The organism is Sphingobium sp. LSP13-1-1.1 (assembly GCF_040676415.1).
GTDB lineage: Bacteria > Pseudomonadota > Alphaproteobacteria > Sphingomonadales > Sphingomonadaceae > Sphingobium.
The window spans coordinates 515318-630660 of sequence record NZ_JBEGHU010000001.1 but is presented as its reverse complement, the minus strand read 5'-3'; the positions used below and the strand labels follow the sequence as shown (position 1 = coordinate 630660).

General features: G+C 62.7%; 107 protein-coding genes (2 of these 107 running past the window's edge). 50 read left to right on the top strand and 57 right to left on the bottom strand.

What is annotated here, in order from left to right:
* Together MRBLSP13_RS02690 and MRBLSP13_RS02685 are read left to right on the top strand one after the other, a co-directional pair.
* Positions 1–466: the 3' end of an aldehyde dehydrogenase family protein gene (locus tag MRBLSP13_RS02690; protein WP_414714687.1), read on the top strand. Its footprint begins 995 nt before the window's first position; the window shows 466 of its 1461 coding nt (coding positions 996–1461); its start codon lies beyond the left edge, outside the window; the stop codon is at positions 464–466.
* 38 nt (positions 467–504) lie between these two features.
* On the top strand, positions 505–1818 hold the full coding sequence (locus MRBLSP13_RS02685; protein WP_363752508.1) for an NAD(P)/FAD-dependent oxidoreductase: 1314 nt from the start codon (positions 505–507) through the stop codon (positions 1816–1818).
* Positions 1819–1929: 111 nt separating this feature from the next.
* Here the strand turns inward: MRBLSP13_RS02685 and MRBLSP13_RS02680 are convergent, their stop codons facing one another.
* From MRBLSP13_RS02680 to MRBLSP13_RS02585, 20 genes are all read right to left on the bottom strand, one after another.
* Positions 1930–3078 (bottom strand): M20 aminoacylase family protein, encoded by a 1149-nt coding sequence (locus MRBLSP13_RS02680; RefSeq protein WP_363736574.1) that lies wholly within the window; start codon positions 3076–3078, stop codon positions 1930–1932.
* Positions 3079–3087: 9 nt separating this feature from the next.
* Positions 3088–3582 (bottom strand): Lrp/AsnC family transcriptional regulator, encoded by a 495-nt coding sequence (locus MRBLSP13_RS02675; RefSeq protein ID WP_133651527.1) that lies wholly within the window; start codon positions 3580–3582, stop codon positions 3088–3090.
* A gap of 18 nt (positions 3583–3600) precedes the next feature.
* Positions 3601–4986 (bottom strand): aspartate aminotransferase family protein, encoded by a 1386-nt coding sequence (locus MRBLSP13_RS02670; protein WP_363736572.1) that lies wholly within the window; start codon positions 4984–4986, stop codon positions 3601–3603.
* A 141-nt stretch (positions 4987–5127) separates the two neighbouring features.
* The gene (locus MRBLSP13_RS02665; protein ID WP_363736571.1) at positions 5128–6198 is read right to left on the bottom strand and encodes a tartrate dehydrogenase; all 1071 of its coding nucleotides are present in this window, start codon (positions 6196–6198) and stop codon (positions 5128–5130) included.
* Between the two features lie 91 nt (positions 6199–6289).
* A complete protein-coding gene (locus MRBLSP13_RS02660; RefSeq protein ID WP_363736570.1) occupies positions 6290–7753 on the bottom strand; it encodes an NAD-dependent succinate-semialdehyde dehydrogenase in 1464 nt (487 codons plus the stop codon).
* On the bottom strand, positions 7750–8607 hold the full coding sequence (locus MRBLSP13_RS02655; protein WP_363736569.1) for a GNAT family N-acetyltransferase: 858 nt from the start codon (positions 8605–8607) through the stop codon (positions 7750–7752). The genes MRBLSP13_RS02660 and MRBLSP13_RS02655 overlap by 4 nt, the downstream gene beginning before the upstream one ends.
* Positions 8608–8810: 203 nt before the next feature.
* Positions 8811–9479 (bottom strand): haloacid dehalogenase type II, encoded by a 669-nt coding sequence (locus MRBLSP13_RS02650; RefSeq protein WP_133651522.1) that lies wholly within the window; start codon positions 9477–9479, stop codon positions 8811–8813.
* A gap of 139 nt (positions 9480–9618) precedes the next feature.
* Entirely contained in the window at positions 9619–10545 is a 927-nt protein-coding gene (locus tag MRBLSP13_RS02645) for a 2-hydroxyacid dehydrogenase (protein ID WP_363736568.1), read from the bottom strand.
* Complete coding sequence (locus tag MRBLSP13_RS02640) at positions 10542–11591, bottom strand: PepSY-associated TM helix domain-containing protein (RefSeq protein ID WP_363736567.1); 1050 nt, start codon at positions 11589–11591, stop codon at positions 10542–10544. Before MRBLSP13_RS02640 ends, MRBLSP13_RS02645 begins: the two co-directional genes overlap by 4 nt.
* A 100-nt stretch (positions 11592–11691) precedes the next feature.
* Positions 11692–13854 carry a TonB-dependent siderophore receptor gene (locus MRBLSP13_RS02635; RefSeq protein WP_363736566.1) on the bottom strand — a complete coding sequence of 721 codons (2163 nt, stop codon included), beginning with the start codon at positions 13852–13854 and terminating at the stop codon, positions 11692–11694.
* 375 nt (positions 13855–14229) lie between these two features.
* Complete coding sequence (locus tag MRBLSP13_RS02630) at positions 14230–14844, bottom strand: hypothetical protein (protein ID WP_363736565.1); 615 nt, start codon at positions 14842–14844, stop codon at positions 14230–14232.
* A gap of 1 nt (position 14845) precedes the next feature.
* Positions 14846–15574: a HupE/UreJ family protein gene (locus MRBLSP13_RS02625; RefSeq protein ID WP_363752505.1), complete on the bottom strand. Its 729-nt coding sequence runs from the start codon at positions 15572–15574 to the stop codon at positions 14846–14848.
* A gap of 9 nt (positions 15575–15583) precedes the next feature.
* The gene (locus MRBLSP13_RS02620; RefSeq protein ID WP_363752502.1) at positions 15584–15964 is read right to left on the bottom strand and encodes a hypothetical protein; all 381 of its coding nucleotides are present in this window, start codon (positions 15962–15964) and stop codon (positions 15584–15586) included.
* Positions 15965–15992: 28 nt separating this feature from the next.
* Complete coding sequence (locus MRBLSP13_RS02615) at positions 15993–16736, bottom strand: DUF4198 domain-containing protein (RefSeq protein ID WP_363736562.1); 744 nt, start codon at positions 16734–16736, stop codon at positions 15993–15995.
* Between the two features lie 295 nt (positions 16737–17031).
* Complete coding sequence (locus MRBLSP13_RS02610) at positions 17032–18831, bottom strand: ABC transporter ATP-binding protein (RefSeq protein WP_363752499.1); 1800 nt, start codon at positions 18829–18831, stop codon at positions 17032–17034.
* A complete protein-coding gene (locus tag MRBLSP13_RS02605) occupies positions 18828–19655 on the bottom strand; it encodes an ABC transporter permease (protein ID WP_363736560.1) in 828 nt (275 codons plus the stop codon). Before MRBLSP13_RS02605 ends, MRBLSP13_RS02610 begins: the two co-directional genes overlap by 4 nt.
* The gene (locus tag MRBLSP13_RS02600) at positions 19652–20632 is read right to left on the bottom strand and encodes an ABC transporter permease (RefSeq protein ID WP_363752496.1); all 981 of its coding nucleotides are present in this window, start codon (positions 20630–20632) and stop codon (positions 19652–19654) included. Before MRBLSP13_RS02600 ends, MRBLSP13_RS02605 begins: the two co-directional genes overlap by 4 nt.
* Complete coding sequence (locus MRBLSP13_RS02595) at positions 20629–22167, bottom strand: ABC transporter substrate-binding protein (protein ID WP_363752493.1); 1539 nt, start codon at positions 22165–22167, stop codon at positions 20629–20631. The genes MRBLSP13_RS02600 and MRBLSP13_RS02595 overlap by 4 nt, the downstream gene beginning before the upstream one ends.
* Before the next feature lie 187 nt (positions 22168–22354).
* Complete coding sequence (locus MRBLSP13_RS02590) at positions 22355–23542, bottom strand: DUF1624 domain-containing protein (RefSeq protein ID WP_363752490.1); 1188 nt, start codon at positions 23540–23542, stop codon at positions 22355–22357.
* Between the two features lie 271 nt (positions 23543–23813).
* Positions 23814–24596 (bottom strand): aspartate aminotransferase family protein, encoded by a 783-nt coding sequence (locus MRBLSP13_RS02585; RefSeq protein WP_363736555.1) that lies wholly within the window; start codon positions 24594–24596, stop codon positions 23814–23816.
* Between the two features lie 82 nt (positions 24597–24678).
* Between MRBLSP13_RS02585 and MRBLSP13_RS02580 the strand changes: the two genes are divergently transcribed.
* Positions 24679–25173 carry an Lrp/AsnC family transcriptional regulator gene (locus MRBLSP13_RS02580; protein ID WP_363752487.1) on the top strand — a complete coding sequence of 165 codons (495 nt, stop codon included), beginning with the start codon at positions 24679–24681 and terminating at the stop codon, positions 25171–25173.
* Positions 25174–25228: 55 nt separating this feature from the next.
* Here the strand turns inward: MRBLSP13_RS02580 and MRBLSP13_RS02575 are convergent, their stop codons facing one another.
* Entirely contained in the window at positions 25229–25945 is a 717-nt protein-coding gene (locus MRBLSP13_RS02575) for a copper resistance protein B (RefSeq protein WP_363752484.1), read from the bottom strand.
* Positions 25946–26232: 287 nt separating this feature from the next.
* Between MRBLSP13_RS02575 and copC the strand changes: the two genes are divergently transcribed.
* Positions 26233–26607 (top strand): copper homeostasis periplasmic binding protein CopC, encoded by a 375-nt coding sequence (copC, locus tag MRBLSP13_RS02570; protein ID WP_363736552.1) that lies wholly within the window; start codon positions 26233–26235, stop codon positions 26605–26607.
* Positions 26608–26613: 6 nt separating this feature from the next.
* Complete coding sequence (copD, locus tag MRBLSP13_RS02565) at positions 26614–27477, top strand: copper homeostasis membrane protein CopD (RefSeq protein WP_363752481.1); 864 nt, start codon at positions 26614–26616, stop codon at positions 27475–27477.
* 21 nt (positions 27478–27498) lie between these two features.
* On the opposite strand, the gene MRBLSP13_RS02560 is transcribed toward copD, so the two are convergent.
* Genes MRBLSP13_RS02560 through MRBLSP13_RS02545 form a run of 4 tightly spaced genes read right to left on the bottom strand, consistent with a single transcriptional unit; the run spans position 27499 to position 31898 of the window.
* The gene (locus MRBLSP13_RS02560) at positions 27499–27927 is read right to left on the bottom strand and encodes a GlcG/HbpS family heme-binding protein (protein WP_363736548.1); all 429 of its coding nucleotides are present in this window, start codon (positions 27925–27927) and stop codon (positions 27499–27501) included.
* Positions 27896–29233: a glycolate oxidase subunit GlcF gene (glcF, locus tag MRBLSP13_RS02555; protein WP_363752478.1), complete on the bottom strand. Its 1338-nt coding sequence runs from the start codon at positions 29231–29233 to the stop codon at positions 27896–27898. The genes MRBLSP13_RS02560 and glcF overlap by 32 nt, the downstream gene beginning before the upstream one ends.
* Positions 29234–30394, bottom strand: coding sequence for an FAD-binding protein (locus MRBLSP13_RS02550; RefSeq protein WP_363752475.1), 1161 nt, complete (start codon positions 30392–30394; stop codon positions 29234–29236).
* A gap of 10 nt (positions 30395–30404) precedes the next feature.
* A complete protein-coding gene (locus MRBLSP13_RS02545) occupies positions 30405–31898 on the bottom strand; it encodes an FAD-linked oxidase C-terminal domain-containing protein (RefSeq protein ID WP_363752472.1) in 1494 nt (497 codons plus the stop codon).
* Positions 31899–32182: 284 nt separating this feature from the next.
* On the opposite strand from MRBLSP13_RS02545, the gene MRBLSP13_RS02540 reads away from it, so the two are divergent.
* Positions 32183–33283 carry a Gfo/Idh/MocA family oxidoreductase gene (locus MRBLSP13_RS02540; RefSeq protein ID WP_363752469.1) on the top strand — a complete coding sequence of 367 codons (1101 nt, stop codon included), beginning with the start codon at positions 32183–32185 and terminating at the stop codon, positions 33281–33283.
* 37 nt (positions 33284–33320) lie between these two features.
* Entirely contained in the window at positions 33321–34223 is a 903-nt protein-coding gene (locus MRBLSP13_RS02535) for an NADP-dependent oxidoreductase (protein WP_363752466.1), read from the top strand.
* Between the two features lie 58 nt (positions 34224–34281).
* On the opposite strand, the gene MRBLSP13_RS02530 is transcribed toward MRBLSP13_RS02535, so the two are convergent.
* From MRBLSP13_RS02530 to MRBLSP13_RS02515, 4 genes are all read right to left on the bottom strand, one after another.
* Positions 34282–35466 (bottom strand): epoxide hydrolase family protein, encoded by a 1185-nt coding sequence (locus MRBLSP13_RS02530; protein ID WP_363736537.1) that lies wholly within the window; start codon positions 35464–35466, stop codon positions 34282–34284.
* Positions 35459–36271 carry a metal-dependent hydrolase gene (locus MRBLSP13_RS02525; protein WP_363736536.1) on the bottom strand — a complete coding sequence of 271 codons (813 nt, stop codon included), beginning with the start codon at positions 36269–36271 and terminating at the stop codon, positions 35459–35461. Before MRBLSP13_RS02525 ends, MRBLSP13_RS02530 begins: the two co-directional genes overlap by 8 nt.
* 69 nt (positions 36272–36340) lie before the next feature.
* Positions 36341–37183, bottom strand: a complete 843-nt coding sequence (locus tag MRBLSP13_RS02520) for an alpha/beta fold hydrolase (protein ID WP_363736534.1) — start codon at positions 37181–37183, stop codon at positions 36341–36343.
* 96 nt (positions 37184–37279) lie between these two features.
* Positions 37280–38377 (bottom strand): helix-turn-helix transcriptional regulator, encoded by a 1098-nt coding sequence (locus tag MRBLSP13_RS02515; RefSeq protein WP_363736533.1) that lies wholly within the window; start codon positions 38375–38377, stop codon positions 37280–37282.
* Positions 38378–38474: 97 nt separating this feature from the next.
* On the opposite strand from MRBLSP13_RS02515, the gene MRBLSP13_RS02510 reads away from it, so the two are divergent.
* The 3 genes from MRBLSP13_RS02510 (at position 38475) to MRBLSP13_RS02500 (ending at position 41245) form a co-directional block, all read left to right on the top strand.
* Positions 38475–39671: a DUF1214 domain-containing protein gene (locus MRBLSP13_RS02510; protein ID WP_363736532.1), complete on the top strand. Its 1197-nt coding sequence runs from the start codon at positions 38475–38477 to the stop codon at positions 39669–39671.
* 37 nt (positions 39672–39708) lie between these two features.
* A complete protein-coding gene (locus tag MRBLSP13_RS02505) occupies positions 39709–40872 on the top strand; it encodes a sulfotransferase family protein (RefSeq protein ID WP_363736530.1) in 1164 nt (387 codons plus the stop codon).
* 91 nt (positions 40873–40963) lie between these two features.
* Positions 40964–41245 (top strand): SDR family oxidoreductase, encoded by a 282-nt coding sequence (locus tag MRBLSP13_RS02500; RefSeq protein WP_363736894.1) that lies wholly within the window; start codon positions 40964–40966, stop codon positions 41243–41245.
* Between the two features lie 44 nt (positions 41246–41289).
* On the opposite strand, the gene MRBLSP13_RS02495 is transcribed toward MRBLSP13_RS02500, so the two are convergent.
* On the bottom strand, positions 41290–42366 hold the full coding sequence (locus MRBLSP13_RS02495) for a helix-turn-helix transcriptional regulator (protein ID WP_363736528.1): 1077 nt from the start codon (positions 42364–42366) through the stop codon (positions 41290–41292).
* Positions 42367–42948: 582 nt separating this feature from the next.
* Here MRBLSP13_RS02495 and MRBLSP13_RS02490 point away from each other — a divergent pair.
* The 6 genes from MRBLSP13_RS02490 to MRBLSP13_RS02465 all read left to right on the top strand — a co-directional run bounded on the left by MRBLSP13_RS02490 (position 42949) and on the right by MRBLSP13_RS02465 (position 48658).
* Positions 42949–43734, top strand: a complete 786-nt coding sequence (locus MRBLSP13_RS02490) for an SDR family NAD(P)-dependent oxidoreductase (RefSeq protein ID WP_363736527.1) — start codon at positions 42949–42951, stop codon at positions 43732–43734.
* Positions 43731–45380 carry an AMP-binding protein gene (locus MRBLSP13_RS02485; protein ID WP_363736526.1) on the top strand — a complete coding sequence of 550 codons (1650 nt, stop codon included), beginning with the start codon at positions 43731–43733 and terminating at the stop codon, positions 45378–45380. The genes MRBLSP13_RS02490 and MRBLSP13_RS02485 overlap by 4 nt, the downstream gene beginning before the upstream one ends.
* Entirely contained in the window at positions 45377–46468 is a 1092-nt protein-coding gene (locus MRBLSP13_RS02480; RefSeq protein ID WP_363736525.1) for a tartrate dehydrogenase, read from the top strand. Before MRBLSP13_RS02485 ends, MRBLSP13_RS02480 begins: the two co-directional genes overlap by 4 nt.
* Before the next feature lie 56 nt (positions 46469–46524).
* Complete coding sequence (locus MRBLSP13_RS02475; protein ID WP_363736524.1) at positions 46525–47715, top strand: acyl-CoA dehydrogenase family protein; 1191 nt, start codon at positions 46525–46527, stop codon at positions 47713–47715.
* An 88-nt stretch (positions 47716–47803) separates the two neighbouring features.
* Positions 47804–48244, top strand: a complete 441-nt coding sequence (locus MRBLSP13_RS02470) for a nuclear transport factor 2 family protein (protein ID WP_363736523.1) — start codon at positions 47804–47806, stop codon at positions 48242–48244.
* 3 nt (positions 48245–48247) lie between these two features.
* Positions 48248–48658, top strand: a complete 411-nt coding sequence (locus tag MRBLSP13_RS02465) for a nuclear transport factor 2 family protein (protein WP_363736521.1) — start codon at positions 48248–48250, stop codon at positions 48656–48658.
* On the opposite strand, the gene MRBLSP13_RS02460 is transcribed toward MRBLSP13_RS02465, so the two are convergent.
* Both MRBLSP13_RS02460 and MRBLSP13_RS02455 read right to left on the bottom strand, forming a co-directional pair.
* Entirely contained in the window at positions 48631–49572 is a 942-nt protein-coding gene (locus MRBLSP13_RS02460) for a TauD/TfdA dioxygenase family protein (protein WP_363736519.1), read from the bottom strand. The genes MRBLSP13_RS02465 and MRBLSP13_RS02460 overlap by 28 nt on opposite strands.
* Positions 49569–51311 carry an N-acyl-D-amino-acid deacylase family protein gene (locus MRBLSP13_RS02455; RefSeq protein WP_363736518.1) on the bottom strand — a complete coding sequence of 581 codons (1743 nt, stop codon included), beginning with the start codon at positions 51309–51311 and terminating at the stop codon, positions 49569–49571. The genes MRBLSP13_RS02460 and MRBLSP13_RS02455 overlap by 4 nt, the downstream gene beginning before the upstream one ends.
* Before the next feature lie 62 nt (positions 51312–51373).
* On the opposite strand from MRBLSP13_RS02455, the gene MRBLSP13_RS02450 reads away from it, so the two are divergent.
* On the top strand, positions 51374–52018 hold the full coding sequence (locus MRBLSP13_RS02450; RefSeq protein ID WP_363736517.1) for a TetR/AcrR family transcriptional regulator: 645 nt from the start codon (positions 51374–51376) through the stop codon (positions 52016–52018).
* A gap of 99 nt (positions 52019–52117) precedes the next feature.
* A complete protein-coding gene (locus MRBLSP13_RS02445) occupies positions 52118–52990 on the top strand; it encodes a VOC family protein (RefSeq protein ID WP_363736516.1) in 873 nt (290 codons plus the stop codon).
* A gap of 145 nt (positions 52991–53135) precedes the next feature.
* Here MRBLSP13_RS02445 and MRBLSP13_RS02440 read toward each other — a convergent pair whose 3' ends face one another.
* The 3 genes from MRBLSP13_RS02440 to MRBLSP13_RS02430 are packed head-to-tail and all read right to left on the bottom strand — an operon-like array spanning position 53136 to position 55757.
* A complete protein-coding gene (locus MRBLSP13_RS02440; protein WP_363736515.1) occupies positions 53136–53372 on the bottom strand; it encodes a ferredoxin in 237 nt (78 codons plus the stop codon).
* A gap of 31 nt (positions 53373–53403) precedes the next feature.
* Positions 53404–54513, bottom strand: coding sequence for a Rieske 2Fe-2S domain-containing protein (locus tag MRBLSP13_RS02435; RefSeq protein WP_363752463.1), 1110 nt, complete (start codon positions 54511–54513; stop codon positions 53404–53406).
* A gap of 41 nt (positions 54514–54554) precedes the next feature.
* Positions 54555–55757: a cytochrome P450 gene (locus tag MRBLSP13_RS02430; protein ID WP_363736513.1), complete on the bottom strand. Its 1203-nt coding sequence runs from the start codon at positions 55755–55757 to the stop codon at positions 54555–54557.
* 154 nt (positions 55758–55911) lie between these two features.
* Here MRBLSP13_RS02430 and MRBLSP13_RS02425 point away from each other — a divergent pair, with 154 nt between their 5' ends.
* Genes MRBLSP13_RS02425 through MRBLSP13_RS02415 form a run of 3 tightly spaced genes read left to right on the top strand, consistent with a single transcriptional unit; the run spans position 55912 to position 59975 of the window.
* Positions 55912–56397: a nuclear transport factor 2 family protein gene (locus MRBLSP13_RS02425; protein ID WP_363752460.1), complete on the top strand. Its 486-nt coding sequence runs from the start codon at positions 55912–55914 to the stop codon at positions 56395–56397.
* A 43-nt stretch (positions 56398–56440) separates the two neighbouring features.
* On the top strand, positions 56441–58171 hold the full coding sequence (locus MRBLSP13_RS02420) for an FAD-dependent oxidoreductase (protein ID WP_363736510.1): 1731 nt from the start codon (positions 56441–56443) through the stop codon (positions 58169–58171).
* Positions 58161–59975 carry an FAD-binding protein gene (locus MRBLSP13_RS02415; RefSeq protein ID WP_363752457.1) on the top strand — a complete coding sequence of 605 codons (1815 nt, stop codon included), beginning with the start codon at positions 58161–58163 and terminating at the stop codon, positions 59973–59975. Before MRBLSP13_RS02420 ends, MRBLSP13_RS02415 begins: the two co-directional genes overlap by 11 nt.
* A 142-nt stretch (positions 59976–60117) precedes the next feature.
* On the opposite strand, the gene MRBLSP13_RS02410 is transcribed toward MRBLSP13_RS02415, so the two are convergent.
* The 5 genes from MRBLSP13_RS02410 to MRBLSP13_RS02390 form a co-directional block, all read right to left on the bottom strand.
* Complete coding sequence (locus MRBLSP13_RS02410; RefSeq protein WP_133651476.1) at positions 60118–60429, bottom strand: hypothetical protein; 312 nt, start codon at positions 60427–60429, stop codon at positions 60118–60120.
* Between the two features lie 93 nt (positions 60430–60522).
* Positions 60523–61488, bottom strand: a complete 966-nt coding sequence (locus MRBLSP13_RS02405; RefSeq protein WP_363736507.1) for an acyl-CoA dehydrogenase family protein — start codon at positions 61486–61488, stop codon at positions 60523–60525.
* A complete protein-coding gene (locus MRBLSP13_RS02400) occupies positions 61485–62630 on the bottom strand; it encodes an acyl-CoA dehydrogenase family protein (RefSeq protein ID WP_363752454.1) in 1146 nt (381 codons plus the stop codon). Before MRBLSP13_RS02400 ends, MRBLSP13_RS02405 begins: the two co-directional genes overlap by 4 nt.
* Before the next feature lie 3 nt (positions 62631–62633).
* Entirely contained in the window at positions 62634–63560 is a 927-nt protein-coding gene (locus MRBLSP13_RS02395) for an acyl-CoA dehydrogenase family protein (protein WP_363752452.1), read from the bottom strand.
* 4 nt (positions 63561–63564) lie between these two features.
* Positions 63565–64701, bottom strand: coding sequence for an acyl-CoA dehydrogenase family protein (locus tag MRBLSP13_RS02390; RefSeq protein ID WP_133651472.1), 1137 nt, complete (start codon positions 64699–64701; stop codon positions 63565–63567).
* 219 nt (positions 64702–64920) lie between these two features.
* Between MRBLSP13_RS02390 and MRBLSP13_RS02385 the strand changes: the two genes are divergently transcribed.
* Complete coding sequence (locus MRBLSP13_RS02385; protein ID WP_363736501.1) at positions 64921–65748, top strand: enoyl-CoA hydratase/isomerase family protein; 828 nt, start codon at positions 64921–64923, stop codon at positions 65746–65748.
* Between the two features lie 26 nt (positions 65749–65774).
* Here the strand turns inward: MRBLSP13_RS02385 and MRBLSP13_RS02380 are convergent, their stop codons facing one another.
* Positions 65775–66104, bottom strand: a complete 330-nt coding sequence (locus MRBLSP13_RS02380) for a hypothetical protein (protein ID WP_363736499.1) — start codon at positions 66102–66104, stop codon at positions 65775–65777.
* On the opposite strand from MRBLSP13_RS02380, the gene MRBLSP13_RS02375 reads away from it, so the two are divergent.
* The 5 genes from MRBLSP13_RS02375 (at position 66103) to MRBLSP13_RS02355 (ending at position 72777) form a co-directional block, all read left to right on the top strand.
* Complete coding sequence (locus MRBLSP13_RS02375; RefSeq protein WP_363736498.1) at positions 66103–68655, top strand: TonB-dependent receptor; 2553 nt, start codon at positions 66103–66105, stop codon at positions 68653–68655. The two genes, MRBLSP13_RS02380 and MRBLSP13_RS02375, sit on opposite strands and share 2 nt — an antisense overlap.
* Positions 68656–68871: 216 nt before the next feature.
* Positions 68872–69795, top strand: a complete 924-nt coding sequence (locus tag MRBLSP13_RS02370; RefSeq protein WP_363736496.1) for an SDR family NAD(P)-dependent oxidoreductase — start codon at positions 68872–68874, stop codon at positions 69793–69795.
* A 109-nt stretch (positions 69796–69904) separates the two neighbouring features.
* Positions 69905–70240, top strand: a complete 336-nt coding sequence (locus MRBLSP13_RS02365) for an EthD domain-containing protein (RefSeq protein WP_363736494.1) — start codon at positions 69905–69907, stop codon at positions 70238–70240.
* A gap of 67 nt (positions 70241–70307) precedes the next feature.
* On the top strand, positions 70308–71489 hold the full coding sequence (locus MRBLSP13_RS02360; protein WP_363736492.1) for an NADH:flavin oxidoreductase: 1182 nt from the start codon (positions 70308–70310) through the stop codon (positions 71487–71489).
* 67 nt (positions 71490–71556) lie between these two features.
* Complete coding sequence (locus MRBLSP13_RS02355) at positions 71557–72777, top strand: cytochrome P450 (protein ID WP_363752450.1); 1221 nt, start codon at positions 71557–71559, stop codon at positions 72775–72777.
* A 48-nt stretch (positions 72778–72825) separates the two neighbouring features.
* Here the strand turns inward: MRBLSP13_RS02355 and MRBLSP13_RS02350 are convergent, their stop codons facing one another.
* A complete protein-coding gene (locus tag MRBLSP13_RS02350) occupies positions 72826–73383 on the bottom strand; it encodes a VOC family protein (protein ID WP_363752448.1) in 558 nt (185 codons plus the stop codon).
* 68 nt (positions 73384–73451) lie between these two features.
* On the bottom strand, positions 73452–73985 hold the full coding sequence (locus tag MRBLSP13_RS02345) for a nuclear transport factor 2 family protein (RefSeq protein ID WP_133651465.1): 534 nt from the start codon (positions 73983–73985) through the stop codon (positions 73452–73454).
* 196 nt (positions 73986–74181) lie between these two features.
* Between MRBLSP13_RS02345 and MRBLSP13_RS02340 the strand changes: the two genes are divergently transcribed.
* On the top strand, positions 74182–75072 hold the full coding sequence (locus MRBLSP13_RS02340; RefSeq protein ID WP_363752444.1) for a hypothetical protein: 891 nt from the start codon (positions 74182–74184) through the stop codon (positions 75070–75072).
* A 76-nt stretch (positions 75073–75148) separates the two neighbouring features.
* Complete coding sequence (locus tag MRBLSP13_RS02335; RefSeq protein ID WP_363752441.1) at positions 75149–76396, top strand: cytochrome P450; 1248 nt, start codon at positions 75149–75151, stop codon at positions 76394–76396.
* A gap of 73 nt (positions 76397–76469) precedes the next feature.
* Here the strand turns inward: MRBLSP13_RS02335 and MRBLSP13_RS02330 are convergent, their stop codons facing one another.
* Positions 76470–78869: a membrane-bound PQQ-dependent dehydrogenase, glucose/quinate/shikimate family gene (locus MRBLSP13_RS02330; RefSeq protein WP_363752438.1), complete on the bottom strand. Its 2400-nt coding sequence runs from the start codon at positions 78867–78869 to the stop codon at positions 76470–76472.
* 131 nt (positions 78870–79000) lie between these two features.
* On the opposite strand from MRBLSP13_RS02330, the gene MRBLSP13_RS02325 reads away from it, so the two are divergent.
* Positions 79001–79486: a nuclear transport factor 2 family protein gene (locus tag MRBLSP13_RS02325; protein ID WP_363752435.1), complete on the top strand. Its 486-nt coding sequence runs from the start codon at positions 79001–79003 to the stop codon at positions 79484–79486.
* Positions 79487–79673: 187 nt separating this feature from the next.
* Here the strand turns inward: MRBLSP13_RS02325 and MRBLSP13_RS02320 are convergent, their stop codons facing one another.
* Complete coding sequence (locus MRBLSP13_RS02320; protein ID WP_363752432.1) at positions 79674–81128, bottom strand: NAD-dependent succinate-semialdehyde dehydrogenase; 1455 nt, start codon at positions 81126–81128, stop codon at positions 79674–79676.
* Positions 81129–81370: 242 nt separating this feature from the next.
* On the opposite strand from MRBLSP13_RS02320, the gene MRBLSP13_RS02315 reads away from it, so the two are divergent.
* From MRBLSP13_RS02315 to MRBLSP13_RS02275, 9 genes are all read left to right on the top strand, one after another.
* On the top strand, positions 81371–81697 hold the full coding sequence (locus MRBLSP13_RS02315; RefSeq protein ID WP_363736482.1) for a 2Fe-2S iron-sulfur cluster-binding protein: 327 nt from the start codon (positions 81371–81373) through the stop codon (positions 81695–81697).
* A 1-nt stretch (position 81698) separates the two neighbouring features.
* Positions 81699–82928, top strand: coding sequence for an NAD(P)/FAD-dependent oxidoreductase (locus tag MRBLSP13_RS02310; RefSeq protein WP_363736480.1), 1230 nt, complete (start codon positions 81699–81701; stop codon positions 82926–82928).
* A gap of 158 nt (positions 82929–83086) precedes the next feature.
* On the top strand, positions 83087–84286 hold the full coding sequence (gene fdhA / locus MRBLSP13_RS02305; RefSeq protein ID WP_363736478.1) for a formaldehyde dehydrogenase, glutathione-independent: 1200 nt from the start codon (positions 83087–83089) through the stop codon (positions 84284–84286).
* A 47-nt stretch (positions 84287–84333) separates the two neighbouring features.
* On the top strand, positions 84334–84843 hold the full coding sequence (locus tag MRBLSP13_RS02300; RefSeq protein WP_363736476.1) for a flavin reductase family protein: 510 nt from the start codon (positions 84334–84336) through the stop codon (positions 84841–84843).
* Complete coding sequence (locus MRBLSP13_RS02295; protein ID WP_363752429.1) at positions 84840–85622, top strand: fumarylacetoacetate hydrolase family protein; 783 nt, start codon at positions 84840–84842, stop codon at positions 85620–85622. Before MRBLSP13_RS02300 ends, MRBLSP13_RS02295 begins: the two co-directional genes overlap by 4 nt.
* 10 nt (positions 85623–85632) lie before the next feature.
* Positions 85633–86604, top strand: coding sequence for an acetaldehyde dehydrogenase (acetylating) (locus tag MRBLSP13_RS02290; RefSeq protein WP_363736892.1), 972 nt, complete (start codon positions 85633–85635; stop codon positions 86602–86604).
* 3 nt (positions 86605–86607) lie between these two features.
* Entirely contained in the window at positions 86608–87645 is a 1038-nt protein-coding gene (dmpG, locus tag MRBLSP13_RS02285) for a 4-hydroxy-2-oxovalerate aldolase (protein WP_133651455.1), read from the top strand.
* 64 nt (positions 87646–87709) lie between these two features.
* Complete coding sequence (locus MRBLSP13_RS02280; RefSeq protein ID WP_363752426.1) at positions 87710–89365, top strand: thiamine pyrophosphate-binding protein; 1656 nt, start codon at positions 87710–87712, stop codon at positions 89363–89365.
* 70 nt (positions 89366–89435) lie between these two features.
* A complete protein-coding gene (locus MRBLSP13_RS02275; protein ID WP_363752424.1) occupies positions 89436–89810 on the top strand; it encodes a hypothetical protein in 375 nt (124 codons plus the stop codon).
* Positions 89811–89911: 101 nt separating this feature from the next.
* Here the strand turns inward: MRBLSP13_RS02275 and MRBLSP13_RS02270 are convergent, their stop codons facing one another.
* Entirely contained in the window at positions 89912–90622 is a 711-nt protein-coding gene (locus MRBLSP13_RS02270; RefSeq protein ID WP_363752422.1) for an SDR family NAD(P)-dependent oxidoreductase, read from the bottom strand.
* A complete protein-coding gene (locus tag MRBLSP13_RS02265) occupies positions 90619–91563 on the bottom strand; it encodes an alpha/beta hydrolase (protein ID WP_363752420.1) in 945 nt (314 codons plus the stop codon). Before MRBLSP13_RS02265 ends, MRBLSP13_RS02270 begins: the two co-directional genes overlap by 4 nt.
* Positions 91564–91762: 199 nt before the next feature.
* Between MRBLSP13_RS02265 and hcaB the strand changes: the two genes are divergently transcribed.
* Complete coding sequence (gene hcaB, locus MRBLSP13_RS02260) at positions 91763–92596, top strand: 3-(cis-5,6-dihydroxycyclohexa-1,3-dien-1-yl)propanoate dehydrogenase (protein WP_363752418.1); 834 nt, start codon at positions 91763–91765, stop codon at positions 92594–92596.
* Between the two features lie 29 nt (positions 92597–92625).
* On the opposite strand, the gene MRBLSP13_RS02255 is transcribed toward hcaB, so the two are convergent.
* A complete protein-coding gene (locus MRBLSP13_RS02255) occupies positions 92626–93378 on the bottom strand; it encodes an SDR family NAD(P)-dependent oxidoreductase (RefSeq protein WP_363752416.1) in 753 nt (250 codons plus the stop codon).
* Between the two features lie 68 nt (positions 93379–93446).
* A complete protein-coding gene (locus MRBLSP13_RS02250) occupies positions 93447–94310 on the bottom strand; it encodes an SDR family oxidoreductase (protein ID WP_363752414.1) in 864 nt (287 codons plus the stop codon).
* Between the two features lie 179 nt (positions 94311–94489).
* Here MRBLSP13_RS02250 and MRBLSP13_RS02245 point away from each other — a divergent pair, with 179 nt between their 5' ends.
* Together MRBLSP13_RS02245 and MRBLSP13_RS02240 are read left to right on the top strand one after the other, a co-directional pair.
* Positions 94490–95350, top strand: a complete 861-nt coding sequence (locus MRBLSP13_RS02245; RefSeq protein WP_363736462.1) for an SDR family oxidoreductase — start codon at positions 94490–94492, stop codon at positions 95348–95350.
* Between the two features lie 136 nt (positions 95351–95486).
* The gene (locus MRBLSP13_RS02240; protein ID WP_363752412.1) at positions 95487–96317 is read left to right on the top strand and encodes an SDR family NAD(P)-dependent oxidoreductase; all 831 of its coding nucleotides are present in this window, start codon (positions 95487–95489) and stop codon (positions 96315–96317) included.
* A 12-nt stretch (positions 96318–96329) separates the two neighbouring features.
* On the opposite strand, the gene MRBLSP13_RS02235 is transcribed toward MRBLSP13_RS02240, so the two are convergent.
* A complete protein-coding gene (locus tag MRBLSP13_RS02235) occupies positions 96330–98636 on the bottom strand; it encodes an arylsulfatase (protein ID WP_363752410.1) in 2307 nt (768 codons plus the stop codon).
* A gap of 507 nt (positions 98637–99143) precedes the next feature.
* Here MRBLSP13_RS02235 and MRBLSP13_RS02230 point away from each other — a divergent pair.
* The gene (locus MRBLSP13_RS02230) at positions 99144–99959 is read left to right on the top strand and encodes an enoyl-CoA hydratase-related protein (protein WP_363736457.1); all 816 of its coding nucleotides are present in this window, start codon (positions 99144–99146) and stop codon (positions 99957–99959) included.
* Positions 99960–99984: 25 nt separating this feature from the next.
* On the opposite strand, the gene MRBLSP13_RS02225 is transcribed toward MRBLSP13_RS02230, so the two are convergent.
* The 5 genes from MRBLSP13_RS02225 to MRBLSP13_RS02205 form a co-directional block, all read right to left on the bottom strand.
* A complete protein-coding gene (locus MRBLSP13_RS02225) occupies positions 99985–101415 on the bottom strand; it encodes an acyl-CoA reductase (RefSeq protein ID WP_363736456.1) in 1431 nt (476 codons plus the stop codon).
* A 4-nt stretch (positions 101416–101419) separates the two neighbouring features.
* Entirely contained in the window at positions 101420–102841 is a 1422-nt protein-coding gene (locus MRBLSP13_RS02220; RefSeq protein ID WP_363736454.1) for a hypothetical protein, read from the bottom strand.
* Between the two features lie 85 nt (positions 102842–102926).
* The gene (locus MRBLSP13_RS02215; RefSeq protein WP_363752408.1) at positions 102927–104177 is read right to left on the bottom strand and encodes a sulfotransferase family protein; all 1251 of its coding nucleotides are present in this window, start codon (positions 104175–104177) and stop codon (positions 102927–102929) included.
* 26 nt (positions 104178–104203) lie between these two features.
* Complete coding sequence (locus MRBLSP13_RS02210) at positions 104204–104962, bottom strand: SDR family NAD(P)-dependent oxidoreductase (protein WP_363752406.1); 759 nt, start codon at positions 104960–104962, stop codon at positions 104204–104206.
* A 52-nt stretch (positions 104963–105014) separates the two neighbouring features.
* Positions 105015–105890, bottom strand: coding sequence for an AraC family transcriptional regulator (locus tag MRBLSP13_RS02205; protein WP_363736449.1), 876 nt, complete (start codon positions 105888–105890; stop codon positions 105015–105017).
* Positions 105891–106231: 341 nt separating this feature from the next.
* Here MRBLSP13_RS02205 and MRBLSP13_RS02200 point away from each other — a divergent pair, with 341 nt between their 5' ends.
* Positions 106232–107467, top strand: a complete 1236-nt coding sequence (locus MRBLSP13_RS02200; protein WP_363736448.1) for a hypothetical protein — start codon at positions 106232–106234, stop codon at positions 107465–107467.
* 11 nt (positions 107468–107478) lie between these two features.
* Positions 107479–108423, top strand: coding sequence for an alpha/beta hydrolase (locus MRBLSP13_RS02195; protein ID WP_363752404.1), 945 nt, complete (start codon positions 107479–107481; stop codon positions 108421–108423).
* A 169-nt stretch (positions 108424–108592) separates the two neighbouring features.
* On the opposite strand, the gene MRBLSP13_RS02190 is transcribed toward MRBLSP13_RS02195, so the two are convergent.
* On the bottom strand, positions 108593–108880 hold the full coding sequence (locus MRBLSP13_RS02190) for a hypothetical protein (protein WP_363752402.1): 288 nt from the start codon (positions 108878–108880) through the stop codon (positions 108593–108595).
* Between the two features lie 159 nt (positions 108881–109039).
* Here MRBLSP13_RS02190 and MRBLSP13_RS02185 point away from each other — a divergent pair, with 159 nt between their 5' ends.
* Positions 109040–109663 (top strand): TetR/AcrR family transcriptional regulator, encoded by a 624-nt coding sequence (locus MRBLSP13_RS02185; RefSeq protein WP_363752400.1) that lies wholly within the window; start codon positions 109040–109042, stop codon positions 109661–109663.
* Between the two features lie 27 nt (positions 109664–109690).
* Here the strand turns inward: MRBLSP13_RS02185 and MRBLSP13_RS02180 are convergent, their stop codons facing one another.
* On the bottom strand, positions 109691–110452 hold the full coding sequence (locus tag MRBLSP13_RS02180) for a TetR/AcrR family transcriptional regulator (protein ID WP_363736443.1): 762 nt from the start codon (positions 110450–110452) through the stop codon (positions 109691–109693).
* 210 nt (positions 110453–110662) lie between these two features.
* On the opposite strand from MRBLSP13_RS02180, the gene MRBLSP13_RS02175 reads away from it, so the two are divergent.
* From MRBLSP13_RS02175 to MRBLSP13_RS02160, 4 genes are all read left to right on the top strand, one after another.
* The gene (locus tag MRBLSP13_RS02175; protein WP_363736441.1) at positions 110663–112456 is read left to right on the top strand and encodes a flavin-containing monooxygenase; all 1794 of its coding nucleotides are present in this window, start codon (positions 110663–110665) and stop codon (positions 112454–112456) included.
* A gap of 95 nt (positions 112457–112551) precedes the next feature.
* Positions 112552–113577 carry a zinc-dependent alcohol dehydrogenase gene (locus MRBLSP13_RS02170; protein ID WP_363752398.1) on the top strand — a complete coding sequence of 342 codons (1026 nt, stop codon included), beginning with the start codon at positions 112552–112554 and terminating at the stop codon, positions 113575–113577.
* Positions 113574–114782, top strand: coding sequence for an aromatic ring-hydroxylating oxygenase subunit alpha (locus MRBLSP13_RS02165; protein ID WP_363752396.1), 1209 nt, complete (start codon positions 113574–113576; stop codon positions 114780–114782). Before MRBLSP13_RS02170 ends, MRBLSP13_RS02165 begins: the two co-directional genes overlap by 4 nt.
* 84 nt (positions 114783–114866) lie before the next feature.
* Positions 114867–115343: the 5' portion of a sugar phosphate isomerase/epimerase family protein gene (locus MRBLSP13_RS02160; RefSeq protein ID WP_363752394.1), read on the top strand. 336 nt of this gene lie beyond the right edge of the window; only the first 477 of its 813 coding nucleotides appear in the window; it begins with the start codon at positions 114867–114869; its stop codon lies off the right edge, out of view.

The following is a 115343-nucleotide window of genomic DNA, read 5'->3' as shown; positions in this document are numbered from 1 at the left end:
GATCGCGAACCGGGCGCAGTTCCATCGCGTGCAGACGATGATCGCCGCGGGCCTGGACGATGGCGCGCGGCTGGTCTGCGGCGGCGCCGGTCAGCCGGAGGGGCTGGAGCAGGGCTTTTTCGTCCGCCCCACGATCTTTTCCGACGTGACCTGCGCCATGCGCATAGCCCAGGAAGAGATATTTGGACCGGTACTCGTCATCATGCCCTATGATGATGTCGATGAGGCGGTGGACATGGCCAATGACAGCATGTTCGGCCTTGGCGGCCATGTTCAGGGCAAGGACATGGAACAGGCGCGCAGCATCGCCCGGCGCATCCGCACCGGCCAGGTGCACCTCAACCATCCCGCCTGGGACCCGCACGCGCCGTTCGGGGGCTACAAGCGATCCGGCAATGGACGCGAATATGGCGCCTTCGGCTTCGAGGAATATCTTGAGGTCAAGTCCATCCTCGGCTTCGCCTGACCTTTCGGCTTACTGGAGACTTCATCATGCCCGCGCCGATGCGTTTCATCCAATCCTCGCCAACCCTGCCTGCGGAGGCCGATGCAGTCATCATCGGCGGCGGCATCATCGGCACCTTCGCGGCCTATTATCTGGCGCAGCGCGGCCTGAAGGTCGCGCTGGTCGAGAAGGGCGTCGTGGGCGGTGAGCAATCGAGCCGCAATTGGGGCTGGTGCCGGCAGCAGAACCGCGATGAGCGCGAACTGCCGCTTGCGACCAAGGCGCTCGACCTTTGGGAACAATTCGGCATTGAGAGCGGTGAGGAGACCGGGTTCCGCCGTTGCGGGCTGTTCTACGTCAGCAACGACGAGTCCGAGATAGAGACCTGGGCGCGCTGGGGCGAATATGCCCGCTCGATCGGCGTAAAGACGCGAATGCTCAACAGCCAGGAAGCGACTGAAAGGGGCCAGTTCACGAAGCAGGTCTGGAAGGGCGGCGTGCACTCGCAGATGGACGGCATCGCCGATCCGGGCCTGGCCGTTCCCGCGGTGGCGCGCGCGGTAATGGCCCTGGGCGGCACGGTGCACCAGGCCTGCGCGGCCCGCGGGATCGAGACGACCGGCGGCGCGGTGAGCGGCGTCGTGACTGAACGGGGTACCATCGCCACGAACCTTGTGATTCATGCGGGCGGAGCATGGGCATCGTCGTTCATGCGGCAGCTTGATGTGCGTTTTCCGCAGGCCACCGTGCGCCAGTCGATCCTAGCGGTAGGCACCGGCCACATGAGTCTGCCGGACGCGTTCTATGGCGATTCCATGTCGATCACGCGGCGCGGCGACGGGGCCCATAGCCTGGCCTATAGCGGGCGGGCCAAGGTCGATCCGACCATGCAGTTCCTGCGGTTCCAGAAGCAGTTCATCCCGATGTTCAGGCAGCGCTGGAAGAAGGTGTCGCCCGGCGGGCTGCAGGGCTTTCGTGCAGGGCACGAAACGCTTTCGCGCTGGGTGCTTGACCGGCCGACGCCGATGGAGGCGCGCCGCATTCTCGATCCCGTTCCCGATCCCAAGACTATCCGGCTTACTGTCGAGCGCGTTTCTCGGCTGATCCCGGAAGTGGCGCGGGCGCCCATGGTGGGGGCGTGGGCAGGCTTTGTCGACAGCACGCCCGATGGCGTTCCGGTGATTGGCGAGATACCGGCCGTTCCTGGCCTTATCCTTGCGGCGGGCTTCAGCGGCCACGGCTTTGGTATCGGACCCGGCGCGGCGCATCTGGTCGCCGATATCGCCACGGGCCATGACCCAATTGTCGATCCGCACCCCTACCGGCTGGCGCGTTTCACGCCGGGCCAGAAGATCGACGTCTCGGAATTCTGAGGCGCTGCAGGTGGAACGGGCAGGAGGGGGCGATCAATGTCTCCTCCGGACGCGAGAAAAAACGCAACGGATCGACGCCGGGTCACAGCCAACGGCCCGCCAGGCAAAGGGTCAGGGCGCCAGATGACGCTCGGCCAGCGCCACATGGAGCCGAACGCCCAGTTCCAGTACATCGTCGTTGAAGTCATAATGCGGGTTGTGCAGCGGGGCAGATCCCTCCGCCCTAGCCTGCCCCAGCCAGATATAGGCCCCCTTGCAGGCCTGTAGCATGAAGGCGAAATCTTCCGAAGTGAAGGCCGGGTCCGGCGCAAGGACCGCAGTGCCCACCGACGCGGCGGCGGCGAATGCCTCCTGTGCGGACTCGGCATCGTTGATCGTCGCGGGATAATATCTTGTGTAATCGACCGAGACGGTGAGCTCCCCCGCCTGCGCGACGCCTGCGGCGATCTGCCGTATCGAGTTTTCGATCCGGTCCTGGACCTGAAGATCGAATGTCCGCACCGTACCGGTGACGGTGACGGCGTCGGGGATCACATTATGGGTGTGGCCTCCGTGGATCTGCGTGATCGACAGAACTGCCGAGGCGGTCGGCGGGATTCGACGCGATATGATGCTGTTCAATTGCTGCACCAGCGCGGCGGCGCCCAGTATGGCGTCCGGCGTGCTGTGCGGTATCGCCGCATGGCCGCCGCGACCCTCCAGCCGGATCTCGAACTTGTCGGCCGCGCCCATAATGGGTCCGGGACGCGTCGCGATCGTACCCGCGGGAAGGTCGGGCCAGTTATGCAGGGCGAACACCCGGTCGCAGGGGAAGCGGTCGAACAGCCCCTCCCGCACCATTTCGCCGGCGCCGCCATGGCCTTCTTCCGCGGGCTGGAAGATGAAATGGATGGTGCCGTCGAAATGGCGGGTTCTGCTCAGATGCTGCGCTGCGCCCAACAGCATGGCGACGTGCCCGTCATGACCGCATCCGTGAAAAGTGCCGGGCGTCCTGCTGGCGTAGGGCAGGTTGGTCTGCTCCTCGATCGGCAGCGCGTCCATGTCGGCGCGAAGGCCGATGCTGCGCGAAGACGTGCCGTTGCGCAGCACGCCCACCACGCCGGTCCGGCCGATCCCCTCATGCACCTCCAGCCCCAGCGCGCGGAGTTGTTCGGCAATTCGTCCGGCGGTTCGATGTTCGCGGAAGCCCAGTTCGGGATGGGCGTGAATGTCGCGGCGGAACGCCACCAGCGGTTCGATCAGGTCGGCAATGTCCGTCATGGCCATATTCTATCGCTGCTCGCCGAAGAGATGCTGGATGGGATAATGATGTTTGATGAAAGGGGATTTGATCACGACATAGCTGAAATATTTCTCGATGCCGTAGTCGCTTTCCAGCATTCCTTCGATGATCGACTGGTAATGGGCGACGCCACGCGTCACGAATTTCAGCAGATAGTCATAACCGCCGCTCACCAGATGGCATTCGACGATCTCGTCCAGCTTCCGGATGCGCGCTTCGAAGCGGGAAAAATCGCCGGAACGATGCTCCGTCAGCGTGACTTCGGTAAAGACGGTCAGATATTCGCCCAGCTTGTGCAGGTTTATCTCGGCGCCATAGCCGGTGATATAGCCCGCCTTTTCCAGGCGCTTCACGCGCGTCAGGCAGGGACTGGGGGAGAGGCCGACCGCGTCAGCCAGCTCGACGTTAGTGATGCGGCCGAATTGCTGAAGCTGGGCAAGGATCTTGAGGTCGATCCTGTCCAGCTTGGGTCCAACCAACATTCTCGTCCCCCTTATGTGCTATCGTAACACGGCCCGAATATCCGCCTCTTCGAGCAGATCGTCCAGCGTCTTGCGGATACGTCCGAAAATCTCGTCCATCTCGCCGTCCGACGCGCAGAGCGCGGGGGCCAGGCCGATGATATTGTCCCCGAAGGCGCGGAAAATGACGCCATTTTCATAACCCTTCGCGAACAGCCGGTCGGGCAGGCCAAGCGTCGGGTCGAAGCGGGTCTTGCTCTGCCTGTCCGCCACCAGTTCGATCGCGCCGAGCAGGCCGCGCCCGCGCGTGTCGCCCACCATCGGATGGTCGGCCAGCCCCGCCAGCCCCGCATCGAAACGCGCAGCGACCCTGCGTCCGTTGGCAAGGATCCCGCCCTCGGTATAGAGGCGCAGCACCTCCAGCCCGACCGCGGCGCTTACCGGATGGCCGGAATAGGTCGCGCCATGGCCGATCACGACTTCAGCCGCAGCGCCATTGGCTATGCCCTGATAGACGGCGTCCGACATGAGCACGGCGCCCATGGGCACATAGCCGGAGGTCAGCCCCTTCGCCACGGTCATCAGGTCGGGCGCCACATCCTCCGCCTCGCACGCGAACATGGGGCCGGTGCGACCGAAGGCGGTGATGACCTCATCCGCCACCATCAATATGTCGAGATCGTCGCAAGCCTGCCGCATGGCCTTCAGCCAGCCGACCGGCGGCACGATCACGCCGCCCGATCCCTGGATCGGCTCGCAGAAGAAGGCGGCGACATTGTCCGCGCCAAGTTGCGCAACCTTGTCCTTCAGCTGCTGGACCGAGCGGGCGATGATGGCCGCGTCGTCCTCCAGGTCGCTGCGATAGGGATAGGGCGAGGGGATATGGTGCTGCCAGCGCAGCGGCAGGTCGAAGCCGCGATGGAAATTGGCGAGCGCGGTCAGCCCCGCGCCGGTGCTGCTGGAACCGTGATAGCCCCGTTCCAGCGCGATGCACTGTTTCTTGTCCGGCTTGCCGATGGCATTGTAATAATGGGTGATGTAGCGGATCGCACTGTCGACCGCATCGGACCCGCCCAGCGTGAAATAGACATGGTCGAGGCCCTCTGGACTGAGTTCGACCAGCCTTTGCGCCAGCCGCACCGCCGGCTCGCTGCCGAAGTGGAAATAGCCGGTGGCGTAGGGAAGGCGGCGCATCTGTTCGGCCGCCGCCTCGACGACGCTCTCCTGGCCATAGCCGACATTGACGCACCACAAGCCGGCAAAGGCGTCGAGCAGTTCCCGGCCCTCCACGTCCTTCAGCCACATGCCCTTGCCGCTGTCGAGCAGCAGCGCGCCATGCGCCTCATGACCGCGGAAGGACGTGACGGGGTGGATCAGGTGGTCGCGGTCGATATCGATCAGAGAGCGGTTGGTTTGCAGCGTCATCGGAAGGCTCGCCCTGGTGGTACTGAAGGTAAAACTAGCCCGATATCGCAGGGCGAAAGCCCGATCTGAGGCGGGCGGCGGCCGGCGGCGTGCCTAATCGCCGACTGCCGCGGCACTTTATGCCGCGGCCGCTGATGCAGATCAGCTCAACGCGTCCGCGATCGCCCGGCCGCATTGTTCGGTATTGGCCTTGCCCTGGAGGTCGGCGGTGCGGAGCGCCGGTTCGGCCAGAACCGTTTCAACCGCGCGCATGATCGCGGCGGCGGCTTCGCTTTCGCCCAGATGGTCCAGCATCATTGCCGCCGACCAGATCTGGCCGACGGGGTTGGCGATCCCCTTGCCCGCGATATCGGGGGCGGAGCCATGGACCGGCTCGAACAGGGAGGGGGCCGTGCGATCCGGATTGATGTTGGCCGATGGCGCTACGCCGATCGTGCCGGTGCAGGCGGGGCCGAGATCGGACAGAATGTCGCCGAACAGATTGGACGCCACGACGACATCGAACCGATCGGGGTTCAGCACGAACTGCGCCGTCAGGATGTCGATATGATATTTGTCATGGGTGATGGCGGGATAATTTCTGGCCATCTCCTCCACCCGCTCGTCCCACCAGGGCATGGTGATGGCGATGCCGTTGGACTTGGTGGCCGAGGTGACATGCCCGCGCGGCCGCGTGGCGGCGAGTTCGAAGGCATAGCGCAGCACGCGATCGGTGCCGTGGCGCGTCATCACCGTTTCCTGGATCACCACCTCGCGATCCGTGCCGGCGAACATCTTGCCGCCGACCGAACTATATTCGCCCTCCGTATTCTCGCGCACGACCCAGAAGTCGATGTCGCCGGGCTTGCGTCCGGCGAGCGGGCAGGGAACGCCGGGCATCAGCCGGACCGGACGCAGATTGACATATTGGTCATATTCACGCCGGAACTGGAGCAGCGAGCCCCAGAGCGAGATATGATCGGGCACCGTGTCCGGCCAGCCGACAGCACCGAAGAATATCGCGTCGGGATTGCCGATCTGCGCCTTCCAGTCATCAGGCATCATCTGGCCGTGCCGGGCGTAATAATCGCAGCAGGCGAAATCCTGCCACTTCTGCTCGATCGAAAAGCCGTAGAGGCTGGCCGCGCGCTCCAGCACGCGAATGCCCTCCACCATCACCTCCTTGCCGATGCCATCGCCGGGTATGACGGAGATGGAGTAGGTGCGGGTCATGGCGGTCGTTCCTTTCGGCGAAATGGGCAGGCGTTCGATGGGTCGTCAGCAAAGGATGTTCCCGCGGCGCGGGAACATGACGAGAGGATGATTAGAGCTTCAGACCCCCGATGTGGAACGTCTTGGTCTCCAGATATTCCTCGATCCCGGCATGGGCGCCCTCGCGGCCCAGCCCGGACTGCTTGATGCCGCCAAAAGGCGCCATCTCCATTGCAATGCCGCCGGTGTTGAGCACAACCATGCCCGCCTCCAGCCGCTCGCCTACGCGGAAGGCGCGGTGGAGGTTTTCGGTGTAGAAATAGCTTGCGAGGCCAAAGCTGGTGTCGTTGGCGAGGGCAATCCCCTCCTCCTCATGGGTGAAGCGGAACAGCGGTGCGACGGGACCGAAGGTTTCCTCGTCGGCCAGCCGCATGTCGCGCGTCGCGCCGGTAAGAATGACGGGCGTGGTGAAGCGATCGCCGCGTGCGCCCTCAGGCGCGCGGGCATAGAGGGTGGCGCCGCGGGCCAGTGCATCCTCGACATGCGCCTCCACCTTGTCGACGGCCGCCCGGTTGATGAGCGGGCCGATTGTCGCGCCGTCCTGATCGCCGGGCGCGACCTTCAGCGCGGATACCGCCTTTGCCAGTTTCCCGGCAAAGAGATCATAGACGCCGTCCTGGACCAGGATGCGGTTGGCGCAGACGCAGGTCTGGCCCGCATTGCGGAATTTGCTGGCCATGGTGGCGGCGACGGCAAGTTCGATATCGGCGTCGTCGAACACGATCAGCGGTGCATTGCCGCCCAGCTCCAGGCTCAGCCGCTTGATGGTGTCGGCGCTCTGGCGCATCAGCAGCGCCCCGACCCGCGTCGATCCGGTGAAGGAAAGCTTGCGCACCGTGTCGCTGCCGGTCAGCACGTTCCCGATCGGCGCGGCCTGCCCGGTCACGATATTGAAGACGCCCTTGGGAAAGCCCGCCCGTTCGGCCAGCTTCACCAGGGCGAGCGCGCTGAAGGGGGTCAGTTCGGACGGTTTGACGACGACCGGGCATCCTGCGGCAAGCGCGGGCGCGCATTTGCGCGTGATCATCGCGGAGGGGAAGTTCCAGGGCGTGATCGCCGCCGACACGCCGACCGGCTCCTTCATCACCAGGATGCGGCGATTGGCTTCAGGGGCGGGGATCATGCTGCCGTCGATGCGGCGGCCCTCCTCGGCAAACCATTTGATGAAGCTGGCGGCGTAGCGGATTTCGCCTTCCGCCTCGGCGGTCGGCTTGCCCTGCTCGGCAGTCATGATCCGTCCGAGATCGACGACATTGTCCATCACCAGCGCATACCAGCGCTCCAGCAATGCTGCCCGCTCGCCCGCTGTCCTGGACCGCCACGGCCCCCAGGCCGCTTGCGCCGCGTCGACGGCAGCCCGCGTTTCATCCTCGCCGCAGTCGGGAATGGTGCCCAGTACGGCGCCGGTTGCCGGGTTGTCGACGTCCAGTGTCGCGCCGGATGCCGCGCCGACCCATTCGCCGCCGATAAAGGCGCGTTCCACGAGCAGCGAGGGGTCGTTCAGGGAGAGAGTCATCCGAGTGCCTGTGTTGTTAGAGTGAAAGTCCTGACGGACGAGCCGGCTTTGACAGGCCTGCCGCGCCGCATGCGCAACACGCTGCCGACGCGGGGGAGGCCAAGCTCCTCCAGCCAGTCGGAAAGGCCGCTTTCCTCTGGCACGTCCAGGCGGCAGAACATGCCGCTGTTGAAGCCCAGCCAATGGGAGATCAGCGCCTTGGCGCCGCTGGTGTCGGGGGCGACGGTCGGCCCGACCACATAGCCGCGCCCGAACCGACGGAACAGCGCGAATCCGACAGGCTGGTTGCTGCGCGTCAGGACCACACCCTGCGCACCGGGAACCAGCGCATCGAGCAGCGCGTCACGGTTCATTCCGGTCGCTTCGCGGGCGAGGGCGCGCAACATGTCCATATCCTTGCTGCCCAGCGGCCGGACCCGTTCGTCGGGGATCAGTTCGGCCATGGGTACGGCGAAGGCGGCGCCCTGATGCTGGAAGACGGGGCCGACCTCTTCGAAGCCGAGCGCGCGGCAGAGTGGCACGCCTTCAGCGGGCGCGTTCAGCAAAACGGTGCGGTCGCCCAGTTCGTCCAGCACCGCATCCATCAGGCGACGGCCCGTTCCCTCGCCCCGCACGCCGGGCGAGACGATGACCATGCCCAGGGTGGCCGCATCCGTGCCATAGAGCCAGGCCATGGCCGTGCCGACCACCTTGCCGTCGCATTCCGCGACATAGCCGAAACCGAGCTGGAAGAGCATTTCCCAGTCCTCGATCCTGTGCGGCCATTTCTGTTCGCGGGACAGGTCGCGGGCAGCGGCCAGATCCCCGGCGACCATGCGCCGCAGATCCACCCTCGTTTCTATGCCTGCCACCATGCACCTTGCTCCTTCGGCGGCGAAGACCGCCCTTGATCCTGAATCGATGGCCGGGAAACTAGGCTGCGCCAACAAGCATTAGCTGCTGCCTTCGCCCAATTTTTGGAAGAAAATCGCGGAGATTTTCCTGCCCGCCCCGGCAAATGCCGCCCTGCTTGCCCCAGGGAGAGGGGAGGCAGGCAGGGCGGCCTTCCTCGACAATGTCAGAGGCCGACGACCGCCGGCAGGCAACCGATGTGCGGGATTTCCACGTCGCGATAGAAGGCGTTGGAAGGTTCATGCCCGCGACCCACGAACACGCGGCAACCGAAATGCAGGTCGGTGGCGGTATTCTGGTCGTAGCGGAAGCTGGAGGAAACATGCATCATTTCTTCCGGCTTCGCGCCCAGCTGGTCGAACATATATTCGAACGCCTGCCGGCGGGGCTTGTAGGCCTGAGCCATCTGCGCGGTATAGACGGCATGGAATGGCGCGCCCAGCAGGGCGACATTGTGGTGGATCTGGTCGTTCATCGCGTTGGACAGGATGACCAGCGGAATCTTGTCGCCGATCTTCGACAGGCCGCCGGGCACGTCGGCATGCGGACCCCAGGTGGGTACGCGGTGGTAGACGGCATCGGCATCCGCCTCGCGATAATCCACGCCCCACTGCTTGCAGACGCGGCGCAGCGAATTGCGAAGGACCTCCTGATAGGGTTCCCACGCGCCAAGCACCTGATCGAAGCGGTAGGTGGCCCAATCCTGGCAGAAGGCCGGAAGATTTTCGGCGGCGATGCGATCGGCCATGAATTCGGTGGCCATTTCAGTCATGCGGAAACGGGTCAAGGTTCCGTAACAGTCGAAGCTGATATATTTCGGTCGGAAATCAGTCATGGATCAATTCCCCCTGATTGGGTCGCTGTTCAACAGGATCATTACGCCACGTCCTGCCCGCAACATGTTTCCGATTGGTCCGGGCAGGACGGTTGTTCGGGCTTTTTGTCGGGGCCTTTCGGCATAGTTTGCCGTGCCTTCAATATCCCTGATTCCGATCGACTTCGCCATCGGGCGGCAGGCCTGCCTGAAGCCGCCTGATATTGGCGATCAGGGCGCGCGCGCCGCTGTCCGCGCGGGTTGAGCTGGCGATATGCGGGGTCAGGATGATGCGCGGATGGTCCCAGAAGGGGTGGGACCGGGGCAGGGGTTCCGTTTCGGTCACATCCAGCACGGCGCCGGAAATATGGCCTTCGTCCAGCAGCGGCGGCAGATCCTGCTCCACCAGGTGCCCGCCCCGGCCAGCATTGATCAGCGCGGCGCCACGCGGCAATCCGGAAAGGGTTTCCCGGCACAATATGCCCCTGGTTTCAGCCGTCAGCGGCAACAGGCAGATCAATATGTCGCAACCCGCAAGGAAGGCGTCCATCTCCTCCGGTCCGGCGTGGCAGGTGACGCCCTCGATCGCATGGCGCGACCGGCTCCATCCCGAAAGCGGAAAGCCGAACGGGCGCAGCGCCTGCAGGACGGCCTGCCCCATCTGGCCCAGTCCCATCACGCCGATCCGGCGGGCGGCGGCGGGAACCAGCTTGATCGCGTCCCAGCGATGCTCGCGCTGCGCAATGCCGTAATCGATGAAGTGGCGGTGCAGCATCAGCGCGCTGCCGCAGACATATTCGACCATGCCCTCGATCAGCCCCGGTTCGATCATGCGGATCAGCCGGACATGCGGCGGCAACTTGCTCATGTCGAACTGGTCGACGCCCGCTCCGATCGAAAACAGCACTTCCAGGCCGGTCAACCGTTCCAGCAGTTCGCGGGAGGGATCCCAGGCGGCGAGATAGCGGACGGCCGCCGGATCGCGCATCTCGTCCGGCGTCATGAAGCCGACATCGGGCGCCTCCGCCGCGAAGATGTCGCGCCATACGCGTCCGCGCTCTGCTTCGGAGGTGTAGAGGAGGGTCATGCAGTCTGCTTTCTGGAGGAGGACCGGCGGCGCGTGGCCTGCGCCTGCCACCACATCAGCGGTCCGGTTAGGGAAAGGGCAAGCAGCGTCAGCGCCGCGACCATCAGCACCACCGGGCCGATCACGCCGAAACTGTCGCCGGCATGCAGGGGCAACACCGTCATCCAGAGCGCGCGGCTGTCTTCGGCCCTCGTTACGCTGACAATATTCGGCCCGGCGATCGTCAGCACCGCGCGATGCACGGCGCGCGGATTGCGTTCGGGGGCGGCGAAATTGACGATGATGCGATCGCCGGTCAGGCGGAAATCGCGCAGGGCGCTGCGCGGGAAGGCCCTGTGCGCCCGCGTCAGTGCCCGGTCGATCGTCGTCGCGCTCGCCGTGGGCCGCAAGGATATGGGGGCGGCTGCGTCGAACAGGTCGGGTGTCGCCAGCAGCAGCCCGGTCAACGCCATGAACGCCAGCAGCGCCGACATGACCACGCCGGCGGTCCGGTGCAACTGTCGCAGCACCAGTCGAAACGCCAGCGTCCAGCGGACCGAGAGCTGCTTTGAAAGCGGGCCGCGCTTTGGCCACCAATAGGCAAGGCCTGTCACCGCCATCGCCAGCAGGGCGAGCGCGTTCAACAGTACGACAGTAGCGCCCGCCTTGCCCGTCATCAGCCGGTAGTGGATCTGGAGCGCGGCCTCGATCGGGAAGGCCCAGGTCGATCCGGCCCGCAATATGCGCCCGCCGGCCGGATCGACCGATGCATAGCGCTGTGCCCCATGGGGGCCGGTGAGTTCGGCAAGAAAGGTCGCGCCTTTCCCGCTGGGCGCGTAGAGGCGGGTGACGGCAAAGCCGGGGAACGCGCCCGCCGCGCGCGCTGCCGCCATGCCGGGGGAAATGCCGGGCGCTGATCCGTGGCTGACCATCCCCGCTGGATCGATCCAGCGCGCCACCGGCCCACGATAGAGCAGCAGCATGCCTGTCATCGCCTGCACCGCCAGCAGAGCCGCCATGGCAAGGCCGGTATATTTGTGCAGGCGAAGCCATTGCGCCCGGGTCATGGGTGATCTCCCAAAATAAAATACCGCCGGCGACCCTTCAGGCTTGGAGGGTGGGTCGCCGGCGGCCGTTCGGGCCTTGAAGGCCCGAATGAACGGAACGTCAGAAGTTGAACGAACCGCGGACCGTGAAGGAGCGGGGCGCTCCCGGCTGGATCCATAGCGCCGCATAAGAACTGGCGTAGTACTTTTTGTCGAAGAGATTATTCACGTCCGCCGATATCTTGATCTGGTCGGTGATGTTGAACGACCCTGTGACCTTCGCCACCGTATAGCTAGGCAAGAAGAAATGCACGGACCCTAGAAGAGGCACACCTGTTTCACCCAGGCGACGACCGACATAGTTCACGCCCGCGCCCAGCATCGCCTTGTGCTCGCCGACCGAGAAGGTCTTGAACAGCAATGCATTGCCCTGATGCTTGGGAATGTTGATCAGCGGGTCGTCCTTCATGACGTTCGCAAACGGGTAATTGTCTGCCCATCCGGCATCGGTATAGGCGTAGGTCAGGAACAGTTCGAACCCGGCCGGTAATTTGGCGTTGAGATCAAATTCCACGCCCTTGCTCTTGGCTGCGCCCACCGGCAGGGAGAAGCCCGCGTTGACGGGGTCGGTGGTCAGCACATTGTCCTTCTTCATCGTGAAGAGCGACAAGGTGCTGGTGATCTTGCCGTCCAGCGACACATATTTCGCGCCGACTTCATAGGATTTGCTGATTTCCGGATCGAAGGGCTGCCCGCTGAAGCCCGTTCCGCTGTTGGGACGGAAACCCTTTCCGTAGCTGGCATAGATGGAAACGGTCTTGGTGGGTTCGAACACGAGACCGGCCATCGGGCTGAACTTGGTATAATGCTTGCTCACGAAGGGGAGGGTGATGCTCGCCCGGTTGGCGATATCCTGCGAGAAATCATCATAGCGCCCGCCAAAGCGAACCTTGAACTGTTCCGTGATCTCGATCTGGTCCTGAGCATAGATGCCCCAGGCCTTCTGGATCTCGGTCGCGTTCTGAACCACGCCGGTTGGAGCGGGGCCAGGAATATTGTAGTTCGGATTGAAGATGTTGATCGAATAGGACTGATCGGCCACAGTCGGACGATAGCGCAATTGGAAGGTGTCGATCTTGAACCGATCCCAGTCCGCGCCTATGCGGATATTGTGCAGGATCGACCCGGTGTCGAACTTGCCGCTGATTTCGCCGCGGAACACCATATGGGTGGTGCTGTAGTCGCGATAGCGACGCTGGCGTGACAGGGTCTGGCCGTCAACGTAGATCATCTGGCGGCTCGGGACCAGTTCAGGATCGCTGGAATAACCGCGGAAGATGGTGTCCTTGTACCCGGCACCCAGCATCAATGTCCAGTCATCGCTGAAATCATGCTGATATTGCGCCTGATGCCCCAGAACCTTTACCTTGATAGGACCATTATTGGGATCGCCCAGGAACCGGGAATTGGGGATAAGGCCGAGCTGATAATTGGTGATCACGCTTCCGACAACTGTCGGAACGGCCACCACGCCGCGGTCGAACGGCACTTCCTGGTTCACATATTCCATTTCATAGGTGAAAAGGTCGTGGTCCGAGAATTTCGCGAGCAGCGACGGCGTCAGCACATATTTGCGGGTGTGCACCGTGTCGCGGAAGCTGTCGGCATCCTCGACCGCGCCATTCAGGCGCACCGCGAACATGTCGTTCAGAGGCAGGTTGAAATCGCCTTCGACCCGATAGGTGTTCCAGCTGCCGCCGGCCACGCCGAAGCTGCCGAAGGATTTTTCGAGGACCGGTTTCTTGGTCACGATATTGACGGTGCCGCCCGGTTCTCCGCGACCGAAGAGCGCGGAGTTCGGTCCCTTCAGCACTTCCACGCGCTCGACATTGGATGCATCGCGCGGACCGCCATAGCCGCGACCGCCGTTGAAGCCGTTGACCAGGAAGCCGCTCGGGAAATTCTCGTCCCCGGCGAAGCCACGAATGGCGAAGCTGTCCCACAGGCCGCCGAAATTATTCTGCTTCGAAATGCCGCTGGCCAGTTCCAGCGCGGTGTCGAGGCGGGTGATGTTGAGATCGTCCAGCAGCTTGCCGTCAAGGAACTGCACGGCCTGCGGAATTTCCTTGACTGGCGTGTCGCCGAAATATTGCCGCTTCATGGCGGTGACGACGATCGTGCCGTCCCCGGCATTTCCTGCCGTCTGGGCCTGCGCGCCCGATGCCAGGGCAAGGGAGGCGGTGCTGGCGGCCAGTGCTATTTGGAACGCTGAAATTGTCTTCATTTTATTACCCCTTTTCTGATCGCCATGTCCTAAGTCCTGCGAATTGGGGTGATCCGGCGATAAGTTTACCCCTCTCCCGTCAGACATCTTGCGTGTCCTTTTGGCCGGCGCCGGTCACGGAGCGTTTTGTCGCCTCTTATTGAAAACAGACTAAGGCTGGATTACAAAAATATTACCGCAAATTCATCTGCCGCCACGGTCGAAAATTGTGAGATGAAGAACCACACGGCAGAATCGGCCGGGCCGTTTCGAGAGATTGCGCAAGGTCCTGGATCCCCGGTGGACATTGGCTTTCCAAGGAGGAGGACAAGCGCGCCATCTCACGCTGCGATGCACTGGTGAGTGCCGCCGCAGGCCCTGTCCATCGCAAGGACGTCATTCGGATTCCGGCACGAAGAGATTCTTGTAGAAACCGACCGTCTTCACCGTAACGGTGACCGGCGTCTCCCCCTTGTTGCGGAAGTACCAACCGTGGGTGCCGTCGAAAGGAGCGGTGAAATCTCCCTGTCCGCCGGTCATTTCCAGTTCCTTCCAATAGTCGGTGAAGGAACCGTCCGTCGCGGCCAGCCTCTCGCCATGCATTTCCGCCTTTACGGGGCCGCCGGATGATTTCCATTGGAAGACGAAGCTGTCGCCCTTCGTCATATGGGCCTTTACTTCCCGGCCGCTGTGCGGCGCCAGGGTGATGGTCTGTTCGTCCTGTCGCCATGCAGTGGTTTTGGCGATTGCATCCTTGGTCGGCATGGGCAGGGCGCCCTTTGCGACGGGTGCCTGTGCTGGCGAGGGGATCTGCTTCGCTTCGCCGGACACCATGCCGGTCAGGCCCAGCGCGGTGCCGATGCCGGTCGGATCGATGCCATATTCCGCGGGCAGGACGAACAGCGTCAGGATCGCGATGGCGGCGGTCGCCGCGCCCCCGGTCGCTTTGGCCAGGCTGGAGCGGGAGGGAGAGATATGCGTGGGAAGCGTGGCAATGGTTTGCGAGTTCATGTCATGCTCCTTGCATGAAATAGCCGGAAAGCTGGAAACCGATCAGAACGAAGCCTGCCGTCATCAGCGCGGCGTTGGCGAAGATGGCGCTGCGGCGAAAGCTGTCGGTCCTGCGCCAGAAGTTCATGAGGATCAGGATGACGGTCAGTGCCATGAACTGGCCCATTTCCACCCCGATGTTGAAGCTGATGAGATTGGGGATCAGACCGTCCTGGGCAAGTGTCAGTTCCTGGATCTTCGTCGCAAGGCCGAAACCGTGAAAGAAGCCGAAGATCAGCACCGCTGCCTTGGGATTGGGCGAAAAGCCGAACCAGGTCCGGAATCCATCCAGATTGTCGATCGCCTTGTATACGACGGACAGGCCGATGATCGCGTCGATGAGGAAAGGATTGGCCCGGATGTCGAAAAGGACGCCCAGCAACAGCGTAGTGCTGTGACCGACGGCGAACAGCGTCACATAGGCGCCGACATCCTTCAGGCGATAAAGGAAGAAGATCACCCCGGCCAGGAACAGCAGATGATCATATCCGGTGACCATATGCTTGGCGCCCAGATACATATAGGGGATGATGTTGACGCCCGAAGCGCCTTCGATGAAGGCCTTGTCGTTTTCGTTGACGCCATGCGCCCAGATCGGGGAGCAGGCGAACAGCAGGGCCAGTCCCACGATGAGCAGCGCGACCCGCCGCACCGTGGAACCATCGAGCGGAGGGAGGGTCGCGTTGTTCATGCTCGCCTCTTACTTGGTCTGGAAGGTGGCGAAGGTCTTTGCGCCGCTCTTGTCGATCACCGCGACGACGACCTTGGCGCCTTTCGCGGGCTTGAAGCCCGGTGCGGTGAGCCTGTTGCCGCCGGCTGCCTTGAGCGGTGCCTCGGTCTTGGCGCCGCCGGCCGTCTGGGTCAGCTTTCCGGTGAATCCGGCCGCCGGGATCGGTTCATCCTCCTCGCTCAGATAGACATCGACGCCCTTTGGCCCGGTGACGAGTTCGAACATGGTCTCCCCTGTCATCTGCACCAGTCCGCCATGCTGCGGTTTCATGCTGCCATGGGCGATGGCCGTGGCAGGCAGGGCAGCAAGGGCGACAACGGCAAGTCCGGTGCGGAAAAGGTCGTATTTCATGGTGCTTTCTCCAAAATCAGACGGGCGATCATTCCGGCAGATGCGGCAGGACGAAGGCGAGCGAGGCGCGATATTCCTCATGATCGACCTTCTTGTCGGCCGTGGGGCCGACATAGATCGCCATCAGAACGTTGATGCCCTGGTTGCGCAGCTTGATCGTCGCTGTGCCGTCGGCTGCGGTCTTGGCAGGGGCGGCCTCGTCGGGATCGTTGACATAATCCTGCATGACGGTCGCTCCGGCGATCGGCTTGCCCTTGTAATAGACGCGCACCTTCATCGGCTCGCCCATCTTCTGGGGGATGTTGAGGTCCGCCGGCACGATCTGCAGCATATGGCCCTCGATCAACGGCACCGGCTTGGTCGGCACCTGGCCCAGATAGACGGCATATTTGAAATTATGCTCGGCCAAGGTCGCATTGGGCACTTCGTCGCGCCCCTTGTTGTGCCACTCGCCGTCGGGCGTCTTGCTCCAATAGCCATAATCCACGACAGCGGCCACCGCAGCGAGCGGTTCGTCGCTGTCGACCACGGGAATGGGGCCTGCCGCACGCAGGGAGGTGTTCACCGGCGCCCAGTCGGCGTCATAGCCGGTCACGGATTTGACCAGCGGCAGGCGCTTCACCATGTCGAGGTCGTCCGCGCCCACGCCATAGATGAGCGCGAGCTGCTTGGCGCGCTGCGCAAACCAGATGCCGTGAGCGCTGGCAGGAACGGCCAGTGCGGCCAGTGCGACGATGCCGATGCCGGCTTTTGCGATGCGGTGTAAGGCCATGTCCGAGCTTTCTCCATTCAACGGATATGCTACGGATGGTGTCTGACTTTCCCGACTTAATGTGCCAAAGTCATGGGTCGCCGGAGCCGAATATGTCAACCCATGGAGGCGGGTCCACATATTATTCTCCGATCTCTTTGCATCGATCATCTGGAAACTTGCGATTGCATGATGATCGCCGCAGGTCGGGCGGCGAGATGCGTACCATCAGCCGGGAAAGGCCGTCCAGAGCGGGGCTATCGGCCAGCACAACCGCTCTTTTCTCTGTTGCCGGCTTCCCTGACTGGAAATCGCTTTAGGGCACGAGATCCTCTTCGGTCCGGTGACATAGTACCGCGTTACCGGCCGACATCGTGCGGCGCGGCGGCGGCAAGACATCGCAGATGTTCGCCATGGCCATGGGGCAGCGCGGCAGGAAGCGGCACAGGTCGGGCCGTTCCCCCATATGCGCAAAGGGGGCCCTCGCAACGGCAGTTTCGTCCGCCAGCCAGTCGGTACGCATTTCGGGAACGGACGAAATGAGAAGATCGGTATAGGGATGGTAGGGCGCGGCGGCATAGCTTTCGCACAGGCCGCTTTCCACCCGCGTCCCCCGGTAGAGCACGACGATTTCGTCGCACAGCGCCTTCACCGTGGCGATGTCGTGGCTGATGAAAAGATAGGCGACGCCCAGATCCCGGCGCAGATCGGCCAGCAAGTCGAGAATCGCGCCGCGAACGACGGTGTCGAGCGCGGAGGTCACCTCGTCGCAGAGGATCAGGTCGGGCTCTGCCGCCAAGGCGCGCGCAAGGTTGACGCGCTGCTTCTGGCCACCGGAAAGTTCGTCGCAACGGCGACCGGCCACATTGGCGGGAAGCCGGATGAGATCGAGCAATTCAGCGACCCGGCGTTGCGCATCCACCCGGTTCATGCCGTGGTAGAAGCGCAGGACGCGGCCGAGAATGTCTTCGACGCTGTGCGCGGGGTTCAGCGCCACGTCGGCGTTCTGGAACACGATCTGGATGCGGCGCAACTGTTCGCGCGTGCGCCCGCCGACCGTTGGGGCAAGCGGAGTGCCGTCCAGCGAAACGGTCCCGGCGGTCGGCGCGAGCAGGCCGGCGACGACGCGCGCGACCGTGGACTTGCCCGATCCGGATTCGCCGATGACCCCGACGGCGGCACCCCGGCCGACGCTGAGGCTGACGTCGCTCAATACCGGATGAGCCGGACGGCCCGCCTTGTCCACCGCGCCATAGCCGGCGAAAACGCCGTCGATCGTCAGCAGGGGTGCTTTCGCGCGCACGCCAGGGCCGCGTGCCTCGACCACTGGGTTGGCGGCCGCGATCAGCATTCTGGTATAGTCGTCGGCCGGCTCTTCCAGGATCCGGCCGACGCTGTTCTGTTCACGCACCCGCCCGCGATTGAGGACCAGTATCTGGTCCGCCATCTGCGCAACCACGGCAAGATCGTGCGAAACATAGACGCCGGTCGCGCCCTGATCGCGTACGACCTTGCGAAAGGCCTGCAGCACTTCGACCTGGGTGGTCACGTCCAGCGCGGTTGTCGGCTCGTCGAAGATGACGAGGTCCGGTTTCGTGATGAGCGCCATCGCCGCCATCAGGCGCTGAAGCTGGCCGCCCGACAATTCATGCGGATAACGGTTGCCGATCGTCTCCGGGTCCGGCAGCGCCAGCGCACGAAAGAGCTCGACCGCGCGGGCGCGGGCAGAGGCGGCGGATGCGGTGCGATGGATCAGGGCGGGCTCGATCACCTGGTCGATGACGCGGCGCGAAGGGTTGAACGCGGCCGCCGCGCTCTGCGCGACATAGGTAATGCGGTGTCCCCGCTGGGCGCCAAGCGACGCACCGCCCTGTCCGGCGAGGTGCGCTTCGCCGACGCGGATGTCCCCGCTGATGCGGGCGCCGCCGCGGCCATAGCCCATCAGCGACAGGGCGATCGTCGTCTTGCCGGACCCGGATTCGCCGATCAGCGCCAGCATCTCGCCGCGCGCGACGTCGAAGGAAACATCGTCGACGATGCGCAAGGGCCCGCCGTCCGGGCCGCGCACGGTGACACAGAGGTTGCGCACCTCCACATGGGGGGCAGTCCGGTTCATCCTTTCCCTCCCTGCGTCGCCGCGTCGATGAGCAGGTTGACGCCGACCGTCAGGCTGGCGATCGCCGTCGCGGGAACCAGAATGGCAAGCGCGCCTTCGCCAAGGCCCGACACATTTTCGCGCACCAGCGATCCCAGGTCCGCGTCCGGCGGCTGCAGGCCAAGGCCCAGGAAGCTCAATCCCGACAGGAGCAGCACGATGAAGACGAAGCGCAGGCCGATATCGGCGAACAGCGGACGGATCATGTTGGGGAGCATTTCCACCAGCGCGATGTGCAGGCGTCCCTCGCCACGGGCGCGCGCGACCTCGACATAATCGAGACGGGCAAGACCCACTGCAAGGGATCGGGCAATGCGAAAATTGCCGGGAACATAGGTGATGGACACGATCAGCGTCAGCAGCACCAGCGAAGAACCGAAAGCAGCCACCAGAACCAGCGCGAAAATCTTGCTGGGAATGGAGATCAGCGTGTCCATCGCCCGCGACAGCAGTTCATCCAGCCAGCGCGGTCCAACCGCCGCCGTGAGCGCCAGGCCCGTTCCCGCCGCGACCGCCAGCGTGACGGCGATCGCGGAAAGACCGACGGTGAACCGTGCGCCTGTCAGCAGGCGGCTCAACACGTCGCGGCCCAGATAGTCGCTGCCGAACCAGAAATGGCTGCTCGCGCCGGCGAAGACTTCCTCGCTGACGAAGGAGCCGGGCGGATAGGGTGTGACGAACGGGCCGACAATCGCGGCGATGATCCAGAAGGTCACAAGCGCCAGGCCGATCTTGCCCGACGGGGGCAGCGCGCGCGCGCGGCGAAGGAGGTTATGCGGTTTCATCCTTGGCGCAGCCTTGGATTGGCAAGGATCGCGATCGTGTCGGCGATCAGGACCAGCAGCAGATAGGTGGCACAGAATATCATCGCGCAGGCCTGAAGCAGGGGCATGTCGCGCGACGTGACGGCATTGACCATGAGGCTCGCGAGCCCAGGATAGCTGAAGATCGTTTCCACGATGATCGCACCTCCGAAAAGATAGGACAGGCTGAGCGCCATGGCGTTGACGATGGGGCCGACCGCATTGGGCAGGACATGCCTGACGATCAGGCGGTTCTGCGACACGCCTTTCAGCCGCGCCATTTCGACATAGGGGCGGTCAAGCTCGGCGATGATGGCGGCGCGGATCATGCGCCCAAGCTGCGCGACGACGCCAACGGCCAGCACCATGACGGGCATGGCATAGGCGCGCACGAATTGGCCGAAACTGGGATCCTGCGGCACCAGCGCGATGGAGGGCAGCCATAGCAGTTCCACCGCGAAGATCAGCACCGCTATGGTTGCGACCAGGAATTCCGGCAGCGCGACCATCGACAGGGTCAGGATATTCAGCGCGCGGTCCAGCTTGCGGCCGCGCGCGATGGCCGACGCAATCCCGATGAGAAAGGCGAAAGGCAGGGACACCAGGGCGGAAAGCGCCGCGAGCGTTAGCGTGTTGGGCAGGCGCTCCGAAATAATGTCGGCAACCGGCTTGTTGGCGACCAGGGATTGGCCGGGATCACCCACCATCATGCCCTGCAACCAGCGGACGTAGCGGACCGGACCAGGTTGATCGAGACCCATTTCATGGCGCAATGCGGCGACCTGTTCGGGCGTGGCGGTCTGGCCCAGAACCTCCTGCGCGGCATCGCCCGGCAGAAGGCCGCTGATCGTGAAGATCACCATCGAGACCAGCAGCAGGGTCAGCAGCGCCAGTCCCATGCGCCTGGCGATCAGCCGCAGCGGCCCGCGCCAACGGGAAGAGACGGCGGCGGCGCTCATGCGTCCCACCACACATGTTCACCGAAGGTATAGGCCATGAAGCCGCCCAGCGGGATCGGGAATATTCCCTTCAGGCGGCGGTCGAACCCGTCCATCAGGCTTTGGAAGGCCGGTATGGCGACGCCGCCATATTCATGGACCAACCACTGCATTTCGCCATAGATCTCCTTGCGCTTTGCCTCGTCGGTCGATCGGCGCGCCTCCAGCAGCAGGCGGTCGAAGCGCGCGTTGTTCCAGCCGGATTCATTGGCGAGCGCCTTCGACTGGAAAAACAGGCTGAACATCAGGTCCACGGTCGGCCGCGGATTGGTGTTGCCGAAGGTCAGCGGGTGCTTCATCCAGTGCGTCGCCCAGTAACCGTCGCTGGGAACCCGATTGACCGCCAGCTTCAATCCGGCCTGTGCCGCATGTTCCTGAAGGATCGATGCCATGTCCACCGACATGTTCGCCGCCGGCGAGGCATAGACAGCCAGGCGCGCGCCCAGAAGCCCTGCGCGCTTCAGATGAAAACGGGCCCTGTCCGGGTCGAACGGCCGCTGGGGGATGTCGGGATTGTAATAGGGGCTGAAGGGGGGGACCGGATGGTCGTTGGCGATCGTGGCATAGCCGCGGAACAGCGCGCGCTTGATGAGTTCGCGGTCCTGCAGATATTTCATCGCCAGCACGAAGTCGCGATTGCCGGTCACCGGATGCTCCCGCCTCATGATCAGGTCGGTGAACAGGCCTGACTTCGTTTCCATGAAACTGTGATTTGGGGATGCCCGCACCCGCTTGACCGAACCGGGGCTGACGGCGTTGATCATCTGCACGTCGCCCGACAACAGCGCATTGACGCGTGAAATCTCGTCGGGAATGGCGATCACCTCTATCTCTTCCAGATAGGGGCGCCCCGGTTTCCAGTAATTGGGGTTGCGGCGGACGACGGTCCGGATGCCGGGCGCGAAGGCGCGGCAGATGAAGGGGCCTGTGCCGTTCGCCACGCTGAAATCGCGGCGGCCATTCTCGACGATCAGGAAGTGCGGCTGGGCCAGGATGACGGGCAGGTCGGGATTGGGGCCGGTCAGCCGGAATTCGAGTTCAAGCGGGCCGGTCCTGCGCGCGCCGGCAAATTGTTCGGCGACCGCCTGCACCTTCGATCCGGTGGCGGGGTCACGATGGCGCATCAGCGAATAGACGACGTCGTCGGCGGTCAGCGGCTTGCCGTTATGGAAATGGACGCCCTTTCGCAGGCGGATATGCCAGACGATATTGTCACGCGTCTCGATGCGTTCGGCCAGTCCCGGCAGGGCGCGCAGCTGGCCGTCATATTGGGTGAGGCCGCTGTAGATCAGGTACAACCGCATGAAGTCGGTCGAAAGATTGCCCTTGGCAGGGTCCAGCGTGTCGGCGGTCGAGGCGGCGATGCTGGCGACGCGAATGCGCCCGCCTATCCTGGGCCGACCTGTCACCGCGCCCGCACCGCTCAGGGTCGCGCCGGCGGCCAATCCGCCCAGCAGCATCCGGCGGGAAAGATCGGTGGAAATCACGTCAACCATAAGGGTCTTCTCATTCCTCACATATCTGCAATTTCCACCGCCAGCAGCAGTTTGCCGGGGTAACCATATTGTCGGACTGCGCCTCGATCACTGCATGAATAATGTTGATATGTCGGGGCAGCAGTTTCCGTGTTCCTCACGACCGGGTCGGGCGATGCGACATGTGGATCGCCCGACAGCATCGGCCTCAGAAATATTTGAGCCAGCTGATATCGCGACGGCGACGTTTCAGGCGAGCATACCATATCGTGGGCAGGTACAGCGGTACGATCATCGCGACATACCAGACCAACACCCAATTATAGTTGTTGAAGGCGTAGAAGGCGCCGCTGTTCGGTCCCCATATGCCGAGCGCGCTGTGATAGAGAATGCGCAATACGGTAAGGTGCAGGATGTAGAAGAACATCGGTGCGCCGCCAAATACGGCCAGGGCGGTGACCAGGCCTGACGTCCTGATCCGTTCGAACAGCACGAGCAACAATGCCCCCCCGCCGAGCGTCGGCATGAGAAAGAGCAGTGAGGGCGGATATTTGGTCAGCGAGATGAAGGCGATGATCGTGCGGACCGGATCGCCATCGACGACGGACCAGGGCTTGTCGCCATAGACATTGAGCAGGCGGAGGGCAATGAAGCCGGCGATCAGGCCAAATCCCAGGGTGAGAAGGCGTCGCTGCCGGGTTTCTTGCGAAACTTCCGGGCGGAACCAGGGGCCGATGCCGAAGCCGAGGGAAATGACGCCGATCCAGGGCAGGATCGGATAGGTCGTCTTGGCGACGAAGCCGAACGGCAGGGCAAAGGTGTCCCGCTGATGCAGCATGGCCCATAGCGGGAACAATGCATCATCCTGCGTCAGGCGGATCGGATCGAGCAGGTTGTGGAAGCAGACGAGCGCCAGTCCCAGGGCGATCAGCGCCGGCCGGGGCAGCCGCATCAGCGCGGCGAGGATGATCATGCACAGGCCGATGCACCAGATGACCTGTAGCCAGAATGTGGGTTGCGGAACGATGCCCCAATAGAGTTCGCTCAGATAGAAGACTTCGATCGCCATCAGCAGCAGGCCGCGCTTCACCAGATAGGAGGTCGTCTCCTGAACCGTATGATTGATGCTGAACAGATAGACGCCCAGGCCGGTAAGAGCGACGAATATCGGCGCGCAGAAACTGACGGCGAAGCGTGCGAAGCCGATCGCCGGCAAGATCGTGCGCGCGTCGATGGGATCGGTTACCGCATAATGGGCGAACCAGGTTTCGCGCAGATGGTCCAGCAGCATCAGTACCATCACGAAACCGCGCAGCGCGTCGATATTTTCCAGGCGGATTCGCGCGGAAGCCTTCGCGTTTCCTGAAGCGGCACTGCCGGCGGTTGGTAGCGCCATTGATATACTTCCCATCGTCCACTTCCTTCCCGCGGGTTCGATCTCCACGGCATCATCATGACGCGACAGCCAAGTGAAGGACATTGAGTTTGCGCCTGTTGCGGCGCTTGATGCTACATCTTGTCGCCGCTGTGGAAGAATCTGCCGCCCCGGGACTCGCGGTGGAACCGCAGGGACCCGGCCTGTGCCATGCAAGCAGGGCGGCGGAGTCTTGTATCCAGCCGCCCGCCAAAGTCGTCATGCAGGGAAAGCGCCGACCGTGCCGATCAGATCAGGCTTCCAGCGCCTTGTCGAGCACGTCGACGAACAGGTCGACATTCTCGCGGCTGAAGATCAACGGTGGCCGGATCTTCAGGATGTTATGATCTGCGCCGCATGCGCTGATGAGCACGCCATTGTCCCGCATCGCATTCACGACCCTGGTGGTGCGGTCGCGATCGCTGGCCTGGGTTTCCCGGTCGGTGACAATGTCGGCCGCGACGAACAGGCCGGCCCCGCGCACATTGCCCAGACAATCGTGACGCGCCCGCAGCGCGTCGACCTTGCTCAGCAGATAGGCGCCGACATCCCGCGCATTGTCCATGATCCGGTCGCGCCTGATGACCATCAGCACTGCCGCGGCGGCCGCGCACGACACGGCGTTGCCAGCAAATGTATTGAAATAACGAGACTTCTTGCCAAATTCCTCCACCACATCATGTCGGGTGAGAAGTCCGGCGATCGGTTGCCCATTGCCCATCGGCTTGCCCAATGTGATGATGTCGGGATCGATGCCGTGGCGTTGGAAGCCCCACATATGGCTGCCGGTGCGTCCGAAGCCTGGCTGCACCTCATCAGCGACGAAGATGCCGCCGGCCCTGCGGATCGCCTCCGCCGCGCCTTTCAGGAAGCCTGGCTCCTCCGGCAGGATGCCGTCGCTGGTGAAGATGGAATCGACGATCAGCATGGCGGGGCGGATGCCGTGGCGCTTCATGTCGGCGATCGCCCTTTCCACGTCGCGGGTGAAGCGGTCGGCGGAATAATTCCTCCTTTGGGTGGGCGATGAGAATATCAATCCGGTGTTTCGATGATGCTTCCCGACAGATTATGCTGCGGCAAAGCTTATAGCATGGCGCGATGCACGCTGTCCCAGGGGGATGAAAGTGGAAAAGCTTGACCGGCTTGATTTCAAGATATTATCCTATCTCCAGGACCATGGCCGCGTCACCAATGTGGGCCTGGCCGACGCGATCGGCTTGTCGGCCAGTCCTTGCCTCAGCCGTCTCAAGCGCCTTGAAGATGCGGGCTACATCAGATCCTACGGCGCGCGCGTCGCGCTGGAAAAGCTCGGCGATTATCTGACGGTGTTCACGGAAGTGACGCTTGCGGACCACCGGATTGCCGACTTCGACCGTTTCCTCGCGCGAGCGCGGGAGATAGTCGAAATCGTCGAATGTCATCATGTCAGCGGCGGCTATGATTATTTCCTGAAGGTCGTCGCGCGCAGCGTCGTCCATTATCAACAGATCTTTGAGTCCCTGCTGGAAAGTGATACGGGGATCGAAAAATATTTCAGCTATATCGTGCTTGATTCGCCGATCATGCGCGACGTCTATCCCATCGACAGCCTTTTTCGTCATCGGCAGGAGTGACGTTTACCTCATGTCTTTCGCGCCGCAGTTTTGGGTGCGCCCCTAAGTTGTCGGGTCAGAGGTTGAAGCCGAAACCGATCACCGCCATTGTGGAGCCGACGCTCTCTCCCCCGGAGCGAGCCAGGCAGCGCGTGCTCCCGAGCAGGCGTTCGTGAACGATCGCGGTGTAGAAGGTTGCCTTCTGCGTCAGGCGATAGCGCAAGCGCAATGACCCTTCCCCTTCGGTAAGACCCGGCTTTACCGACTCCTTGCCTATTGCCTGCGCCGACCAGCCGATCGCGATCCGTGGCTCCAGATAGAAGTGGCGGGAAAGCGGCAATTGATAGATGATCTGCGTTTCCCCGGTCAGATCGCCGTCGTCGGACAGAAAGGCATAGCCCTCCCAGTTGAGGCGGGTGCCGACCGTGCCCTGCGCGCCGATCGCCGCATGGGTGTCGCGCGGATGGGGCCTGAAATCCTTGCGCACGCCTAGCAACATCGTCGTATTGCCAAGGCTGCGACCGTAGAAGAGCCGCATCTGCACCTCGTCGATCTGCCCGCGCAGCGCGCCCCCGCCATTGGTCACCAGCATGAACTGGTCCCTGGTATTGCCATAGGAAAAGGTGCCGTCCCAGAAGAACAGGTCATCTCCCTTGGTCCCGCGCAGTTCGAGCAGGTCGAAGCCGCCGCTCAGCGCCCATGTGCCGGCGGCATCTCCATCCTGGGCCGCAGCCGGGCATGCCGTCAGCGCTGCGCATGACAATGACAAGCCCATGCAGGCGAAACGCAGCATCTACCCTGGTCCATTTTCCGTTTGATTGGGGGAGAGTAAGCGGCCGTGCCCGCCGCGTTGACGCAAAGCGTCCATCGACCCGAACGGTTGATGACAAATTGCAGCGTACGCGCAGCAGCTTATGCCGAACTGATTTTCATTATTAGCTGGCGGCCGAAGCGGGCGCCGACGAGGGACGGGCGTTCCCGCATGTCGATCGGCCCGCATGGGAAAAAATATGCGCGCAGAGTAAGGGATAATCTGGGCTGGTGCGTAATTGCCGTCATCACCCCGATGGAGACAAAGCCATGACCCGCGCATTCCTGACCTTCGCCGCTGCCTTTGCGATGGCGTTGCCCGGCGTTGCCGCCGCGCACAGTAAGCTGGTCTCGTCCAGCCCGGCCGCCGATGCGACCGTGACGAAGATCAACAAGCTGACCCTCACCTTTTCGGAGACCTTCCTGGCGCCGATGAGCGGCGCTGAACTGACCATGACGGGGATGCCGGGCATGGCCAATCATGCGCCGATGCCGATCAAGGGCTTCAAGACCAGCGTCGAGGGCAAGACAATGACTCTCGCCTTGCCCCGCGCTCTGCCCGCCGGCACCTATAATCTCAAATGGCATATCGTCGGCGCCGACCAGCACAAGATGGAAGGCGGCTACAGCTTCACGGTCAAATAAGCTGCCATGACCGAGGGGGCGCTCATCGCCGCGCGCTTTGCGCTGATGCTCGACCTTGCCCTGCTCATGGGCCTGCCGCTCTTCTGGTGGGTCATGGGCATGGCGGGCCGAAGCGCGACGCTGATCATTCTCGCCATCGCCGGGGCGGCGCTGTCCGTGCTCTGGTTGATGGCCAGCGCGGCATCGATGACGGGCGCACCGATCACGTCGCCGGATTGGGCGACGGCACGGATATTGCTGACAATGACGCCCATCGGCCCCGTGCTGGCGGTCCGGGCCGCCGCACTGCTGCTGGCGCTCCTGCTTGCCGGCATCGGCTCGATCCGCCCGACACTCCTGCCGGCTGCCATTGCCGCTGCGACGCTGGCCTGGACGGGTCATGCGGGCGCAACCGAAGGGCTGGCGGGCACGATCCATCGCGTGGCGGATGTCGCGCACATCTGGGCCGCGGCAGGCTGGATCGCCGCGCTGGCGGTATTGCTTCACGCCCTGCTGACGGTGAATCCCACCCGCACGGAAGCGCGACGCGTCGCCAGGATACTGGCGCATTTTTCCGTCATGGGTACGCTGCTGGTCGTCACCCTGGTGATCAGCGGCGCGGTCAACGCCGCCATGATCGTGGGGTTGTCCGATCTGCCTGCACTGAGGAGCAGCCGGTACGGCTTGCTGCTGGGCATGAAACTGACGCTGTTTGGCCTGATGCTGGCCCTGGCGGCGCTCAACCGCTGGCGGTTGACGCCAGCGCTGGAACGCGGAACACCGCAGCAGGCGACAAGGCATCTGCGACTGTCCCTGACGGTCGAGACGATCGCCGCCCTCGCCATCATCGGCCTGGTGGCCTGGCTTGGAACGCTCGACCCTCTGGGGTGAAGCGCGATCGCCTTTCCGTGCCTAGGCCTGTGGCGAGAGACCTGCGGCCATGATGCCTGCGAGGACGGCCTTTTCATCATTGTCGGAAAGATCACCGGAAATGCCGACGCCGCCGATCGGCTGGTTATCCGCGTCGACGACGATGACGCCGCCGGCCGCGGGAATCAGGCCGCCCGCTGCGATCGGACCCAGCGAGGCGATGAAGGTCGGACGTTCCGCCGCCATGTCCGCGATCTTGCGGGATGAAAGACCCAGCATCAGCGCACCGCTGACCTTGCCGAGCGCGATCTGGAAGCGCCCTGTCGAGGCTCCGTCCTGCCGCTGATAGGCTATGACATGGCCCCCGGCGTCGACGACGACTGCGGCAAGCGGCTTGTATTTGGCTTCTGCGGCATGGGCGAAGGCGGCCGCGATGATCCTATTGGCCTGGTCGAGCGTGATGCGGGTCATGGGAATATCCTTTTTCCAGATGTTTGAGGGACGAAGGGGCCGGCCCTCCGCTTGCCCAATCGAGAAGTTCTATCGTGTGCGCGATGGGGGTCGCCGCCCGTTGGCCGATCTGCATGGCGCAACCGATATTGCCGGTCGCGATGACGTCCGCCTCGAGCCGGTCGAGATTGGCGGCCTTCCGCTGGCCGAGTTGGCCGGCGATGTCGGGCTGAAGGATATTATAGGTGCCCGCCGATCCGCAGCATAGATGCGCTTCGGCCGGACTGCGGACGGTAAAGCCCGCACGGGTTAGAAGCTGCTTGGGTGCTTCCGTCACCTTCTGGCCATGTTGAAGGGAACAGGCGGCGTGATAGGCGACGACGAGGCCATGTCCGTTTGCTGCCGGCATGTCCACCGTGGCCAGGAATTCGGAAATATCCTTGGCAATGGCCGACACGCGCTGCGCCTTTTCGGCATAGACGGGGTCGTTCCGCAGCATGAAGCCATAATCCTTGATCGTCGTGCCGCATCCCGAAGCCGTGATGAGGATCGCGTCGAGACCAGCGCCGTCCATTTCGCGCATCCAGGCATCGACATTGCGCCTGGCGGCGGACAGGCTTGCCTCTTCCCGCCCCATATGGTGGACGAGCGCGCCGCAGCAGCCCTCACCCTCTGGAACAGCGATGTCGAAGCCGGCGCGATCCAGCACACGGATGGCGGCGGCGCGAAATTCGGGTCGAAGCACGGGTTCCGCGCATCCCTGCAACAGCGCAACGCGGCCCCGCCGGGTGGCAGAGAGACGCTGCGGATCGGGAATTTTCGCGGCAATCCGGGCGGGCGCCAGTTTCAGCATCGCGGCGAGCGGGCGCAGGGCCGGCCATTTGTCGAACAGGGGCGCGACAGGCCGTGCCAGCCTCGCCAGCCGCAGGGCAAGACGGAACCGTGCAGGATGGGGCAATGTCCACGCGAGCAGCGCGCGGAACAACCGATCCTGAAACGGTCGCCTGTACCGATCATGGATGTAGGCGCGGGCATGATCCACCAGATGCATGTAATTCACGCCCGACGGGCAGGTGGTCATGCAGGAAAGGCAGGAGAGGCAGCGGTCGATATGCTTGACGATTTCCTGCGTCGGTTGCGCCTGCTTCTCCAGCATGTCCTTCATCAGGTAGATGCGTCCGCGCGGACTATCCAGTTCGTCGCCCAGCAGGACGTAGGTCGGACAGGTGGCGGTGCAGAAGCCGCAATGCACGCATTTGCGGATGACCGCTTCGGATGCCTGCATTGCCGGGTCGGCCAGCGCCGCTTCGGAAAAATTGGTCTGCATCTAGAACCGCCCTGTTTCGAACACGCCATTGGGATCGAAAGCGCGGCGCACCCGCGTTTCAAGCGCCGCGACGGCTGGCGCGGCGGGATGGAAGGCGGCGATCCGATCGCGCAAATCCGTTGAGCCGCGCACCAGCATGGCATGGCCGCCCACGCGCGCCGCCGCATCGCGGATGATGGCCGGATCGCCATCCACGGCTGCCCAGATCAGGCCGCCGCCCCAGTCCAGCATCCATTTCGCGCCCAGCGGCTCGATCGCCGCGACGATGGCTGCTCCTTCGCGTGGCGCCACGTTGATCCGCCAAAGGGGAGCATCGCCCGCCAGCGGCCTCAGTGTCCTGAGTTCGGACCAGAGATGATCCGCGACATCGCCCTCCAGCTGCCGCAGATCCCCGACGTCGGAAAAGAGCGCGTCCAGCATGGCGCACCGTGCCGTCACGGAAGGCCCGAATCCCTCGACCTTCAACAAGGTGAGCGACGCGCCGCCCTGGACCTGCCCCGGAATATGCGCCGCGGCCGAGACATCGGCCTGCGAGCCGAGCGCGCGTGACATCAGGCGTATGGCATCGGCGTCGGCGAGGCCTTCCATGGCTTTCGTCACGGAAAGGCGGGGCCGCGGCAACACTTTCAGCGTCACTTCGGTCAAGGCGACAAGACGCCCCCAACTGCCACTGACCAGCTTGGAAAGGTCGTAGCCGGTCACATTCTTGACCACCTTCGCCCCGGCGATGAATGTTTCTCCCCGGCCGGAAACTGCGCGGAAGCCAAGCAGATGGTCGCGGGCGCTGCCCTGGGACACGCGTTGCGATCCCGCAATGCCGGCGGCGACGACGCCCCCGATGGTGCTGGCGCCTGCGGGCCGGCCAAAGACTGGCCCGTAATCGAAAGGAGCGAAGGGCAGTTTCTGTTCGCGGCTGGCGACCAGCGCCTCCACCTCGGCGAGCGGAGTGCCCGCCCCGACGGTAAGGACCAGCTCCGCGGGATCATAGTCCACGATGCCGGAAAAACCGCGCATGTCCAGGCAGCGGGCATTTTCGATATGCCGGCCAATGTCGGACTTGGTCGCGCCGCCGGTGATCGCCAGCCTTTCCCCGTCGCCTATTGCCTGGGCAATCGCGTCGCACAGATCGGCCTCGGACCGAGGCATGAGGTTGTTGCTCATCGAAACCCTATCAGAAGCGCGGCAGGTCGGGGAAAGGAAGCTGGCCATGATGCACATGCATGCGGCCGAGTTCCGCGCAGCGATGCAATGTCGGAAATACCTTGCCAGGGTTGAGCAGCAGATCAGGATCGAAGGCGCATTTGACCCGTTGCTGGTGGGCGAGGTCGATTTCCGAATACATTTCCGGCATCAGATCGCGCTTTTCGACGCCCACGCCATGTTCGCCGGTCAGCACGCCGCCCACCTCCACGCACAGCCGCAATATGTCGTTGCCGAACGCTTCGGCCCGGTCCAGCTCTCCCTCCTTGTTGGCGTCGTAGAGGATGAGCGGGTGCAGATTGCCGTCGCCGGCGTGGAATACATTGGCGACGTCCAGTCCATAATGGTCCGACAGCTGCCGCATGCGTTGCAACACTTCCGGCAACCGACGGCGCGGAATGGTTCCGTCCATGCAATAATAATCGGGCGCGAGACGACCCACGGCGGGAAAGGCCGCCTTGCGTCCGGCCCAGAAGGCCATGCGCTCGCCTTCGTCCTGCGAAATCCGGCACGATACCGCGCCATTTTCATTGGCGATGCGTTCCACCTCGCCGATCAGATGGTCGCATTCGGCGGCCGGGCCGTCCAGTTCGACGATCAGCAAGGCTTCGACGTCGAGCGGATATCCGACCTGCACGAAGGCTTCGGCGGCGTGGATGGCGGGCTTGTCCATCATCTCCATCCCGGCGGGAATAATGCCCTCGGCAATCACGTCGGCCACGCACTGTCCCGCGCCTTCGACAGTCGAAAAGCCGATCAGAAGCGCGCGCGCGGTCTGGGGCTTGGGAAGGATCCGCACCGTCACTTCGGTAACGACACCCAGAAGGCCCTCGGACCCCACAACGACGCCCAGCAGATCAAGGCCCGCCGGATCCAGTTGCCGGCCGCCCAGCTGGACGATCTCGCCATCCATCAGCACCAGTTCGACGCCCAGGACGTTGTTGGTGGTCAGCCCATATTTCAGGCAGTGCACGCCACCCGAATTTTCCGCGACATTGCCGCCGATCGAGCAGGCGATCTGGCTGGAGGGGTCGGGCGCGTAATAAAAGCCGCGATCCTCCACGGCCTGGGTGATGGCGAGATTGGTCACGCCCGGCTGCACGATGGCGATGCGGTCCTCATAGTCGATGTCGATTACGCGCTTGAACTTGCCAAGGCCAAGCAGGACGGCGTCGGCCAGCGGTAGCGCGCCACCCGAGAGCGACGTGCCCGATCCGCGCGGCACCACCTTCACCCCCTCGGCATGGCACCAGGCGAGTATCCGGGACACCTGCTGCGTCGTTTCGGGAAGGACGACTAGCAGGGGCGGCTGGCGATAGGCGGTCAGCCCGTCCGATTCATAGGGGCGCAACCCGTCCGGGTCTTCGATCACGCCCTCGCCGGGGACGATCGCGCGAAGTGCCGCCGCGATCTCCGCCCGTCTGGCGATCACATGTTGGTCCGGGGCGGGCATTTTGAGCGACATCGCAAATCCTTCTAATCGAGCGTTAGAGGATGCGCCATTGCTGTTTCGACATGCAAATGGACGATGCCGCCGTGTGAAGCTGTGCCACAGGATGCTTTGGCAACCAAGGAAGGTGCTATCATCGAAATGCCGGGTTCCATGACGCCGGGATATGGTCTCTCCCTCTCAGACCGGGGCCATCGAGCGATGCCGCGCCGGGTTCGGCGAGGGTATCGGGTCCGCCCATGCCCCATGGCCTCCAGCCTATTTCGCTGACCGGCAATCGCATCGGGAGAGAAAAGTCCATGAAAGACCTGAAAGTTGCCGTTGTCGGCACCAACATCGGCTGCACCTTGCACATTCGCGCTCTGCGCGCTGCCGGCTTCACCGTGACCACGCTCGTCGGAAGGGATGCGGAGAAGACGGCGTATCGCGCGTCCCATTTCGGCATCCCCCATGCGCTGACCTCCTATGAGGCTGCGCTCGACAGCGACGTCGATGCCGTCGTGATCGCGACGCCGCCCCAGACCCACCATGATTTCACGATGCGCGCCCTGGCGGCGGGCAAGCATGTCATTTGCGAAAAGGCGTTCGCGCTTGATATCGGCCATGCGCAAGAAATGCGGGACGCCGCCTCGGAGGCCGGGGTCGCCAACATGATCAGCCATGAATTCCGCTGGTTCCGGCAAAATGCCCTGGCGCGGCGGCTGGTAAAGGATGGCGCGCTGGGCGCCCCCATCCACGTCGTCGCGCAGTTCGATCATACGCTCTGCGCGCCCCGCTCGCTGGAACTGCCGGACTGGTGGATGACGCATGAGGGCGGGGGCGGCTGGCTGCGCAATTACAATGCGCATGGCATCGACCTGATCCGTTATATGGTCGGCGAATTCGCGGCGGTCGCGGGTACGGTGCATCCCGGATCGGACCGGGGCATGACGTCCGATGACAGCTATGCCTTCGCCTTCCTTCTGGACAATGGCGTCCAGGGCGCGATGACCGGGACGTGCAGGACGTGGGATCCGTTCGCGACGACGCGCATCACCGGCGCCGACGCCGGCGTGTCGATCGGCTGGACCTATGATGTGGCGATGAGCAGTGCGGACGGCGTGCAGCAGGTGGCGGCGCCGGACGATCTGCTGCAGGAGCTTCGCGGCGGAGGCCCGGAGGTGAGCGCGCCGCAGGAAGCGCTTCCGACCATGGAGGATACGCCCTATGTGCAGACCCACAGCAGCGATTACGGCTTCGTGGAGATGGTCGGCCTGACGTCGGCATTCAAATCCTGGATTGCGGACCCCGCTTACAGGAACCCTGCTATAGCCACGTTCGACGACGGGCTGGCGCATGTCAGGGTCATCGACGCGGTCGAGCGATCGCGCAAGGAAGGGCGCTGGATCGAGCTGGCCTGACCAGCGATGGAATTTCCACTGTTTTAAGGAGAGTGACGTGAAGGCTGTACAATTTGAAGAGCATGGTCCGCCGGAAGTGCTCAAGCTCGTCGAGCTCGACCCACCCAAGGCGGCGGCCGGGCAGGTCCAGATACGGGTGACGGCGATCGGGGTGAACCCGGCCGACTATAAGTGGCGCAACGGCTTCAGCCTGCGCTATTATCCGCTGCCCCTGCCGCATGTGCCCGGCTATGACGTGGCGGGCACCGTGTCGGCCGTGGGGGATGGCGTGACGGCGCTGCGCGTCGGGGACCGCGTGTTCGCGACCGTCAATGGCGCCTATGCCGAATATGCCGTCGCCGACGCGGCGCATTGCGCGGTCATTCCGGACAATGTCGACGACGCGCAGGCCGCTGCCCTGCCTTGCCCTGCTTTGACGGGAGTCGAGATGGTGGAGGAGGGGGTGGCCCCGCTCGGTGGCCAGACTGTGCTGGTCACCGGCGCGACCGGCGGCGTGGGCCGCTTCGCCGCCTGGGCGGCCAAGGGGCTGGGATGCCGGGTCATCGTTGCTGTCCGTGACGCCTATGCCGATGAGGCAAGGGCGTTGGGCTTTGAGGAGGTGGTTGGTTTTGACGATCCGCTGCCTGACGATCTGCGCTTCGATCATGTTGCGGACACAGTGGGCGGAGCCGCAGTCGGCCGCCTTTGCCGCAACCTCAAGCCCGGTGGCAAGATCATCACCGTGGCCACGACGCCGATCGAAGGCGAAGGATTGCCTGCTGAGCCGAAGATCTTCGGCTATCATGGCGATGGGGAGCGGCTCGCCCGGATCGTCAATGCGATCGCCACGGGGGAAATGAAGATGCCCGTTTCACGGACATTGGCTCTCGCTCACGCAGCGGAAGCGCACCGCCTTGTCGAGGACGGCGGCGTGCGCGGCAGGGTGATCCTGATGCCCTGATCCTTGAACCGAGCCGGCGGCCCTCGTGCGGGGACGCCGGCCGGTGAGCCGGTTCGGCCTATCTGAATGCCCTGAAGAAGCCGGTCAGTTCTGCAACGAACAGATCCGCCGCATCCTGTGCCGGAAAGTGCCCGCCATGGGGATGAACCGCATAGTGACGCACATCATAGACACGCTCAAGCATGCTGCGCGGGACGGGCGGAATCAGGTCGTCGGCAAACAGCATGAAACCCGCCGGAACGCTGATCCGCGTTCCCGGCGGGATGACGCTTTCATGCAGGAACCCATAAAGCCACATCGGCGCCGACGGCCCGTTGATCCAGTATATCATGATGTTCACGAGCAGATCATCGATCGGGAAAGGCGGGCCACCATCGGCGGCGGGCGTGCTCCAGGACCTGAACTTGTCGATGATCCAGCTTGCCAGGCCCATCGGCGAGTCGCTCATCGCCATCGCCATCGCATCGGCTTTATGGCCCTGGATCGCCTGATAGGCATATTCGGGATCGGGCGCCAAAGCGCGCTCGAGCCACTGGGCTTCCTCCGGGCTAGGGCCGGGGCCAGCAGGATCGGGCGCGATAAATCCGCCTGACGTCGAGAACAGGAGCGCCCGCAACCCTTCGGGCGCAAGCTCCGCGAGATGCCGTCCCGCCAGACTGCCCCAATCGGACCCGAAAATGACATAATGATCCAGTTGTAGCTGGCCGCACAGCTTGTCCCACAGCGCGCTGATCTGTGCGGCCGATATCGGGCTGGCGGGCGGCGGGGAAAAGCCATAGCCCGGCATGGACGGTATGATGACGGTAAAGGCGTCCTCAACCGCCCCGCCATGTCGTTCCGGATGCGCCAGCCGGTCGATCACCCCGTCAAATTCGACGAAGGAACTGGGCCAGCCATTGAGCAGCACCAATGGCAGCGGGTCGGGGCCGGAACCCGGCTCCACCACGACATGAATGTCCTGCCCGTCGACGTTGACCATGCGCTGGGCAAAGCGGTTGAGGCGTTGCTCGTGCGCCCGCCAGTCGAAACCCTTGCGCCAATGGTCCAGCAGCTTTGCCGCCGCTTCCAGCGGCATCCCGTGCCGCCAGCCAGCGCCGGTTTCGACGCGTGGCAAGCGGGTCCGTGCCAGCCGGTCCGCAAGATCGGCCAGCACGTCGTCGGCGACGGCGATCCGGAACGGACGGCCCGCCTTCAGGCAGAGTTCGGCGGCAGTTTCAGCCTGCCCTTCAAAAGCATCAGACAAGGGCAGTCTCGATCTTTGCCATGTAGGAACGATAGGCCCTTGGCTCAGGGTCCTTGCGTGGATCGTGGAAAGGCAGCAACGCCTTGAGAATGCGGGGCAGTGCCAGTTTCATCACCTTTCGGCCAACGGCTTTGGATCGTTTATGCATTTCGGCGATCTGCTCGGGCGTCATGGCGAGTGAATCCTGGGTGAAGAGATAGTCCTTCACCATCCTCGACATGCCCTGCAGGTGCTTCAGCTGGAAGAAGAAGCCATGGATACGCTGGAAATAGCCGACGCCGAACATGCGCGCGACGTCGTGGCAGACGGTACGATGCTCATATTCCTCCATCAGGTGCCACTTCCACAATGTCACGACATTCTGATCCGCATTGCCGATCAAATCCTCTATCTCATCGAGCCAGACGAGAGCCATGGGCGGGCCGAGCGTCTCGAAGCCTTCGCAATAGGCGCACAGGAATTTGAAGGACTTCGTAGCCAGCAGCCGTTTGAACTCCGCTTCGAAATGGCGTTCGAAATGGGCGATATCATATCCCCCGCGCGGCAATATCGCGTTGAACGCGGCATGGAGCGCAGTGTGATTGCCTTCCTGGCGGATGAAGGTGCGAATGTCCGCCTTGAGCCGCGCATGCCCGGGCTTGGAAGCGTCGAGCTTCGCATTCGCCTGGGACATGACGCGGTTCAGAAAACGCTCGAGATGGGGAATCCAGAGCGACGAGGCGTTCATCTGCTGCGCGAATTCGCCATGGGGCGCCCATCGCGCGGAGGTTTGGGAAAAATCCACATCTGGCTTGCGAACGCGCATGACGAACAAACCTCCGGCTCCATCCTTCCAACATAGCAGTTTTCCGGCAACCGCCCCCGGCCGTCCGGACTATTCGCGGGTCAGGAACGCCATGACCGCGCTTTCGAACGCGGCTTTCTGCTCGATCATCGCCCAGTGGCCGCATTTGGGGAAAATGTGCAGTTCCGCATTGGGAATGAGGCGAAGGGGAAGCAGCGCTCCGTCCAATGGCGTGACCCGGTCGTCACGACCCCATGTCAGCAAGGTGGGCGCCTGGATCTTGGGGAGGTAGGCGAAGCTCTGGACGGCGTCGGGTCCGGCCATCGCCTGCGCGATGGCGGCAAGGCCGGCGCGGGAGTAGATTTTCCGGTTGGTTTCCAGCGCCTGGGGCTGCGTTGCGGTACTGAATCGCGCATCGATCAGCTCCTCGGTCAGGATCGACTGGTCGAACACCATCGAGCGGAGCCAGAGAATGATCTGCTCCCGCGTCGGGTTGGCCACGAATTCCGCGAGCCGTTCGACCCCTTCATAGGGGAAAGGGTTGAAGATCGGCACGCCCACGCCGCCGATCGTCACCAGCCGCGTGACGCGATCGGGATGGGCGGCCGCCAGCCGCGCCGAGATCAATCCGCCGAAGGAGTTGCCGACCAGGCTCGTGCGTTCGATCTTCAGGCTGTCCATCAGGTGGATGACCGCATCGATGGTGCCGGCAAAGGGATCGCCGGCGATGCCGGAACTCTCGCCATATCCGGGAAGGTCGGGAACGATGCACCGGAACCGCTCTGCGAAGATCGGAGCGTTGCCGGAAAAATTGCGCCACCCCGTCACGCCGGGCCCCGACCCGTGCAACATCAGCAGAGGCGCGCCGTCACCCATGTCATGATAGGCGATCTGGCCTTCGCCAAAGGGTATCGTCATCTGGGTTTCCGGCATTCTGCTTCTCCTTTCGCGAACTGATTCGCGAGGGGTGGACCAGAGCGTTCCGACCCGCCACGGCGGAGGGGACTAGATCGGAAATTTATTCGCCCGCTATTGGCTCATCGCAAGGGCGAGAACGCTGGTCAGCACGAACCGGACCACGTCCGCCTGCCCCCGGGCACCCATCTTGGCATAGATCCGCTTGGAATAGTTGCGAGCGGTCGCTTCCGAAATGCCCATCTGCGCGGCGGCCTCCGCAATGGATGCGCCGCGACAGATTGCGACGGCAAGGCGCGCTTCGCTGGGGAGCAGGCCGAACAGTTCCGCGATCTGTTCATGCCGGTCGACCATGGAATTTTCATCGTCCTGCAGGAATGCGGTCATCACGGCGGTTCGTCCCGTCGATGCGATGGGATTGGCGATGGGGACGAGCAGGAGGGAGAGCCATGGATCGTTGCTGATGCTGAGCGCCCGCGGCTGGGTTGCGCGGCGCTGCGCGATGTCGCTCACTGCAGTGGAGAGGCGCATGTTGAGATCCCTGCCCGAAGCCGTCAGTCTCCCCGAAGGAGAGACAGTGAGCGGTCCGTTGCGACGCAGCATATGACGCGCCTGATGGCTTGCCTCCACAATGGTGCCGGTGGCGTCCAGGCTGATCCAGCCGAAATTCAGACGGCTGATGGCATTGTCGGAAATCGCCGCATGCACGCGCTGATTTTCCATCGTCACATACGTCTGGAGCGAAATGCGGAAATGCGCGGCCACCTGCTTCAGAATGACCGAATGGTCGGGGGAAAATGGCAATTCGTCCCGGCCAAGATAGAGCCACGCGCCAATGCCGCTCGGTTCACGGACACGCACGCCCAACATATGGCGCAAGCCCCGCGGGATGAGCAGTTCGTCGACATAACGCCTGTGACCGGGATTTCCGTTGTCGATCAATCGGTCCAGTCCGTAGACTTCCCCTTCCTCCAGATTGCCGTTGAGATAGGGGTCTAGCCTGTAGAATCCCTCCTCATACATGCGGGGGATATCGGGCAGGGCGGCTGGACCGGCGAACAGTTCCAGGGGGCTGTTGGGCGGCCGGTCCATCGGTCGGAACAGAATACCGGCATAATTGGCATGGCAGACATCCCTCAGCCGATGCAGAAACCGATCCCATGGAGGCGTTTCGAACGGTCCCCCATGCAGAGCGATGAGCAGCTCGCTCATTTGCGTCACGTCCAGCACTGCGAGAGTCCCATTTGGTAGGTTCGGTACCGCCAAGCCATGCCTATCTTCCGCGCAAACAGCAAATGAGGAGAGTCGCATGGCTGCGGAACTGGAACAGGGTCATGACCAGATCTGGGCCGATTATCTTGCCGGGCAGAACATGGCCAGGGATATCTGGATGAACTCCCCCTGGGTTCGCGATCGGCAGGAACGAAGCAGGGCGTTGATGCAGGTGACGTCGTCAGCCCATGTGGCCTTCAACATCGCCATCTCGCCCCGACACAACTTTCCCTTTTTCGACAGGCATCCCTTTCATCATCCGGTTGCCTATAGCTGGGGACTGTGCTGCCCCGACTTTCACTATCGTCATGCATTTGTCGACGGCGCGCGCAGCTACAGGATCACGGGCCGCCGCGGCAGTTCCCCCTGGAACGAGTTTCACCTGATGTCGGAATTCTGGGGTGATCCCGACTATGTGCAGGCCGGCGCCTGGGATCTTGATGATTTCGAAATAGCGGATGATGGCCGCTTCGAGATCATCCTGTCGGCCGAGCATCATGACGGCAACTGGATTCCGCTGGATGCGAACCGCCACAATTACATGATCGTGGTGCGCGATGCCATTTGCGACTGGACCCGCGACCAGCCCTGCGAAGTGACCATAGAAACGATCGACCGGGATCCGAAGGATATCGGCTTCATAGACGAAGCCGATCTTTACCGGCGTATCGGCAAGGCGCGCAATTTCGTCATTGCTTCCGCCAGGCACTGGGTCCAGCGGACGCAAGATATTGTCGATGACGTCGGCTTTAACCAGTTCTGGGAGGGGCGCGAACAGAATCTGGGCGGTATCCAGCATGCCGGCTACCATTTCATGGTCTTTGACATCGACGACGGGGAAGCATTGGTCATTGAGGTCGAGATTCCGCGCAGGGCCCGTTTCTGGGCGATCCAGCTCGCGGATCTTTGCCAGCACACGCTCGATTACATGAATCACCAGTCGTCGCTCAACATGATGCAGGCGGATGTCGATCCGGACGGCAAGGCGCGCTTCGTCCTTTCCCTGTCCGATCCGAGCGTTCCCAATTGGCTGGACAGCGCCGGCAACAGGCGCGGCATCGCCGCATGGCGCTGGGTCCATGCCGATTTCGTGCCGCGGTCGACGGTGACGAAAGTCGCCCTGGCTGACCTGCACGACCATTTGCATCCCGATGGCCGAAGGATCTCGCCGGCGGAGCGGGAAGCAACGATCGAAGCGCGCAGGAGCGGCGTCAAGCGGCTTTACGGGCTTTGAAGCCGATCCGCGGCAGGCGCAAGGAAGGAGACGGAATTTGAACAGGATAGCGGATGCGCGCGCGCTGATGCATGGCGCAGAACTGGAAACCGGACGATCGGACTGGGATGCGCCATTTACGGGAAACCTGCTGGAGCCACTGACCATATTGGTTGATGACCTGAATTCGACGGCCCGTCTCCATGAATTGGGTGCTCGTCGCATCTATCGGCAAATACATGAAAATCTGTGCTCGCGGCTCGTCTACCTGGACGACCGCAAAAGATTGAAGGGGGTTGGGGACGAGCCGATCGACAGCCCAGTCTTCATCCTCGGTCTTCCCCGGTCAGGGACGACATTCCTGCACAATCTGCTGGGTTCTGATCCTGACAACCGTGCGCCGCGCATGTTCGAAATGCTGTCGCCCGGGCCGAAGAATCCCGATCCCATGCATCGGGCGTTGCGACTGCAACGGGCGCGGGAAAGCGCGCAGTTCAACGGGCTGATGGATGATGACTGGCAGGGCGTGCACCCCAGCGATGCCGATCGGGCGGAAGAATGTCCGTTCATGTGGGAAATGTTTCTGCAATCGGTCAACTATGCAGCGCGCGCACATATTCCGAATTTCGAGCGCCATGTCTTCTCCCGGGATTTCGCGCCGCTTTATCGGGAACAGCGCGCCCTGCTCCAATATCTGCAATATGGCGAGCCGCGTCGCCGGTGGATCCTCAAGACGCCGATCCACGTGCGCTTCCTGCAGGAGATCATCGATGTCTTTCCCGACGCGCTGTTCGTGCATTGCCACCGCGATACGGCGAAAATCTATCCTTCCATGGGCAGCCTGACCTCCATCCTGCATTCGAAGCATGGCGATCAACCTCCCGGCTCGGCCGCGGTGATCCAGGATTATGATGGAACCTGGGTTGATGCGCTGGCCTTCCGCAAGCGCCCTGGCATGGCCGATCGGTTCATCGATATCCAGTTCGTGGACCTGCAGGCCGACCCCATGGCGACCGTCGATAGCATCTACCGCCATTTCGGCATCGCGACCGACGACGGCCGACGGCAGGTGATGCGGCATTGGCTGGAGGAAGACAGGCGCATCAGGGCGGGCCGCAGCCATCACGCCTACACCCTGGAAAGCGCCGGCCTGACGCTCGACGACATAGACCGGATGACCGGGGACTATTTGCGGGCTTTCTCAGTGCCGCTCGAACGCTGAGACCATTTACGGACATATTTGCGGAACTTGGAAACAGAGTGGTGGTGGTGAGCCGCACCGCCGGAAAGATCGAGGAGGTCGTTGACACGATCTGCGGGGCAGGGGGCAGGCCATTGCCTGCACGGCCACCGTCAGCCGCGAAGACGATGTGGCGCATCCGATGCAGAGGTTCGGAACGATGGATGAGATCGCGGCAGCGACCGTCTGGCTCTGTTCCGATGAATCAAGCTATGTGACGGGTCAGATATTGCCGGTCGAGGGCGGCTATAGGGCATCATGCCTTACCGTGACAGCGCCGCCCGGAACGCAATATGACAGCTATCAGGCCGAGCATCAGGCATCAAATAAGATGGAGCGCGCTGCGTTGGATTAAACGCAGTGCGCTCCAGGCTGTCCGGGAACGGACAGGGTGATCTCCTATTGCAGCGGTGTCGAACTCATGCGCCCCAGCGGGACCAGGCTGTTGGCCAGCAGCGACACCAGTTGCGCCTGTCGCGACACGTCCGCCTTGGCGAACATCGAACGCAGATGCGCACGCGCCGTGTTGTGACGGATATTGAGTTGGGATTCGACGTCCTTCAGGCACAGACCCTTGGCCAGCCCGACCGCGAGATTGGCCTCCGTCGCGGTGAAGGAGAAAAGCTGCTGCAGCAATTTCTTGTCCGCTTCGCCGACTATTTCCTTGACCCGCAGGAAGATCAAGGCGGATGTCTCCGTCTCGCCGGAAATCATGGAACTGTGCCGCCGTGAACTGACGACGAGATGCAGGCGACGGTCGTCATCCCCGCTGTTGATCAGCATCGCCCGCGAACCGGCCGGCTCCTTCTCGCACAAAGCCGCCCGGAGCGCCTGCTGGAAGGCGCCATCGTCGGTGCGGTCCACGGCCCGCAGCCCGCGCGCCGTCAGTTCCAGACCGACGCCTTCATCCAGCGCATCCTGAGCCGTCTGATTCAGCAGGACATGGCTGCCCGCGCGGTTGATGAGAATGGCCGCAATGCCCAGGCTGTCCAGCGCCTCTGTCTGGAACTGGCTGACGACCTTGCTTTGCATATTCTGGCGGCGAAGCGCCATGGCGCGACGGAAATGCTCCGCAATCTGCCGGAAACTGTCCAGGTCTGCGGACCGGAATTCCGAATCTTCAAAACCCCTGCTGCAATTGAGCGTATATTGGGCATCATCGATTACATCGACGCATACGGTCGCTGTCACCGCGATATCATATCGCTGCAACAATTTGGAGCATTGAACGGCATTGCTGACAAGGCGCCAGTCGATGACGGTGGTTTCGCCTGGCTTGAGATCCTGCGGTAGCAGTTCCCGGGAATTTATCTGTTCCCACTCGCGAATGGAGTCTTCGGTCGCATGAGGTCCTGAGGCGAAAAGATATTGCCGATGGGTCTTGGATTGCTGCGCGATGCGCAGGCAGGCCACATTGGCCCCCAGATAGCCCCGAAGGATGTCGAGCGCCTCAGGCCAGGCATCGTCGTCGTCCACGCTGCGATATATTGCTGAGATAAGGGCGTCGTAGGAAATGCTGCTTTGGGAAGCAGGAAATTTCAATTGGGCTACCGCCATGCGTGCCTCTCCTATCGTGCTTACCGGCGTTGCCCTCGGCAGGCCCACCGAATCTTGCCATGCATTTAAATGCACATGAATGGAGAATTATGTCAATATGGCTTGGCGTCCTTTTGTAGGGTCCTGCGCCACGGTTCTCCTTATCCCAATATTCTCGATATCCCGCTGAAAACGGCCATTATGTCGGAATGTCCTTGCTGCATGGCAGCATTTTTTGTTCCCGAACCGCGCAGCACCAATCTCGGCTTTATATCCATATATTTACAAATATGGTCATTTAACGCCGTTGCCGCACGGCTGGCCGCGTGCGGCCTAGTTCAGTTGGACGAGGCGCATATCCGTGCGGCGTCTATGCCTCTGGCAGCCGCGACGCGGCACGTTCGGCCGATATGAACGGTCGGCTTGCGAACTGAATTCTGATCCTTGGGGATATTTGTACATGATCGGGCAAAAGGACGACTCCAACGTGCACCTTTCCTGCTTTCTCCATGGAGACGGCCAATGAGCGTTCAGGACCGGAAAGTCGCCATATTGACGGGAGCGGGAACGGGAATAGGCCTGGCGACGGCGCGTACGCTCGTCGCCAACGACGTCCGCATCGTCGCCGTGGGCCGCACGCGCGAGTCGCTTCAGCAGGTCGAGGACGAACTGGGGAGCGACTCCGTCGCCCTGCATGTCGCCGACATCACGGCGGCAGAGGCACCGGCGGCCTCAGTGGCCATGGCGATCGAGCGGTTCGGTCGTCTCGACTATCTCGTCAACAATGCAGGCAAGGGCAAGCCATCGCCCGTGCATGAAACCACGGACGAGATACTGGACGATTTCCTGGACGTGCTGCTGCGCGCGCCCTTCCGTTACTGTCGGGAGGCGATCGCCGTGATGAAGCCGGGTTCCGCCATCGTGAACGTGTCCTCGACCTTTTCGATCCTCGGTGGTCTGCGCGGCGGCGCCTATTCGGCGGCGAAGGCCGGCATCAATGGCCTGACCCTGCACATGGCGGCGCAATATGGCTTTGAGGGCATTCGCAGCAACGTCGTCGCGCCGGGCGTCACCGAAACGCCGATGACAGCCTATAATTGGGAGAATGAAGTCTTCCGGCGGATGAATTTCGAGATGACGCCGATGAACCGGACCTGCACGGCAGAGGACATCGCCAACGCGATCTGGTTCCTGCTGTCGGATCAGGCGGGCTTCATCAACGGTCAGATCCTGGCCGTGGACGGCGGCTGGACCACCACCAAATTCCTGAGCGAGGAAGCGCGTCTCGCCGAAAGGGTCGCGAAATGACGCCAGCGCAATCCGGCATCACCCGTCGCGTCGTGGATGGCTGGTCGATCAGGCACGACCCCGACCGCGAAGCGCAGGCGCGCGCGGGCGGCTGGTGGCTCGACACGACCATCGGCGAAGCGGCGGCCCGGCTTGCCGCGCAGGAGCCCGAACGGGTGCTGCTGATCGATGGAGAGATCCGGTTGACGGCGGGCGACCTCTATCAATCGGCACGCCGCCTGGCGGACGCCATGCGGCGGCGCGGCATCGGGCGGGGCGATGTGGTCTCCTTCATGCTGCCCAACTGGCATGAGGCCTGCGTCGTCTATCTCGCCACGGCATTGATCGGCGCCGTCAGCCACCCGCTGGTCACCAATTTCCGCAACGCCGAACTGCTGTTCATGCTTTCCGACTGCAAGAGCAGCGCGATCTTCATTCCCGCCGAGTTTCGTCGCGTCGATTATCGGACCATGATGGCGGAAGTGGGCGCGCAGATGGAAAGTCCGCCCCTTGTCGTGGTCCTGCGCGGCGATCCGGGTGACGGCGTGGGATATGAGCAACTGGTCGCGGAGGGCAGTCCCGAGGCGACGTTCGATCCGGTCGATCCGGGCGCCGTGCGGATGATCCTGTACACGTCGGGCACCACCGGTCGTCCAAAGGGTGTGCTGCACACGCATAACACGATCAATGCGGATATCGTCCAGCTTCACCGTTTCTGGAACCGGGGGGAGGATGCGCGCTATCTGGTCGCGTCTCCGGTCAGCCATATCGGCGGATCGCTCTATGCCTTCGAGATGCCGCTTCTGTACCGCACCAGCGCGGTGCTGATGGACATGTGGGACGGCGCGACCGCCGCAAGGCTCATCGAGCAGGAGCAATGCACGCACATGGCGGGCGCCACGCCTTTCCTGCAGCATTTGCTGGACGCCTGCCGGGTTTCCGGCGCCTGTCTTCCCAGCCTGCGTATCTTCATCTGCGGTGGCGCTTCGGTGCCGCCGTCGCTGATCCGCGAGGCCACGTCATGGTTCGATAACTGCATCGCCACCCGCGTTTATGGTTCGACCGAGGTGCCCACCATCACATTGGGGTCGATCGATGCGGGCGACACCGACCATGCGGCTGAAACCGATGGAAAGATCGGCGCGGCCACGGTGATCATCCCCGCCGCCGACGCGGAAGGCGTGGGTGAACTGCTCGCCAAGGGGCCGCAGATGCTGGTCGGCTATCATAATATCGAGGATGAGGCCGCAGCGTTCGACGATGCGGGCTATTTCCGCATGGGCGACCTGGGTCGCATCGTGGACGAAGACTATGTCGTCATTACCGGCCGGCAGAAGGATATCATCATCCGCAACGGCGAGAATATCAGCCCCAAGGAAATCGAGGATCTTCTGACGCTCCATCCCGATGTCGCGGAAGTGTCGGTCGTAGGGATTCCGAGCGAGAAGACGGGAGAGATGGCCTGCGCGGTCGTTCTGCCGGCAAGTTCCGCAAGGCCGACATGCGCCGACTTTGCTGCCTTCCTGGCGGATTTCGGCATTGCCAAGCTCAAATTTCCTGAACATGTCGTCTTTCGCAACGATCTGCCCCGCAATGCGACGGGCAAGGTCCTGAAGCATGTGCTGAGGGACGAGATATTGGCCGACATGGCGGGAGGCGCCGCGTGAAGCGGTACTCCATCGCGGTCATTCCAGGAGACGGCATAGGCAAGGAAGTGATGCCCGAAGGCATTCGGGTGCTGGACCGCGCCGCCGATATCTTCGGCTTTTCCTTCGACTGGCATCATTTTGACTGGAGTTGCGAAACCTGGCACGCGACGGGCGCGATGATGCCCGACGACGGCATCGACCGCCTGTCGCAACATGATGCCATCTACCTTGGCGCGGTCGGTTATCCGGGTGTTCCCGACCATATTTCCCTATGGGGCCTGCTGATCCCGATCAGGCGCGAATTCGACCAATATGTGAATTTGCGGCCGGTGCGATTGCTGCCCGGCATCGATTGCCCGCTGAAGGGCAAGCAGCCCGGAGACGTCGATTTCTGGGTCGTCCGGGAAAATACCGAGGGCGAATATTCGCGCCTGGGCGGCAGGAGCGGGAGCGGGGAAAACGAGTCCGTCATCCAGACCGCCCTGTTCACCCGGCGCGGCACCGATCGCATCCTGCGCTACGCCTTCGACCTCGCGCGTCGGCTGGATCGCCGCCATGTGTCCTCGGCGACCAAGTCGAACGGGCTGTTCTATTCGATGCCCTTCTGGGACGAGCGCTTTGCCGCGATTGCGGCGAAATATCCCGACGTGCGGACGGACAGCCATCATATCGACATCATGGCGGCGCGCTTCGTGATGAAGCCTGAACAGTTCGACGTCGTTGTCGGGTCCAACCTGTTCGGGGACATATTGTCCGACCTTGGGCCCGGCTGTACCGGCACGATCGCCGTCGCGCCTTCCGCCAATCTCAATCCGGAAGGTCTTCATCCCTCCATGTTCGAGCCGGTTCATGGTTCTGCACCGGACATCGCCGGGCGCAACATCGCCAATCCGATCGGGCAGATCTGGGCCGGGGCGATGATGCTGGACCATCTGGGGCAGCAGGCGGCGGGCGCCACCATCCTGCAAGCCATTGGCGACGCCCTGCTGGCCGGGGACGCGCTGACGCCGGACCTTGGCGGCCTGGCATCGACGCAGGACCTGGGCGCTGCGGTGGAGGCAAGGCTTTCTTTGCTCGCGGGTGATTGCAAACGTCCGAACGGATGATGGTGGGCGGCAGTCCGGGGCGTAGGTCATCAGGAAACAGTATTTGGGAGTGATCCATGTCGGCTGTCCACGCTGATACCAAGAACGAAACCATCCCGTCGGTCGAGCAGCTTGTCGATCGGACGCACGCCTTGATCCCGCTGCTGCGGGAGCGTGCCGCGGAGGATGAGGCGAACCGGACGGTGAATCCGGACACGGTCCGGCGAATGAACGAGGCCGGATTGTTCCGCGTCCTTCAGCCGCGCCGCTGGGGCGGCTATGAGCTTGGCCAGCGCGCCTTTGCCGAGGTGCAGATCGCACTGGGCGAGGGCGACATGTCCGTGGCCTGGATCTATGGCGTGATCGGCCTGCACAGCCTGCACATCGGCCTGATGGATGACCGCGCGGCGCAGGACGTCTGGGGCAACGACAGCTCGGTGCTGGTCGCCTCGCCCTATATGCCGGGCGGCACGGCGACGCCTGTCGAGGGTGGCTTCGAATTTTCCGGTCGCTGGTCCTATTCCAGCGGCAGCGAGCATTGCGACTGGACCTTCCTGGGCGGTTTCGTCAATGGCGATCCGACCGACTATCGCGCCTTCCTGCTGCCCAGGGCGGATGCCAAGATCGTCGACACCTGGCGCACAACCGGCCTGGCCGCGACGGGCAGCCACGACATCGTGGTGGAAAAGGCCTTCATCCCCGAATATCGGACACATAAATTCATCGACGGCTTCAACGGGACCAGTCCGGGCCGGCAGTGGAATGACAACCCCCTCTATCGCATGCCCTTCATGCTCGTGTTCATGCGGGGGATCACCAACGGCCAGATTGGCGCGCTGCAACACTTCCTCGACCTGTTCAAGGCCTATGCCAAGGACAAGGTATTCATGGGCAGCAAGACCGCCAAGGATCCCGACGCGCAGTTGGCGGTGGCATCGGCCGAAGCGGGCATAGACGAGATGAAAAAGGTGATGTTCGCCAATTTCGAGATCATGCAAGACTATGCGGAGCGCGACGAGATGCCGCCGCTGGACATGCGGCACATGATGCGGTTCCAGAGCGCGAGCGTTGCCGACCGCTGTGTCAAGCTGGCCGAAGGCATGCTGACGGTCGCGGGCGGCGGCGGCGTGTACGACACATCCAACATGGGCCGCATCTATCGCAACATGCTGACCGGGCGTCAGCATGCCGCAGCCCAGTACCGCATCTACGGACGCACCTATGGCGACAAGCTGATGGGCGGCGAACCGTTCGACATGATGCTCTGAGCGGCAGGGTCCGGGATTCGGCGGACCGCAACGTCCCCGGTCGGACCCTGTTTTCGCACGCGCTTCGGCTGTGATGAAGGAGAGGAAGATGAGTGGCAAGACCAGAGCGGTACTCAATCTCGTCGAAGCATGGGCGCGCCGCGACATCGACTTCATGATGGCGCAATTTGCCGATGATGCGATATTCGAGAATGTGCCGATGGACCTGATCGTCGGCAAGGACGACATACGGGCAGCCAATCAGGCCTTCATGGCCATGTATCGGGAGGCGCCATGGGAAATCCATCATATTGTGGAAGCGGCCGATGGCACGGTGCTGACCGAACGGTCCGACATATTCATCCTCAATGACGGACGCAGGACAGAATGTCGCGTGATGGGCGCCTTCACGGTGAACGACGGCAATCTCATCGTGCATTGGCGGGATTATTTCGATCTTGCGGACTGGAACCGGCAGCTGGGGGCGGATCCGGATTTCGGCCGTAAGGGGTATCGGCAAACGGAAATGGCCACCACGGCTGGGGAGTGATCCATGTTGAAGGACATGTTCGTCGAAATGGCCAAGGGGCGCGAAACGCCGGCTGGCGACAGAATTCGCGACCTCATCACCCGGTATCTCGCGACCTTTGCGACGGGCGACATAGAGGCGCGCGTCGCTTTATTTGCGTCTGATGGGTCATTCGAGGACCCGGTCGGCACCCCGCCCATGGTCGGCCATGACGCGTTGCGTGCCTTCTTCTCTCAGGGCAGCGCCATGAAAATATCCGCCGAACTGGAACGGATCGTCATTTGCGGCAATGAAGCTGCCTTCGCCTTTCGCGCCCGGCTGGACGCGGGGGAGGGTGGACAGGTCACTATCCACCCGTTCGAGACGCTGGTGATGAACGATGACGGCCTCATTGTACAGATGCGCGCCTATTTCGACGCCGGCTCCATAAGCTGATTTTCGGAAGCAGCCAGGAAATCCGGCAGGCCCTTGACGCTGATGCGATAATTCAGCCGTGCCTTGTCCGGCGCGTCGGAATATTCGATGGGCGTTGCCCGGTGCATCACCGACAGATTGTCCCACAGCAGCACGTCGCCCGGCATCAATTTATAGTCCTGCACGAATATCGGCGCGGTCGCGTGGCTTTTCAAATCGTCCAGAAGCGCCAATCCTTCCGCTTCGTCCATCCCCTCGACCGCGAAGGCGGAACCACCCAGCCCGTATAGCGCCTTCATGCCCGTAACCGGATGCGTGCGCACCAGGGGATGGAGGACAGGCGCGGGTATGTCGACATGACGCTGCATGTCTTCGGGAAGATCCTGCGGACGGACGATCGTCTCATCCTTTCCCGGCGTGGCCGCGCTGATACCGTGACGGACCTGCAGCCCGTCAATGCGGTCCCGCATGTCTTTCGGCAGGGCCGCATAGGCGGCGGCCAGATCCGCAAAGAGCGTCTCGCCGCCCTCCGCAGGTGCCTTTACCCCAAGCAGCATGGTGACGGTCGCCACCTCATCTTCATAGGAGCTGTCGCAATGCCAGTGGGACGCGACGTTGCGCATGAAGGCCGGCGCGGACCCCGAATTGGACTGGACGATCATTTCGGGATGCTCGCCATGCCGGTTGCGGCGGGAAACGAGCAGGACGGGCCGCCCCCAGCGCTTGCCGAAGGCCACATATTGATCGTTGGACATGGCCTGCCCCGGCACGACGAGGATCCGGTTCTGGAAAAGGGCGTCGGCCAGGCCGCGCAACAGGGCGTCGTCCGCATGGGTAAGGTCGACGCCGACCGCCCGGACGCCAAAGGCGCCCGGCAGTGGTTCAAGGACAAGGCCCTGCTTCGTCCTGTCCTGCATTTCGACCCCGCCGTTCACGCCGCGGCGCCCATGGGAACATGGGCGTCGGTGGGTGCGCTACGCGTGCCACGCACCAGTTTCCCGGGCAACGCGCCTGTGGGGATGCCGTTGCGATAGGTGAGGTTGCCTGACACCAGCGTCGCGACATAGCCCTGTGCTTCCTGCCGCAACCGCTTGCCGCCGGCGGGAAGGTCCGCCTGGATCTGCGGACGGTGCAGCACGATCTTTTCGGGATCGAGAATGTTGATATCGGCCTTGTAGCCGGGCGCGATCCTGCCGCGATCGAGCAGGCCGACCGATTCCGCGGGCTGGCTGGTCAGCGACCGGACCAGCCGGGGCAGGTCCAGCCCCTCCCGGCCCAGGCGATTGGCCAGCATATAGGTGGGATAGGCAGCGTCGCAGATCATCGCATAATGGGCGCCGCCGTCACCCAACGCCACGATCATATTATCCTCCCCGATCAACGCCGACGTCCGTGCGACGGTATCGCGGACATTGCTGCCATAGGCGCAAAGAATCGCCCGGCCTTCGCTTTCCAGCAAGGCATCGTAGATGACGTCGGCAAGGGGACGGCCGCTCCGCGCGGCTTCAGCCTGAAGACTTTCCTCCTCGGCGAAATCATAATTTGCCGGCTCGCCGAGGCGATAGAGGGTCAGCCCCGCCTTCAGCAGGCCGACAAAGGCGGGATTGGGGTCTTCCGGCTCCTCTGAAAGGAGGCGGGCGCGCAGCGCGGGGTCCCGCATTTTCCCGACCTTCTCGGCCAGCGGCAGGTCCGCCAGGGCGCGGTAGCTGGGGTTGAGGCTGAAAGGATGGAAGCTCAGATCGAGTCCGAAAAGGACACCCATCGCGCGGGGCAGGAACTGGCCGTTCAGACGCAGGCCCTTATCCTGCGCCGTGCGAATCGCATTCACATAAATGTCCCAGTTCGCGGGGTTGCCCGGCATGGGGATGAGGCTGAAATTGACCGGACGTCCGCATTCCTGCGCTATGGCCTCCAACATCCCAACCTCGTCCGCACCGTTGCCGTCGATGTCGGGAATGCATTGGAAGACGCCGTCTCCCGCGTCCTTCAATCCGGCTGCCAGTGCCTTCAGTTCGGCCAGTTCGGAACGGACGCTGGGCGCGAGCTTCCCGTTGCGGAACCGATGGAACAGGTTGCGTGACGTCGACACGCCGAGAGCGCCCGCCTGGATCGCCTCCGCGACCAGCCTGCGCATATGGCCCAGATCCTGCTCGTTCGCCGGCTCCAGATCGGCCCCGCGTTCCCCCATGACAAAGACCCGCAGGGGCGAATGCGGGATCTGCGTGGCGAAATCGACGTCGCTCTGGCGCTGTTCCAGCGCGTCGAGATAGTCGGGGAAGCTTGTCCAGTTGAACGGCACGCCGGCGGCCATCACGACATGAGGAATGTCCTCCACCCCTTCCATCAGGCGGATCATGAGATCCTCGTCCCCTTTCCGGCACGGGGCGAAGCCGACGCCGCAATTCCCCATGACGACGGTGGTGACACCATGGTTCGAGGACGGCGCCATCCGGCTTTCCCAGGTGATCTGACCGTCATAATGAGTGTGGACGTCGACGAAGCCGGGCGTCACGATCAGGCCGCTGGCGTCGATTTCCTCTTCCGCGGTGCCATGAATCTGTCCGACCTTGACGATCAGGCCGTCCTGTATCGCCACGTCGGCCGCCACAGCCTTGCCGCCGCTTCCATCGACGACGGTTCCGCCGCGGATGATCAGTTGATAATCAGCGCTCATCGGACTCGCTCTCCACATGTGGGTTGTTATTAGTCAGTGATCACTATCTAAAGGACATGCAATTGGCAGGCAAGGGGACGCGGAACAAAATAGAAGATGGCGCAGGCGGTCGCCGCCGTCGTGGTTCGGCCGAGGTCCGGTCGCTCATTCTGGATTCCGCCCGCGCCCTGTTCGCGGCCGACGGCCTGGCAGGCACGACCACCAGGACCATTGCAGAAGGCGCCGGTGTCGCCGAGGCCCTGATTTTCCGCCATTTCGAATCCAAGGCGAAATTGTTCGAAGCGGCGATCATCGAACCGTTCAAGACTGTCTTTACCGCTTTCCTGCAGAGCATGGACGTGGAGGCTGAGGGCAAGGAAGCGCGTAGCCTTTCCACCATGCAGGCGCTCTTCCTGTTCCTCAGGGAGAATGCCGACCTCCTCCAGGCGCTGGCGAAGTCGGTGAGCGCTGGCGATCTGCCCCTGTCCCATGCCCTCGACGATTATTTTCTCGCTGCCGAGAAGAGGGTAAGGCTGTTCTACCGCGATGAGGATGGAGGCTATGACATCCCGCCGGCCATATTCGTGCGCTATGCCTTTGGCATGGTGGCGGCCGCGGTCCTGTTCGAAGGATGGTTTTTCCCGGACGAACCACTCGACAATGACATGGCCGCCGCGATCCTGGCCCGCATGAGTTACAAGGCGATCCTGCCTGCGAGGGATAATTAGCCGGCAAGCCCCTATCCTTGTCTTTTCGGACGATTGCCGCCGCCGCGATGCGCGCTAGGCGCGCTGATGAGAACCGTCGTCCGGAGCAAGGAACAGGACATGAAGATCGCTGAATTGGGCTATCTGCTGGTTGGAGCACCGGAGGTTGCCGAATGGAAATTCTACGCTGAAAAGGTTCTGGGGGCCATGGCTCTGGATGGACCGGCGGGTGCGCTCTACGTGAAGATCGATCACCGCGCCTTTCGCATCGCGATCCTGCCGGGCCAGGACAATGGCCTCATCGCCAGCGGCTGGCTTGTCCAGACGGAGGATGACTTCCATGCGGCGAGGGCCGAACTGACGGATGGTGGCGTCGAACTGGTCGAAGGAACGGCGGAAGGCGCGCAGATAAGGCAGGTCCAGGGATATTTTTCCTTCAAGGATCCCGAAGGTCACAGCCATGAACTGGCCTGGGGCCCGATATCGGATTTCCAGCCCTTCGTCTCCCCCGCTGCCGTCAGCGGCTTTGTGACCGGTGATATGGGCCTTGGTCATGTCGTGCTCACGGCAGTCAAGGATTTCAAGGCCGAAGCCGACTTCTGGACCAGCCTTGGCGGCTTTTCTCTGTCGGATATCCTGCATGTCCCCATGCCGGACGGGAATGCCAGGGTGCATTTCCTTCATTGCCGCAATCGGCGGCAGCACAGTCTCGCCTTTGGCGAACTTCCCATACCGGGGGGCTGCATCCACATCATGCTGGAGGTCGGGAGCATCGACGATGTAGGCCGGTGCCTGGACCGGGTCGCGGAACATGGCGTCAAGGTGACCGCCACATTGGGCCGCCATGTCAATGACGACATGATCTCCTTCTACATGATGACACCGGCGGGCTTTTCGCTCGAATATGGCTTTGGCGGAAAGCAGATGGACTGGTCGGAACATGTCGTGTTCGAAACGACACGGGGCAGCGATTGGGGCCACAAATTCCAGTGATCGCGGGTTGAGCAAGCCACGTGCTGTACCGGACCGCCTGAAGCGGTCCGGTACAGCACGAAAACTTCAGAAACAAAAATCCGGCAGGAAGGGACATAAACGTCCGTTTCTGCCGGATTTAACATTTTAGCGCATTAAAGTCGGATCAAGTGCTGCGCGGCGTCTTCTTGACCTGCTGTCCTTCGGCATCGAACATCTTGATAACGCGCTCGGGGCAGGCGAGCGAGCCGCGGAAGGCCGCGACTTCCTCGCCCTCCGGCACGTCGAAGCCCGTCGTGGCGATATAGCCGCTCTCATCCAGCTTGAAGAGGTGCGGGGCGACGTTCGCGCAACGCGCATGGCCGACGCACTGGTCCTTGTCGATTACGATCCGATATTTCATGATTGCTCTCTATATGGTGGTCCGGGATGGATCAGCCGGCTATCGCAGCTTCCAGTATTTCCTTGCGCGCGCCGCCATCCTCCGCGCTGGGGACGCCCGGAATGATGTAGCGACCTTCGCTGCGGGCCAGAATGTCGGCCGCTGCGGAGCGCGGATTGTAGAACTGCCTGTACCAGGTCCTGACTTTCAGGAAATTGCCGTCGCCCGGCATTTGCATCGGCCTGAAACACGGCATCTTGTTCGACCAGATCTCGAAATCCTGCGCGAACGCGTCGCAACTCATCTGCTGTTGCGCCTTCGCCGTCGCGATGTCCTCCTCGGTGGGGTTCCTGTCGCTGGGCTTGCTCAGAACCGCATGCCATACGAACACGGATCCGTCATCGATCGGCGTGTGACAGATGAACATGATGGAATCATTGGCATTGTTCGCCACGTAGCGGGAAAGCAGGATGCCCGGCCCCGTATAATATGTGTTGAATTCCGACATGCCTGCATCCGCGCCGAGCAATTCATGGCGTCCGCCCAGCAGTTGCTGCGCGACATGGCCGTGAAGGATCGTTTCGAAATAATAGAATTTGGTCGTGGCATGCACGGGCGCCAGATGCTGGATGTCGCCGATATTGTCGACAACCTCGATCGGATGGAGGTTCATCGATCCCAGATGGTCGATGTCCCATTTCACATAATGGGGATCATCCCATTCGGGGATGGCGGGCAGGTCATAGTCCGGTTCGCCCCCCTCCGGATCATGCCAGTGGAACACGACGCCATAACGCTCCACGACCTTGAAGGATTTCAGTTTGGCGAGCGGCGGAATCTTGTCGGAATAGGGAATCTTGTTGCAGACGCCGTCTGGCCCGAAGCGCCAGCCATGATAAGGGCAGTGGATCGATTCACCCTCGATCTGCTTGCCCTGCTGGGCCATGAACGAGGTCGAACTCTTGCCGATATGGGTGTTCATATGAGGGCAATAGGCGCTCACCATGTGCAGCTGACCGCTCTCGCCCCGGTAGATCACCATGTCCTGTCCGAAAAAACGGACCGAATAGGGCGATTTTCCGATCTTGCTGGCTTCTGCGACCATGAACCATCCGCGCGGGAAGGTGAATTCCCCCAGACCATATTCCGCAGTTGTCGCCATTTTACTCTCCTGAAGGTCCGCTATGATTGCCGCCTGTGCGGTCAGACCGTGATCTCGATCTTCTTGAAGCCGGCGATCGTGCCGATATCGTCGCCCAGTTCGACGCCGCCGTCGACCAGCTTGTAATTGGGCGCTTTTTCCAGCAGGACCTGGAACATGGTCTTGGCCTCCAGTCGCGCCAGATGCGAACCCAGGCAACGGTGTGGCCCGACGCCGAAGGAGAAATGACGGATATTTTCCCGGCGGAAGTCGATCTCATGGGGATTTTCATAGTCGTCGGGATCGCGATTGGCCGCGGCCCAGGACATGAACACCTGTTCTTCAGGCTTGATGACATGGCCCGCCACGGTGATTTCCTTGGTCGCGCGGCGTGAATTGCCTTGCGTTGGCGGGAAAACGCGCAGGAATTCCTCTATGGCGTTGTCCAGAAGCTCGGGATGATCGATCAGCTCCTGGCGGCGCTCCGGATTGCGCGCGAGATAGACGCTGGCCATGCCGAACAGCGCCTGCGTGGTGTCCAGCCCGCCGCCCAGCATGATGAGGATGAAGCTGTCAATCTCATCGACGCGCAGCTTCCGCCCGGCCATGTCCACATTATAGAGATATTCGATGACGCTGCCGGGAACCGGATCGTCCTTCAGACGGCGGATTTCGGTCCGCATGCGATCGATCATGACCGCCATGTCCTTCAGGCGCTCTTCCATGGGAAGGCGGCTGTAGATGAGCTGGTGGAGCGGCGGCGCATAATGCTGCCAGTCCTCCGGCGGCAGGCCCGCCAGCTTGAGCGTCATGATGCCCGTGAGCGGCAGGGCGAAGTCCCATTTGAGGTCACCGCCGCCCTTGGCGACGATCTTGTCCATCAGCTCGTCGGCCACCTGGCGGACATAGGCCGCGTGCAGCTTGACCTTGTTGGGCGAAAACAGCGGATTGAGGATGGCGCGATAGTCGTAGAGTTCGGGCGGATCGACATTGATGGGGATCATCAGCGTCGGTTCGAGCGCAGGGATCACCTCCGCCGGCCAGTTGGAAAAAACGTCGGCGTTCTTGGCGACCTCCAGGCAATCCTCCGCCTTCGTCGCGACATAGAATCCGCCATATTGGGTGCTGTGGGTGAAGGGGCATTTGCCGCGCATGTGCATCAGGATGTCGATCGAATTGCTGCGATATTCCTCGCTATGATGATCGAAATCACTGGCGAGCTTGTCCAGCGTCGCTTCGGAAAGGTCTTTGGTAAGCTCGAACACAAATAGCTCCCTTAAGGAAGGTCTGATATGGCCTGTCCACTAGCACGGGGAACGGCGAATGTGTGTCGTCCACTCGGACGAGGCATTGGCAAAGATTTTTCCCCTATGTCGGATGATGCCCAACAAGGCTGAAAAATCCGCGGGAGAGAGTTTCATGCCGTCAGCACCCCGCACGCTGGACGACCTGGTCGCCATCCACAGCGTGTCGCAGCTCAAGGCTCGTTATTTCCGGTTCATGGACACCAAGCAGTGGGACTTGTGGGAAGCGCTGTACACGCCGGACGCGGTGCTGGATGCGCGCGACGACGGGCCGGCGATGGCGAAGCTGGGCTTCCCGGCGGCGCCGGCCGACGCGCTGCTGTTCCGCACGGCAAAGGGCATTCGCCAGGCCGTGTCCACGGCGCTGGAGGGGGTTCGCACCGTCCATCACGGGCATATGGGAGAATTCGAAATATTGGCGCCGGATCGGATCAAGGCCATCTGGGCGATGCAGGACATCATTCGATATCCGGCAGGTGCGCCCACGCCGATACAGGGCTTCGACGGGTTCGGCCATTATGAGGATCATTATGTGTACCGCGATGACAAATGGCTGATCGAGAGCGTGAAGCTGACCCGGCTCGTCCTGATGCCCGTTTGACCCTGATGCCTGTTTGACGATGTCGCGCTATGAAGGAGCCGGGATGGCTGAAATGATGGAATATGACGTTCTCGTCGTGGGGTCGGGCGCGGGCGGGATGGTGTCGGCGCTGCGCGCTCACGATCTTGGCCTGCGGGTGGCGGTGATCGAAAAGGCCGATCGCTTCGGGGGCACGAGCGCCGTGTCCGGCGGCGGCATCTGGATTCCCAATAATCCCGCCATCGCGCAGAATGACAGTACCGAACTGGCCATGGAATATCTGCGCGCCTGCACCAAGGGGCGGGTGCCTGACGCGAAGCTGCAGTCCTATGTCGTGAACGGCCCCCGGCTGCTTGACGAACTGGCGAAGTGGAAGGTCGGCTATTTCAGCGTGCCTGGCTATGCCGACTATATGCCCTGGCTGCCGGGCGCGTTGCAGACCGGCGGCAGAACCATGATGCCGTTGCCGTTCGACGGGCGGCTCCTGGGAGACGAGATCTTCAAGATGCGTGAACCCCACCCGACGCACAAGGTGCTGGGTCGCATGCAGATCGACCTGACGGAAATGGGGCCGCTCATCCGCCGCAACAGTACCTGGTGGCTGACGGCAGGCAAATTGGTGTTCCGTTACCTGCGCGACATGCCGTTCCGCCTGAAGAGCAGGCGGGACCGTCGGTTGACGACGGGCAACGCCATGATCGGCGCGCTGCGCAAGGCGATGATGGACAGGGACATTCCCCTGTTGCTCGACACCCGACTTGTCGGCTTCACCGAGGAAACGGGCAGGGTGACGGGCGCCACGGTGTCCAGGCGCGGGCGCACCTATGATATCAGAGCGTCGAAGGGAGTCATCGTTGCGTCGGGCGGTTTTGAAAAGAACCAGACGCTGCGCGACCGGCATATGCCCGTGCCTACGCCCGTCGATTTCAGCCTGACGCCAGGCCTGAACAACAGCGGAGACGCGCTGATCGCCGGCGAGGCGATCGGGGCGGACAGCGAATTCCTGGACCAGGCATGGTGGGTTCCGACGATGCGCGTTCCCGCGCCCGGCTTCAACAATGCGGACATGCGGGCGGCCTTCTTCATGGAGCGGGGCTATCCCCACACCATGTGCGTGAACAGAAATGGGGAGCGTTTCGTCAACGAAGCCATTTCCTACAATGATTTCGGCGCAGAGATGATCGCCGACCAACAGCGGACGGGCGCCAACACGCCATGCTGGATGATTTTCGACGCCACGGCGCGGTGGCGCTATCCGATCGGCGTTGTCATGCCTCCCGTCATCATGCCTGACATGCTCGTCCCCCGCGAATGGTGGGACAATGTGCTATACAAGGCCGGTTCCATTCAGGAACTCGCCCGCAAGATCGAGGTCGATCCCGCAGTCCTGCAACGCAGCGTGGAGCGCATGAACGGCTTTGCCGAAAGAGGCGTGGACGAGGAGTTCCACCGCGGCGAAAATGCCTATGACATGGTCTTTGGCGATCCCCGCAACGCACCCAATCCCTGCCTCGGCAAGATCGAGAAGGCGCCCTTCTACGCGATCCCGGTCGACCTTGGCGACATCGGTACGAAGGGCGGGTTGCGCACGGACGAGAATGCCAATGTCCTTCGGCCGGACGGCACGCCCATCGAGGGGCTTTACGCGACCGGCAATGTGTCCGGCGCGGTCACCTATGATTCCTATCCGGGTGCGGGGGGCACGATCGGGCCGGCGATGGCCTTCGGCATGGTTGCCGCGGAACATATCGCGCAACGCAACAGCAACAGCATGGGAGCTCGGCATGGCGAGTGATGCGAACAGTGCGAGCGGCGCGCGCGAATTGGTGGACATGCGCGACGCATCCTCGTCCGTCGTGGACCTTCCGCTTGACGCCCGTGCGGCTGGGCCGGTCGACGCCGTCTATGATGCGATCGTCATCGGCTTTGGCCTTGCAGGCGCCAGCGCCGCGCTGGAGGCGGCCGAACAGGGACTGAAAATATTGTTGATCGACCGCTTTCAGGGCGGCGGCGCAAGCCAGATGAGCGGTGGCATCGTCTATGCGGGCGGCGGCACGCATGTCCAGAAATCCTGCGGCGTCGAGGATAGCCCGGCCGCCATGGCCGATTATCTGCGAAAGGAGGTTGGCGGCCTCGTTTCGGATGAAGCTGTTCAGCGCTTCTGCGATGACAGCCTGGAGACGCTGGGTTTCCTGGAAAGGCATGGCGTCAATTTCAGCGGTCCCAAGGCGCCCAAGAAAACATCCCACCCCACCGACCAATATTATCTCTATTTTTCCGACAATGGCACGGTGCCCGCCTATATGGGCCAGCACGCCCCGGCCGAGCGCGGCCATCGTACCAAGAATCCCGCCAAGGTCCCCGGTGCTCCGCCGCTGCCAGGAAAGAAGCCGCATGGCGGCTTTTCGGAAGGCGCCGACATGGGCTGGTATCTGATGGCCGCGATCAAGCAGGCGGTTGCGAAGAACCCGCTGATCACCGTGTTGCCGCAGGCCCGCGCCAGGCGGCTCATCGTAGAGGATGGCGTCGTGGTTGGCGTGCAGGTGGACGCCATTCCCCAGGGTGGCCTGAGCAGCCGGGTCCATCGTTGGGCCGAACGCCTTGCGAACAAGCTGACATTCCAGGTCATGCAGGTTCACCGTCCCTTCGCTGCCCTTTTCCGCTCGATCGAAAAGCTGTCTTCGCGCCCGCGCACATTCCGCGCGCGCCATGGCGTGGTCATTGCGGCGGGCGGTTACATCCGCAACCGGGCGATGATGGCCCGCTATGCCGCGCCCTATGTCCGGACGCTGCCGATCGGCTCTTTCGGTGACGATGGCGCGGGCATCCGCCTGGGCGCCTCCGCTGGCGGGGTCGGCGATCATCTCGACCGGATATCGGCATGGCGCTTCATCAACCCGCCCTATGACTGGACGAAGGGCGTCGTTATCGGCGCCTCGGGCGATCGACTGACGAATGAGGAGCAATATGGCGCGCATCTGTCGCGCGCCATCTATGAGCAGTCCGACGGTCGGGCATGGCTGGTGGTGGACGACGCGATCTGGCGCGCGGCCTTGCAGGAGGTCAATTCGGGCGATCTGTTCGAATTCCAGAAATTCCCCGTGAAGCAGGCGCAGAAGGGCGCGAAGAAGGCCGGCAGCATTGCCGAGCTGGCGGGCAAGATCGGGGTGCCGGCTGAGGCGATGGAGGCCGCCATAAGGGCCTATGGCGAGGCGGCGCGGTCTGGCGCGCCCGATCCCATGGGCAAAAGCGACGCCTGTCGCCAGGCCTTTGGCCCGGGCCCCTACTATGCCATCAATCTTCGCCACGAAATGCCGATCAGCCCGATCACGGCCCTCAGCACCGGCGGGCTGCGCGTCGATGAACATTCGGGCGGCGTCCTGGATGAAAGGGGCCAGACCGTGCCCGGACTCTATGCTGCGGGACGTTCGGCCATTGGCATTCCCTCGAACAACTATGTCAGCGGTCTGTCGCTGGCCGATTGCACCTGGTCCGGCCGCCGCGCCGCCAGCGCGATAGTCAAGCGGTCCCGAGCGGACGGGCAGGGCGAAGGCAGGGATTCAGCCTTGTCGCCCGGTGCTGCGGTGGAGGCGGGATAGGGCGATTTTCCAGCGATCGGACCCGATCGTTGAAAATAGCGGGAAACAAGGAATCCGGCGCGGGATTCGATCTCATTCAATCAGATCGAAACCCGCGCCGGAGGATCGGTCTGACCTTCGTCCCGCTGTTCGGTGAACCGATCTAGTCGGTTCCCGTCCTGTCTGGCGCGATCCTTTCGGCTGGCCCCATGCGTTCCTCCCCGGAAAACAGCCGGTCAAGGCGGGCGCGAACCTCCTGCCGATATCCTTTCCTGTCGACCGGGCGAGCGGCTCCGATGATGATCTCGTCCCCGATGGCGGCCTTGATCCGGTTCAACGCGTCTTCATCCAGGATCCCCGCCCCTCGAAGTTCCACGCAGAGCTGAACCAGCCCCGCCGCCGTCGCCTGCGCTCTCAGGCCGACATTGGTCAGATCATGGTGCAGTTTCTTCTGATTACCGGCGCCGATCGACATGGCGGTTCCCGTCCTTGCAAGAGGTCAACAGCAGACCGAATGATCCATCGGGGGCATTCGATCCTGTTCGTCGTCATCTTCGCCTGATCTGGATCATTTGTGCTGCATCAGTCTCCGGCGGCTTTCGCTCAGTCCTCCGCAGGCGGCGTCGAGCAGGCGAGCGGCCTTCAGATAGAGGTGGGCGTCGCATTCCGCGCTGAAACCCATGCCGCCGTGCACCTGAATATTCGTGCCCGCATTCTCTCGCGCCGCCCGCAGGGCGAGGTTGAGCGCCGCATCGGCCTCTCGTTCCGCCTCCGCATGCCCCTCTGTGAAGGCGAGCGCGGCGAAAGTCGTCAATTCCTTGGCCGCGTGCGCCATGATCGCCATGTTGGCGCAATGATGCTTGACTGCCTGGAACGCCCCGATCGGTTGACCGAATTGTTCACGCACTTTCGCATATTCGACGCCGCGCTCGCAGCATTCGGCGGCGATCCCGGCGAGCAGCGCCGCGATCACGAGCCTGCCGCGAACGGCTGTATCCCGGCTGGCGTCGAAAAGCAGCGGTTCTTCGACGGCAGTACGCAAAACGGGGCGTCCCCAATGCACGTCGTCATCGATCTCCAGCGTCCCGTTGGCGCGGATCTCGACGCCTTCGCGGGTCATCGCGACGAGGTGGGTCGCCCCCTCCGCGTCGATCGCCCGGCCGACGCCCTGTGCATGGCCATGCAGTGCAAAGGCCGCGCGGGCTTCCCCCGCCAGCAGCGCCCCAACGGTATCGCTGTCGCCTGCCTTGTGGAAGGCATGGGCCGCGATCACCGTGGCGGGATAGTTTGTGGAGATCAACTGCCGCCCAAAATCCTGCGCGGCCAGAACTTCCTCCAGGGCGGAGAGGCCGATGCCGCCCGCCTCCTCCGGCACGCTGATGCCGAGCCAGCCCAAGTCGACAATGGATTGCCAGCGGTTCGGTTCGCCATCCGGGTCGTCGCGCAGACGCGAGACGGGCAAGACCGTCCGAACTGGCCGCGTAAAGCTGTCGACCAGCTCATGCGTATCGCCCAGGCTACGGAATATCGTCATGATTTGCCCCTCGGCAGTCCGAGAACCCGCTCGCCGATGATGTTGCGTTGAATTTCTGCCGTGCCACCCGCGATCGTCTCGGAAAACGCATCCAGATATTCGAAGGCCCAGCCATGGTCGCCGGCGAGCGCTGGCGAACCGATGCCGTACAGGTCGATCGCCGCATCGGACGCGCGCTTGGCGAGTTCGGCGAAATAGAGGCGGATCAATGATCCTTCCGAACCGGGCGTGCCCGTTTCGCTGGCAAGGGCGAAGCTGTAGGACATGGCCCGCAGCGCCGCGGCATCCGCCAGCAGATCGGCCAGTCGGGGCGCGAGCATCGGGTCGGTGCAGTCCCGCGCCAGCCTTTCGATCTTGTCGACCAGCCCGATCTGAAGCGCGAGGGACGCGGTGCCCCGTTCGAAACCGAGCGTGGCCATCGCCGTTTTCCAGCCATTGTTCAGTCCGCCGACGACGGCCTGATCGATGGGCAGACGGACCTGATCGTAGAAGACCTCGCAGAATTTGGCCGGGCCCGCCATGGTTTCGATCGGACGGACGGTGATGCCCGGCAGGTTCATCGGGCAGATGACCCAGGTGATGCCCCGGTGCCGTTCCGACCCCGGTTCTGTTCGGATCAGCAGTTCCTGATAATCGGCAATGTCCGCATAGCTGCTCCAGATCTTCTGGCCGTCGATGATGATCTCGTCGCCCTCGACGCGTCCCTGCGTGCGCAGGCTGGCAAGGTCCGACCCTGAACCAGGCTCGGAAAAGCCCTGACACCAGATCGCCTCGCCCGACAGGATCCTGGGCAGGTGAAAGGCCTTTTGCGCGTCGCTGCCGCAGGCGATGATCGTCGGCCCTGCATGGTTCACGCCGACGAAGGACGCATTATGGGTGCTGGGCGCCCCGGCGCGGGCATATTCCTCAAACCAGATGATCTGCTGCGCGACGGGGAGGCTGCGGCCGCCAAATTCGCTCGGCCATGTCAGGCCGGCCCAGCCGCCGTCATACATTTTCCGCTGCCAGTCCAGGACATAGCGGCGGGATTCAGGACCATCCAGCGGCGCGGCATGGTCGGGGATATTCGCCTCAAGCCAGTTCCTGGCCCCGGCCCGGAACGCGGCCAGCGCGTCATCTTCGGTGTTGGATGTGGTCGCCATGGGTCAGGCCGCGTCCGCCCAGCTCAGCTCGGCGGCCGCCCGTGCCTGCCCGCCGCTGCCGCCCAGTTCCCCGAGAAGCGCCTTGAGGCGGTAGGTCCAGAGATGCAGCGGAAATTCCAGCGTCAGGCCCATGGCGCCGCAGAATTGATGAAGATCATATGTGAAGAGCGGAATGGCGTCCTGAGCGTAGGTGGCCGCCATCGCGCAGATGGCTTCATCGTCCGACCATGCGGCGCGCAGGGCGAGCCATTTCGTGGCATTGGCGGTGGACGCCGCCGTCGCGAGGCGATGCTGCACCGCCTGGAACGAACCCAATGCGCGGCCGAACTGCTTGCGCGTCTTCACATGCTCAAGCACGGTGTCCAGTGCCGCCTGCATCAGTCCGGCCGCTTCGACCGCGATCGACAGCCGCCAGCGGCGCAACACGGGGGCGACCATGTCGCGGCCGAAGCGCTGCACTGCAAGTCCATCGACGCTCTCCAGCCTGCCATAGGGATAGGCGAACAGGCTTTCGACCGGAACGACCCTGTCCGGAGTGAGGGAGATCAGGCTGACATTTTCATCTTCGACGACGATCAGGGAACGCGCGTGCGGCAGGAACCGCGCAGAACCGAGCGGCGAACCGCGTAGCACGGCCAGGGGGCGCTGCAGCGCGTCGATGGGGAACAGGGGACCGACCAGCGCGGACGTCGCCACTTCGGCGCACAGCGGCAGCCGGGCGATGCGTTCGACGATCAGAGCCGCGTCAAGCGGCGAGAAGCCGTCTTCCCTGGCGATGTCCAGAAAGCCCGACGCCGCCAGTTCGGCATCCAGCGTTTCGGAAAAGGCGACAAAGGTCGCATGTTTGGGCGGCTCGATCTTCTGGGTGGTGATGAGCTGTTCCAGCCCGTCCAGAATGGCGGCCTGATTGTCGTCTGGTTCAAAGTTCACGGCTTTACTCGCTGGGAAGATCGAGGAAACGGCGGGCGGCAAGGTTGAGCTGGATCTCCGCAGCGCCGGAGGCGATGCCTGCCGCGATGGCGCGCTGGTGATGGGCCTGCTGCATGGGATCGTCGCCCAGCATGCCTTCGGGCATATATTCCAGCATGAAATCGGACACTGCATGGTCCGCCTGGACCACGGAAAAACGGGCAAGATTGCCGAATGCCGACGGCGGTGCGCCCTTGGCGCGCTCATCGACCACGCGATAGACCATCATCCGCGCCGCTTCGCATTTCGCCAGCACGCGGCCCGCCCGGTCCTTGATGACGGGGTCATCGAACCGGCCGTCGGCCTTCAGCTTGGCAATCGCCCGGTCCAGAATGCGTCGCGCGAAGGCGTAACGCGGAATGCCGATGCGTTCGTTCTGAAGCGCGTAGTTGATGATTTCCCACGCCTGCCCCTCGGCGCCGAGCCTGTTTTCCTCCGGCACGAAAACGTCGTCGAAGAAGAGTTCGTGAATGTCGCCCTCCCCGATCAGCGCGTCGATTTCCTTGACCTGGATACCCTTGCTGGTCATCGGGACCAGAAGGATCACGATGCCGGCCTTGCCGGTCCCCGTGCGGGCAAGCAGGAAACAATGATCCGCCAGCCCGGCATAGGAGGTCCAGACCTTCGCGCCGTTGACGACATATCCGCCGTCCACCTTTTCGGCGCGGGTCTGGAGGGAGGCGAGGTCGGATCCGGCCGACGGTTCGGAAAAGCCCTGGCACCAGATCACATCGCCTGCGACGATATCGGGCAGATAGCGCTGCTGCTGCTCCGGCGTGGCATAGCGCATCATCACCGGGCCGATCCAGTTGACGTTCATATATTGGGGGCCTCTGGGTTCGCCCGCCGCCCAGATTTCTTCCCCCAGGATGAAATGGTCCCACGACTTTCCGTCTTCGCCGCCGAACGCGCTCGGCCAATGGGGGATCAGCATGCCTTCCCCGGCCAATGTCTTGCAGAAGGACTTGGAGAATTCCGTCTGCTGCCGCGACCCCGGACCGTGCACGGCGATCTCGTTCCAGTCGGATGGAAGGCTTTCGTCCAGAAGCTTTCGGACCCGGTCCCTGTAACGGACCTCGTCCTCATTCCATCCAAACTCCATTCCAACTCTCCAGTTTCTCGATCACGGGGAAAAAGCGGCACCTGGAGATGCGGTTGGCACCGAAAGGTTCGGGGCACCACGTCTTATAGGACTATGACGGGTGGGCGGGCTGGTTTTACCGCTTGCTTCCGGACGTTCGCCTCGTGCCACGGGGTGCCGGCGCAACCCGCACCGCGGCGATCGACCACCTTGCCCCCGTCAGAACAAAAGGGACCGTTGATGTCCGCAGATCTTTCTTCCTATGCGCATTTCGAGGGGCTGGCCTTCGAACGTCCCGCCCCCCATGTGCTGCGGATCACGATAGACAATCCAGCGCAAATGAACGCGCTCAATCAGCCCCTGCTGAAATCCATTCACGGAGTCTGGGGCGTGCTGGACAGCGATCCGCTCACCCGCGTCGCAATCATCACCGGCGCGGGGCGATCATTTTGCGCGGGGGGCGCCTTTGATGCCATGCCCGATGGTGCGCAGGAAAAGGGCGTTCAGTTCAATCATGATTTCGCCGAGGCGCGTGTCCTCGTCAACAACATCGTCAATTGCCGCAAACCCGTCGTTTCGGCGATCAACGGCCCGGCTGTGGGCGCCGGCCTCGCCATCGCATTGCTGGCGGATATTTCGGTCGCTGGCAGCACCGCCAAGCTTTTCGACGGGCATCTGCGGATCGGCGTGGCGCCCGGCGACCATGCGCTGCTCATCTGGCCGCTGCTGTGCGGCCTTGCCAAGGCGAAATATCATCTGATGACCAACCGTCCGGTCACGGGGGAGATGGCAGAGGCCATGAACCTGGTGTCCCTTTCCGTTCCGGACGAAGAATTGCAACAGGCGGCGCTGGCCATTGCGGTGGACCTTGCCGCCACCGCGCCGACGGCGTTGCGCATGACCAAATATCTGCTGAATTCCTTCCTGCGCAAAAATCAGGATGTTTTCGATCTTTCGGCAGCGTTCGAGATGATCAATTTCGGCAGCGCCGAAAATCAGGAAGCGATGCGGGCCTATCGGAATCGTGTGGCGCCGGAGTTTGACGATCGGGGTAGCGGCTTCTGGTGAAGTCGTGGAGAAGAACTTTCCGATTTTCAGCATGCTCGCCCGCTGATGCGGGACATTTTTGCAACGGAGCGGGAAAAATTGCCGTAATGCCCGTGAGTACCCGCGAAGTAGTCCGATCGGACGAAAGAAGAATCAGAAAGAAAACTAATCGGCGCAGAATATCCAAGGAATTCCGTTTCCGTTTCAGGGCCATGCTGAAACGGCAGGGTGATGTTCGCCACGGAATTTCGAGGAAGTGGCAAGGCGACGGAACTTGTCGCTGAAATTTCAAATTCTAGGAGTTGGAATGTGAGGAAGGTCGTATTTTTATCGTCTACCGCGATTTTGTCCCTGGCGGCTTTCGCGAATCCGGCCATGGCGCAGGAGCCGGCTGCAGCCGCGTCCGCCCAGTCCGAAGCAGGCCAGAACGACACGAACCAGCTTGAATCGATTGTCGTTACGGCTCGCCGGGTCGAGGAAAACCAGCAGAAGGTGCCCGTGGCCGTCACCACGCTGACCGCCAGCGCGCTGCGCGAGCGGAATGTGAGTTCGGTCAGCGATCTGCAATATAACGTCCCCAATCTTCAGATCAAACCGAGCACGCTTTATCCCTCGCAGGTCGAGTTCATCCTACGCGGCCAGCGCCAGGTGCTGTACACGGATGAAAATGTGGTGACATATGTCAACGGCGTACCGCAGGGCACGCGCGGACTCATCCTCTACGATATGGAAAATGTCCAGTCGCTCAAGGGCCCGCAAGGCACCCTGTTCGGCAAGAATTCCATGGGCGGCGCCATGGTCTTCACCACGACAAAGCCGAAATATGATTTCGGCGCAGAGGGCACGTTCGATTACGGCAACTACAACCTGATGCGGTTCAATGGCGTCGTCAACGTGCCGTTGGTTGACAATGTCGCAGCGCTGCGTATCGCCGGCCAGGTCGAACGACGCGACGGCGTCTACAAGAACAGCTATCCGGGGATGCACGATCTGGGCGATCGTGACAATGACAGCCTTCGGGCCACCCTATTGCTGCAACCCAGTTCCCGGTTCGAGAATCTCCTGACCGTGGACTACCAGCGCCGGAACGAAATTCCCTATCCTGCCATCATCGAGGCCGCTCCGCTCAACGCGACCGGCTTTGCTGCGCTGGTCTCCAACCTCACGCAGCAGGTCGTCACCCAGCAGAGCGCGCTGGGCGGTGGCACGGCGCAGGTGCAGGGCAATCTGCTGGTGCGGACCGGAAGCCCGTTTAACGTCAACATGCTGACGGGCATCAATCGGGTCATTCCCGGAATCGGGCCGATTGCGCCTGGCGCCACGCCCATCACCCCCGTCAACGGTTTCGGATCGAAGGTGAGAACCTGGGGTGTTTCGAACAGTTCTACCTATGAACTGAGCGATGTCATCACGCTGAAGAACATCTTCGGATACCGTGAAGAGCGAGCAAGCGACCATTCCGATCCGGCCGGCATATCCGGTACGACAGTCGACACCTCGCTCTTCCTCAACTGCGTGTTCGATCCCACCGGCGCATGCAACGGCGGGGTGCCGTCGCCGTTCCCCGGTCAGTTTTCGAACAACAACACCAACATGTTCAATAACATAAAAACACTGACGGAAGAATTCCAGGTCATTGGCAAGACCGACAGTCTGAACTTCATCGCAGGTGGTTTTTACAGCCATAATAGTCTGCTTTATACCGTCAATTCCTACTTCTCGGTCGGCCCGCTTTCGCTTTATCCCTTGCAGACGCGCCATGCCACGGCGACGACCAAAAGCGATTCCTATGCCGTGTTCGCGCAGGGCACCTACGATTTCTCGAATTTGGGACTGGAGGGCGTTCGCCTGACCGCCGGCGCGCGCTACACCTGGGACAAGCGTGATTATTTCAGTGAAAATTTCTTCTCTGCAAGCAACGCGGCGCAACAGCAATTCGCTTCCTCCCCCGGCGCGATCTGTAATGAGCTGAACGGCAGCGCTGACGGTGTGACAGGGGTCAATGACGGCACGAATTGTTCGATTTCGGGCAATCGTACGTACAGGGCCCTCACATGGACCGCGTCTCTGGAATATCAGGTCACGCCGCAGACCCTGGTCTATTTCGCCAACCGCCGCGGGTTCAAGGCCGGCAGCCCCAATCCGACGACCCGCTCTCCGCAATTCGCCTTCTTCAATCCGGAGCGGATCACGGATTACGAACTGGGCTTCAAGCATCAGGGGCGCCTGGGTTCCGTTCCCTATAGGCTCAATGTCGCGGGCTTCATCGGCAAGTATAAGGATATCCAGACCCAGAATATCCTGACTTTCTGCAGCGACAGCATCAATTGTAGCTCCGCTCAGGGCACCTATACCGATCTCATCGTGTTCAATGTCGGGCAGGCGACGATCAAGGGCGTGGAAGTGGAAGCGTCGGTCAAGCCCTTCCCCGACCTTACCCTGGATGTCGGTTATTCCTATCAGGTGGGGCGTTACGGGAAAGGCTCCATCCTGCCGCAGCCCACCGACGCCACGAAGCCGATCTTCAACGGCAACCCGATCGACTATACCGGTGGCACCGATCTCAACGGTCGGGAATTTGCCGGCGTGCCGCGCACGACTTTAAACGTGGCGGCGACCTATCATGCCAGCTTCATCCCGGAGAGCTTCGCGAAAGTCTCGCTGAGCGGCAATTACTCCTATCGCGGCAATACCAAGGGGTTGAGCGTCCAGGGCATCTACCAGACGCCCGCCTTCGGTATTTTCGGCGGCCGACTGTCGTTCAACGAATTGTTCGAAACGCCGATGTCGCTGTCCTTCTGGGCGCAGAATCTGACGAACAAGGACCACAAGCTGTACTGCGCCGACAACCTCTACAGCATCGGCTATGCCTCCTGCCGTTGGGGTGAGCCCCGGACCTATGGCGCCACGCTCGGCTTCAAGTTCTGATCGATTGGATCTCCGCCCGGCATGGTTTCGGGCGGAGATCTTCCCTTATGGGACATAGCCCGTAGCGGCTTGTGAAGCAGAGCTGCCCTCTAGAGCGATTTCCAGCGATCGGAACCGATCGCTGATCGAAACCCGCTCTAGTCTGCCCGGACGAAGGGATGATGTCGGGTCAGGGATAGTCTGTGTCGCCAGAGGATAGGATGGCTGGGAACGGACATGGCGCTGCCAGGTGATATCGATCGGTTCATTCGCGATTATGTCCGCGCCTTCAACGCGCGCGATCTGGACAGCGTGGCATTGCTCTATGCGGAAGATGCGACCCTGGAGGACCCGGTCGGCAGCACGGTCGTGCGCGGCAGGTCGGCCATACGCGCCTTCTACGAGCAATATAAGGACCAGCCATCCTATCTCCATTATTCCGGTGATTGTCGTGTCGCGCAATCGGCCATCGCCTTCTCCTTCGTCGCCTGCATCGGCACTGGAGCCGACCTCCACGTCGTTCGGATCTTCGACAGTTTCCGGTTCGACGATGCGGGCAAGATCAACGAAATGCGCGCCTTCTGGGGTGAACCCGACCTCGGCGGCATTGTCGAGGACCAGGCGCCGGGCGCTCCCTTGCTGTTGCCGCTGGCCGGGCGTGTGGCACTGGTCGCGACTGGCGGCACATCGATCGGTCATGCCTGCGCGCGCCTTTTGGCGCTTGCCGGCGCACGCGTGGTCGTAAGCGGGGACTCCGAATCCGCCCGCGAACGCCTGGTTGAAGAGCTTCTTTCTGTCGGCGGACAGGCGATCGCGATCTCCGGTCCTGCGCAAGATGCACCGTCCCGCGCGATCGATCTGATGGGGCGGCTGGATCATGTGGTGAATGTCGCTACAGAAAAGGATGCGACTGTCCGGTGGAACGGCGCGTCGCAAATCGCCGCCAGTGGGCGATCAGGCGCTATCGTGGATATCATGTATTCGGACCCCGTGACGATCGCGCGGCGGCCGGCGGGCAACGGCATTAGGAGCAATGCCCTGATCGTCGATGGCGGACATGCAGTGTCGGAAGAGGCCGCGGCGCGCGTGGCGAATGCCGCCCTGATGCTGTTTCTCCCCCAGGCGGCAGCGATCGACGGCCAGACTCTGCGCGTCATCTGATCCAGGAACGGCGCCTCCGCGTCACCTGCCTTAGTCTCTACGGACCATGCAGCAAGGCGTCCCCAACTCTAACCAGTTCCGAAGACAAAAAGGCGAACGGGAGACGTTGATGCCGGTAAAGATGATGGCATTTCTGAAGGCCAGGGAAGGCATGTCGCGGGCAGCCTTCATTGCCCATTACGAAACTCGTCACGTGCCGCTGGTCCTCAGCATCATGCCCGGGATTGTCGATTACCGGCGCAACTTTCTTCCTGAGTCCGTGGGCGGCTTCGACGTGGTGACGGAAATCTGGTTTGCCGATCAGGCGGCCTTCGACAAGGCGATGGCGCTTGCCAGTCAGCCCCCCGGCGGCGACCTGATCGCGGAAGATGAGGAAAAGCTGTTCGACCGCTCTCGAACGCTCGTCCGCGTGGTCGAGGAACGAGGCGGGCCGATCGCGGACTGATGGCGGAACAGGGCCGGTCTGGGGCATCGCTCTTCGGGGAGCGACAGAAGAAGGAAAGTGGACGGCGATGGCTGCGCATGGATTGGATGAGCCGGACATGGAACTCAGTCCCTTGTTCGATCCCTTTGAAATCCGTGGGCTCAGGCTGAACAACCGCATCGTCATGCCCGCCATGGGACGCCATTTCAATGACGATGGCGTGCCGAGCGAAGCCTATGTCGATTATTTCCGCCGCCGCGCCGCCGCTGGCACGGGCCTGCTGATCACTGAAGTGGCCTCCGTCGAACATCCCGTTTCGCAGGCGCATCCGGGTTACGCGCGTCTGCATGGCGAGGATGCGCTGGAATCCTATGGCCGCATCGTGGAGGCGGTACATGGGGCAGGAGGACGGATCATCCCTCAACTGGTGCATTGCGGCACCGTCCGCGAAGTCGGAGCGTCGCCCAATCCCGATCTGGCGCCGCTCAGTCCGTCGGGCCTGTATCTGCCCTTTGAATCCTTTGGCGACAAGCCGGCGGTCAGGCAGGTGGCCGAGCCGGCGTCCGTCAAGGATATCGACGCAGCCATTGATGGTTTCGCCCGCAGCGCGCGCTACGCCAGGGCCCTGGGTTTCGATGGTGTGCAACTGCATGGCGCCCACGGTTATCTGATCGACCAGTTCTTTTGGGACAAGATGAACCGGCGCCAGGATGCTTATGGCGGCAGCCTGGTCGATCGCACCCGCTTTGCAACCGAGGTCATACGGGCAGTGCGTGAGGCCGTCGGCGAGGATTACCCCGTCTTCTTTCGCTGGTCCCAATGGAAACAGCAAGATTATTGGGCGAAGCTGTGCCAGACGCCCGCTGAACTGGAAGACTTCCTGACTCCATTGTCGGAGGCGGGCGTTGACATATTCGACTGTTCGACCCGCCGCGTATGGGAACCCGAATTCGATGGCAGCCCGCTGAATGTGGCCGGGTGGACCAGGCGGATCACCGGCAAGCCCACCGTGACCGTCGGCTCGATCTCGCTGGATCATGATCCGCTGCCGAGCAAGGAAGTGGGTGACAGGCCGGCCGAGCGGCAATTGCATGGCCGTTGCCCGCGCAGCATCCGGCATGTCGTGGGCATGCTTGGGCGGGGTGAATGTGACCTTGTCGCTGTCGGGCGAGCTATGATCACCAATCCGGACTGGACCCGCGATCTGCGCGACCGGCGGTGGGACAAGCTGGGCAATTATTCCGCGGACGCCCTGGCGAGATTGCACTGATGCGGTTCAAAATCCGGCCGTCTCGCCGACAGGGAAGCACGCACGGACAGGATATTGGAGGATGACCATGGCAGAAGAGACAGTGCAGCCCGTTCGGCCCGATCATGTGCCAGCCGATCGCGTTTACGAATATGACCTGTATGAAGCGCCCCGCGAGGTTACGAGCGATTATCAGATCGATATCGTCCGCCGCCTCCACCGGGAGGCGCCCGATATCTTCTGGACGCCCAAAAATGGGGGCCATTGGGTCGTCACCCGCGCGCGTGAGATTGACATGTGCCAGCGCGATGGAGAACTGTTTTCCATGCAGGACGTCGTGCTGCCGGCCGGCGCGAAGCCGTTCATCAATATTCCGCTGGAAACCGATGGGCCTGCGCATTCGGCCTATCGCAACGTCCTGCAGCCTGCATTCACGCCCGCCCGGATCATGCAACTGGAACGGGATATCCGCGCCCTGGCGATCGAGCTGATCGAAGGGTTCGTCGACAGGGGCGAGTGCGAATTCGTCGGCGAATTTTCCGCCATCCTGCCCATCGAGATCTTCATGCAGCTTGCCGATCTGCCCAAATCCGACAAGGCGGATCTCATGAGGTGGGCGGATGCCTCGGTCCACCCACGGACGCTGGAGGAACGCATCTGGGGCTATGGCCAGATGTCCGCCTATATCGAGGCGTTGATGGCCGAGCGGGCGGACGGTGCGCGTGAGGACGTCATTTCCATGATTATGCGCGGGCAGGTGTTTGACCGGGGAATGACCCATGAGGAACGGCACAGCATGATCCTGAACGTGTTGCTGGGCGGGTTGGATACCGTGATGGCGACCATGGGCGTCATCGCGCGCTTCCTTGCCACGCATCCCGACCATCGCCGGCAACTCAGGGAAGATCATGCCCTCATACCGCGGGCGATCGACGAACTGATGCGCTTTTACGGGGCGACCGGAACCGCGCGCGTGGTCACCCGCGATATCGAACATGATGGCATCCTGTTCCGGAAGGATGATCGGATCCTGATCCAGACCATGTTCCATGGCCAGGATGAGCGGCGCTTTGACAATCCGGACATCGTCGATTTCAACCGCAAGGATGTCCGCCACGCAACCTTCGGGCAGGGCAAGCATCGTTGCATCGGCGCCATGCTCGCCCGGCTTGAAATGCGCATCTTCATCGAGGAATGGCTTCAGCGGATTCCGGAATTCGACGTCGCCGCCGATGAATGTGCGATATTGGAGCGCGGGATGGTCAATTCCATGCGGAAACTGAAGCTGGTGTGGCCCCGTCTCGGCTGAAGGGCCGCCCTGGAGGGCCGCCTGACCCCTTTGGAGTCATCCGGGGCGTCAGGCGGCGGGTTCGTTGACCAAGGCCCAGAAATCGCGGCGGGGATCGGAACCATCCCAATGGTCCGCAATGTCGACGATCGCGCGATAGACCGGGTCGAGCGGGCTGGGCAGCGCGAGCTGCAAAAGAACAGCGTCTGGATTTTCCTGCGGCTCATAATAGGATTCGAAGGCGTTTCCGGCTTCATCGACATATTCCATGTGCGGCTTCAGGTGCAGGCCGCGTGCCGCCGCGTCCCCGACCGTGGCTTCGAAATCATTGCTGAAATAAGCCACATGGTGCAGGCCGCCCGAGGGGTGGCGGTCAAGGAACTCGGTGAAGGTCGAGCGCCTGTCGTCGTCCTGGCTCACCAGTTCCGTCAATTGTCCGGCAATGACGACGAAGGCGGCCGAAACATGGATGCGGATCAATTCCCCCCGGAAACGCGCCGCCATTTCTGTACCGCGGATGAAATGCGCAGGGCCGATCCCCGATGCCAGCAGCCTGTCCACGGCCGCGTCGATGTCGGGAACGACATAGGCGACATGATAGGGTTTGGCGTCGATATATATGCTCATGCCATGACTTCCCGTGCATGTCCCGGCTTCTGCCGGGAGGGCGTCATCCTGTCCGGCGGTCCCGCCTTCTATCGCTCGATCCGGGCACGGCCCGCGACCAGATTCAGTACTTCATAGGCGGGATCCTTGACCGAGCGGGAACCCTGGATGAAGAGATCGCCCCGCAGGAAATCCTCGCCGATGGGGGCGCTGGAGGACCATTCGGAAACGCAGCGCCGATCCTTGATCGCCCAGACGCCGTCGCGTCTTTCCATGACATCGACATAGCGGCCGACCATCATGTCGAGCATTTCCGTTCCGTCGGCGTCACGGGTCAGCGAAGCGAAGAAGGTCGTTTCCGCACCCGCCCTGTCGCCGTCCACCCTGATCCGGGACTGGCCGAGCAGATGGGTCGCATTCTTCCAGACCGAACTCAGCGAGTCCGTGACCGCGTCGGCGAACTGGGGGCCGGTCATCTTCATCGGACCATGATCGTCCCAACTGTCGGGATGATAGACATCCTCCACCGCGTCGCGATCGCATCGGTCGCAGGCATGGACATAGGCCTCGATAACCTCGCGAATCTCGAAATGATCGACGAGGCGCTGCACTTTGGGGTCCATTTCGCTCTCCCATTTTTATCGCGATCTGACCCGCATGATGCACCAATGCCGCATCGGCATCGTCCGATCGAACGTGGTGCCGGCGCGAAACGCATGCTGCTGTGTCGCTCGACGGCCGGAAATGCGATCTTTTGTCGCGATCTGCGCGCTGATTTTAAACGGACGCCGGCAGAGGCGCCGGAAATTGGAGAGAGCCATGACCGACAGTGTAAAGGCCGGAAAAGCGGGCGCTTCCGCGGTGCTGGATCAAGGCCCAGCCGCGCCTCCTCCGCGCCAGGCGCTTTCGTCCATCTTCATCGTCATGACGGAAGCTTTCGAAGGTCAGGAGGATGAATTCAACGACTGGTACACCAATATCCACTGCCATGACACGATGCGCCTGCAGGGCAGCGTGGCGGTGCAACGGTGGAAACTCTCGCCCTATCAGCTCCGCTATAATGCCCGGCACTTCGGGCCTGAACAACGCTGGCTGTGCATCTATGAACTGAACGACACGCAACAGAATATCGACGATCATATCGAGCAATGCTTCAGCGATCGCATGCCGATAACCTCGGCGCAGCGCATCGACAAGGCGGAAGACTTCTATTATGTCCCCGCGCTATCGGGAAAGACAGCGGTCGAATCCTATGACTCGCGCAATGGCGACGTCCTGCTCATCCGCATGAATGTGAAGAAGGGCAAGGAAGGCGAGTTCATAAAATGGTATCGTGAGGACTATCTGCCGCGGACCTTGCGGCTTACGGGATTTATCGCCGGAGACCTCTACAAGGCGGCCGATATCCAGTTGATCGATGCCGTGCCCCGTTATGAGTTTTCCGCCGTCTACCATATTGCCGATCCCATGGTCGCAGTCGAAAGCCTAGACAGCCATCTGGCGCAGGCGAGTACGATACTCGACTGTCCCTTCGTCGAGCCCGACAGCATCGGCATCGCCTGCTACACGGCGATCACCAACCGTTTCACGGCCGAACAGGCCCATAACCTGCCGCCGGCCCAGAAGGCGCTGGAGGACGCGTTCAGGGCCAATATGGGCAATCGTCGCCACATGGCGGAGTCGCCCGACGGACTGAAGATCAAGCGCTGAAAAGGACGAAACCGGGCAGGACGTGGGCAGCCGTGCCCTACCGTTCAGTCGCAGCAGGTCTGAAGGATCAAGCAAGATGGCGGACGACGGAGAGAGCAGGGTAGCGGCCCTGCGTCGGGATTTGCAGCGCGCGATGAGCGACCAGGTCGGCTTCGGCCGGCCCGACAGCCTCTATGCCGAACTTCGGGAGATCGACCCGGTGTCGGAGGCCAATGGCATACGCGTGGCGACCCGCTTCGAGGATGTCCTGACCGGATATCGCGACCAGTGCTTCAGCCGCCACAGGCAGGCGGTGGCCGAAGCCCTGGCCCATGGGGCAGGCAACGCGCGGGACGAGACGCTGAAACTGGCCTGGGAAGCATCGACCGCGATGTTGATCAACGCGGACGGGCCCGACCACAAGCGGCTGCGCCAGATATTGGAAGTCGCGTTCAAGCCGACCCAGATACGGAAATGGGCGGAACGCATCCAGTCGATTACCGACGAACTGATAGCCAATGTAAGCGGCAGGAGAGAGTTCGACTTTCTGCGCGAACTGGCCTTTCTCCTGCCGGAGCGGGTGATCTGCGAACTGATGGGCGTTCCGCTGGAAGATCACGGTCTGTGGGGCAAATGGACCGCGGATATCGTCGCCGCCGCCCGGACGCATGAACCGTGCCCCGCCACGATGAAGGCGGTCGAGGATGCGCATCGCAATTTTTTCCTCTATTTTCGTGACCTTGTCCGGCAAAGGCGCGCGAACATGGGGGATGACCTGGTTTCCCTCCTGATCCGCGCCGAAAGCGAGGGCGATCGGCTGAGCGAGGTCGAACTGCTGGGCACGTTGCAGATGCTGATAGAGGCGGGCCATGAAACGACAGGCAATCTGATCGCCAATGGCATGTACGAATTGCTGCGGCATCCCGACCAATATGCGCTGCTGCGCGACCGGCCCGAACTGACCGACGCCGCGGTCGAGGAAATGCTGCGTTATTGCAGCCCCGCCCAATGGTCGCTTCCGCGCGAGCCGGTCGTTGATGTCGAACTGGGTGGCGTTCCGGTTCAGGCGGGCACGCCTGTCCTGCTGTCGCTGCTCGCCGCCAATCGGGATCCCTCCCTGTTCGACAAGCCCGACAGCTTTGATATTCAGCGCAATCCGAACCGCCATCTGGCCTTTGCCGGCGGGCCGCATTTCTGTCTCGGCAACCAGCTCGCGCGCACGGAAGCGCGCATCATGTTCCGTGGTATCATGACGAGATTGCCGGTGCTTGAACTCGCCGAGGAACCAAGGCTTCGCGACGCATTTGTGCGGGGTTATGACAGCCTCCGCGTCCGCGTGACTTAAGTTTTGGGGCAGCCTTCGGCGTTCTGCAAGGAAAGGGGGCGGGCCTGAGTGGTCCGCCCCATTTTTTCAGGGATCAGGGGAGGCGATAGGCGATGACATAGTCGCCCACCTGGGTTCCCATGCCGGCATGTCCCCCGGCCGCGACCACCACATACTGCCTTTTGCTGGCGGGCGAATAATAGGTCATCGGGGTAGCCTGTCCGCCGGCCGGAAGGCGGCTGCGCCATAGCTCGCGGCCGGTCGCGCTTTCATAGGCCCTCAGGTAACGGTCCTGCGCGGCGGCGATGAAGAAGATCCCGCTGGAGAGCGCAACCGATCCGCCGGTATTGAACACGCCGATCGGAAGCGGAAGTCCCACTTTCATGCCGAGTGGCCCGGTATCGCTGGATGTCCCGAAGGGATGCTGCCAGAGGATCTTGCGGGTCTTGAGGTCAATCGCGCTGATCCGGCCCCATGGCGGCTGGATGCAGGGGACGAACAGGGGGGACAGGAAGGGAACGGCCTGCGCGGCATAGGGAGTCCCTACTTGCGGCAGCCCGGCCTCCGCGCCGCTCTTCGTTTCCGGCGATCCACGGCTGGCCTGGCCAGCTCCGGTCGAATTGGGTGCTCGGCTAAGGCCCATGGCGTTCGCCTTGGCGCGGGGAATGAGGGTCGTCTTGAATGGCGTGTGGCTGGTGTTCACGATAAGAATGCCGCGTTGCCGGTCGATGGTGACGCCGCCCCAACTGACTACGCCGGCACTTCCGGGATAGGATATGGTTCCCTGCGTCGATGGCGGCGTGAGCGGGCCTTCATAGCGTAGCTGGCGATATTTGATCCGGCAGACGAGCTGGTCGATCGGCGTCATCCCCCATGCCGACGCTTCGGTCAGTCGTGGCCCGACAAGGCTTGGCATGCCCACGGAATAGGGCTGCGTCGGCGCCGTGAAATCTCCCGGTACGGCGCCGCCGGGTGCTGGACGTTCCTCGACGCGGGTCAGCGGCTTGCCCGTCAAACGGTCCAGCACGAACAATTCCCCCCTTTTCGTCGGTTGGACGAGCGCCGGGACAGTGGCGCTGCCCATCGGGAAATCGACCAGGCTGGGTTGTGCGGGCAGATCCTGATCCCACAGATCGTGGTGAATGGTCTGGAACCTCCAGCGCAACTGGCCGGTCCGCGTATCCAGCGCCACCAGGGCGCTGCCGAACTGTTCCATCACCGGCTTGCGTCCTCCGCCGAAAAAGTCCGGCGTGGGATTGCCCAGGGGCACGAACAGCAGGTTGTTTTGCGCATCCGCCGTCAGTGGCGCCCAGGAATTGGGCGTGCCGCGCGCATAATCGCCCGCCTGGGGATCCGCGCCATTGATTGCAGCGCGATCGCCAGCGCCCAGATCCCATGCCCAGGCGAGCTTTCCGCTGACGGCATCGAACGCCCTGATCACGCCGGATGGTTCGCCCACCTCTGCCCCGTCCATGACGTTGGCGCCGACGATCACCTTGTCGCCGACGACCAGTGGCGCAGAGGTGGTGAAATAATAGCCCGGACGAACGCGGCCGAGGCCTTTTTTGAGATCGACGCGTCCCCCCTCACCAAAGCCGGAACAGGGACGTCCGCTCACGGCGTCCAGCGCCTGCAGGCCGCCGTCGACGACCGGGGAGAAGATGCGCTGCCGGCATTCGCCGCTGCCCGCTTGATTGTCGGCGGTGGCATAATAGGCGACGCCACGGCATGCCTTCAGCGGAGACCAGCCATAGCTGACCTTGGGGTCGTACATCCACAATCGCCGGCCGGTCGTCGCATCGATGGCGTGAACCTGCGTATGCGCGGTGCACAGGAACAGGCGGTTGCCGACCTGCAGCGGCGTCGTTTCAAAGGTCCAGGCGGTCTGCGCATCATTGGGGCCGGGCAGGTCGCCTGTTCGATAGACCCAGGCCCGCTCCAGCCTGCCCACATTGGCGCCGTCGATCTGCCCGAGCGTCGAAAAGCGGCTTGCGCCGAGATCGCCGCCATAGGTCGCCCAGTCCGATGCCGCCTGTGCGACAGGCGGCATCGAGCCGTCGTCCGGATTGGGCAGGCGCATCGTGACGGTCCAGGTCATGGCGCCAAGCAGCAGGACCAGAACGGTTCCAACAGCAAGCCGGCGCGCGCCGAACCGGCGCCACAGCCATGGCAGCGCCATGCCGGCGGCAAGGAAAAGGGGTGCACCCAACCGAGCGAATAGCGGCCAGAAGGCAGGGCCCGCTTCTGCCCAAGCCCATATCGCCGTTCCGGCGAGAAAAACCGCATAGAGCAGATAGCCGGAGGGCCGTCGGCGGAACAGCATCACTGCACTGGCCAGCAGCGGAAGGCTCGACACCGCATAATAAGGCGATCCGCCCAGTTGCAGCAGCCTCAGTCCCCCGATGAGGAAGAACAACCCTGTCAGAAGCAGGATCGTGGCTGACGCATAGGGCCGGTTGGGGATGCGGTGATGGGGCGCCGGCTTTTCCGACATCGTCTCTCTCCTGTTGGCGACACCGCCAATTGGGTCTGTGGGATGACGGGAGCCCGCATCACATCGTCCATTGGGACGTCGCGCCATCCGCAAGTTCGGGCACCGCTGACGGTCGACAAGGAGAGGAGACGATGATGTCCACCACTGTCCCGATGACGGAAAGAAACCTGGCGCATGCCGAAGCGATCCGGATGCTGAAGGCGCGCTATTTCAGGAATATGGACCAGCGGGATTGGGAAGCCATGATCGACGTTTTTGTCGATGACGCCGTCATGGACATGCGATCGGAAATGGCGGCGCTGGCGCATGCAGGATTGGCGGTGGACCCGCAAGCTGGGCTCATCGAAGGGCGACCGGCGATCCTGCAAGCGATGTCGAGCGCGCTTGTGGGAACGATCACCGTCCATCATGGGCATATGGGCGAGATCGATATTCTGTCAGATAACGAGGCAGAGGGAATATGGCCGATGCGGGACGTCATCCTGATGCCGCAGGGCAGTCCGGTGCGGCAGCTGCGCGGTTATGGGCATTATCATGAACGCTATCGGCGTGTGGCGGAGGGGGAATGGCGGATCGCCCATCTGAGGCTCAGCCGCCTGTTGATCGAATGGATTTAAGACGGATCGACATTCAGCCCTGACGGCCTGCAAATGGCGACTTTCCGTGCTTCCGGTGCTCACGTACCGGAAGTACGCTGCGCGCCGGGTCACGAAAAATCACCATTTTCGGCTCGTCATCATCTGAATGTCGATCCGTCTTAGGCAGGCGACCGCATCGCCCCGCCATTCCCCCCGAGATCGGGTTTCAGATGCCGCCCATGCAGATATATTTGATCTCCAGATAATCCTCGATCCCATATTTCGACCCTTCACGGCCCAGCCCGCTTTCCTTGACACCGCCAAAAGGGGCGACTTCGGTCGAAATAAGGCCCGTGTTCACGCCGACGATGCCATATTCGAGCGCCTCTGCCACGCGCCACACCTTGCCCAGATCGCGGGCAAAGAAATAGGCGGCCAGGCCGAAACAGGTGTCGTTCGCCATGCGCACGACCTCCGCTTCGTCGCGGAACCGGAAAACCGGAGCCAATGGCGCGAAAGTCTCGTCCTTCGCCACCAGCATGTCGCTGGTCATACCCGTCATGATCGTGGGTTCGAAGAAGCTGCCGCCAAGGTCAGACCGGCCTCCCCCCGCTACCAGAGTGGCCCCTTTCGCGAGTGCGTCGCCGATATGGCTTTCGATCTTCGCCACGGCGCCCTCGTTGATGAGGGGGCCGATCGTGACCCCCTCGTCAAACCCGTTGCCCATCCTGAGGCCGCCCACCGCCTTGGCCAGCCGCTCGACAAAGGCGTCGTGGATGCCGTCCTGCACGTAGAGCCGGTTGGCGCACACGCAGGTCTGGCCCGCGTTGCGGAACTTGGACTGCATCGCGCCGGCAACCGCGGCATCCAGATCGGCATCGTCGAACACGATGAAGGGGGCATTGCCGCCCAGTTCCAGGCTGAGCTTGGTGATATGCTGCGCTGCGTTGGCCATGAGGTCGCGACCGATTTCTGTCGACCCGGTAAAGCTGATCTTCCGCACCAGGGGGTTCGAACAGAATGTGTCGCTGATTTCCCCGGCATTGCCGGTGATGCAGGACAGGATGCCGGGGGGAATCCCTGCTTCCTCCGCCAGACGGCAGAGCGCAAAGGCGGTCAGCGGCGTGGCGCTGGCCGGCTTGATGATCATCGGGCATCCCGCCGCGAGGGCCGGTCCCGCCTTGCGCGTGATCATGGCTGCTGGGAAGTTCCACGGCGTGATCGCAGCCGTCACGCCGATCGGCTGCTTGACGACCAGCAGGCGCATCCCCTTGTCATGCGCGGGGATCACGTCGCCATAGGCGCGCTTTCCTTCTTCCGCGAACCATTCGATGAAGCTGGCCGCATAGACCACCTCGCCGCGCGCCTCCGCCATCGGTTTGCCCTGTTCGGCAGTCATGATCGCCGCAAGGTCTTCGGTATTGGCGATGATGAGGTCGAACCAGCGGCGCAGGATCGCGGCACGGTCCTTGGCGGTTCGGGCTGCCCAGGCGGGCATGGCCTGTGCGGCGGCCTCTATGGCGCGCGTGGTTTCGGCATGGCCAAAACGCGGCACGTTCGCAATCACCTCCCCGGTCGCGGGATTGCGCACGGCGATCTTTGCCTCGCTGTCCATCCATTGCCCTCCGATCAGGCAGCGTTCTTCCAGCAATTGCGGGCGCTTTAAATTGTAAATGGCCATGAGGCGGTCCTTCTGCGGGAGTCGGATGGAGCGAGGCGTCAGCTTTGCCCTATTCCGGGGAACCCTCGCTTATCCATCGTCCGGTTGGACCATGTTCTCCACGGTCCCTGCGGCTAGAGCCGGGGAAAGGCAGTCAGCGGCCTTTGGCGGGTTCTGTCATCGAAGTACCCGCCGGCCAGGTTGGGCCTGAAGGATAATGGGGCGTGCGCCGGATGGTCCGGTGGGTTTAGTACAGGAAGATCATGATGCCAAAAGTGACGTTCAAGAGCCATCAGGGGGACGTGCGGGAGGTGGACGTCGCTGCTGGGCGCTCGCTGATGCTGGCCGCGACGATCAACGGTGTTCCGGGCATCGATGCGGATTGCGGCGGCACGCTTTCCTGCGCGACCTGCCATGTCTATGTCGATCCGCAGTGGATCGACCGGCTGCCGGCCATGGATGACGTCGAGAACGATCTGCTGGAGAACACCGCCTGCGAAAGGACCGGAAACAGTCGCCTGTCCTGCCAGATCATCGTGACCGATGAACTGGAAGGGCTGAGCGTCGAGGTTCCGGAACGTCAGTTCTGACATGAGCGGGCTGCTTATTGTCGGCGGCTCCTATGCCGGGCTGAACATCGCGGCATCGGCGCGGCAGCATGGCTTCGACGGCGCGATCACAATGCTGACCGAAGAGGCGTTTCTGCCCTACCACCGGCCGCCGCTTTCGAAGGGATATCTGACCGGCGCGGTCGACGCCGAAAGCCTGCCGCTGCGCGGAGAGGTCTTTTATCGCGACAATCAGGTGGACGTCGTCTTCGGCGCGCGTGCCGAGCATGTCGAGCCGGAAGGCCGTGTCGTCACGACCAAGGGGACGTTCGGGTTCGACAAGCTGGCCTTCGCCACAGGAACGCAGGCGCGCCGCATACCGCTGGCCGGAGCCGATCTGGACGGTGTCGTGACGCTGCGCTCGCTCGCTGACGCCAACCATATTCGCGAGAAGCTGGAGCAGACGTCGTCGGTCGTGATCATCGGCGGCGGTTTCATCGGGCTGGAGCTCGCCGCGTCGCTCGCCAAGGCGGGAAAGCCCGTGACGGTACTGGAAGGGTTGCCACGGGTGATGGCGCGGGTGACCGGGCCCGTGATCTCGAATTTCGTCGAGCGCAGGTTCGCGGCTGAAGGCGTCCGCATATTGACCGCGACAGGCGTGGAGCGGATCGAAGGGGACCAGGGCAAGGTCACGGGAGTGCGGGACAGCCATGATGTGGTCCATGCTGCAGATCTCGTCGTGATGGCGGTGGGCGCGGTGCCCAATACGGGGCTGGCAGAGCCGCTTGGCCTCGCCAGCGGGCAGGGGATCCATGTCGACAGCTGCGGTCGGACGGCCAATGCCGCGATGTTCGCGGCGGGCGACTGCGCATTCGGCATGAACCTGTTCGCGGGGCGCGACATGCGCCTGGAATCGGTGCAGAATGCGACCGACCTTGGCAAGGCTGCCGGCGCGGCCATCGCCGGCAGGACCATGCCCAACTTGTCCGTGCCCTGGTTCTGGTCGGATCAGTTCGACATGAAATTGCAGATGGTCGGCTTTTCCCAGGATGCGCAGCAGGAGGTTGTGCGCGGGTCGCTGGAAGACGGAAAATTCTCCGTTTTCTACCTGCGCGACGAGCGCGTCGTCGCGATCGAATCCGTCAATGCTGTGAGCGATCATGTGCTCGGTCGAAAGCTGCTGGCGGTCGACCATCGTGTGAGTGCGGCGATGCTAGCTGATCCGGCCTTCAACCCGCGGGATCTGATCGCGTCGAAGGTCGCCACAACCTGAAGCACGGGCATAGTCCGGTGGGACGTATGTCGCAGCCCCGGCAGGATTAAGATGATGGCGATCGGCGCCCTCCCTCAATCAGCGCCGGCCGGCCAGCCGGCCTCAGCGAGGGCGAGAGCCTGTCCCAATTGGTAATAAAAAAGAGCAGGAGCGAAGTCATGGCGGGCAATCGTGGTGTCGTTTATCTCGGACCGAACAATGTGGAAGTGATGGATATCGGCGATCCCAGAATGGAAACGCCGCAGGGACGCAAGATCGATCACGGCGTCATCCTGAAGGTCGTGTCCACCAACATCTGCGGATCCGATCAGCACATGGTGCGCGGACGTACGACGGCGCCGACCGGGCTGGTCCTGGGGCATGAAATCACCGGGGAAGTCGCAGAAGTCGGCAGCGGTGTCGAGTTCCTCAAAAAGGGCGACATCGTCTCCGTCCCGTTCAACGTGGCATGCGGCCGTTGCCGCACATGCAAGGAACAGGCGACGGGTGTCTGCCTGAACACCAATCCGGATCGCGCCGGCGCGGCTTATGGCTATGTCGACATGGGCGGATGGATCGGCGGGCAGGCCAATTATGTCATGGTGCCTTACGCCGACTTCAACCTGCTGAAATTTCCCGATCGTGACCAGGCGCTTGAGAAGATACGCGACCTGACCTGCCTGTCTGATATCCTGCCGACCGGGTTCCACGGCGCCGTCAATGCGGGCGTTGGTCCGGGTTCCACCGTCTATGTCGCGGGAGCGGGGCCGGTCGGGATGGCGGCTGCGGCGTCCTGCAATCTCCTTGGCGCCGCCTGCACCATCGTGGGCGACATGAACAAGGAGCGCCTGAAGCATGCCCGCGCCATGGGCTTCCAGACGGTCGACCTTTCCGAACATGCCGATCTGGGCGAACAGATTGCGCAGATCCTGGGCGTTCCTGAAGTGGATTGTGCCATCGACGCGGTCGGGTTCGAGGCAAGGGGGCATGGCGCCGATTCCGGTCATGAGGCGCCCGCCACGGTGTTGAACGCGCTGATGCAGGTGACCCGCGCGTCGGGACGGATCGGCATTCCCGGCCTTTATGTCACTGGTGATCCGGGCGGCGTCGACGAAGCGGCCAAGATCGGCAGCCTGTCGATCCGCTTCGGGCTGGGCTGGGCGAAGAGCCACGCCTTCTTCACCGGGCAGACGCCGGTGGTGAAATATAATCGCCAGCTCATGCAGGCGATCCTGTGGGACCGCCTGCCCATTGCCGACATCGTCAATGTCGAAGTGATCGGTCTGGATGAAGCACCGCGCGGCTATGAAGTATTTGACCATGGCGCGGCCAAAAAGTTCGTGATCGATCCCAATGGAATGGTGCCGAAGGCCGCCTGAAGGCGACCTTGACGGCTTATGGTTAGGCGTTTGCCGGAGGCATGTGAATGAACAGGGTAATCGATGTCGATGCCTCCGTCGCGGCCGTCGATGCGATTGGCGATCTTTTTCGCCAATCGATGCGGCGACTGGCCTCGGCAGTATCGATCGTGGCGTGCGAAAGCGACGGGGAGTGGTTCGGCCTCAGCGCGACATCGGTGACGTCCCTGTCGATGGAACCGCCGTCATTGCTGGTCTGCCTCAACCGGTCGGCGTCGCTGACGCCGATGCTGCACCAGGACAAGCCATTTTCGGTGAATCTCCTCGACCGCCGGCATCAGAATGTGTCCAATGCCTTCGGCAGTTCCAGCTTGCGGGCAGAGCGTTTTCGCGACGGGGGCTGGCAACTTTCGGAGCGGGGCGTGCCCGTGATGGCGGAAGCGATCGCGTCGATCGAATGCGACGTAGGGAAGCTGGTCGAATATGGGTCGCACATCATCGTCATCGGCGAAGTGCGTCATGTCCGGATTGGGGAGGGCGTGGACCCTCTGATCTACTGCAACGGAAAATATCAATGACCTCAACCAACAACGCTGCGTTCAGCGACGCCCTCTATGACGCGCTTCGCGGACGGCATACGATCAGCCCTCTTGTCGAGCAGCAGGCATCACTGACGATTGACGATGCCTATGCGATCAGCCTGGGATTTCTGCAGCGTCGTACGGCCGATGGCGAGCGTGTCGTGGGCAAGAAGATCGGTGTTACATCGAAGGCGGTGCAGGATATGCTGGGCGTGCACCAGCCTGACTTCGGCTTCCTGACGGACTGGATGCATGTGGAGGGGGATATCGATGTCGACGCCAAGGCGTTGATAGCCCCGCGCGCGGAAGCGGAAATCGCCTTCATACTGAAGGACAGGCTGAACGGCCCCGGCGTCACCCCTGCCGACGTGATCGCCGCGACGGAGGCGATAGCACCGTGTTTCGAGATCGTCGACAGCCGCATCAAGGACTGGAAGATCAGCATCGTCGACACGGTGGCGGACAATGCCAGTTGCGGCGTCTTCGTGCTGGGCGAGGCGCGAGCTGACCCGCGCGCCCATGATCTGCCCAACCTCCACGTCACCGTGACCAAGAATGGTGCGCCGCTTTCGGAAGGCTATGGCCATGCCGTGCAGGGCGATCCGGCCATGGCGGTGGCCTGGCTCGCCAATACGCTGGGCGCCTATGGCGTGACGCTGGAGGCGGGCGACGTGATCCTGTCGGGATCCGTTGTGCCGCTGGAGCCGGCGGCGAAGGGCGATCGTTTCGAAATGACGTTGCACGGCATCGGCACGTGCACAGCCAATTTCATCTGAAGGAAACATGATGGGCAAGGTCAAGGCGGCCATTATCGGATCGGGCAATATCGGCACCGACCTGATGATGAAGATGATCAAATATCCGCAGAATATGGAGCTGGCGGTCGTGGTCGGCATTGACGAGGCGTCGGAAGGCCTCGCCATGGCCCGCGAGCGCGGCGTTGCGACCACTCATGAAGGGCTGGAAGGCCTCAAGGCGATGGACGTCTATCCCGAGATCGGGATCGTCTTCGACGCGACTTCGGCCTATGCGCACAAGGTCCATGATGCGGCCCTGCGCGCCGACGGCAAGCAGGTGGTGGACCTCACCCCGGCTGCCATCGGTCCCTACACCATCCCGACAGTCAATGGCGAAGCCAATCTCGACGCGGGCAATGTGAACATGGTGACCTGCGGCGGACAGGCGACCATCCCGATGGTGGCCGCCGTCAGCCAGGTCGCGACCGTCCACTATGCCGAGATCGTGGCGTCCGTATCCTCGCGTTCGGCGGGCCCCGGCACGCGCGCCAATATCGACGAGTTCACCCGCACGACCGCGGGTGCGATCGAGAAGGTCGGCGGCGCTGCCCAGGGCAAGGCGATCATCATCCTCAATCCGGCCGAACCGCCGATGATCATGCGCGACACCGTCTTCACTCTGTCCGAGGGTGCCGACGAGGAAACCATCCGCGCCTCTGTCGAGGCCATGGTCAAGAAGGTCCAGGCCTATGTGCCCGGCTATCGCCTCAAGCAGGAGGTGCAGTTCGAGCGCTTTGGCGACAACAACAAGCTCAAGATCCCGGGGCGCGGCGAGTTCACCGGCATCAAGACGATGATCCTGCTCGAGGTCGAAGGAGCAGGTGATTATCTTCCCAGCTATTCGGGCAATCTCGACATCATGACCGCCGCCGCTAAGGCGACCGGCGAGCTGCTGGCGCAGCGCATTGCTGAAGGCAAGAAGGCGGCGGCCACCGGGTCGCTCGCCGAGACGGAGAATTAAGAGATGAGCGCGAAATTCAACGTCGAAGCGGGCGAGAAGCTGTACATTCAGGACGTCACCCTTCGCGATGGCATGCACGCGATCAGGCATATGTACGGCATCGATCATGTCAAGGCGATTGCCAAGGCGCTTGACGATGCCGGCGTGGACGCGATCGAGGTCGCCCATGGCGATGGCCTGAATGGCGCCAGCTTCAACTATGGCTTTGGCGCGCATACTGACTGGGAGTGGCTGGAGGCCGTCGCGTCGGTGCTGAACAGGTCCGTCCTCACCACCCTGATCCTCCCCGGCGTCGGCACGGTGGACGAACTGCGCCGCGCCTATGACATCGGCGTGCGATCGGTGCGGGTCGCCACCCATTGCACGGAGGCCGACGTCAGCAAGCAGCATATCGGCATCGCGCGCGATCTGGGCATGGACGTCTCGGGCTTCCTGATGATGAGCCACATGATCGATCCGGAAAAGCTGGCGGCGCAGGCAGTACTGATGGAAAGCTATGGCGCCCAGTGCGTCTACGTCACCGACAGCGGCGGCGCGCTCGACATGGATGGCGTCAAGGCGCGGCTGGAGGCCTATGACCGGGTATTGAAGCCCGAAACCCAGCGCGGCATCCACGCCCATCACAATCTCTCGTTGGGCGTGGCCAATTCGATCGTGGCCGCGCAATGCGGGGCGGTCCGCATCGACGCGTCGCTGACCGGCATGGGTGCGGGCGCTGGCAATGCGCCGCTCGAAGTGTTCGTCGCCGCGGCTGACCGCAAGGGCTGGAACCATGGCTGTGACGTCAACGCACTCATGGATGCGGCGGAAGATCTGGTTCGTCCCTTGCAGGACCGGCCAGTACGCGTCGATCGCGAAACGCTCGCGCTGGGCTATGCAGGGGTCTATTCCAGCTTCCTGCGCCACGCGGAAAAGGCGGCCGAAACCTATGGCCTGGACACCCGCACGATCCTGGTCGAACTCGGCCGTCGCAAGATGGTGGGTGGACAGGAGGACATGATCGTCGACGTTGCGCTGGACATGCTAAAGGAAAAGGCCTGATCCAGGGCGGGGCGGGGAGAGTCCCGCCCACCTGCAAGACGAAAAAATCCCCGGGAGAGGAAGTGTGGGTCTGGAGCAGGAGAGGAAGGAACTGGGAGCCCGTGAGGTTGTCCGTTTCCTGAAAGAGAGCGGATTCCGTCACATTTTCGGTCTTCCGGGAAGTTCGCTCGTATCGCTTTTGCAGGAACTGGCGGATTCTCCCGTCAAAGTGGTTCCGACGATCCATGAATCAGTGACGATCGCGGCGGCTGACGGCTATACGCGGGTGACCGGGGCCGGGGCGGCCTATATCTACATGGTGCCCGGCACGGCCAATGCTCTTGCCAATCTGTACAATGCCTGGCGCGACGAAAGTCCCATTCTGGTGCTGGCGTCCCAGCAGGCGGCCTGGGCCCGCACGCGTGAAGGCACGATCGGTGAGGGGGATCTTGTTCCCCTGGTCGCGCCCTTCTGCCGCCATGCCCGCGAACTCGCGCCGGGCATGCCGGTCTATCATCATCTGGCGGCCGCCAGTCGTGCGGCAAGAGGCGTACCGACAGGGCCGGCATTCGTCTCCCTGCCGGAAGATGTGCTGGAGGCTGATGGACCCGTCGTTTCTGTCCCCCGGACGGTCCGCCTGCCGTCAGGCGCGCCTGACATAAGCCTGCTTGCAGAGAAGCTGGCAAAGGCTCGCCGGCCCCTGATCGTCGCGGGCGGCCAGGTGCGGCGCCATGGCGGTGCGGATGCGCTGGCCGCGCTTGCCGAGCGCCATCAAATCGCGGTCGCGGCGGAGCCGGGCTTCAACGACAGGCTCGCCATATCGCCCGGCCATCCGAATTTCCTGGGAGGAATGACCGGACTCTACGGCAGCGTCGCAGAGGCGCAGGCGGATTTCGTGCTGGTGGTCGGGGGACGTTTCATTCCGGAGGGGCATCCGCGACCAAACCCCTATTTCCCAGCGGCCGAATTCGTCGCCCACGTCAATGCCGACCATGCCAAGCTGGAGGAAACAAGGGTCGCCCACTGGTCCTGCGCCTGCGATCCTTCGGCCTTGCTGGCCGCTCTGCTCCAGGCGGTGCCCGATGCCGATGATGCGCTGATGCGGCAGAGGCGCGCCTTCATCGACGAGGCGAAGGCGGCCCGATTGCCGCCCGGTAATCCCTTTGCCGAGACATTGGCATCCTATGGAACCGCACTTGGCGCGCTTCACGACGCGCTGGATCACGGCTGGGTGGTCGACGAAGCCGTCATGGGATCGGTTGCCCTTCTGGGAGCGCTGCGATCGGGCGATGGCGGACGATATATCGGGGCGACGGGGGGTTCGCTGGGCTGGGGAACCGGCGCGGCCGTGGGGGCTGCGCTGGGTTCGGGCGGGCCGGTTACCTGCGTGCTGGGGGACGGCGCGTTACGCTTTGGTCTCCACGGCCTCTGGACCGCCGTGGCGGAAAGATTGCCGATTACATTCGTGATCCTGGATAATGGCGGCTATGGGTCGACCCGCTATTTTTCCCGGGCTTATGCGGAACGCGCAAAGCCGGGTGGGGGACGCAACGCGCCCAGCTATGCCGGCATGGACTTTCGCGAAACCGGCGGTTCCCTGGCCGACCTGATCCGCGGCTTTGGCCTGCCATGCACCGGGCCGGTGGCTCCGCAGGACGCGCGCGAAGCATTGGAGGCGGCATGGCGTTCGGCGAAAGAAGGGCCAAACGCGATCATTATCAGCTTGCCGTTCGGTGATTAGGCCTGCATTCAGGCAGAGGTAAGGTCACCGCCATGGTGCGACGCAGAAGTGATCGGATGCTATGAGGATATTGGAAGGCTTTTACAGCATAGATTTTGACCCTGAGCTGAATATTGTCCGTCTTTCGTCTTATGGTTTCTGGACGCTTGAGGTCGTCGATCAATTTGCCCGGGACGTGAAGCACGTTCGGTCCATTGTCGGCGCTCACCATGATTGCCTGATGGACGGTTCCCTATGCGAAGTGCGCACGCCTGAGGTCGCCGATGCCCTGGCCCGTCTGGCGCAGAAGGAGGATCACGTGTTTCTGGGGCGAACGGCCATGGTCATGAGCTCCACCCTGCTCAAGATGCAGAACCGCCGTTTCCTGAAGGACGACCGCTTCGAATATTTCGATAATGAGGAGGCGGCCTTGCAATGGCTCGCTACGGGCGGGCCGGCCACCTGATCCGCCCCTCTCCAACGAGCAGAACAGCGATCGGATTTTGGATCAGATCGCTGTTCTGCATTTCTTGTTTTCCGTGATTTTAGGATCGCTCCGGAATCGCTTTATCCGCTGCAGCTGTAGCCGCCGTCGACCGTCAACAGCACCCCATTGACGTAGCGCGCCGCGTCCGAACACAGGAAGAGGATCGGATCGGCCAGATCTCCAGGTTCGCCGAAACGCTTCATAGGCAATCGCGCGAGCAGCATGTCGGCCCATTGCTTGTTCTCGAACACCGGCTTTGCCATGCCCGTCTGGATCCAGCCGGGCGCGACCGCATTCACGCGGATGTCCGGCGCCCATGCCACGGCAAGCGATTTCGTCAGCTGGACTATGCCGCCCTTGCTGGCGGAATAGGCAGGCGTCCCGGCGCTGCCGAACGTGGAATAGAGCGAACCGACATTCACGATCGCACCCTTGGCCGCCGCGAGCAGATCGCGCGCCGCAAGACAGCAGCGCTGCGTGCCGGTCAGATTGATGTCAAGGATGCGGGCGAAACCTTCGGGCGTGAATTCGCTGCTGGGATCGGCGGCCCCTGCGCAGTTGACGAGCGCGTCGATCCGATCGAACTCGGAGAAGAAGGCCTTGACCGCGTCATCGTTGCGGACGTCCAGCACCTTGGCGCTGATGCCCGCATGGCTCGCCGCGCCGCTGACCTCCTGATCGGAAACGCCCGTTACGACGACTTCATATCCCGCGTCTGCCATTGCCAGCGCGGCGGCCCAACCAATGCCGTCAGGGCGCGCACCCCCGGTGATAACTGCTTGTCTGGTCATGAAACTCTCAACTCCTCGTCGAAAACGCTCTTCAGGCTGGCGGCCATCTCGTCCAGCGCGCCGGCTGCGGCGGGCGATATCTGATAAAAGGTCATGAAGCCGTGGGGCAGATCGCGATAATGGTGGACGGTTACCGCAACATCCGCTGACGCCAGTTTTCGGCCATAGGCAAGTCCCTCGTCCCGAAGCGGATCGAATTCCGCTATGATCAGCACCGCCGGAGGCAGTTGGCGAAAATCCTCGGTCAGAAGAACCGACATCCTGGGATCGTTCCTGTCCATGCCCTCCGGCGCATAATGATTCCAGAACCATATCATGTCGGCTGCGGTGAGCAGGCCGCCGGTCCCTCTTTCGGTGTAGGACGGGCTATCCTGACCACCGCTGGTCGCGGGATAGATCAGCAGTTGCGCCGCCAGTGCGGGCCCCTTCTGGTCGCGCGCCATGACAGCGACGGCGGCTGCCAGGTTGCCACCGGCGCTGTCGCCCGCGACGGCCAGCGGGATGTCGCCCAGGCCCAGTTCGCCCTTGTGCCGGTCCGCCCATTGCAGCGCCGCGTAGCAATCCTCCAGACCAGCGGGGAAGACATGTTCGGGCGCAAGGCGATAATCGACCGCCAGAACGGCGCATTGCGAGCGATTTGCCAAGGCGCGCACGGCCTTGTCGTGGCTCTCGAGGTTGCCTACCACCCATCCACCGCCATGATAGAAGAGGATCAACCCGCGCGGATCGCCTAACGGGCGATAGAAGCGGGCGGCGATCGGTCCTGCCGCGCCGTCGACTTGCAGGTCGCGCACTTCTGCAAGTGCTTCATCCTCGCCGAAATTGAACTGTTCGAACATGGCCCGCACGGCTTCGACCGGGAGCGTCGGAATGGGAGGTGTCTGGGCAAGTCCTTGCAGGACAGGGCCGAATTCCGGCGCAAGGCTCGGTTCTTGGCTCATGATGGAGGCCTCTGGAACAGTGACAGGAAAGACAATCATGTAGGAAAAGGATGCCAGGCGGGGCGACGTCTGACCAGACTAGGTCAAGGGCCGCTCGTCCTGCTACTTCCCCACTGCATAATCGGTATTGCTCCGGACGCCGTCAGGCGCGGCGAGGCCGGCGCGCCAAGCGAAACTTGCGTTGAACGGGAGAAGGTCGATGGGTTGGCTTCAAGGCGATGTGGCGCTGATCACGGGTGGCGGCTCCGGACTGGGGCGGGCTCTGGTCGAACGTTTCCTGGAGGAAGGCGCGCGCGTCGTCGTCCTTGAATATTCCCCTGACAAGGCCAGCGCGCTCGAAAAGGATTTCGGCGATGACGTCGCCACCGTCGTCGGCGACGTGCGCTCGATCGCCGACAACAAGAAGGCGGTGGCGCTCGCCGTCGAGAAGTTCGGGAAGCTCGACATATTGGTGGGCAATGCCGGCATCATGGATTTGCCCGCCATGCTCCTCGACCTGCCGGAGGACAAGTTGGACGCCGCGTTCGACGAGGTGATGGGCGTCAATGTCAAAGGCTATATACTCGCCGCCTACGCAGCCGCGCCAGAACTCAGGAAGACCAAGGGCAGCATGGTCTTCACGGCGTCCTCCGCATCCTTCATTCCCGGCGGCGGCGGCATTTTCTATACGGCCTCGAAGCATGCCGTCGTCGGCCTGGTCCGCGAACTGGCCTATCAGCTCGCGCCTGAGGTGCGCGTGAACGGCGTCGGCCCCGGCCCAATGCGGACCGACCTGCGCGGCAGCAAGGCATTGGCGCCACAGGATTATGTGTTTTCACCGCAGACCCAGGAAGTCGCCGATATGGTGTTTCAGGCTTTTCCGCTCAAATGCGACGACCCGGCGGATTATACCGGTCTTTTCGTAGCCCTTGCGTCCCGCCGCAATGCGGCGACGACTACTGGCGAAGTCATCAATGCTGCGGACGGCCTTGGGATACGTGGCACGACCTTCCTGACCGGAGCGCATTTCAAGAAGGGCTATGTCCACACCTGACCCGGATATGGGGTTCCGCGGCAGGTTGTTCAGATGGTCCGCCCTCCATCGGCGACGATGATGGCGCCCGTTACATAGCTGGCAAGATCGGATGCCAGGAACAGGACCACATGGGCGATCTCCTCCGGCGTGCCCAGCCTTCCCATGGGGATCGTCCGCATGAAATCCGGGTCAAGGGGCGCCCCGTCGATCAGCGGCGTCTGGATGACCCCCGGACAGACGGCGTTGCAGCGGATGCCCGTGGCAGCATATTCGACCGCGACGGCGCGCGTCAGCTGCGACAATGCCGCCTTGGCCACCGCATAGGCGCCGATGCGCGGTTCGGCGTGAAAAGCCGCGATGGAGGATGTGTTCACGATCGAACCGCCCCCTTGGGTCGTCATGACGGGAATGGCACGCCGAACGGCGCGAAAGGCCGATGTGACGCCAAGGTCCATGGCATGCTGCCATTGGCCGTCGGATATGTCGGCCGCCAGCGCACCGGCATCCTCGCCCCTCCACGGGGCATAGCCGTTATTGTGCAGGAAATCGATCCGGCCATGGCGCGCCAGCGCTGTGTCGATCATCCCGTCTATCGTCGCCGCATCGCCAAGGTTGCAGGGAACGAAGTCGGCCTTGCCGCCCGCCGCCTGGATGTCCTGGACGATGCCCTGTCCTCGTGTCCCGTCCAGATCAGCGATCACAGCCGTTCCGCCATGGGCTGCGAAGAGCCGGGCAACTGCAGCGCCAATACCCGAAGCGCCGCCTGTGATGACGCCGACCCTGCCGTCGAAGCGGATCATCGCCTAACTTCCGGCGCGTTGCTGCCATGCGTTCGGGGCAGAGGTAATGTGGCGCGGAACACGCGGCATCATCCTGCCGTCTCAAGCGAGGAAAGGCGCGCGCTGATGTCCCAGAGCCGCTTGGCCCCTTCCTCGCTCTGCGCCGCTGGCGATGGTTCGACGCGTTTGCACTCATGGAAATAGCCGCCGGATGGCAGGGCGCGATCGCGGTCCATCGCCAGCCAGACGATCGTGTCCGCGCCCTGCGCCGATGTCAGCGCCTCCCCGCTCTTTTCCGCCGCCGCATAATAGGTCCGGGTCTCTACGCCCGCGCTTTCGGGAAAGCGTGAGGCGACAAGTCCCGGATGGACGGCGCTGGCGACGATGCCGTCTGCCGCATGGCGTGCCGCCAGTTCGCGCGTGAACAGGATGTTCGCGAGTTTGCTCTGCGCATAGGCGGTGATCGGGAGGAAAGAGATTTCCATTTGCAGATCGTCCCAATGCAGATCGTCGATCATGCTGTGACCGATCGAGGATACCGTGATGACATGGGGAACGGACGAACGCTTCAGTTGGGGAAGCAGATCGAGCGTGAGGATATAGGGCGCCAGATGGTTCACCTGGAACATCGTTTCCAGCCCATCGGCTGTCACATGCCTTGTGTCGAGCAGGCCCCCGGCATTGTTGACCAATATGTCGATCCGGTCGACAATTTCCGCGATGCGGGCGGCCGCGGCATGGGTCTGGGCGATGGATGAGAGATCGGCATTCACCCATTGCGCGGTCAGGCCCTCGGCTTCGAATTCTTTCGCCGCGCTGGTGATCCGTGCCTCATCCCTGCCCAGCGCAATGACCCGCATCCCCTCCCGCGCCAGCGCGCGCGCCGTTTCCAGCCCGATGCCCGATGTCGCTCCAGTCACTACCGCAACCGGCTTGTCGCCTGATCCTGTCATATATGCCGTCCATCCATAGGCTGTTTTCAGCCCATGATAGAAGGCAGCTTGCCTGTGATCATCGTCTGGTTGGACAACCGGCCTCATTGCGGGCCTGTCGTCCGAACGGCTGATGCCGCCGGTCCGGCGGTTGCTAGGCGAAATGCTGCAAGGCGGATATTTTCAAAGAGAGATGGCGAATGACTGATGTGGCTGTGGTCGTGGGCGTTCGGGGTTTTGGCGTTGCATGTGCTCGCCGGCTTGGCGCGGGCCGGCATCTGCTGGTCGCGGACGTCAGCGCCGACGTGCTGGAGCAGGTGACGGGCGATCTGCAACGCGAAGGCTATCGCGTGACGCCCACGCTCGTGGACGTGGCCGATCCCGCGTCGATCGACGCGCTGGTGGCGGAAGCGACGCGGATCGGGCGACTGCATGCGATGGTGCACACCGCGGGCGTATCCCCGCGCATGGCGACGCCGGAGAAGATTTACGCCGTCAATCTGCTGGGCACGATCAACGTCATCAACGCGTTCCTGCCCATCGCAGTGGAGGGAAGCGTGGGTGTCGTCATGTCGAGCAACGCGGCCTATTATGCGCCGGTGCCGCCGGAGGTGGAGCGGATATTGGCCCTGGGATCGGCCGAGGAGATGCTGGCGAGCGTGCGCACCGTTCCTGGCTGGGACACGGGCCTGGGCGCCTATTGGCTTGCCAAGCGTTCGAACCAGCTGCGCGTGCAGGCCGCCGCTGCCGAATGGGGCCGAAAGGGCGCAAGGATCCTGTCCGTCAGCCCCGGCATCATCTCCACCCCCATGATCCATTTCGAGCGGGACGCCGGAGCGCCCGTGGATAAAACGGTGTCCAATGTGCCCGTCGGCCGGATCGGCGTGTCGGAGGATATTGCGGCGGCCGTCGCTTGGCTGTGCGGTCCCGAAGCGAGTTTCGTGACGGGCACCGACCTGCTGGTCGACGGCGGCATGATGGGCGCGCTCAAATGGTCCGGTATGACGACCGAAGATCCGCAAAGCGCGGCCGGGCAGGTGCCCGGTCCCAGGGAGAGCTGACGACCGGTATGGCGTCCGCTGGGTCTGAACGGGCCGTCGGCGGGCGCTTTCCATCGGCGATGTCTGAATGGACGAGCGCCGGACACGCATGGCGGCCTATTGTCCCGATCGTTGGAGAGACCGAAGGAGATCATGAATGGGCGTCGCCAAATCATCGCGCGTCGGCGGAAAGGTGGCCATCGTCACCGGCGCTGGATTGAACGAACGCGGTCTCAACATCGGCGGCGCTACAGCGCGGTTGCTGGCCAGTGAAGGGGCGCGGGTCCTGGTCGCCACGCGGACGGGCCGCGACGGCGACGCCCTGGCGGACCTCATCCGTTCAGAAGGCGGGGAGGTGGTGGCCTGCACGTTCGACCAGGGTGACGAGGCATCCATTCGGGCGATGATCGACGCGGCGCTGTCGGCCTTTGGCGGGATCGACATTCTGGTGAACAATGCCGTCGCCGTCCTGCCCGACGATACGGATCTTCTCGGCACGAGCGTCGAAACCTGGGAACGGGTTTTCGATGTCAACGCGCGGGGCGTTTTCCTGTGCACGCGAATGGCGCTGCCCCATATGCTGGAACGCGGCGGCGGGTCGATCGTCAACATCTCGTCCGGTTCGGGCGTGAAGGGGGACGTGACGCGCATTGCCTATGGTCCCTCAAAGGCGGCGATCAACAGCTTTACCCAATATGTCGCGACCATGTACGGCAAGCAGAATATACGCTGCAACGCCATCACGCCCGGTCTTGTCCTGTCGTCCAAGGCCAGGCGCGACGTCACGCCGGAAGCGCTGGAAATCTTCGAAAAACATACGCTGACGCCCTATCTTGGCGAACCTGAACATATTGGCTGGCTTGCGCTGTTTCTCGCATCGGCCGAGGCTGCCTTCATCACCGGCGCCATCATTCCTGCCGATGGCGGCTTGCTGGCGCATCAGACCTACAGCGCGGATCTGGGGGCGGTGATGCAGGCAGGCGCATGATCCGGTCGATCCCTATTGCCGCCGCGCGCCCGGCGGTCCGGGCGTCACTTCCAGCCTGCGGATTTCGCCCGTGAAGCGATCCGGCGCTCCAGCCGCCTCATTGACCGGGCCGCCGCTGTCCAGGCCAATGTCGAATGTCTCGCCCGGTGCCTCCTGCACGACAAGAGAGCGTTCCAGCCGCCGTTCTGCGACCGGCGCGCCATTGACGGCGATGCGAACCAATCCACCCTTGCCATATCCGCCGCCGTCATAGTCGAAGTCGAAGGAGAGGCGAACCGTCGATCCCGGCTGAAGGACGGTGGGCGCCGCGAGGCGGAATTGATCTTCCGGCAAAGGGGTCAGCGCATGGCGGACCACAGGATGGCCGTCCTCGATGCCGAAGCTCCACCCGCCCATAAAGCTGCCGAGTGCGGCGATCACGCCATTTCCCGCTATGACATCCGCTGTCAGCGTGAAGGCGCGTCCGGTGATCGGCGGCGCGACGTCGGAGGGCAGGCTGATATCCTTGCCCCAGAATATATAGCTGCTCCGCGGTTTGACATAGGCGCGCGCCGAAAGGCCCGATCGCGCGGCGTCTGTACGGTCGTTGATCGGAAAGACCTTGTAGCGCGCGGCCTCAACATCAAACGCCTTGCGCATCCGGGCCAGGATGGCCGGTTGCGAGGCCGCCAGATCCCGTGTCTGGTTGAAGTCGGCGGCGAGGTCGTAAAGTTCCCAGCGGTAGCCAGGGGCGAGGTTCACGTTGGCGTCGGCGCCAAAACCCATTTCCCACGGTTTGCGTTCGGGACGGGTATTGGCCAGCCAGCCATGATCATAGAGGGCCCGGTTGCCCAGCATCTCATAATATTGCGTCGTGCGGCGATCCGGCGCTTGAGGGTCGGCGAAGCTGTAGGTCATGTCGATGCCGTCGACCGGCTGCTGCGCGACGCCGTCGACGATGTCGGGCGCCTTTATCCCGGCGGCATGGAGAATGGTCGGAAAGACATCGATCACATGGTGATACTGGCTGCGCATGCCGCGTTCGGTAATCCGTGAAGGCCAGGAGAAAACGGCGCCGTTGCGCGTCCCGCCCAGATGGGAGGCGATCTGCTTGTAGTAGGGGAAGGGCGTGCTCATCGCGAGCGCCCAGCCCGTGGAGTAATTGCTGTGGCTTCGGGGGCCGCCAAGCTGGTCGATCTGCCGTCCATGCTCTGCCAGCCCCAGTCGCCGGTTCGCTATCTCCGTTGCTTCGCCGATCGCGCCGGCAGGGGAAGCGGCGCTGTCCGGTCCATTGTCACCTTCGATGAAGATGACGAGCGTATTGTCGTTCAGGCCCATGCGCCGCAACTCATCGACGATCCGGCCGAACTGCGCGTCCTGAAAGGCAAGCTGGGCCGCGAACACTTCCATCTGCCGCTGCTGGAACGCGCGCTCCTCCATCGACAGGCTTTGCCATGCCGGTATATAATCGGGCCTGCGGGGCAGCGATGTCCGCGCCGGGACAAGGCCCATCGCCTTTTGCCGCTGAAGGGTCTCTGCGCGGAGCTTGTCCCAGCCTTGCGCGAATTGTCCGTGGAAACGTTCGATCCAGTCGGCGGGCGCCTGATGTGGAGTATGGGCGGACCCCGGCGCGAAATAGATGAAGAACGGCTTGTCCGGCGCCGCCGCCTTCTGCTGATGAATCCAGTCTATGGCCTCGTCGGCGAGCCGTTGGTCAAGGATCCGGCTCGGCGGTTTTTCGTCGATGACGCGGCTTGTGTCGCGATAGAGCGTCGGGCGCCATTGATCCGTGTCCGATCCTATGAAGCCGAAGAAGTGATCGAACCCCAGCTTCGTGGGGAAATAGTCATAAGGCCCTGACGAACTGAACGGTCCCTTCGGTATGTTGTGATGTTTGCCGAAAAAGGCCGTGTTATACCCATTGTCCTGCAGGAGACGGGCAATAGTGGCGGCGCTTCGCGGTATCATTGCATCATAGCCGGGCGCGCCGAGGGCAAAGTCGGTCAGGGTCCCGGTGCCCACGGCATGGTGGTTGCGGCCGGTCAGCAATGCGGCCCGCGTCGGGGAACACATGGCGGTGGTGTGGAAGCGGTTGTACCGCAATCCATTCTGGGCCAGCCGCTCCAGATTGGGGGTTGGAACCGGGCCGCCAAAGGCCGAGGCCGCACCAAAGCCGACATCATCGGTGAGGACGAGGAGAATATTGGGGGCGCCCACGGGTGCGGTCGGGATCGCCGGAAAGGCGTTGGGAAGCGGTGCGGAAGCCATTCCAGCATCGGTAGATGGCAGCACCGTGCCGCCCAAAGCCGGGACCGCATGCACAATCAGCGCGAGGAGCATGCAGCGCCTTCTCACTCGACCAAATCGGCTCGCCATCTTTCCTCTCCTCATTTTCGTTGTAGTTTTCAGGGCGGCGGCGCACGTCAAACCCATGAACGGACTAGGAAAGCGGGAAGGAGCATCGGACTATGATCCGCGCCTACTGTGGTGGATGTGAAATACGCCTTATTATAGCGGTCAGGTGGGGAGCGTATTTCAAATCAAAAAACACACTAGAATCCTATATCTGCTAGTGACCTCGATGAGTCTGTAGTTCGTTCAACGCCTACGCAGCAGTGGACGAACTTCAGATTCGGGCCACTAGTCGCAAACGACGATGTGGCGCGCTGGCCCGTTCGTCAGGATCGCCGGCAATGGAAATAGGGTGGTGCAAATGACGACGGCTTCGCGGGCAGGCGGTGTGATCTCTTCCGGACAGATTCGGAGGCAATTTTCAGATTGCGCGCCAGCAGCCCCCATCGCATCTGTGGAACGGCTATGGCGATCGGCCGGTGGACGGAGCATCCTGTGACATCTTCCTCTGACCCGATCCATGGCGAGCATATGGATGCAGGGCCCATAAAGGTCGAGCGGCTGGGCCGCGTCACCCGCATCACAATGGATCGGCAGGCGCGGCGCAATGCGCTGGACCGGGCGGCGCAATCCGCCCTTTCCGATGCGCTCGACGCTTTTGCCGCCGATGACGAGCAATGGGTGGCCATCCTGACGGGCGCCGGCGACGCGGCCTTCTCCGCCGGCTTCGACCTGAAGACACCGCCGCCCAAGGGCAGGGATGAACTCCTTCCCGGGGGGTTCGGCGGGCTTACCGCGCGGTTCGACATGGACAAGCCGATCATCGCGGCCGTCAACGGGCTCGCGTTCGGGGGCGGGTTCGAAATGGCGTTGGCCTGCGATATCATCGTCGCGGCGGAGCATGCCTCTTTCGCGCTACCGGAAGTGAAGGTCGGGATGGCGGCGCTGGGCGGGGGCGTTCTGCGTCTGTCGCGGCAGATCCCCTATCACCGTGCCATGGGCCTGATCCTCACGGGAAAGCCCGTGTCCGCGATCGAAGCGCGCGAGATGGGTTTCGTCACCGACGTCGCACCGGCCAGCGAGCTGGCTGACCGGGCGATGCGGTGGGCGCAGGATATCGTTGCCGCCGCGCCTCTTGCGGTACGGGCCTCCAAGCGGGTGGCGCTGGATTGCGCAGCCCTGCCTCTGGAGGATGCGGAACGGCGGCAATGGTCGCTGCCCGCCACAAGGATCCTCGCCGGATCGGAGGACGGAAGCGAAGGACCACGCGCATTTGTCGAGAAGCGCGCGCCGATCTGGAAAGGCTGCTGATCTGCGGCCCAGCGGGAGCGCCCGCTCAGGCCGCTGTCGCTTCCTCCTCCACGATCCAGCGGCACATGCGCCGCCATGGCTCGATCGCGTCCTGGATGCCGTGGTTGGGCATGCCAACGGCGTTGCCAAGGGTCACGAGGCGTTGCGCGCCGTGAATCGCAAGCTGGTCGCGCAGCCGGCGCTTCAGGCTCTCGGGCCATATACCGATGGTCTGGGTATAGCTGGTGACGGCCTGCACGGGGGTCTCGACGTCGTCCACCGGCACCAGATTGAGCACGCGGTTGGCGAGCAGCGGCGCGAAATCCACCGGTTCTTCCATCTGCGACATGATGACCGCACCCTCGACGCCGCCGCCAATGACCTTGTACCAGTCATCGCCGCCCACACGCAGCGCGCTCACCTCATCCGCCAGGGCCGGGTCCATGCGCACGGCGGGGCCTGAAATCTGCGGGGGCAATGCCTGGATTGCGTCATATACAAGTTGCCCGAGGCGATTGAGCCGCTCCAGTCCCGCCTTGTCGGTGCCGCTTTCGACCCAGACGACGCGCGCATTCACGCAGCCTTCCTGGTTGAGGCCGCCGCCGTCCAGCGCGAGCGCCCCTGCCACCCGCGTCAATGTTTCCTCGTCGGCGAAGGCCTCGCGCCCGATGATCGTCGAGCTCAGCTTGGGGTCCAGCGCGACCAGCTCTATGCCTGGCTGCACATATTTGGCGATATGCTTGATCGACGCCATGCCGCCCCACGCGATGATCTTCTCGATATTGCCGGACGTGTAGAGCTTTGCCTCCACGCGCTCGTCGCCGCCCTTCCAATAGGCGACGCTGAGGTGGCGCGTCAGCGGATGATCGGGCGCCATGTCGATCATCGTCCGGGCGATCGCCGCCGCGGTCAGCGGATCATTGCTCGGCGTCTTGATGATCGCGTCGCTCCGCGTGATGGCGTTGCGGGCGACAGTCAGAAGCGACGTGCCCGGCGCGTTGCCCGCCACGATATGGACTGCGCGCGCGCCAAAGGCGCGGATCCGTGCCGTCACCGGCCCCTCCAGCGGCATTTCGACCCAGTTCTCAAGATAATCGATGCCGATGGAATTTTCGGCTGCCTCGCGCAAGGCGGCGGGATCGAGCATCCTGTCCATATTATCGTACATGGCGCGCAGGATGTCGGCGCCCAGCCCCGATGTATGGCAGGATATCCGGAATGCCTCCTCCATCCATGGATTGCGGGAGGGAGGCAGACGGCTTCCCAGTTCGCCCAGATAGTCGAAAATCTCCTCCATCCTCAGGGAGTGGAGGTCGCTCATGCTGCTGGGCGTGGACAGGGCAAGCTTGCCCAGATGGGCCGCCACATCGGGTGCGGTAAAGCTGATGCCCCCGCCGCGCCCGCCATGCGACACGCCATCCTCTTCGATTACTTCGCCCCGGATGACCAGCGGCACGCGAAAACCATGATCCGTCATTTTGTCAGTCCATTTCCGCGAGGAAAGCGAGCGCATTGTCGTGCGCCTGCGGGGCGCCGGCGCATGTGATCTTGTCGTCGCCGCCTTCCTTCTCGCTATAGCGGCGAATGTCGGAGTCGAGGAACGGACCGTCCAGTCCGCATGCGCATCGGCCAAAGGTCATCGTCACTTCGTCTCCGCTGACAATGCCGCCCCAGCGCGTCTCGATCGACAGGTCGATGACGCCGAAACGTCCCGTATGCGTCCCGCTGCGCGGAGCGGGCTGGCCGGTTTCCGGATCGAGCAGGAACAGCAGCATCCAGGGAAGGGCATGATATTTGCCCTCGCTGCATTTCGGCATGAGCGCTGTCATCTCGCTCATGCCGTACAGTTCATTGAGCATGGATATGCCGAGAAACGCCGGAATGGTCTCCCTGTACCCGTCCGGAAGGGTCGCGCCCTTGGTGCCGCCCGCGCACAGGAACAGGCTGTCCGGCGCGAAGATGCCGCCTACGCCGCGCTGCCCGCCCGCTTCGGCCATTTCATGATACATGGACCAGTTGCCGGACATCATGACCCGCTTGCCCGCCAGTCGATCGAATATCTCGTCGAAGAAGCGGGCGCGGCGTGCCGGCCCTTCCTTCTGGGCAGCAACGAAGTCGTCCAGGCGGTTCAAGATCGCGGGCGAGACCTGCGAACGGCCCAGTTCGCCGCGATTGCCCGCGGCGGCAAGGCGGCCCGCCAGCGACAGGACATCGGCGCTCAGCCGGCCGGGATTCATGGCGACGATCATCGCGTCGTCACCCTGGTAGAGATCGTGCAGCAGCGCTTCGACCATGGCGCCATAGCCATTGTACATGATGCGGTTGCCCAGGACGATGGTGGGAACCTGGTCCAGTCCGGTCGGTTCGGGCTGGCCAATTGCCTGCTGCGAGAGGCGTCCGGAACGAAGCTGGCGGCTCGCCTCCGCCGGGCCGCGCGGCAGGAAGGACAATTTTCCGCTGGTGCCGGTGGTGTGGATGATCCGCACGCCCGCATCGCGATTGACCGCGTCCAGCCAGTCGTCGATCGATTCGACGCCGCTCGTCTGGACATCGGAAAGGTCGACCGTGGTCAGATTGGAGAGCCACTGGGTCAGCCGGTCGTAACGGTTCTTTTCGATCAGCGAGACCGGATAGGATTTGTAGACGGAATGTTTGAACAGCAGCGCGGCGGCGTCGTTCAGGGTCGCGATTTGGGTAATGCCCTGTTCCGCGGCGAGGTTGCGCAGGGCCGGAAGATGCTCCCGCAGTTCCTCAAACCGCTTGCGCACGGCCTGAAGCTGGATGCGCGACACCTCTTCCGCTGGCATGGAGAGGCTGGCGTCCAGGGGTTGCCAGAACATCTCCTCGGGATGCTCGTCGAACGACGCGGCGTTCACCACGCGTGATATGCCGGCTTCTGCCAAGATTCGATCCTCTCTCCTGTGCCTCAAAGGGCAAGAACTCCTGTCTCCCCCACTCGCGGTCATCCGCCCATGGCGCATCGTCTGTTCAGAGTATGCTTGGGGAAAGGGGACCGGTGGAAAGCGAATTGGGGGCCGTCACGAACCGATCGCTGTAGAACCGGAATCTTTCGGCAAGGGCCGTTGGTTCCAGACCAAAATCCTCTTTCAACCGATATTCCAACTGTCCGTGACGGTCGCGGGAATGATCGGCGATGTAGCTCTGCATCACCTGTTCCGCCTGCCCGGTCAGCGCGAGTCCGGCCATGGCGTAGATCCGGCGCACCGTGCCGATCTGATCCGACATGAAATCGCGGAAACGGACGTCGACCGCGCGGTCAGGCGGCAACAGGTCGCGATCGCGCACGCAGGCGCGCAACAGCCGCTCGATCCGGTCCACCCAGTAATTGGCGACTTCCCCCGGATTGACCTTCAGCCGCCGCAAGCGGTCGATATAGCAGTTCATCGTCAGGCAGGAGGCGACGACGTCGACCGGGTCGCGATGGGTCATGACGATGGTCGCGTCGGGAAAGGCCGTCATCAGCGGCCCGAGCTGTTCCAGATGTCCCGGCGATTTCAAGATCCAGCGTTCCGGGCCGCGCAGCCAGGTCAGCACCTGAAGCACCTTGCGCAGGTAGAGGTAGCTCGAAGTCTGGTCGTGGGAGAGATAATGGTCCCGCCAGCGATAGGGCCGGGAGATCCATTCGATCATGTAGGAGGAAAAGTCGAGCATCTGCAGCTCGATCTCTTCATGGATATGGGTCGGGCTGAGTTCGTGAACATTCTTCTGGAACGGCAGCAAGGCGTCGAGGCCCGCCCAGGACGCCTCGGTATCGGCGAGCCGGGTGTCAGGGACACCCTCGGCGGGGACCGGCATCAGCGATTCCCAATAGGGCATGGATCGCAGCCTGTCGTCCGACGCCATCAGGTTGACGAGATGCGTCGTGCCTGTGCGCGGCATGCCCAGAATGATGATCGGCCGGTCAATCCTGACATCCAGTATTTCCGGATGCCGGGCGACCATATGCTCGACACGAAGCCGGTTGGCCGCATAGCGGACCATGTCGTTGAAGAATAATGTGCGGCCAAAGGCGTTGAGACCGTCCTCGTCGGCGCTGCGCAGCATGATGTCGAGTCGAGGGAGAAAATCCTCGCGGCCGAAATCGGAAAGGCCGGTCATCCTGCGCGCCGCGTCCAGCACGGCGTCCCGCGTCAAGATGACGGGCTGGCCCTCGGCAGCCTGAAGCGCGGCGAGTGCGGCCGGCGTCTGCCGGGGCGAAGCGAGATCATCGATATACAAATGGACCTCCGTATCGAATGGCGCGGTCAGGCGATGGAAAAGCCACCACACACGGGGATGGTCTGGCCGGTCATGAAGCTCGCGGCAGGACTGGTGAGGAACAGGACCGGTCCCGCAATTTCCTCCGGCCGGCCAAAGCGCCGCATCGGGGTGCGGGCTATCAATGGCTCCATCACCTCGGGCACATCCTTCACATGGTCGAATATCCGGGTCTGGACATTGCCGGGCGCAATCGCATTGACGCGAATATTGTCGGCGGCCCAGGCGATGGCCAGTGTCTTGGTCAATTGCACGATCGCTGCCTTGGCCGCGCCATAGCCGGGCACGGCGTCCATCCCGAAATAGGAGGACAGGGAGGCGAGGTTCACGACGCTTGCGCCGCCGGGCATGGCGCTTCTGGCGAGGACGGCGTGCAGCGCGTGCGCCAGCCGATAGGGCCCAAAAAGGATGATGGAGACGGCATCCTCGAAGATGTCGGGTTCATAGCGCCTTTCGAACCCGCCCGGATGGGATTCCCCTGCATTGTTCACCAATATGTCCAGCGCGGGCAGGCCGGCCGCGATCGCGGCACAGGCGACCGGATCGTTGGCGATCATGGGGAAATAGCCAAGGCCGCTGATTTCGTCACCATAATCGGCCGATCGGGACCTGCGCCCAGTCACGAACACGCTGGCGCCGGCATCGCGATAGGCGCGGGCAATGGCGAGGCCGATGCCGGCCGTCCCGCCGGTCACCAGGACCGTCCGTCCGGAATAATCGAATCTGCAAATCTCAGCCATGCTCATGTCACTCTCCCCGGATCGTCTTCTATCAGCATGGGCGCGGGAAGGGTGGCGATCAGTCCATTCCTTCGGCCATTATGTCGCGGATCGGACTCGAACATCCTGCCCGGCGCTGAAAATCGCGGGGCGTCATTCCGGTTTTACGGCGGAAAGCCGCGGAAAAGGCGCTTGTGGAGGCGAAACCGCACAGGCCCGCCACCTGCTTGATCGGCATGGAGCACGCCGATAGCAATGCGCAGGCCCGGTCCAGACGGATCTGGGCGATATGGGAAAGGACGGAAGAGCCCATGCTCGTTCTGAATGCCCGAAGCAGATGCCGTGGCGATATGTCAACAAGCCGGGCCAGGGCAGACACGCTGGGCGGGGGGCCATCGGTTTCGCGCACCGCTTCCTCGATGCGCCTGATCTGCCACGGCGCGAGGCCGCCGCGAGCCCTGGCCTGGCGAGGCGGCTGCGTGCGCTGGCTGCGCGTGAAATCGACCAGCAGGGTCGCAATCAGCGCTTCGATGAGCGCAGGCGCGGCGAAGCCCGGCGTGACGACTTCATGGGCAAGCCTGTGCATCGTCCGCGCGAGGGCCGGTTCGCGAAGGTCCAGCGCGGGCGGCAGATGTGCGACCGGGAGCCGCATGCCTTCGCCAGTCCAGTCGTCCGGCATGGAACACATCAGTAGCCTTTGTCGTCCTCCCGCATTGCGGCAGCGCATTTCCGACCCGGCCGGGCGGAACAGCATTCGTCCCACGGGCCGGAAATCCGGCCCGCCGCCCTCGCCATGGAAGCGCGCGACCGATCCATCGGGAACGCGGGAAAGAGACAGCCCGAAAACCGCCGCGTCAGCGCCCAGAACATCGTCGAGGGGAGTGGGCCAATGATAGTTGCGTATCTCCACCATCCCGGCCGGGGACGAAAAACGGGCTTCGGTCGTAAAGGACATGGCGGCATCTCCCTTTGCCAGCGGCGGCCGCTCCTGCCGAATCGCGCCAGCGTCATCTTGCCTCCCGCAGAGAACATATTGCGGGCAGCGACGGGAGCCGCAGCCGATCGGACTAGTGTGGTGGATTTGAAATACGCCTCATTCCAGCGGCTCGGTGGGGAGCGTATTTCAAATCCAAAAACCACAATAGAATCCTATATTTGCTAGTGACCCTGATGAATCAGAAGTTCGTTCAACGCCTACCCAGCAATGTGACGAACTTCTGATTCGGGTCACTAGGCGGGAATAGAGCCAGTGCGGCCAGACTGAGCGGCCGGCACCGGATGCAGGGAGGACATGGCATGGAAGCAGGACTGGAGAGAAGGGCTGGCGAACGGCTGCTGACGGGGGACGCCTGGAACGACCTGTGCGATGTTCTGAAACAGGCGGGACGTGTGATCGACCAGTTCGGCGACGAGGTGAATGAACTCGACCGGACGGAATGGTACAGGTTCCTGTCCCGCCTGGTCCGGCATGGTTTCCATCGCTATGTGGAAAATTCCGAACCGGAAAGACCCCGGCTGCTGGACACACCATGGCGCCAGGGGATCAACTTTCAGTCCCCTGATCAGGACCATCTGATCGCCGAATTTTTCGACGGCGCGCACGACTATCGCGTCGCCGGCAATCGCGGCACGATTCCCTATTTCGTCATGGCCGCGTGGGAGGGTGCCTTTCCGGCCGATCACGGTGCGCGCAACTGGGCGGAGGAGGGTGTTGACGGATTGAAGATGTTCGATCCCGCCGTGATGCGAGCGACGGCCTTCATCGCGAGCGACCAGATCCAATTCGATGAAGCCGGTAATTTCGAAGTCATCGTCAGCAGGGAGAAGCCGCCGGGCGGCGGCGCCTGGCTTCCGATCACCGGCTCCTCCGTGGGGATATTGGTGCGGACGCTCTATCATCTGCGCGAGGAAACGATCTCGCCCTCCTTGCGGATCGAACGGCTGGACGGCGGCATGCCTCGCCCGCTTCGCCCCGCGGAGCTGAGCGCCGGGCTGGCGAGGGCCGGGCAGATCACCCTGGGATATGCCGAGCTGGTCCGCCGCTGGTGGCAGGACAATTTCGACGGCCAGCCGAACCGCCTGTTGTTCGACCTGACCCTTTATCTTGCCAATGGCGGCGTGGCAGACCGACACCATGGGTTCGGCACGTGGGAATGCGGCGCGGATGAAGCGCTGGTTGTCGAGTTCATACCGACGCCCTGTGACTACTGGATCCTCCAGCTGTGCAACATGTGGCAGGAAAATCTCGACAATTATGAGGATGGCGGCGGATATTTGCAGAAATACCGGGCACATTGTGAAGCGGACGGATCGGTTCGCGTCGTCATCGCGCATCGCGATCCCGGGATCGGCGGAAACTGGATCGATCCGTTCGGACATGTGCATGGCGGCTGGAGCCTGCGCCTGATCCGGACGTCGGGCAGCCCGCCGGGGGTTCTCGTCAGGCGCGTCGCGCTTGCCGATTTGCAGGCGGTTGGCCTTGCCTGCCTGGATGGGATTGAGCCAATAGTCAGCGGCGGCCTGGCCGTCTGAGGGAGGGACAGATGTCTGAGACGAAGCTGGACACAGCCTTTGAACCCATTCTGGCGATGCTGGCGGCCGCGCCTCCGGTATCCAGCCTGGCGCCGGAAGAGGCCAGGGCATTGTGGGCCGATGCGGACATGGGCGAGAAGGAAGCGGTCTGGCGCGTACGCGATATGGATGTGCCCGGCGCGAGCGGCGCCATAGCCGCGCGCTTCTATTGTCCTGCGCGTCCCACTGCGTTCATCCTGTATCTGCATGGCGGCGGCTGGGTGCTGGGCGATCTGGCGCAGCATGATCCCGCCATTCGCGCTTTCGCCAACAGGACCGGGGCGGCGATCCTCTCGATCAACTACAGGCTGGCGCCCGAACATCCCTTCCCGGCTGGCCTGGACGATGGCTATGCTGCGTTGAAATGGTGCCACGCCCATCGGGACGAGCTTGTGGGCGCCGCAGCCCCGCTTCTGGTGGCGGGAGACAGCGCCGGGGGCAATCTGGCCGCGGTCCTGGCCCTGGAGGCGCGCAACCGGGGCGGACCCCCGGTCCACGGGCAACTGCTGATCTATCCCGCGATCGATGGCCGTTGCGATACGCCTTCCTGGCGGGAGAACGCCCACTGCCCGCTGCTCACCAGCAGGGACATGGCATGGTACTGGAATCAGTATGCCGGGCAGGGGGATCGGCGCGATCCCCGTCTTTCGCCCTGTGAGGCACGCGATCATGCGGGTCTGCCCCCCGCTGTCCTGGCCATTGCCGGGATCGATCCCCTGCGCGATGAAGGCTTGAATTATGCCGACCAGCTTGCCCGCGCCGGAAACGAGGTGACCGTCCTTCGCTATGCCAGCTTGCCGCACGGATTTTTCAACTTCGCGCATGTCTCCGACCGCGCGGCCATGGCCTTCGACGAAATAGCGGCGGCGACGCGCCGATTGATCGCGGCCGCGCCGGACTCAACGGCGGAGGGGTAGGCGGGGCATACTCTATTCAGGGCCGTCATCAGTTGTATGACGCGGACTGCACCGAATATAGCATGGATATCAGGACGTCTTGCCGGCGATCGAACCGATCGCCGGCAAGACGTCGCTGCAAACAAAACTACTGGATCGACGATCTCATCCAATCGGATCGAAATCGGCTCTACAACTGATCGATCTCCTTGCGCGTCAGCGAGCTGACCAGCCCCTTGTCGCTGGCGGCCAGCTTGTCGAGGGGAATGCGGATCAGATGTCCGTTATAGATGATCGCGGCCGTGCCGTCGGCGACGTCATCTACGCGGCCGATCCGGCGGCCATCGGCCGAAAAGACCCAGGCGCCGCTCTTCACCGATTGACCCGTTTCCGGAGTCTGGGCGGAAACGAACGCCGGGCTGGCAAGGACGACCAGTGCGGTGGCAAGCGCGAAACGAAAATGCATATCGATCACCATCTTGATTGGGGGGCAAAAGCGCGTTGATTGGCTGCTTTGCGCAACGACTAAAGCGCCGCAGAAAAATTGTCGAGTCTGATTCGAAAACATTTGCGATCTGTATTCGGTAATGTTCCATGATAACGGTTTCCAAGGTGAAATATAAAGGATGATGACCAAGTGAAGAGGCAGGCGCGAAGGCATTCGGCGGAAAGGCGTTCCTCGGGCCGTCCCAAGACGCTTTCGCGGGATGCGATCGTCGACGCTGCCTGCGCCATCGGACTGGAACGGCTGGAAATGGCGTGCGTGGCCGAACGCCTGAACACAGGCGTGGCGACGCTATATGGCTATGTGAAAGGGCGAGAGCATTTGCTTCAACTCGTCGCCGATCGGCTGGCGATGAAGGCTCTTGCGGTCGAGGCGGGCACAGACTGGCGTGTCGTGCTGCGGCAGCATGCGGAAATGTGCTATTCGACCTTCCGGTCCGATCCGGCGCTGATTTGCAATCTGATCGAAGGACGCGGGGACGACGAGGAGATCGTCTATGGCCGCAAGCTCGTGGCACTGCTCGAAGCCGGGGGCCTGAAACGGCCGTTGGCGGTTGCAGCCTATATAGAGGCGAACCAGGTCATTATCGGCGCAGCCGTGATGTTGGCGCGCCGCCATGTTCTTGCTCGCCACTCCCTGGATGAAGAGGGCAATCCGGTCCCGCTGCCGTCAATATTAGGCGATTATCGGCCGGCGCTCGAAAGGATCGTCAAATCCGTTGCGGAGCATGGCGCGTCATCGGCCGCGCTGGATTGACGCCGTCGGTCGGCCTTCTGTCCGCCATCAGCGTCGCGCGTGCACCCCGTAAAGGAATGTCTTGACCGCGGCGGCCACCCATTGGCGCTGCTCTTCCAGCGTATGTCCGCTGTCGCCAAAGAGATAGTCGATGCTGCTGGTCGTCAGATGAAGAAATTGCTGGGCCGCGCGGGCATGGTCTTCGACGGTGATGACTCCTTCCAGGGCCTGGCGCTCCAGATAGTTTACCAGTGGCTCCAGCGCATATTGCCGGAACGAAAGGCCCTGGCGGGCCAGCGCAGGCATGCGTTCTGCTTCCATGACGAGCAGCCTGGAAATGGTGCGCGAGTCAGCGCCCATGGCATCATTGTAAAAGCACATGCCAACGCCATAGAGCGTGTCCCAGATGGGCTCTTCGTTTTCTATTACCTCAGCCAGCAGCGTTCTGAGCCGCGTACATGTATGTTTGGCCAGAACTTCCAGTAGTTGTTCCTTGGTCTGGAACTGGTTGTACACGGTCCGGCGCGAAACTTCCGCCCGCGCGGCAATGCTGGCTACGGAACTGGCGTGAAATCCCCGTTCGGTAAATTCGGTCATCGCTGCGCGAAGAATGACATCCTTGATTTCCGCCGCCCTGGCGCGCGTAGGTCTGCCAGCACCCCGGCTACGTTCTGCAGCACGATGCAAAACTTTCTGTTCCCCCGTCTGACGGTCAATATTCGACGTTAACATCCGACAAAAGCCCCGACAATCACGAAATACCACCCTATTTTGCAGACGGACGTCTGCCGAATGGGCAATATTGGTCAATATCGGGCCATAGCGGGTTTCGATTGGATCGTCCTAGCGCGATCGGACGATATCCGCCAAAAGCCTTCTCCGGATTGCGCCCCACTGCCTGCCCGCCACCATTTGTATCCCCTGTCCGCACGGACGATGCCGGGGCCGCGATCGCCGAATAAGCGGGGGCTGGGAGAATGTCGGGCGCGCTGCCTGCAACTTGACTGAGAGATGAGGAAAATGGCGGATAATACCGGTGGCTTTACCTTCGATCCTGACGCCCTGCTCAAGAAATACAGGGAAGAACGCGACCGGCGCCTGCGCTCCGACGGCACCGCGCAATATGTGAAGATGGAAGGCGCGCTGGCGCATTATCTGGACGATCCCTATGCCGAGCGCATCGAGCGCGCGCCCATTGAGGAGGAGCTGGAGGTCGTCATCCTGGGCGGGGGCTTTGGCGGGCTGCTCGCGGGTGCCCGGCTGAAGCAGAATGGCGTTTCCGACGTCCGCATCGTGGAAAAGGGCGGCGATTTCGGCGGCACCTGGTACTGGAACCGCTATCCTGGGGCGGCCTGTGACGTTGAATCGTTCATCTATCTGCCGCTGCTTGAGGAAACGGGCTATATGCCCACCGAGAAATATGCGCGCGCGCCGGAGATTTTCGAGCATTCCAAGCGGATCGGCCGGAAATTCGATCTGTATGACAAGGCCCTTTTCCATACCCAGATCATGGAGGCGCGCTGGAACGAGGAACGCGGGCGCTGGCTGATCAGCACGGATCGGGGCGACCGCCTCTGGGCGCGGTCCTTCATCATGGCATCCGGCCCTCTCCAGACGCCCAAGCTGCCGGGCGTGCCAGGCATAGAGACCTTCAAGGGCCACAGCTTTCACACCAGCCGCTGGGACTATGACTATACCGGCGGCGACGCGCTGGGTGGCCTCGACAAGCTGAAGGACAAGAATGTCGCGATCATCGGCACGGGCGCGACCGCCGTGCAGTGCGTGCCCCATCTCGGCGCGGCGGCGAACGAACTTTATGTCTTCCAGCGCACGCCCTCATCGATCGGGTACAGGAACGATCATCCAACCGACCAGGCATGGTTCAAATCGTTGACACCCGGCTGGCAACAGCGCCGGATGGACAATTATACGGCGGTGGTCATGGGCATTCCCTGTCCCGAGGATCAGGTCGACGACGGCTGGACGAAGATGATCCACGCCGTCATGAGCAAAGCCACGCCCGACATGACGCCCCAGCAACTGGGCCAGATGTTCCAGATGGCCGATTTCGCCTATATGGAATCGGTACGCAAGCGGATCGACGATGTCGTGAAGGACAGGGACACGGCCGAGGCGCTCAAGCCCTGGTACAACCGTCTTTGCAAGCGGCCCTGTTTCCACGATGATTATCTGGACAGCTTCAACCGCCCCAATGTGCACCTGATCGACACGGCGGGGCATGGCGTGGAACGGATCACCGAAGATGCGCTGATCGTCCAGGGCAGGGAATATAAGGTCGATTGTCTCGTCTATGCGACGGGCTTCGAACTGGCCGCCTATAATAATGACGCGGTCATGCCCGTCATCGGCCGGAACGGGTTGACGCTGGGCCAGAAATGGCACGACGGCGCGACAACGCTGCACGGCATGCTCGTCAACGGCTTCCCCAATCTCTTCATCCTGAGCACCACCCAGACCCCTTGGGGGCCGAATTTCCCCCACATGATGAACGAACAGGCGCGCCATATCGCTTATATCATTGCGGAGATGGGCGCGCGCGACCTGAAGACGGTCGAAGTCGCGGAAGATGTGGAGCGCGCGTGGGTACAGTTCCACGAGGACAATGCTGCCGCTGTCATCGAACAATGGGCGGAATGCACGCCCAGCTTCTGGAATGACGAAGGCAAACCGTCCCGCAAACTTGTCCGAAACGGGTCTTTCGGCGGCGGCCTGTTCGCTTTCGTGAAGATATTGGAGGATTGGCGGGCTGCCGGCGCCTTGGAGGGGCTGGTCGCGGACCGCGAGATCGCGTGAAGCGCGGCAGGCGCTACCTTTCGCCTGGCCGGGTTACCCGGCCGGGCATCCACCGTCCGCGTCGCCAGCCGATCGCCGAATGATGAAGGGTTCCTATGCGCGCAGTCCTTTTCAGGGAGGTTGGCCAGCCGCTTGCGGTCGATGAAGTTGCCGATCCGGCGCCGGCGGCAAATCAGGTTCTTGTGAAAGTCGCTCGGTGCGGCATTTGCGGGTCCGATCTGCACATGGCGGAGGGGCATGGCTATGTGCCGCCCCCCGGCACGATATTCGGCCATGAAATCAGCGGCGAGGTTGTCGAGGTCGGACGGAGCGTCGAGGGGGTCGCGGCGGGTGACAAGATTGCCGTCATGCCGATCTTCGGCTGTGGCCATTGTACCGCATGCAGTCAGGGCATGCCGGCCCGCTGTGCGTCGATGCAGTTCACGTCAGGCGGCTATGCCGAATATGTCGCGGTCGATCCGACTTCCGCCATTCGATTGCCATCCACGGTGTCCCTCGACGATGCCGCACTGGCTGAGCCTCTGGCGGTCGCGCTTCATGGCATCGTCGCCGCGCGGATCATGCCGGGCGATGTGGTGACGATCGTGGGCGCGGGGCCGATCGGCCTTGCCGCTCTCTTCTGGGCCCGCCATTTTGGTGCCGCCCGGACCTATGTGATCGAAAAAGTCCCTGAACGCCGGGCGATCGCCGAAAGGATGGGGGCGACCGGCGTCTTCCTGCCCCAGCCGCCCTCCGGCGGCGACGGCTTTGCCCGCCATTATGGCGAATTGCCCATGGGGGAAGCGGCCGATGTGGTGGTCGAATGCGTCGGCCGCCCCGGCCTGCTCATGGCGTCGGCGGCCTATGCGCGGCATGGCGGACGGCTGGTTTCCCTTGGCTATTGCTTCGGCGATGACCCCATCGTTCCGGCTGGCCTCGGTATGCGCGAATTGCAGCTCCATTTCCCGCAGCTCTATACGCGCAGCGAGTTTGAAATGTCGGTCAACGTGCTGGACGCGGGAGCTGTCGAGCCGCGCCACATGGTGACCGATACGGTGGGGCTGGATGCCGTGCCGGAAATGTTCGAGGCTCTGCGCACGTCGCCGCGACAGTGCAAGGTGTTGATCACGCCATTCCCATGATGCGGACGGCCAGCCCGGACCGCCGCAACATACAGGAGGAGGATATGGACAAGGCGATACAGATCGGCCTGGCCAAACGACTTCTCGCCCATGCTGAGGCGAAGACGACGGATGCCGCCGAAAGCCAGATGCGCGTTCCGGTCACCGATTATTTCGACCGGCGGATCTGGACGAGCGAGGTCGGGAAAATCTACAGGCAGAAGCCTCTTGCGGTCGCGCTCTCCTGCGAATTGCCGGACGCCGGGTCGTTTCTGTCCCTGACGATCCTGGACACGGCCGTTCTCATCACCCGCACGGCAACGGGATTGCGGGCTTTCCTCAATGTCTGCCGCCACCGCGGCGCGGTTGTCGCACCGGAAAATTGCAGCGGCCGGCAGACGCGATTTTCCTGCCCCTATCACGGATGGACATATGATAATGAGGGACGCCTGCTGGGCGTCGCCGATGCCGCCACTTTCGGCCCGGTGGACCGGGCCAGCCGCGGCCTCACGGAACTGGCTGCCGCCGAACGATCGGGCCTGATCTTCATCGTCCTGACGCCCGGTATCTCGTTCGACATCGGCCAGTGGATGGCCGGCGCGGACCGGCATATGGGGCTGGAACAGCGGCTTGCCGATTATCGTGTGGTCGGATCGCGAACCGTGCAGGCCGCCAATTGGAAGCTGGTCGTCGAAGGACATCTGGAGGCGTATCATTTCGCGCAGTTGCATCGGGACAGCGTTGGCCGTTTCATGGTGTCGAACTGCACGGCGCTCGATCGCTTCGGTCCGCATATCCTGATCACCTTCTGCCAGAATTCGATACACCGGCTGCGCGACATTCCGGAGGCGCAATGGGAGCCGCTGAGGGAAGACATGATCAACCCCCAATATCTGATGTTTCCGGGCACGATGGTGACGATATGGGATTCGGCGATCATCGCGCAGGTTATCCAGCCAGGGGCGGAGCCGAGCAGTTCCGTTAGCCGGCTGGTCTACGGCGTCAAAAAGGATCTGGCAGACAATGATCTGGCGGCCGCGCAGGCCGAGACGATGCTGGATGGCGTGGCGAAGCTGGTCGCGGACGAGGATTATCTGGCCAGCTTCCAGATCCAGCGCGGCCTCGCCAGCGGCGCGCAGGATGCGATCCTCTTCGGCCGCAACGAACTGGGGCCGATCTTGTTTCATGAAAATCTCAGGCAGCAAATGCCCTTTGCCGCCGAATAGCCGACAGATGAGGGCGATCCGGAATGAGGAAAGCAGGATGATCGATGCGTTGAAACCAGCCGTAACGAAGTTCAGGAGGGCATTGTGAGCGGCCGGGACTTCTGCCTGGAGCCGCTCGGCGTGCCGGAGTTGAACGGAGCCAAGCTCGTTGACGCGGCGGCGCAGGCAGGATTTCGCTTCGTCAGCATCTTTGCCCATGCGCCAACCCCCGAAATGCAGGTCGATGAGGTCGTTGGAGACCTGGGAAAGCGGCAGGAGATGCTTGCCCGCATGAAGGAGACGGGCGTCGGCCTGCTCAATCTGGAATGCTTCAACCTGACGCCTGAGGCGGACCCGGAAAGTTTCCGCCGGGCGCTGGAATGCGGCGCTGCGCTGGGGGCGCGTACGGCGACGGCGATCGTCTGGGAGAATGCGGATCGGGCCGACGCGTTGACCAAATATCAGCGGACCTGCGACATGGCCGCGGAACATGGCATTCGGGTCAATGTGGAATTCTTCGCGGCATGCAGGAGCCTGTATGGGATTGCCGCCGTTCGGGATTTCGTTCGCGATGCCGGCCGA

Bases quoted from the DNA above. Each gene is read 5' to 3' on its own strand.
- MRBLSP13_RS02685 (WP_363752508.1), top strand. From the start codon at position 505: ATGCGTTTCATCCAATCCTCGCCAACCCTGCCTGCGGAGGCCGATGCA.
- MRBLSP13_RS02680 (WP_363736574.1), bottom strand. From the start codon at position 3,078: ATGACGGACATTGCCGACCTGATCGAACCGCTGGTGGCGTTCCGCCGC.
- MRBLSP13_RS02675 (WP_133651527.1), bottom strand. From the start codon at position 3,582: ATGTTGGTTGGACCCAAGCTGGACAGGATCGACCTCAAGATCCTTGCC.
- MRBLSP13_RS02670 (WP_363736572.1), bottom strand. From the start codon at position 4,986: ATGACGCTGCAAACCAACCGCTCTCTGATCGATATCGACCGCGACCAC.
- MRBLSP13_RS02665 (WP_363736571.1), bottom strand. From the start codon at position 6,198: ATGACCCGCACCTACTCCATCTCCGTCATACCCGGCGATGGCATCGGC.
- MRBLSP13_RS02660 (WP_363736570.1), bottom strand. From the start codon at position 7,753: ATGACTCTCTCCCTGAACGACCCCTCGCTGCTCGTGGAACGCGCCTTT.
- MRBLSP13_RS02655 (WP_363736569.1), bottom strand. From the start codon at position 8,607: ATGGTGGCAGGCATAGAAACGAGGGTGGATCTGCGGCGCATGGTCGCC.
- MRBLSP13_RS02650 (WP_133651522.1), bottom strand. From the start codon at position 9,479: ATGACTGATTTCCGACCGAAATATATCAGCTTCGACTGTTACGGAACC.
- MRBLSP13_RS02645 (WP_363736568.1), bottom strand. From the start codon at position 10,545: ATGACCCTCCTCTACACCTCCGAAGCAGAGCGCGGACGCGTATGGCGC.
- MRBLSP13_RS02640 (WP_363736567.1), bottom strand. From the start codon at position 11,591: ATGACCCGGGCGCAATGGCTTCGCCTGCACAAATATACCGGCCTTGCC.
- MRBLSP13_RS02635 (WP_363736566.1), bottom strand. From the start codon at position 13,854: ATGAAGACAATTTCAGCGTTCCAAATAGCACTGGCCGCCAGCACCGCC.
- MRBLSP13_RS02630 (WP_363736565.1), bottom strand. From the start codon at position 14,844: ATGAACTCGCAAACCATTGCCACGCTTCCCACGCATATCTCTCCCTCC.
- MRBLSP13_RS02625 (WP_363752505.1), bottom strand. From the start codon at position 15,574: ATGAACAACGCGACCCTCCCTCCGCTCGATGGTTCCACGGTGCGGCGG.
- MRBLSP13_RS02620 (WP_363752502.1), bottom strand. From the start codon at position 15,964: ATGAAATACGACCTTTTCCGCACCGGACTTGCCGTTGTCGCCCTTGCT.
- MRBLSP13_RS02615 (WP_363736562.1), bottom strand. From the start codon at position 16,736: ATGGCCTTACACCGCATCGCAAAAGCCGGCATCGGCATCGTCGCACTG.
- MRBLSP13_RS02610 (WP_363752499.1), bottom strand. From the start codon at position 18,831: ATGAACCGGACTGCCCCCCATGTGGAGGTGCGCAACCTCTGTGTCACC.
- MRBLSP13_RS02605 (WP_363736560.1), bottom strand. From the start codon at position 19,655: ATGAAACCGCATAACCTCCTTCGCCGCGCGCGCGCGCTGCCCCCGTCG.
- MRBLSP13_RS02600 (WP_363752496.1), bottom strand. From the start codon at position 20,632: ATGAGCGCCGCCGCCGTCTCTTCCCGTTGGCGCGGGCCGCTGCGGCTG.
- MRBLSP13_RS02595 (WP_363752493.1), bottom strand. From the start codon at position 22,167: ATGGTTGACGTGATTTCCACCGATCTTTCCCGCCGGATGCTGCTGGGC.
- MRBLSP13_RS02590 (WP_363752490.1), bottom strand. From the start codon at position 23,542: ATGGCGCTACCAACCGCCGGCAGTGCCGCTTCAGGAAACGCGAAGGCT.
- MRBLSP13_RS02580 (WP_363752487.1), top strand. From the start codon at position 24,679: ATGAAAGTGGAAAAGCTTGACCGGCTTGATTTCAAGATATTATCCTAT.
- MRBLSP13_RS02575 (WP_363752484.1), bottom strand. From the start codon at position 25,945: ATGCTGCGTTTCGCCTGCATGGGCTTGTCATTGTCATGCGCAGCGCTG.
- copC (WP_363736552.1), top strand. From the start codon at position 26,233: ATGACCCGCGCATTCCTGACCTTCGCCGCTGCCTTTGCGATGGCGTTG.
- copD (WP_363752481.1), top strand. From the start codon at position 26,614: ATGACCGAGGGGGCGCTCATCGCCGCGCGCTTTGCGCTGATGCTCGAC.
- MRBLSP13_RS02560 (WP_363736548.1), bottom strand. From the start codon at position 27,927: ATGACCCGCATCACGCTCGACCAGGCCAATAGGATCATCGCGGCCGCC.
- glcF (WP_363752478.1), bottom strand. From the start codon at position 29,233: ATGCAGACCAATTTTTCCGAAGCGGCGCTGGCCGACCCGGCAATGCAG.
- MRBLSP13_RS02550 (WP_363752475.1), bottom strand. From the start codon at position 30,394: ATGAGCAACAACCTCATGCCTCGGTCCGAGGCCGATCTGTGCGACGCG.
- MRBLSP13_RS02545 (WP_363752472.1), bottom strand. From the start codon at position 31,898: ATGTCGCTCAAAATGCCCGCCCCGGACCAACATGTGATCGCCAGACGG.
- MRBLSP13_RS02540 (WP_363752469.1), top strand. From the start codon at position 32,183: ATGAAAGACCTGAAAGTTGCCGTTGTCGGCACCAACATCGGCTGCACC.
- MRBLSP13_RS02525 (WP_363736536.1), bottom strand. From the start codon at position 36,271: ATGCGCGTTCGCAAGCCAGATGTGGATTTTTCCCAAACCTCCGCGCGA.
- MRBLSP13_RS02520 (WP_363736534.1), bottom strand. From the start codon at position 37,183: ATGCCGGAAACCCAGATGACGATACCCTTTGGCGAAGGCCAGATCGCC.
- MRBLSP13_RS02515 (WP_363736533.1), bottom strand. From the start codon at position 38,377: ATGAGCGAGCTGCTCATCGCTCTGCATGGGGGACCGTTCGAAACGCCT.
- MRBLSP13_RS02510 (WP_363736532.1), top strand. From the start codon at position 38,475: ATGGCTGCGGAACTGGAACAGGGTCATGACCAGATCTGGGCCGATTAT.
- MRBLSP13_RS02490 (WP_363736527.1), top strand. From the start codon at position 42,949: ATGAGCGTTCAGGACCGGAAAGTCGCCATATTGACGGGAGCGGGAACG.
- MRBLSP13_RS02485 (WP_363736526.1), top strand. From the start codon at position 43,731: ATGACGCCAGCGCAATCCGGCATCACCCGTCGCGTCGTGGATGGCTGG.
- MRBLSP13_RS02475 (WP_363736524.1), top strand. From the start codon at position 46,525: ATGTCGGCTGTCCACGCTGATACCAAGAACGAAACCATCCCGTCGGTC.
- MRBLSP13_RS02470 (WP_363736523.1), top strand. From the start codon at position 47,804: ATGAGTGGCAAGACCAGAGCGGTACTCAATCTCGTCGAAGCATGGGCG.
- MRBLSP13_RS02465 (WP_363736521.1), top strand. From the start codon at position 48,248: ATGTTGAAGGACATGTTCGTCGAAATGGCCAAGGGGCGCGAAACGCCG.
- MRBLSP13_RS02455 (WP_363736518.1), bottom strand. From the start codon at position 51,311: ATGAGCGCTGATTATCAACTGATCATCCGCGGCGGAACCGTCGTCGAT.
- MRBLSP13_RS02445 (WP_363736516.1), top strand. From the start codon at position 52,118: ATGAAGATCGCTGAATTGGGCTATCTGCTGGTTGGAGCACCGGAGGTT.
- MRBLSP13_RS02440 (WP_363736515.1), bottom strand. From the start codon at position 53,372: ATGAAATATCGGATCGTAATCGACAAGGACCAGTGCGTCGGCCATGCG.
- MRBLSP13_RS02435 (WP_363752463.1), bottom strand. From the start codon at position 54,513: ATGGCGACAACTGCGGAATATGGTCTGGGGGAATTCACCTTCCCGCGC.
- MRBLSP13_RS02425 (WP_363752460.1), top strand. From the start codon at position 55,912: ATGCCGTCAGCACCCCGCACGCTGGACGACCTGGTCGCCATCCACAGC.
- MRBLSP13_RS02420 (WP_363736510.1), top strand. From the start codon at position 56,441: ATGGCTGAAATGATGGAATATGACGTTCTCGTCGTGGGGTCGGGCGCG.
- MRBLSP13_RS02415 (WP_363752457.1), top strand. From the start codon at position 58,161: ATGGCGAGTGATGCGAACAGTGCGAGCGGCGCGCGCGAATTGGTGGAC.
- MRBLSP13_RS02410 (WP_133651476.1), bottom strand. From the start codon at position 60,429: ATGTCGATCGGCGCCGGTAATCAGAAGAAACTGCACCATGATCTGACC.
- MRBLSP13_RS02405 (WP_363736507.1), bottom strand. From the start codon at position 61,488: ATGACGATATTCCGTAGCCTGGGCGATACGCATGAGCTGGTCGACAGC.
- MRBLSP13_RS02400 (WP_363752454.1), bottom strand. From the start codon at position 62,630: ATGGCGACCACATCCAACACCGAAGATGACGCGCTGGCCGCGTTCCGG.
- MRBLSP13_RS02390 (WP_133651472.1), bottom strand. From the start codon at position 64,701: ATGGAGTTTGGATGGAATGAGGACGAGGTCCGTTACAGGGACCGGGTC.
- MRBLSP13_RS02385 (WP_363736501.1), top strand. From the start codon at position 64,921: ATGTCCGCAGATCTTTCTTCCTATGCGCATTTCGAGGGGCTGGCCTTC.
- MRBLSP13_RS02375 (WP_363736498.1), top strand. From the start codon at position 66,103: ATGGCGCAGGAGCCGGCTGCAGCCGCGTCCGCCCAGTCCGAAGCAGGC.
- MRBLSP13_RS02380 (WP_363736499.1), bottom strand. From the start codon at position 66,104: ATGGCCGGATTCGCGAAAGCCGCCAGGGACAAAATCGCGGTAGACGAT.
- MRBLSP13_RS02370 (WP_363736496.1), top strand. From the start codon at position 68,872: ATGGCGCTGCCAGGTGATATCGATCGGTTCATTCGCGATTATGTCCGC.
- MRBLSP13_RS02365 (WP_363736494.1), top strand. From the start codon at position 69,905: ATGCCGGTAAAGATGATGGCATTTCTGAAGGCCAGGGAAGGCATGTCG.
- MRBLSP13_RS02360 (WP_363736492.1), top strand. From the start codon at position 70,308: ATGGCTGCGCATGGATTGGATGAGCCGGACATGGAACTCAGTCCCTTG.
- MRBLSP13_RS02355 (WP_363752450.1), top strand. From the start codon at position 71,557: ATGGCAGAAGAGACAGTGCAGCCCGTTCGGCCCGATCATGTGCCAGCC.
- MRBLSP13_RS02350 (WP_363752448.1), bottom strand. From the start codon at position 73,383: ATGAGCATATATATCGACGCCAAACCCTATCATGTCGCCTATGTCGTT.
- MRBLSP13_RS02345 (WP_133651465.1), bottom strand. From the start codon at position 73,985: ATGGACCCCAAAGTGCAGCGCCTCGTCGATCATTTCGAGATTCGCGAG.
- MRBLSP13_RS02340 (WP_363752444.1), top strand. From the start codon at position 74,182: ATGACCGACAGTGTAAAGGCCGGAAAAGCGGGCGCTTCCGCGGTGCTG.
- MRBLSP13_RS02335 (WP_363752441.1), top strand. From the start codon at position 75,149: ATGGCGGACGACGGAGAGAGCAGGGTAGCGGCCCTGCGTCGGGATTTG.
- MRBLSP13_RS02330 (WP_363752438.1), bottom strand. From the start codon at position 78,869: ATGTCGGAAAAGCCGGCGCCCCATCACCGCATCCCCAACCGGCCCTAT.
- MRBLSP13_RS02325 (WP_363752435.1), top strand. From the start codon at position 79,001: ATGATGTCCACCACTGTCCCGATGACGGAAAGAAACCTGGCGCATGCC.
- MRBLSP13_RS02320 (WP_363752432.1), bottom strand. From the start codon at position 81,128: ATGGCCATTTACAATTTAAAGCGCCCGCAATTGCTGGAAGAACGCTGC.
- MRBLSP13_RS02315 (WP_363736482.1), top strand. From the start codon at position 81,371: ATGATGCCAAAAGTGACGTTCAAGAGCCATCAGGGGGACGTGCGGGAG.
- MRBLSP13_RS02310 (WP_363736480.1), top strand. From the start codon at position 81,699: ATGAGCGGGCTGCTTATTGTCGGCGGCTCCTATGCCGGGCTGAACATC.
- fdhA (WP_363736478.1), top strand. From the start codon at position 83,087: ATGGCGGGCAATCGTGGTGTCGTTTATCTCGGACCGAACAATGTGGAA.
- MRBLSP13_RS02300 (WP_363736476.1), top strand. From the start codon at position 84,334: ATGAACAGGGTAATCGATGTCGATGCCTCCGTCGCGGCCGTCGATGCG.
- MRBLSP13_RS02295 (WP_363752429.1), top strand. From the start codon at position 84,840: ATGACCTCAACCAACAACGCTGCGTTCAGCGACGCCCTCTATGACGCG.
- MRBLSP13_RS02290 (WP_363736892.1), top strand. From the start codon at position 85,633: ATGGGCAAGGTCAAGGCGGCCATTATCGGATCGGGCAATATCGGCACC.
- dmpG (WP_133651455.1), top strand. From the start codon at position 86,608: ATGAGCGCGAAATTCAACGTCGAAGCGGGCGAGAAGCTGTACATTCAG.
- MRBLSP13_RS02270 (WP_363752422.1), bottom strand. From the start codon at position 90,622: ATGACCAGACAAGCAGTTATCACCGGGGGTGCGCGCCCTGACGGCATT.
- MRBLSP13_RS02265 (WP_363752420.1), bottom strand. From the start codon at position 91,563: ATGAGCCAAGAACCGAGCCTTGCGCCGGAATTCGGCCCTGTCCTGCAA.
- hcaB (WP_363752418.1), top strand. From the start codon at position 91,763: ATGGGTTGGCTTCAAGGCGATGTGGCGCTGATCACGGGTGGCGGCTCC.
- MRBLSP13_RS02255 (WP_363752416.1), bottom strand. From the start codon at position 93,378: ATGATCCGCTTCGACGGCAGGGTCGGCGTCATCACAGGCGGCGCTTCG.
- MRBLSP13_RS02250 (WP_363752414.1), bottom strand. From the start codon at position 94,310: ATGACAGGATCAGGCGACAAGCCGGTTGCGGTAGTGACTGGAGCGACA.
- MRBLSP13_RS02245 (WP_363736462.1), top strand. From the start codon at position 94,490: ATGACTGATGTGGCTGTGGTCGTGGGCGTTCGGGGTTTTGGCGTTGCA.
- MRBLSP13_RS02240 (WP_363752412.1), top strand. From the start codon at position 95,487: ATGGGCGTCGCCAAATCATCGCGCGTCGGCGGAAAGGTGGCCATCGTC.
- MRBLSP13_RS02235 (WP_363752410.1), bottom strand. From the start codon at position 98,636: ATGCTCCTCGCGCTGATTGTGCATGCGGTCCCGGCTTTGGGCGGCACG.
- MRBLSP13_RS02225 (WP_363736456.1), bottom strand. From the start codon at position 101,415: ATGACGGATCATGGTTTTCGCGTGCCGCTGGTCATCCGGGGCGAAGTA.
- MRBLSP13_RS02210 (WP_363752406.1), bottom strand. From the start codon at position 104,962: ATGAGCATGGCTGAGATTTGCAGATTCGATTATTCCGGACGGACGGTC.
- MRBLSP13_RS02205 (WP_363736449.1), bottom strand. From the start codon at position 105,890: ATGTCCTTTACGACCGAAGCCCGTTTTTCGTCCCCGGCCGGGATGGTG.
- MRBLSP13_RS02200 (WP_363736448.1), top strand. From the start codon at position 106,232: ATGGAAGCAGGACTGGAGAGAAGGGCTGGCGAACGGCTGCTGACGGGG.
- MRBLSP13_RS02195 (WP_363752404.1), top strand. From the start codon at position 107,479: ATGTCTGAGACGAAGCTGGACACAGCCTTTGAACCCATTCTGGCGATG.
- MRBLSP13_RS02190 (WP_363752402.1), bottom strand. From the start codon at position 108,880: ATGGTGATCGATATGCATTTTCGTTTCGCGCTTGCCACCGCACTGGTC.
- MRBLSP13_RS02175 (WP_363736441.1), top strand. From the start codon at position 110,663: ATGGCGGATAATACCGGTGGCTTTACCTTCGATCCTGACGCCCTGCTC.
- MRBLSP13_RS02170 (WP_363752398.1), top strand. From the start codon at position 112,552: ATGCGCGCAGTCCTTTTCAGGGAGGTTGGCCAGCCGCTTGCGGTCGAT.
- MRBLSP13_RS02165 (WP_363752396.1), top strand. From the start codon at position 113,574: ATGATGCGGACGGCCAGCCCGGACCGCCGCAACATACAGGAGGAGGAT.